General features: G+C 65.2%; 118 protein-coding genes, 2 tRNA genes, 1 other RNA gene and 1 pseudogene (1 of these 122 cut by a window edge). 62 read left to right on the top strand and 60 right to left on the bottom strand.

The features are described 5' to 3' along the window. From E8M84_RS06875 to E8M84_RS21410, 3 genes are all read left to right on the top strand, one after another. Positions 1-498: the 3' portion of a cytochrome b gene (locus tag E8M84_RS06875; RefSeq protein ID WP_137110400.1), read on the top strand. It extends 45 nt beyond the left edge of the window; only the last 498 of its 543 coding nucleotides appear in the window; its start codon lies beyond the left edge, outside the window; the stop codon is at positions 496-498. Between the two features lie 94 nt (positions 499-592). Next, complete coding sequence (gene metG, locus E8M84_RS06870; protein WP_137110399.1) at positions 593-2,311, top strand: methionine--tRNA ligase; 1,719 nt, start codon at positions 593-595, stop codon at positions 2,309-2,311. Between the two features lie 395 nt (positions 2,312-2,706). Then, positions 2,707-2,862, top strand: coding sequence for a hypothetical protein (locus tag E8M84_RS21410; RefSeq protein ID WP_170971864.1), 156 nt, complete (start codon positions 2,707-2,709; stop codon positions 2,860-2,862). Between the two features lie 6 nt (positions 2,863-2,868). Here the strand turns inward: E8M84_RS21410 and E8M84_RS06865 are convergent, their stop codons facing one another. The 5 genes from E8M84_RS06865 to E8M84_RS06845 form a co-directional block, all read right to left on the bottom strand. Beyond that, positions 2,869-4,077, bottom strand: a complete 1,209-nt coding sequence (locus E8M84_RS06865) for an FAD-binding oxidoreductase (protein WP_137110398.1) — start codon at positions 4,075-4,077, stop codon at positions 2,869-2,871. A gap of 62 nt (positions 4,078-4,139) precedes the next feature. Then, positions 4,140-4,640 (bottom strand): TrmO family methyltransferase, encoded by a 501-nt coding sequence (locus tag E8M84_RS06860; protein ID WP_137110397.1) that lies wholly within the window; start codon positions 4,638-4,640, stop codon positions 4,140-4,142. A gap of 95 nt (positions 4,641-4,735) precedes the next feature. Then, positions 4,736-5,224: a copper chaperone PCu(A)C gene (locus tag E8M84_RS06855; RefSeq protein ID WP_137110396.1), complete on the bottom strand. Its 489-nt coding sequence runs from the start codon at positions 5,222-5,224 to the stop codon at positions 4,736-4,738. Positions 5,225-5,253: 29 nt separating this feature from the next. Beyond that, the gene (locus E8M84_RS06850) at positions 5,254-6,639 is read right to left on the bottom strand and encodes a PepSY domain-containing protein (RefSeq protein WP_137110395.1); all 1,386 of its coding nucleotides are present in this window, start codon (positions 6,637-6,639) and stop codon (positions 5,254-5,256) included. A 94-nt stretch (positions 6,640-6,733) separates the two neighbouring features. After that, positions 6,734-7,099 carry a hypothetical protein gene (locus E8M84_RS06845; protein WP_137110394.1) on the bottom strand — a complete coding sequence of 122 codons (366 nt, stop codon included), beginning with the start codon at positions 7,097-7,099 and terminating at the stop codon, positions 6,734-6,736. Positions 7,100-7,237: 138 nt separating this feature from the next. Here E8M84_RS06845 and E8M84_RS06840 point away from each other — a divergent pair, with 138 nt between their 5' ends. Beyond that, on the top strand, positions 7,238-8,305 hold the full coding sequence (locus tag E8M84_RS06840; RefSeq protein WP_137110393.1) for a dipeptidase: 1,068 nt from the start codon (positions 7,238-7,240) through the stop codon (positions 8,303-8,305). 72 nt (positions 8,306-8,377) lie between these two features. On the opposite strand, the gene E8M84_RS06835 is transcribed toward E8M84_RS06840, so the two are convergent. Further along, positions 8,378-9,268, bottom strand: a complete 891-nt coding sequence (locus E8M84_RS06835) for a LysR substrate-binding domain-containing protein (protein WP_137110392.1) — start codon at positions 9,266-9,268, stop codon at positions 8,378-8,380. 163 nt (positions 9,269-9,431) lie between these two features. Here E8M84_RS06835 and katG point away from each other — a divergent pair, with 163 nt between their 5' ends. After that, positions 9,432-11,600 carry a catalase/peroxidase HPI gene (gene katG, locus E8M84_RS06830; protein ID WP_137110391.1) on the top strand — a complete coding sequence of 723 codons (2,169 nt, stop codon included), beginning with the start codon at positions 9,432-9,434 and terminating at the stop codon, positions 11,598-11,600. A gap of 133 nt (positions 11,601-11,733) precedes the next feature. Further along, positions 11,734-12,324 (top strand): DUF1349 domain-containing protein, encoded by a 591-nt coding sequence (locus E8M84_RS06825; RefSeq protein ID WP_137110390.1) that lies wholly within the window; start codon positions 11,734-11,736, stop codon positions 12,322-12,324. Positions 12,325-12,343: 19 nt separating this feature from the next. Here the strand turns inward: E8M84_RS06825 and E8M84_RS06820 are convergent. Next, positions 12,344-12,429, bottom strand: a tRNA-Leu gene (locus tag E8M84_RS06820). Between the two features lie 59 nt (positions 12,430-12,488). Next, complete coding sequence (locus tag E8M84_RS06815) at positions 12,489-13,049, bottom strand: LuxR C-terminal-related transcriptional regulator (RefSeq protein ID WP_137110389.1); 561 nt, start codon at positions 13,047-13,049, stop codon at positions 12,489-12,491. A gap of 133 nt (positions 13,050-13,182) precedes the next feature. Between E8M84_RS06815 and E8M84_RS06810 the strand changes: the two genes are divergently transcribed. The 3 genes from E8M84_RS06810 to E8M84_RS06800 are packed head-to-tail and all read left to right on the top strand — an operon-like array spanning position 13,183 to position 14,811. After that, complete coding sequence (locus E8M84_RS06810; protein WP_137110388.1) at positions 13,183-13,887, top strand: CoA transferase subunit A; 705 nt, start codon at positions 13,183-13,185, stop codon at positions 13,885-13,887. Continuing rightward, positions 13,887-14,531, top strand: a complete 645-nt coding sequence (locus E8M84_RS06805) for a 3-oxoacid CoA-transferase subunit B (protein ID WP_137110387.1) — start codon at positions 13,887-13,889, stop codon at positions 14,529-14,531. The genes E8M84_RS06810 and E8M84_RS06805 overlap by 1 nt, the downstream gene beginning before the upstream one ends. Next, the gene (locus E8M84_RS06800; RefSeq protein WP_137110386.1) at positions 14,524-14,811 is read left to right on the top strand and encodes a GNAT family N-acetyltransferase; all 288 of its coding nucleotides are present in this window, start codon (positions 14,524-14,526) and stop codon (positions 14,809-14,811) included. The genes E8M84_RS06805 and E8M84_RS06800 overlap by 8 nt, the downstream gene beginning before the upstream one ends. A gap of 4 nt (positions 14,812-14,815) precedes the next feature. Here the strand turns inward: E8M84_RS06800 and E8M84_RS06795 are convergent, their stop codons facing one another. Next, entirely contained in the window at positions 14,816-15,679 is an 864-nt protein-coding gene (locus E8M84_RS06795; RefSeq protein ID WP_137110385.1) for a lytic transglycosylase domain-containing protein, read from the bottom strand. 346 nt (positions 15,680-16,025) lie between these two features. On the opposite strand from E8M84_RS06795, the gene E8M84_RS06790 reads away from it, so the two are divergent. Further along, on the top strand, positions 16,026-16,226 hold the full coding sequence (locus E8M84_RS06790) for a hypothetical protein (RefSeq protein WP_137110384.1): 201 nt from the start codon (positions 16,026-16,028) through the stop codon (positions 16,224-16,226). Positions 16,227-16,663: 437 nt separating this feature from the next. Further along, positions 16,664-16,867: a hypothetical protein gene (locus E8M84_RS06785; protein ID WP_137110383.1), complete on the top strand. Its 204-nt coding sequence runs from the start codon at positions 16,664-16,666 to the stop codon at positions 16,865-16,867. Here the strand turns inward: E8M84_RS06785 and E8M84_RS21405 are convergent. Continuing rightward, complete coding sequence (locus tag E8M84_RS21405; RefSeq protein WP_170971863.1) at positions 16,828-17,223, bottom strand: hypothetical protein; 396 nt, start codon at positions 17,221-17,223, stop codon at positions 16,828-16,830. The genes E8M84_RS06785 and E8M84_RS21405 overlap by 40 nt on opposite strands. A gap of 88 nt (positions 17,224-17,311) precedes the next feature. On the opposite strand from E8M84_RS21405, the gene cpaB reads away from it, so the two are divergent. The 11 genes from cpaB to E8M84_RS06730 all read left to right on the top strand — a co-directional run bounded on the left by cpaB (position 17,312) and on the right by E8M84_RS06730 (position 28,741). After that, positions 17,312-18,172 (top strand): Flp pilus assembly protein CpaB, encoded by an 861-nt coding sequence (cpaB, locus tag E8M84_RS06780; protein WP_137110382.1) that lies wholly within the window; start codon positions 17,312-17,314, stop codon positions 18,170-18,172. Between the two features lie 210 nt (positions 18,173-18,382). After that, positions 18,383-19,786, top strand: coding sequence for a type II and III secretion system protein family protein (locus E8M84_RS06775; protein WP_137110381.1), 1,404 nt, complete (start codon positions 18,383-18,385; stop codon positions 19,784-19,786). A 4-nt stretch (positions 19,787-19,790) separates the two neighbouring features. Then, positions 19,791-20,447 carry an OmpA family protein gene (locus tag E8M84_RS06770; protein ID WP_137110380.1) on the top strand — a complete coding sequence of 219 codons (657 nt, stop codon included), beginning with the start codon at positions 19,791-19,793 and terminating at the stop codon, positions 20,445-20,447. 245 nt (positions 20,448-20,692) lie between these two features. Further along, positions 20,693-21,952 carry an AAA family ATPase gene (locus E8M84_RS06765; protein ID WP_137110379.1) on the top strand — a complete coding sequence of 420 codons (1,260 nt, stop codon included), beginning with the start codon at positions 20,693-20,695 and terminating at the stop codon, positions 21,950-21,952. A 17-nt stretch (positions 21,953-21,969) separates the two neighbouring features. After that, the gene (locus E8M84_RS06760; protein ID WP_137110378.1) at positions 21,970-23,412 is read left to right on the top strand and encodes a CpaF family protein; all 1,443 of its coding nucleotides are present in this window, start codon (positions 21,970-21,972) and stop codon (positions 23,410-23,412) included. A 5-nt stretch (positions 23,413-23,417) separates the two neighbouring features. Beyond that, positions 23,418-24,386 (top strand): type II secretion system F family protein, encoded by a 969-nt coding sequence (locus E8M84_RS06755; RefSeq protein ID WP_137110377.1) that lies wholly within the window; start codon positions 23,418-23,420, stop codon positions 24,384-24,386. A 7-nt stretch (positions 24,387-24,393) separates the two neighbouring features. Next, entirely contained in the window at positions 24,394-25,377 is a 984-nt protein-coding gene (locus E8M84_RS06750) for a type II secretion system F family protein (protein WP_137110376.1), read from the top strand. Between the two features lie 18 nt (positions 25,378-25,395). Further along, a complete protein-coding gene (locus E8M84_RS06745; RefSeq protein ID WP_240790295.1) occupies positions 25,396-25,956 on the top strand; it encodes a tetratricopeptide repeat protein in 561 nt (186 codons plus the stop codon). Positions 25,957-26,007: 51 nt separating this feature from the next. Continuing rightward, positions 26,008-26,865, top strand: coding sequence for a lipopolysaccharide assembly protein LapB (locus E8M84_RS06740; protein WP_137110375.1), 858 nt, complete (start codon positions 26,008-26,010; stop codon positions 26,863-26,865). Next, entirely contained in the window at positions 26,865-27,362 is a 498-nt protein-coding gene (locus E8M84_RS06735) for a prepilin peptidase (RefSeq protein WP_137110374.1), read from the top strand. The genes E8M84_RS06740 and E8M84_RS06735 overlap by 1 nt, the downstream gene beginning before the upstream one ends. Before the next feature lie 62 nt (positions 27,363-27,424). Beyond that, positions 27,425-28,741, top strand: a complete 1,317-nt coding sequence (locus E8M84_RS06730; protein ID WP_137110373.1) for an ATPase — start codon at positions 27,425-27,427, stop codon at positions 28,739-28,741. 55 nt (positions 28,742-28,796) lie between these two features. On the opposite strand, the gene E8M84_RS06725 is transcribed toward E8M84_RS06730, so the two are convergent. Both E8M84_RS06725 and mgtE read right to left on the bottom strand, forming a co-directional pair. Continuing rightward, a complete protein-coding gene (locus E8M84_RS06725; protein WP_137110372.1) occupies positions 28,797-29,342 on the bottom strand; it encodes a 5-formyltetrahydrofolate cyclo-ligase in 546 nt (181 codons plus the stop codon). Next, on the bottom strand, positions 29,339-30,685 hold the full coding sequence (gene mgtE / locus E8M84_RS06720) for a magnesium transporter (protein ID WP_240790329.1): 1,347 nt from the start codon (positions 30,683-30,685) through the stop codon (positions 29,339-29,341). Before mgtE ends, E8M84_RS06725 begins: the two co-directional genes overlap by 4 nt. Positions 30,686-30,902: 217 nt before the next feature. Here mgtE and guaD point away from each other — a divergent pair, with 217 nt between their 5' ends. After that, complete coding sequence (gene guaD / locus E8M84_RS06715) at positions 30,903-32,183, top strand: guanine deaminase (protein ID WP_137110370.1); 1,281 nt, start codon at positions 30,903-30,905, stop codon at positions 32,181-32,183. 298 nt (positions 32,184-32,481) lie between these two features. On the opposite strand, the gene E8M84_RS06710 is transcribed toward guaD, so the two are convergent. The 5 genes from E8M84_RS06710 to E8M84_RS06690 all read right to left on the bottom strand — a co-directional run bounded on the left by E8M84_RS06710 (position 32,482) and on the right by E8M84_RS06690 (position 36,249). Next, positions 32,482-32,799, bottom strand: coding sequence for a ribonuclease E inhibitor RraB (locus tag E8M84_RS06710; protein WP_137110369.1), 318 nt, complete (start codon positions 32,797-32,799; stop codon positions 32,482-32,484). Positions 32,800-32,825: 26 nt separating this feature from the next. After that, positions 32,826-33,407 carry a hypothetical protein gene (locus E8M84_RS06705; protein WP_137110368.1) on the bottom strand — a complete coding sequence of 194 codons (582 nt, stop codon included), beginning with the start codon at positions 33,405-33,407 and terminating at the stop codon, positions 32,826-32,828. A 75-nt stretch (positions 33,408-33,482) separates the two neighbouring features. Continuing rightward, on the bottom strand, positions 33,483-34,823 hold the full coding sequence (locus E8M84_RS06700; protein WP_137110367.1) for an 8-oxoguanine deaminase: 1,341 nt from the start codon (positions 34,821-34,823) through the stop codon (positions 33,483-33,485). 188 nt (positions 34,824-35,011) lie between these two features. Beyond that, positions 35,012-35,809, bottom strand: a complete 798-nt coding sequence (locus E8M84_RS06695; RefSeq protein WP_137110366.1) for an inositol monophosphatase family protein — start codon at positions 35,807-35,809, stop codon at positions 35,012-35,014. A 77-nt stretch (positions 35,810-35,886) separates the two neighbouring features. Further along, entirely contained in the window at positions 35,887-36,249 is a 363-nt protein-coding gene (locus tag E8M84_RS06690; RefSeq protein ID WP_137110365.1) for a helix-turn-helix domain-containing protein, read from the bottom strand. 368 nt (positions 36,250-36,617) lie between these two features. Between E8M84_RS06690 and E8M84_RS06685 the strand changes: the two genes are divergently transcribed. Continuing rightward, positions 36,618-37,589, top strand: a complete 972-nt coding sequence (locus E8M84_RS06685) for an NADPH:quinone oxidoreductase family protein (RefSeq protein WP_137110364.1) — start codon at positions 36,618-36,620, stop codon at positions 37,587-37,589. On the opposite strand, the gene E8M84_RS06680 is transcribed toward E8M84_RS06685, so the two are convergent. Next, entirely contained in the window at positions 37,577-38,428 is an 852-nt protein-coding gene (locus E8M84_RS06680; protein WP_137110363.1) for a LysR family transcriptional regulator, read from the bottom strand. The two genes, E8M84_RS06685 and E8M84_RS06680, sit on opposite strands and share 13 nt — an antisense overlap. Before the next feature lie 124 nt (positions 38,429-38,552). On the opposite strand from E8M84_RS06680, the gene E8M84_RS06675 reads away from it, so the two are divergent. Together E8M84_RS06675 and E8M84_RS06670 are read left to right on the top strand one after the other, a co-directional pair. Continuing rightward, positions 38,553-38,783 carry a DUF1127 domain-containing protein gene (locus tag E8M84_RS06675; protein WP_137110362.1) on the top strand — a complete coding sequence of 77 codons (231 nt, stop codon included), beginning with the start codon at positions 38,553-38,555 and terminating at the stop codon, positions 38,781-38,783. 131 nt (positions 38,784-38,914) lie between these two features. Further along, positions 38,915-39,652: a Bax inhibitor-1/YccA family protein gene (locus E8M84_RS06670; protein WP_137110361.1), complete on the top strand. Its 738-nt coding sequence runs from the start codon at positions 38,915-38,917 to the stop codon at positions 39,650-39,652. A gap of 65 nt (positions 39,653-39,717) precedes the next feature. Here E8M84_RS06670 and E8M84_RS06665 read toward each other — a convergent pair whose 3' ends face one another. The 10 genes from E8M84_RS06665 to E8M84_RS06620 form a co-directional block, all read right to left on the bottom strand. Continuing rightward, a complete protein-coding gene (locus tag E8M84_RS06665; RefSeq protein ID WP_137110360.1) occupies positions 39,718-40,263 on the bottom strand; it encodes an AAA family ATPase in 546 nt (181 codons plus the stop codon). Positions 40,264-40,348: 85 nt separating this feature from the next. Beyond that, a complete protein-coding gene (locus E8M84_RS06660) occupies positions 40,349-41,041 on the bottom strand; it encodes a VIT family protein (protein WP_137110359.1) in 693 nt (230 codons plus the stop codon). 153 nt (positions 41,042-41,194) lie between these two features. After that, complete coding sequence (gene rpmG / locus E8M84_RS06655; protein WP_135448918.1) at positions 41,195-41,362, bottom strand: 50S ribosomal protein L33; 168 nt, start codon at positions 41,360-41,362, stop codon at positions 41,195-41,197. 100 nt (positions 41,363-41,462) lie between these two features. Then, on the bottom strand, positions 41,463-42,101 hold the full coding sequence (locus E8M84_RS06650; protein WP_137110358.1) for an EF-hand domain-containing protein: 639 nt from the start codon (positions 42,099-42,101) through the stop codon (positions 41,463-41,465). Positions 42,102-42,242: 141 nt separating this feature from the next. After that, positions 42,243-42,644, bottom strand: an RNA gene (gene rnpB / locus E8M84_RS06645) — RNase P RNA component class A. Positions 42,645-42,655: 11 nt separating this feature from the next. Next, on the bottom strand, positions 42,656-43,357 hold the full coding sequence (locus E8M84_RS06640) for an N-acetylmuramoyl-L-alanine amidase (protein WP_137110357.1): 702 nt from the start codon (positions 43,355-43,357) through the stop codon (positions 42,656-42,658). Positions 43,358-43,372: 15 nt separating this feature from the next. Beyond that, positions 43,373-44,125 (bottom strand): hypothetical protein, encoded by a 753-nt coding sequence (locus E8M84_RS06635; protein WP_137110356.1) that lies wholly within the window; start codon positions 44,123-44,125, stop codon positions 43,373-43,375. 31 nt (positions 44,126-44,156) lie between these two features. Then, positions 44,157-45,641, bottom strand: a complete 1,485-nt coding sequence (gene gatA / locus E8M84_RS06630) for an Asp-tRNA(Asn)/Glu-tRNA(Gln) amidotransferase subunit GatA (RefSeq protein ID WP_137110355.1) — start codon at positions 45,639-45,641, stop codon at positions 44,157-44,159. Then, complete coding sequence (gatC, locus tag E8M84_RS06625) at positions 45,638-45,925, bottom strand: Asp-tRNA(Asn)/Glu-tRNA(Gln) amidotransferase subunit GatC (protein WP_137110354.1); 288 nt, start codon at positions 45,923-45,925, stop codon at positions 45,638-45,640. Before gatC ends, gatA begins: the two co-directional genes overlap by 4 nt. A 79-nt stretch (positions 45,926-46,004) precedes the next feature. After that, positions 46,005-46,223 carry a hypothetical protein gene (locus E8M84_RS06620; protein WP_137110353.1) on the bottom strand — a complete coding sequence of 73 codons (219 nt, stop codon included), beginning with the start codon at positions 46,221-46,223 and terminating at the stop codon, positions 46,005-46,007. A gap of 482 nt (positions 46,224-46,705) precedes the next feature. Between E8M84_RS06620 and E8M84_RS06615 the strand changes: the two genes are divergently transcribed. After that, positions 46,706-47,401 carry a metal-dependent hydrolase gene (locus E8M84_RS06615; protein WP_137110352.1) on the top strand — a complete coding sequence of 232 codons (696 nt, stop codon included), beginning with the start codon at positions 46,706-46,708 and terminating at the stop codon, positions 47,399-47,401. A gap of 421 nt (positions 47,402-47,822) precedes the next feature. Here the strand turns inward: E8M84_RS06615 and E8M84_RS06610 are convergent, their stop codons facing one another. Further along, positions 47,823-48,284 carry a nucleoside deaminase gene (locus tag E8M84_RS06610; RefSeq protein ID WP_137110351.1) on the bottom strand — a complete coding sequence of 154 codons (462 nt, stop codon included), beginning with the start codon at positions 48,282-48,284 and terminating at the stop codon, positions 47,823-47,825. A 55-nt stretch (positions 48,285-48,339) separates the two neighbouring features. On the opposite strand from E8M84_RS06610, the gene E8M84_RS06605 reads away from it, so the two are divergent. Further along, positions 48,340-49,425 (top strand): pseudouridine synthase, encoded by a 1,086-nt coding sequence (locus E8M84_RS06605; protein ID WP_137110350.1) that lies wholly within the window; start codon positions 48,340-48,342, stop codon positions 49,423-49,425. Here E8M84_RS06605 and E8M84_RS06600 read toward each other — a convergent pair. Next, positions 49,422-50,390, bottom strand: a complete 969-nt coding sequence (locus E8M84_RS06600) for a hypothetical protein (protein WP_137110349.1) — start codon at positions 50,388-50,390, stop codon at positions 49,422-49,424. The genes E8M84_RS06605 and E8M84_RS06600 overlap by 4 nt on opposite strands. Before the next feature lie 292 nt (positions 50,391-50,682). Here E8M84_RS06600 and E8M84_RS06595 point away from each other — a divergent pair, with 292 nt between their 5' ends. Genes E8M84_RS06595 through E8M84_RS06575 form a run of 5 tightly spaced genes read left to right on the top strand, consistent with a single transcriptional unit; the run spans position 50,683 to position 55,948 of the window. Continuing rightward, a complete protein-coding gene (locus E8M84_RS06595; protein WP_137110348.1) occupies positions 50,683-51,546 on the top strand; it encodes a 5-bromo-4-chloroindolyl phosphate hydrolysis family protein in 864 nt (287 codons plus the stop codon). Positions 51,547-51,563: 17 nt separating this feature from the next. Beyond that, complete coding sequence (locus E8M84_RS06590; RefSeq protein WP_137110347.1) at positions 51,564-52,736, top strand: toxic anion resistance protein; 1,173 nt, start codon at positions 51,564-51,566, stop codon at positions 52,734-52,736. Positions 52,737-52,753: 17 nt separating this feature from the next. Then, positions 52,754-53,689 carry a DUF2927 domain-containing protein gene (locus E8M84_RS06585; RefSeq protein ID WP_137110346.1) on the top strand — a complete coding sequence of 312 codons (936 nt, stop codon included), beginning with the start codon at positions 52,754-52,756 and terminating at the stop codon, positions 53,687-53,689. Positions 53,690-53,707: 18 nt separating this feature from the next. Beyond that, positions 53,708-54,808 carry an SPFH domain-containing protein gene (locus E8M84_RS06580; protein WP_137110345.1) on the top strand — a complete coding sequence of 367 codons (1,101 nt, stop codon included), beginning with the start codon at positions 53,708-53,710 and terminating at the stop codon, positions 54,806-54,808. 3 nt (positions 54,809-54,811) lie between these two features. Further along, entirely contained in the window at positions 54,812-55,948 is a 1,137-nt protein-coding gene (locus E8M84_RS06575; RefSeq protein WP_137110344.1) for a primosomal protein N' (replication factor Y) - superfamily II helicase, read from the top strand. Between the two features lie 3 nt (positions 55,949-55,951). Here the strand turns inward: E8M84_RS06575 and E8M84_RS06570 are convergent, their stop codons facing one another. Further along, positions 55,952-56,140 carry a hypothetical protein gene (locus E8M84_RS06570; RefSeq protein ID WP_137110343.1) on the bottom strand — a complete coding sequence of 63 codons (189 nt, stop codon included), beginning with the start codon at positions 56,138-56,140 and terminating at the stop codon, positions 55,952-55,954. 51 nt (positions 56,141-56,191) lie between these two features. Here E8M84_RS06570 and E8M84_RS06565 point away from each other — a divergent pair, with 51 nt between their 5' ends. Next, entirely contained in the window at positions 56,192-56,509 is a 318-nt protein-coding gene (locus E8M84_RS06565; protein WP_137110342.1) for an antibiotic biosynthesis monooxygenase, read from the top strand. A gap of 4 nt (positions 56,510-56,513) precedes the next feature. Here the strand turns inward: E8M84_RS06565 and E8M84_RS06560 are convergent, their stop codons facing one another. Further along, the gene (locus E8M84_RS06560) at positions 56,514-56,942 is read right to left on the bottom strand and encodes an excinuclease ABC subunit B (protein ID WP_137110341.1); all 429 of its coding nucleotides are present in this window, start codon (positions 56,940-56,942) and stop codon (positions 56,514-56,516) included. 118 nt (positions 56,943-57,060) lie between these two features. On the opposite strand from E8M84_RS06560, the gene E8M84_RS06555 reads away from it, so the two are divergent. Next, positions 57,061-57,348 (top strand): hypothetical protein, encoded by a 288-nt coding sequence (locus E8M84_RS06555; RefSeq protein ID WP_137110340.1) that lies wholly within the window; start codon positions 57,061-57,063, stop codon positions 57,346-57,348. A gap of 63 nt (positions 57,349-57,411) precedes the next feature. Beyond that, positions 57,412-57,843: pseudogene (locus tag E8M84_RS21930) on the top strand (REP-associated tyrosine transposase); the annotation flags it as partial. 98 nt (positions 57,844-57,941) lie between these two features. Here E8M84_RS21930 and uvrB read toward each other — a convergent pair. Further along, positions 57,942-60,125: an excinuclease ABC subunit UvrB gene (uvrB, locus tag E8M84_RS06545; RefSeq protein ID WP_137110339.1), complete on the bottom strand. Its 2,184-nt coding sequence runs from the start codon at positions 60,123-60,125 to the stop codon at positions 57,942-57,944. Positions 60,126-60,267: 142 nt separating this feature from the next. On the opposite strand from uvrB, the gene E8M84_RS06540 reads away from it, so the two are divergent. From E8M84_RS06540 to E8M84_RS06525, 4 genes are all read left to right on the top strand, one after another. After that, positions 60,268-61,128 carry a bifunctional 2-polyprenyl-6-hydroxyphenol methylase/3-demethylubiquinol 3-O-methyltransferase UbiG gene (locus tag E8M84_RS06540; RefSeq protein WP_137110338.1) on the top strand — a complete coding sequence of 287 codons (861 nt, stop codon included), beginning with the start codon at positions 60,268-60,270 and terminating at the stop codon, positions 61,126-61,128. A gap of 234 nt (positions 61,129-61,362) precedes the next feature. Further along, positions 61,363-61,674, top strand: a complete 312-nt coding sequence (locus E8M84_RS06535) for an ETC complex I subunit (RefSeq protein ID WP_137110337.1) — start codon at positions 61,363-61,365, stop codon at positions 61,672-61,674. Further along, positions 61,675-62,139, top strand: a complete 465-nt coding sequence (locus E8M84_RS06530; protein WP_137110336.1) for a GNAT family N-acetyltransferase — start codon at positions 61,675-61,677, stop codon at positions 62,137-62,139. It abuts the gene before it with no gap. A 31-nt stretch (positions 62,140-62,170) separates the two neighbouring features. Further along, positions 62,171-62,247 (top strand) — tRNA-Arg (locus tag E8M84_RS06525). A 67-nt stretch (positions 62,248-62,314) separates the two neighbouring features. On the opposite strand, the gene E8M84_RS06520 is transcribed toward E8M84_RS06525, so the two are convergent. The 4 genes from E8M84_RS06520 to E8M84_RS06505 form a co-directional block, all read right to left on the bottom strand. Next, positions 62,315-63,553 (bottom strand): mandelate racemase/muconate lactonizing enzyme family protein, encoded by a 1,239-nt coding sequence (locus tag E8M84_RS06520; RefSeq protein WP_137110335.1) that lies wholly within the window; start codon positions 63,551-63,553, stop codon positions 62,315-62,317. Between the two features lie 249 nt (positions 63,554-63,802). Further along, positions 63,803-64,582, bottom strand: coding sequence for an alpha/beta fold hydrolase (locus E8M84_RS06515; protein ID WP_137110334.1), 780 nt, complete (start codon positions 64,580-64,582; stop codon positions 63,803-63,805). Next, a complete protein-coding gene (locus E8M84_RS06510) occupies positions 64,579-65,547 on the bottom strand; it encodes a threonine/serine dehydratase (RefSeq protein ID WP_137110333.1) in 969 nt (322 codons plus the stop codon). The genes E8M84_RS06515 and E8M84_RS06510 overlap by 4 nt, the downstream gene beginning before the upstream one ends. Continuing rightward, complete coding sequence (locus tag E8M84_RS06505; RefSeq protein WP_137110332.1) at positions 65,544-66,371, bottom strand: alpha/beta fold hydrolase; 828 nt, start codon at positions 66,369-66,371, stop codon at positions 65,544-65,546. Before E8M84_RS06505 ends, E8M84_RS06510 begins: the two co-directional genes overlap by 4 nt. 127 nt (positions 66,372-66,498) lie before the next feature. Here E8M84_RS06505 and E8M84_RS06500 point away from each other — a divergent pair, with 127 nt between their 5' ends. From E8M84_RS06500 to E8M84_RS06485, 4 genes are all read left to right on the top strand, one after another. Further along, complete coding sequence (locus E8M84_RS06500) at positions 66,499-68,286, top strand: ABC transporter transmembrane domain-containing protein (protein WP_170971862.1); 1,788 nt, start codon at positions 66,499-66,501, stop codon at positions 68,284-68,286. Between the two features lie 50 nt (positions 68,287-68,336). Continuing rightward, a complete protein-coding gene (locus E8M84_RS06495; RefSeq protein WP_137110331.1) occupies positions 68,337-68,942 on the top strand; it encodes a DJ-1/PfpI family protein in 606 nt (201 codons plus the stop codon). A 177-nt stretch (positions 68,943-69,119) separates the two neighbouring features. Next, on the top strand, positions 69,120-71,012 hold the full coding sequence (locus E8M84_RS06490) for an acyl-CoA synthetase (protein ID WP_137110330.1): 1,893 nt from the start codon (positions 69,120-69,122) through the stop codon (positions 71,010-71,012). 105 nt (positions 71,013-71,117) lie between these two features. Continuing rightward, the gene (locus E8M84_RS06485; RefSeq protein WP_137110329.1) at positions 71,118-71,642 is read left to right on the top strand and encodes a hypothetical protein; all 525 of its coding nucleotides are present in this window, start codon (positions 71,118-71,120) and stop codon (positions 71,640-71,642) included. 3 nt (positions 71,643-71,645) lie between these two features. Here E8M84_RS06485 and dtd read toward each other — a convergent pair whose 3' ends face one another. From dtd to E8M84_RS06465, 4 genes are read right to left on the bottom strand one after another with little or no spacing between them, the layout of a single operon-like run. Next, positions 71,646-72,089, bottom strand: coding sequence for a D-aminoacyl-tRNA deacylase (dtd, locus tag E8M84_RS06480; RefSeq protein WP_137110328.1), 444 nt, complete (start codon positions 72,087-72,089; stop codon positions 71,646-71,648). Further along, positions 72,086-73,009 (bottom strand): carbohydrate kinase, encoded by a 924-nt coding sequence (locus tag E8M84_RS06475; RefSeq protein WP_137110327.1) that lies wholly within the window; start codon positions 73,007-73,009, stop codon positions 72,086-72,088. The genes dtd and E8M84_RS06475 overlap by 4 nt, the downstream gene beginning before the upstream one ends. 44 nt (positions 73,010-73,053) lie before the next feature. After that, a complete protein-coding gene (locus E8M84_RS06470) occupies positions 73,054-74,019 on the bottom strand; it encodes a phosphoribosylaminoimidazolesuccinocarboxamide synthase (RefSeq protein ID WP_137110326.1) in 966 nt (321 codons plus the stop codon). 49 nt (positions 74,020-74,068) lie between these two features. Then, positions 74,069-74,377, bottom strand: a complete 309-nt coding sequence (locus tag E8M84_RS06465) for a hypothetical protein (RefSeq protein WP_137110325.1) — start codon at positions 74,375-74,377, stop codon at positions 74,069-74,071. Between the two features lie 145 nt (positions 74,378-74,522). On the opposite strand from E8M84_RS06465, the gene E8M84_RS06460 reads away from it, so the two are divergent. The 3 genes from E8M84_RS06460 to E8M84_RS06450 are packed head-to-tail and all read left to right on the top strand — an operon-like array spanning position 74,523 to position 75,594. Then, positions 74,523-74,999: a BrnA antitoxin family protein gene (locus tag E8M84_RS06460; protein WP_170971861.1), complete on the top strand. Its 477-nt coding sequence runs from the start codon at positions 74,523-74,525 to the stop codon at positions 74,997-74,999. A 59-nt stretch (positions 75,000-75,058) separates the two neighbouring features. Then, on the top strand, positions 75,059-75,334 hold the full coding sequence (locus tag E8M84_RS06455) for a type II toxin-antitoxin system Phd/YefM family antitoxin (RefSeq protein ID WP_170971860.1): 276 nt from the start codon (positions 75,059-75,061) through the stop codon (positions 75,332-75,334). Next, on the top strand, positions 75,331-75,594 hold the full coding sequence (locus E8M84_RS06450; RefSeq protein WP_137110322.1) for a type II toxin-antitoxin system RelE/ParE family toxin: 264 nt from the start codon (positions 75,331-75,333) through the stop codon (positions 75,592-75,594). Before E8M84_RS06455 ends, E8M84_RS06450 begins: the two co-directional genes overlap by 4 nt. 23 nt (positions 75,595-75,617) lie before the next feature. On the opposite strand, the gene E8M84_RS06445 is transcribed toward E8M84_RS06450, so the two are convergent. The 3 genes from E8M84_RS06445 to E8M84_RS06435 all read right to left on the bottom strand — a co-directional run bounded on the left by E8M84_RS06445 (position 75,618) and on the right by E8M84_RS06435 (position 78,794). Then, positions 75,618-76,202 carry a DUF6308 family protein gene (locus E8M84_RS06445; RefSeq protein ID WP_137110321.1) on the bottom strand — a complete coding sequence of 195 codons (585 nt, stop codon included), beginning with the start codon at positions 76,200-76,202 and terminating at the stop codon, positions 75,618-75,620. Positions 76,203-76,216: 14 nt separating this feature from the next. Beyond that, the gene (gene lepA / locus E8M84_RS06440; protein WP_137110320.1) at positions 76,217-78,016 is read right to left on the bottom strand and encodes a translation elongation factor 4; all 1,800 of its coding nucleotides are present in this window, start codon (positions 78,014-78,016) and stop codon (positions 76,217-76,219) included. Positions 78,017-78,143: 127 nt separating this feature from the next. Continuing rightward, positions 78,144-78,794 (bottom strand): pyridoxamine 5'-phosphate oxidase family protein, encoded by a 651-nt coding sequence (locus E8M84_RS06435; protein WP_137110319.1) that lies wholly within the window; start codon positions 78,792-78,794, stop codon positions 78,144-78,146. A gap of 237 nt (positions 78,795-79,031) precedes the next feature. Between E8M84_RS06435 and E8M84_RS06430 the strand changes: the two genes are divergently transcribed. After that, complete coding sequence (locus tag E8M84_RS06430) at positions 79,032-79,340, top strand: hypothetical protein (RefSeq protein ID WP_137110318.1); 309 nt, start codon at positions 79,032-79,034, stop codon at positions 79,338-79,340. 257 nt (positions 79,341-79,597) lie between these two features. Here E8M84_RS06430 and rpmB read toward each other — a convergent pair whose 3' ends face one another. The 3 genes from rpmB to meaB form a co-directional block, all read right to left on the bottom strand. Continuing rightward, complete coding sequence (gene rpmB / locus E8M84_RS06425) at positions 79,598-79,885, bottom strand: 50S ribosomal protein L28 (RefSeq protein ID WP_137110317.1); 288 nt, start codon at positions 79,883-79,885, stop codon at positions 79,598-79,600. A 154-nt stretch (positions 79,886-80,039) separates the two neighbouring features. Next, positions 80,040-80,837, bottom strand: coding sequence for an alpha/beta hydrolase (locus E8M84_RS06420; RefSeq protein WP_137110316.1), 798 nt, complete (start codon positions 80,835-80,837; stop codon positions 80,040-80,042). Next, entirely contained in the window at positions 80,834-81,811 is a 978-nt protein-coding gene (gene meaB / locus E8M84_RS06415) for a methylmalonyl Co-A mutase-associated GTPase MeaB (RefSeq protein ID WP_137110315.1), read from the bottom strand. Before meaB ends, E8M84_RS06420 begins: the two co-directional genes overlap by 4 nt. Before the next feature lie 110 nt (positions 81,812-81,921). Between meaB and hrpB the strand changes: the two genes are divergently transcribed. After that, complete coding sequence (hrpB, locus tag E8M84_RS06410) at positions 81,922-84,330, top strand: ATP-dependent helicase HrpB (protein ID WP_137110314.1); 2,409 nt, start codon at positions 81,922-81,924, stop codon at positions 84,328-84,330. A gap of 135 nt (positions 84,331-84,465) precedes the next feature. Here the strand turns inward: hrpB and bchE are convergent, their stop codons facing one another. Further along, entirely contained in the window at positions 84,466-86,007 is a 1,542-nt protein-coding gene (gene bchE, locus E8M84_RS06405; RefSeq protein ID WP_137110313.1) for a magnesium-protoporphyrin IX monomethyl ester anaerobic oxidative cyclase, read from the bottom strand. A gap of 181 nt (positions 86,008-86,188) precedes the next feature. Here bchE and E8M84_RS06400 point away from each other — a divergent pair, with 181 nt between their 5' ends. Continuing rightward, the gene (locus tag E8M84_RS06400; protein WP_137110312.1) at positions 86,189-87,391 is read left to right on the top strand and encodes an MFS transporter; all 1,203 of its coding nucleotides are present in this window, start codon (positions 86,189-86,191) and stop codon (positions 87,389-87,391) included. Here E8M84_RS06400 and E8M84_RS06395 read toward each other — a convergent pair. Both E8M84_RS06395 and E8M84_RS06390 read right to left on the bottom strand, forming a co-directional pair. Beyond that, complete coding sequence (locus E8M84_RS06395) at positions 87,379-87,933, bottom strand: cysteine hydrolase family protein (protein ID WP_137110311.1); 555 nt, start codon at positions 87,931-87,933, stop codon at positions 87,379-87,381. The two genes, E8M84_RS06400 and E8M84_RS06395, sit on opposite strands and share 13 nt — an antisense overlap. Beyond that, a complete protein-coding gene (locus tag E8M84_RS06390; protein WP_137110310.1) occupies positions 87,930-88,424 on the bottom strand; it encodes a DUF1993 family protein in 495 nt (164 codons plus the stop codon). Before E8M84_RS06390 ends, E8M84_RS06395 begins: the two co-directional genes overlap by 4 nt. A gap of 137 nt (positions 88,425-88,561) precedes the next feature. On the opposite strand from E8M84_RS06390, the gene E8M84_RS06385 reads away from it, so the two are divergent. Continuing rightward, positions 88,562-89,674 carry a P1 family peptidase gene (locus E8M84_RS06385; RefSeq protein ID WP_137110309.1) on the top strand — a complete coding sequence of 371 codons (1,113 nt, stop codon included), beginning with the start codon at positions 88,562-88,564 and terminating at the stop codon, positions 89,672-89,674. Here the strand turns inward: E8M84_RS06385 and E8M84_RS06380 are convergent. From E8M84_RS06380 to E8M84_RS06365, 4 genes are all read right to left on the bottom strand, one after another. After that, the gene (locus tag E8M84_RS06380) at positions 89,671-90,102 is read right to left on the bottom strand and encodes an SRPBCC domain-containing protein (protein WP_137110308.1); all 432 of its coding nucleotides are present in this window, start codon (positions 90,100-90,102) and stop codon (positions 89,671-89,673) included. The genes E8M84_RS06385 and E8M84_RS06380 overlap by 4 nt on opposite strands. Continuing rightward, positions 90,095-90,463 (bottom strand): helix-turn-helix transcriptional regulator, encoded by a 369-nt coding sequence (locus tag E8M84_RS06375; protein ID WP_137110307.1) that lies wholly within the window; start codon positions 90,461-90,463, stop codon positions 90,095-90,097. Before E8M84_RS06375 ends, E8M84_RS06380 begins: the two co-directional genes overlap by 8 nt. 142 nt (positions 90,464-90,605) lie before the next feature. Further along, positions 90,606-91,532, bottom strand: a complete 927-nt coding sequence (argF, locus tag E8M84_RS06370) for an ornithine carbamoyltransferase (protein WP_137110306.1) — start codon at positions 91,530-91,532, stop codon at positions 90,606-90,608. Positions 91,533-91,612: 80 nt separating this feature from the next. After that, positions 91,613-92,803, bottom strand: coding sequence for an aspartate aminotransferase family protein (locus tag E8M84_RS06365; protein WP_137110305.1), 1,191 nt, complete (start codon positions 92,801-92,803; stop codon positions 91,613-91,615). Positions 92,804-93,146: 343 nt separating this feature from the next. On the opposite strand from E8M84_RS06365, the gene E8M84_RS06360 reads away from it, so the two are divergent. After that, positions 93,147-94,079 (top strand): Hint domain-containing protein, encoded by a 933-nt coding sequence (locus E8M84_RS06360; RefSeq protein ID WP_137110304.1) that lies wholly within the window; start codon positions 93,147-93,149, stop codon positions 94,077-94,079. Here E8M84_RS06360 and E8M84_RS06355 read toward each other — a convergent pair. Continuing rightward, entirely contained in the window at positions 94,076-95,215 is a 1,140-nt protein-coding gene (locus tag E8M84_RS06355; protein WP_137110303.1) for a serine hydrolase, read from the bottom strand. The genes E8M84_RS06360 and E8M84_RS06355 overlap by 4 nt on opposite strands. Positions 95,216-95,350: 135 nt before the next feature. Here E8M84_RS06355 and E8M84_RS06350 point away from each other — a divergent pair, with 135 nt between their 5' ends. The 5 genes from E8M84_RS06350 to E8M84_RS06330 all read left to right on the top strand — a co-directional run bounded on the left by E8M84_RS06350 (position 95,351) and on the right by E8M84_RS06330 (position 98,274). Further along, positions 95,351-95,797 carry a GNAT family N-acetyltransferase gene (locus E8M84_RS06350; protein WP_137110302.1) on the top strand — a complete coding sequence of 149 codons (447 nt, stop codon included), beginning with the start codon at positions 95,351-95,353 and terminating at the stop codon, positions 95,795-95,797. Positions 95,798-95,885: 88 nt separating this feature from the next. Next, complete coding sequence (locus E8M84_RS06345; RefSeq protein WP_137110301.1) at positions 95,886-96,485, top strand: GcrA family cell cycle regulator; 600 nt, start codon at positions 95,886-95,888, stop codon at positions 96,483-96,485. Positions 96,486-96,591: 106 nt separating this feature from the next. Next, complete coding sequence (locus tag E8M84_RS06340) at positions 96,592-97,164, top strand: DUF1285 domain-containing protein (RefSeq protein WP_137110300.1); 573 nt, start codon at positions 96,592-96,594, stop codon at positions 97,162-97,164. Positions 97,165-97,169: 5 nt separating this feature from the next. Beyond that, on the top strand, positions 97,170-97,946 hold the full coding sequence (locus tag E8M84_RS06335; protein ID WP_137110299.1) for a hydroxypyruvate isomerase family protein: 777 nt from the start codon (positions 97,170-97,172) through the stop codon (positions 97,944-97,946). A 142-nt stretch (positions 97,947-98,088) separates the two neighbouring features. After that, a complete protein-coding gene (locus E8M84_RS06330) occupies positions 98,089-98,274 on the top strand; it encodes a zinc-finger domain-containing protein (RefSeq protein ID WP_137110298.1) in 186 nt (61 codons plus the stop codon). A gap of 50 nt (positions 98,275-98,324) precedes the next feature. Here the strand turns inward: E8M84_RS06330 and E8M84_RS06325 are convergent, their stop codons facing one another. Then, positions 98,325-98,807, bottom strand: coding sequence for a GNAT family N-acetyltransferase (locus tag E8M84_RS06325; protein ID WP_137110297.1), 483 nt, complete (start codon positions 98,805-98,807; stop codon positions 98,325-98,327). Positions 98,808-99,096: 289 nt separating this feature from the next. On the opposite strand from E8M84_RS06325, the gene polA reads away from it, so the two are divergent. From polA to E8M84_RS06310, 3 genes are read left to right on the top strand one after another with little or no spacing between them, the layout of a single operon-like run. Further along, on the top strand, positions 99,097-101,934 hold the full coding sequence (polA, locus tag E8M84_RS06320) for a DNA polymerase I (protein WP_137110296.1): 2,838 nt from the start codon (positions 99,097-99,099) through the stop codon (positions 101,932-101,934). A gap of 15 nt (positions 101,935-101,949) precedes the next feature. Beyond that, positions 101,950-102,276, top strand: a complete 327-nt coding sequence (locus E8M84_RS06315) for a hypothetical protein (protein ID WP_137110295.1) — start codon at positions 101,950-101,952, stop codon at positions 102,274-102,276. Then, the gene (locus tag E8M84_RS06310) at positions 102,273-102,632 is read left to right on the top strand and encodes an MmcQ/YjbR family DNA-binding protein (protein WP_170971859.1); all 360 of its coding nucleotides are present in this window, start codon (positions 102,273-102,275) and stop codon (positions 102,630-102,632) included. Before E8M84_RS06315 ends, E8M84_RS06310 begins: the two co-directional genes overlap by 4 nt. Before the next feature lie 175 nt (positions 102,633-102,807). On the opposite strand, the gene E8M84_RS06305 is transcribed toward E8M84_RS06310, so the two are convergent. The 3 genes from E8M84_RS06305 to E8M84_RS06295 all read right to left on the bottom strand — a co-directional run bounded on the left by E8M84_RS06305 (position 102,808) and on the right by E8M84_RS06295 (position 105,285). Next, a complete protein-coding gene (locus E8M84_RS06305) occupies positions 102,808-103,263 on the bottom strand; it encodes a DUF1203 domain-containing protein (RefSeq protein WP_137110293.1) in 456 nt (151 codons plus the stop codon). 67 nt (positions 103,264-103,330) lie between these two features. Then, entirely contained in the window at positions 103,331-103,702 is a 372-nt protein-coding gene (locus E8M84_RS06300) for an HIT domain-containing protein (protein WP_137110292.1), read from the bottom strand. A gap of 5 nt (positions 103,703-103,707) precedes the next feature. Further along, the gene (locus E8M84_RS06295; RefSeq protein ID WP_137110291.1) at positions 103,708-105,285 is read right to left on the bottom strand and encodes a DUF5928 domain-containing protein; all 1,578 of its coding nucleotides are present in this window, start codon (positions 105,283-105,285) and stop codon (positions 103,708-103,710) included. Between the two features lie 148 nt (positions 105,286-105,433). On the opposite strand from E8M84_RS06295, the gene E8M84_RS06290 reads away from it, so the two are divergent. Together E8M84_RS06290 and E8M84_RS06285 are read left to right on the top strand one after the other, a co-directional pair. Continuing rightward, positions 105,434-106,252 carry a sulfotransferase family protein gene (locus E8M84_RS06290; protein ID WP_137110290.1) on the top strand — a complete coding sequence of 273 codons (819 nt, stop codon included), beginning with the start codon at positions 105,434-105,436 and terminating at the stop codon, positions 106,250-106,252. A 1-nt stretch (position 106,253) separates the two neighbouring features. Further along, the gene (locus E8M84_RS06285) at positions 106,254-106,646 is read left to right on the top strand and encodes a GFA family protein (RefSeq protein WP_137110289.1); all 393 of its coding nucleotides are present in this window, start codon (positions 106,254-106,256) and stop codon (positions 106,644-106,646) included. 55 nt (positions 106,647-106,701) lie between these two features. Here E8M84_RS06285 and E8M84_RS06280 read toward each other — a convergent pair whose 3' ends face one another. After that, entirely contained in the window at positions 106,702-107,934 is a 1,233-nt protein-coding gene (locus tag E8M84_RS06280; RefSeq protein WP_137110288.1) for a urate hydroxylase PuuD, read from the bottom strand. Positions 107,935-107,942: the final 8 nt, after the last annotated feature.

Raw genomic sequence — 107,942 nt, 5'->3', positions numbered from 1 at the left:
GTCATTCACTGGGGGATGATGCTCCTCATCATCGGGCAGCTTGCGCTTGGCCTGCGCATCGCGGACCTGGAGCCGGGGCTGGCGAACCTCTGGCTGTACGGGTTGCACAAGACCTTGGGCTTCGGCCTCCTGGCGCTGGTCGTGATCCGCATCGCCTGGCACATGGTCAGTCCGCCACCCGTGCCCATGGGACCGCGCAATGCCGCCTTTTGGGCGGCCCGCGCCGCACATTGGGCGATCTATGCGCTGGTCATCGCCATCCCGCTGACCGGCTGGGCCGGCAGTTCCGCCACCGGCCTGGACGTGATGATCGCCGACCGCTGGACCGTTCCGTCGCTGGTCGAGGCGTCGGAGGACGGCGAGGCCTATTGGTTCGGCTTGCACGACATCCTGACCAAGCTTCTGATTGGCCTGGTCACCATCCACATGCTGGGCGCCTTCAAACGCGAGATGGAGGGCGACGGGACCCTGACGCGGATGATCCGGGGCCGGACCTAAAAATCTTCGCCGAAAATTTCTGGGCCCAGCGCCTGCGCTAGCCCTTTCCGTGCGCTTGGGCTAATCAAGCCCGGGACTCACGGAAGGCGCAGACATGGCACGCATCCTCATCACCTCGGCCATCCCCTACATCAACGGCATCAAGCACCTGGGCAACCTCGTCGGCTCGCAACTCCCCGCCGACCTCTTCGCCCGCTTCAACCGCGCCATGGGGCATGAGGTGATGTTCATCTGCGCCACCGACGAACACGGGACGCCTGCCGAGCTAGCCGCCGCCAAGGCCGGAAAGCCGGTGGAGGACTACTGCGCCGAAATGCATCAGGTGCAGGCCGACATCGCCCAGGGCTTCCGACTGTCCTTCGACCATTTCGGCCGCTCGTCGTCGCAGCGGAACCACCGGCTGACCCAGCATTTCGCAGGCAAGCTCGCCGAAAACGGCCTGATCGCGGAAGTGTCGGAGAAACAGGTCTTCTCCATCGACGACAACCGCTTCCTGCCTGACCGCTACATCACCGGCACCTGCCCGAACTGCGGTTATGAATCGGCGCGCGGCGACCAGTGCGAAAACTGCACCAAGCAGCTGGACCCCACGGACCTCATCAACCCGCGCTCCTCGATCTCGGGTTCCACCAACCTTGAAGTCCGCGAGACCAAGCACCTCTACCTCAAGCAGCGCGCGCTGAAGGACAAGCTCGAGGCATGGATCAACTCCAAGACCGACTGGCCGATCCTGACCACGTCCATCGCCAAGAAATGGCTGAACGACGGTGACGGGCTGCAGGACCGCGGCATCACCCGCGACCTGTACTGGGGCATCCCGGTGAAAAAGGGCGACCAGCCCTGGCCGGGGATGGAGGGCAAGGTCTTCTACGTCTGGTTCGACGCGCCCATCGAATACATCGCCGGTACCGCCGAATGGGCCGATGCGAATGGCCATGACGATGCCGCCTGGGAACGCTGGTGGCGCACCGACAAGGGCGCTTCGGACGTGACCTACTACCAGTTCATGGGCAAGGACAACGTCCCCTTCCACACGCTTTCCTTCCCCGCCACGATCCTGGGGTCGGGTGAGCCCTGGAAGCTGGTCGACTACCTCAAGTCCTTCAATTACCTCAACTATGACGGCGGCCAGTTCTCGACCTCCCAGGGTCGCGGCGTTTTCATGGACCAGGCGCTGTCGATCCTGCCTGCCGATTACTGGCGCTGGTGGCTTCTGTCGCACGCGCCCGAATCCAGTGACTCCGAGTTCACCTGGGAAAACTTCCAGACCTCGGTCAACAAGGACCTCGCCGATGTCCTTGGCAACCTCGTCTCCCGCGTGACCAAGTTCGCCGTCTCCAAGTTCGGCAACGAGGTCCCCGCCGGTGGCAGCTTCGGCCCCTTGGAAACCGCCCTGATCGCCGACCTCGGCGCGCGGATCGCGGATTACACCCGCTTCATGCAGGACATGGAGGTCCGCAAGGCCGCGTCCGAGCTTCGCGCAATCTGGGTCATCGGCAATGAATACCTGCAAGCCGCGGCCCCCTGGTCCGTCGTCAAGACTGACCCCGAGCAGGCGCAGGCTATCGTCCGTCTGGCGCTGAACCTGATCCGGGTCTACGCGATCCTGTCCGCACCCTTCATCCCCGATGCGGCGGCCACGATGATGAAGGCCGTGGGCTCGGACGACTGGGCTTGGCCATCGGACATCCACGCCGCGATGCGGACCCTTGCGCCGGGTCACGCTTTCGAGGTTCCCGAGAACCTGTTCCGCAAGATCACCGACGAAGAGCGTGCGGATTGGCAGGCAAAGTTCTCCGGCGTCCGGACCTAGGCAATTTCCCGTCTTTCGCTGCGTCTGCATAAGGGGTGAGAGACGACACCGGGAAGCGCCGTCGAGATAGACGATGCGCAAGGTCGATTTTGACGTCTACACGCCGGGCGGGAAATCCTGCGATCTCAAATGGTTGCGCGGGCCATTCGCGACCCGGCGAATCGTGATTGAGGTTCCGGCCCAATCGCGGAACAAGGTTCATTTTGCAGCCGCAGAAACGGCCTTCCCTCGGGCGGTTTTTTGCCCAAGGGGCACTTCGACGGGAATAAATTCCGCCGATCCCAAAAATTTTGGACATCACGCCACACGTAATAGTGGTAACATCCTGTGATCGGACCCGAGTCGCTGCCCGACTGTCTGCCCAGTCACAGTTCCTCTGCCAAGGAGAGCCCGAGATGACACAAGTTCTGCCGACGCGAAGCCGTCCTGCCAGAAACTATGCCGCCGTTGCCCTGTTCCTTGCCGTGTATGTGGGTGTTCTGGTCTTCGTCTTCGCACCCAAGGACATCTTCGCCGTCCAATCGCCGACGGCGCTTTTGCAGACCGACTGACCCCGCCTAGATGATCGCCGCTTCGACCATGGCCTGACCGGCTGCAATCCGGTCATAATGGAAGGGGCGCATGTCCAGCGTGCGGTAGCCACCGTGGACGATCCATTCGGCTGTCGCGCGTCCCATCGCAGGGGACTGCTGCAGACCGTGGCCTGAAAAGCCGTTCAGGAACAGGAAGTTGCCGATCTCTGGATGCGGCCCGGTGATCGCGTTCTGGTCGAGCAGGTTGTAGTCGTACTGCCCTGCCCATTCATTGACCACCTTCACCGCCTCGAAGGCCGGGATGCGGGTGGCGATGGTGGGCCAGAACTTGTCCAGCCAAATATCGGGGTCCATCGCGAAGTCGTCGAAAGCCACGGCAGGGTCCACATCCGCATGCCCCCCCGCCATGTAGGTCCCGCCGCCGACCTCGCGGACATAGACGCCGGTGGGGTCGATGGTCAGCGGCAAGGGCCGGTCCAGCGGGGTCTCGGCCTGGATCACCCAGTTGTATCGCTTCCTCGGCTCGATCGGGATCGCGATGCCCGCCATTGCTGCGACCTTCGCCCCCCGGGTGCCCGAGGCGTTGACCACCATCCCGCAACCGATCCGCCGACCCGAGGCGAGGCGCACCCCGGTCACCCGCCCAGCCGAGACGTCCAGCCCCGTGACCTCACCCGCCAGATACTCCACCCCCGCCTCACGCGCCTTGCGGCGGAACCAGTCGAACACCGTGAAGCCGTCGAAATAACCTTCGTCCTTGGTGTTCAGGCTGCCCAGGACCAGGTCATCCACGCTGTAGAACGGGTATTCGGCCTTGATCTGGTCGGGCGTCAGCAGCCGCGTCCCCGCCCCTGCCGCCGCCTGCACCGCCTGATTGGCGCGCAGGACAGCGGCGAAGTCCGGGGTATCCGCCATGTAAAGGTAGCCGAAGTTCTGGATCTTCAGCTCGGGCACCCTATCGTCCCCGCCCATCTGCTGGCGGAGGGACTGCACGAAATCCGCGCCGAACTGCGAGATGCGGATGTTCAGCTCGGTCGAGAATTGCTGGCGGATGCAGGAAAAGCTGAGCGCCGTCGCGGCCTTTTCGTAGGACGGGTCGCGTTCGATCACAAGGACCCGGCCCGGGAATTCCATCTGGGTCAGCCACCAGGCGGTCGACGACCCCATGATCGCCCCGCCGATGATGACCACGTCATAGCTGTCCTGTGCCGGTTCCGTCTGAAAGCCTTGCATGTCCGTTCCTCGCTCTGCCGCCCGGTGTAGCGCAGCGCCCGGGGGCGGTAAATGCGCCGCGCTCAGCCTTGGGCGGGCGGGATGTCGACCGAATGCAGCCAGGGCTTGATGTCCAGCAGCGGCGTGCCGTCAAAGGCGTCCAGAGCATCGACGGTCAGCACCCCGGCTTCAGGGTCAACTGCCAGAATCCGCACCACGCCGACCGCAATCGGGTTCGGACGGCTGGGCGCGCGCAGAGCGAAGACGCCGGTCGGCGCCTCGCGGTGGGTCGGGTGCAGGACGATCATGTCGCGCCGGGCCGCGCCGGTCCAGTAGAGCAGGATCACCGGCTGCCCGACCTGCAACCCGGCAAGCCCGGCGCGAAACGGCGGGTCGACCTCGACCCGGAACACCCCGCCCTGTTCGCGCGCCTCGCGCAGGTTCTTCGGACAGTTTCCGCGCGCCCAGGGGCTGCGCAGACGGCCGATGAACCGCAGGTGCGCGTCGTCAGCAATCCGCGCGGGGTCGAAGGCCAGGGCGACCTCACCCTTGCGGGCGGACTTGTCGGCGGGGGCATCGCTCATACCGGCGCGCTTTCGGTCCAGCCCGGCAGAGCTGCGGGCCCGGAAGTCTTGGCAGATGACGTCCCGGCCCGCAATCGTCTTGGGTGACGCGCGCGTCAGCCGCCGCTTGCCCCGTGGTCCATCTTCGAGTGGTCCATCTCGCCCATCCCGGCTGGCGGGTCGATCTGAAACTCGACCTCGACCCGACCAGCGCGTTCGAAGATCAGGGTGGCCTTGTGCAGTTCGCCCTCCATCAGCGGGCCGGTCAGGCCCATGAACATGATGTGATAGCCGCCGTGCTCCAGATTCACCGTCTCGCCAGGCGGGATTTCGATGGCATCGACATGTTCCATCGTCCCCACGCCGTTCGCGTCGACCTTGCTTTCGTGCACTTCGGCCTTGGCGGCGATGTCGGACTCCACGCCGATCAGACGGTCCGCTTCGGCGCCGTTGTTGACGATGGCCATGAAGCCCCCGGCGGCCTTGGCGCTGGCCGCGGGCTGCGGGATATGGGGGTGGATGATCTCCAGATCGCCCACTGTCACCTCATGGGCAAGGGCAGGTGCGGCGAGGAACAGCGCGACGGCGAAGGCGAGGATTTTCATGGGTTTGCTCCGTTTGAAAGGGAAGGACATCAGCTGACCAGCCGCTTCAGCGGCGGGACGGCAGACAGGATCACAAGGTCCAGAAGGATGACGGCCAGAAGGGTCAGGCCAAGCATCGGGAAGGCCAGCGCCAGGGCGAGCGTCACCAGGATCGCACCCTTGGCATAGGGAATGTCGACGGGCCGGGGCGGCGCGCCCAGGCGGGCCCCTGCCGGACGGCGCTTGACCGACATCACCAGGCCCGAGACCGAGACGAGGATGATCGACAGGCAGAACAGCGTGTTCAGCGCCAGGTTCCACGCGCCCAGATCGCCTTCGTGGAAGGCGATGCCCCAAGCCATCAGCTTGGCGTAGAAGGAATAGTCGGCATAGCGCACGTCGGCCAGCACGTTGCCGGTATACTGGTCGATGTGGATCGTCCGGTCCGCCGCAGAGTTCGGACCGTCGTTCGACATGCTGTCATGGCTGATCGTCCAGACGCCCGTCTCACCCGCAGGCAGGTTCAGCTGATAGCGCCGGTCAAAGCCCAGCGTTGCGGCAAGATCCATCACGCTGTCGATGGTGACCGGGCCTGTGACCGCCACGGTTCCGGACAGGGAGCCGGATGCGGGCATCGGCGTCTGTTCCAGGGTCCAGGGCACCTCTTTCCCGGCGCCGTGGTTCATGCTGGCGTGGGTGGCGTCGGACAGCGGCGCCTCCCACTTGTCGGCGGGAAAGGTGTTCCAGGCCTGCACGAACTTTGCGCCCCAGAGCCCGGCCCAGGACAGGCCCGAGATCAGGAAGACGATCAGGATCAGGCTGACCCAAACGCCGACCGCGCCATGCAGCGATTTCCAGAAGGCCCTGCCCTTGCCGCGCTGGACGGTCAGTGCCTTGCCCCAGGTCGCGCCATTGCGGGGCCAGTGCAGGTAAAGGCCCGAGATGACCAGCAACAGCCCAAGGCTCGCCGCCGCCTCGATCAGCCAGTCGCCCAGATCGCCGATCAACAGCGTACCGTGGATGTCGGTGGCGAAATCATACCAGCCGGCGCGCCAGGGGAAGGTCTCGACGACCGCGCCGGTGTAGGGGTCCAGCGTGACGCCCGTGGTGTCCTCGCCGACTGCGACGGCAAAGGCCGCCACCCGGCCCTCGCCCATCGGCGCGATGTACTGCGTGGCGGCTCCGCCGGGGACAGCAGCTTCGGCAGCGGCCTGCAGCGCGCTGACCGGCAGCAGGGTGGTGCCCGGAGTGATATGGGCGCGTTCTCGGTTCAGCTCGGTCACCGAACTGACCCAGAGCATGATGAGGCCGGTCACGGCCAGCATCAAAAGGAAGGGGATGACATAAAGCCCGGCGTAGAAGTGCCAGCGCCAGGCGGCGAAGTAGAGACGGTTCGCGGTTGGGGATGCGCTGTCGTGCGCGGTGACGGTGGACATGGCTTGGCCTGTTTCAATGCGGAACGGGACCACGAGCCCGAAAGGGCACGCGGGCGGCACGGAAAGGCGGCGTCGAATGGAAAAGACGCCGCCGTCAGGCGACGGGCGGGCCCTGCGGCCGGTGCGCAGGTCCCTGCGCGCGGGCCAGCGCAACCGCTTCGCGCGGGGCAATCACGGCGGCGTGGAAGGCAAGGTCCAGGTCGATCAGCGACAGGGCGGCGGAAGGCAGGTCGGCCGCGCCGGTGATCTGGCAGGCGAGGCAATCCGCACTGGCATTGCCGTTGCCCCCCAGATCATCGCCGCAGATATCGGCGAGACTGGCACCCGTGGCCAGCACGAAGGCCAGCGCCTCGTCCTGCTGGCTGGGCATCCGATGCGCAAATCCCGTCGCGACCAGCGCAAGCGTGACCAGCGCAAACAGCGCGGCCCGGTGCAGTCGAAGGATCGCCGTGATCGTCATGCCCTCTCGCATGGCGCAACTTCCACGTCTCGTCAACGTCTTGTCGGTGCCGACACCTGCGGCCAATCGGCCCGGCTTGCGCCCCGCGTCCAGACGCGAAAGACTGCGGCACCTTCATCCCTTGCCCCTGGATTCCCCATGCCCGCCCCAATTCCTGTCTTTGACGGCCACAACGACATCGTCCTGAAGATCGCCGCCGCAGGCGCCGCGCGCGACCGGCTGTGGCTGCAGGGCGAAGCGGCCGGTCACCTCGACCTGCCGCGCATGCAGTCCGCGGGCTTTGCCGGCGGCTTTTTCGCGGTCTACATCCCCTCGCCAGAAACCGGCGATGTCGCCGCCTATCATACCCTGATGGACAACCCGCCCTACGACGTGCCGCTGCCCGCGCTGATCGACCACACCTCCGCCCAGCCCGTCGCGGTCCAGATGCTGGGCCATCTCTTGTGGATGGAGCGCGTGTCGGAAGGCCGGTTCCGCTGGTGCCGCTCTGCCGCCGACATCCGCGCGGCGATGGCCGCCGGTGCGGTTGCCGGGGTGATCCATTTCGAAGGCGCCGAACCCATCGGCCCCGATCTCGACGCGCTGCACCTCTTTCACGCGATGGGCCTGCGGTCCGTCGGCCCGGTCTGGAGCCGCCCGACAATCTTCGGCCACGGTGTCCCCTTTCGGTTTCCATCCACCGGCGACACCGGGCCGGGTCTGACGGACCTGGGCCGCGCCCTCGTCCGCGAATGCAATGCGCTGAAGATCATGCTGGACCTCAGCCACCTGAACGAGGCCGGGTTCTGGGACGTGGCGAAACTCTCCGACGCCCCGCTTGTCGCCACCCATTCGAACGCCCATGCCATCACCCCCTCCAGCCGCAACCTCAGTGACCGCCAGCTGCAGGCCATCGGCGAGAGCGGCGGCATGGTCGGTCTGAACTTCGCCACCTGCTTCCTGCGCCCCGATGGGAAGGAAAGCGCGGACATGACGCTTGATCCGGTCAAGCGGCATATCGAGCACATGCTGAAGCTGGCGGGTGAGGACTGTGTCGGGATCGGCTCGGACTACGACGGTGCGACGACGCCCAAGGACATCGGCGGGGTCGAGGGATTGCCGGTGCTGATCCAGGCGATGCACGAGATGGGCCTGGGCGAGGCGCTGATCCTGAAGATCGCCCACGGCAACTGGCTGCGGCTCTTGGAACGCACCTGGGGCGGGTGATCGCTCCTCGATGACTCCGTCTCCTCGTCGCAAGGCGTCCTTCCGACGAGAAGACGAAGTCGAACGAGGAGGCTACCCCGCCAGCGCGGCGCGCAACCCTTCGGCAAGTTCGCCGTAGCGGTCGGCCAGCGGGTTCGACCGCCGCCAGACAAGGCCGATCGTGCGTTTCGGGCGCGGCTCGGGCAGGCGGTGCAGCACCACCGGGGCCGAGCGCAGCTCGACCTCCGCCGCCATCTCAGGGATCAGCGTGACCCCGATCCCGGCCCCCACCATCTGCACCAGCGTCGTCAGGGACGAGCCTTCCATGATCTCGCCTGCCGGGCTGGGCGGCAGCTTGCAGAAGGCAATCGCCTGATCGCGAAAGCAATGGCCTTCCTCCAAGAGCAGCAGCGGCATTTCGGGCAGATCGACCAGCGCGGGCAGCGGGTGATCGGCCGCATCCTCGTGGCGCACCAGCAGGAATTCCTCGTCGAACAGGGCAACCTCGGTAAACGACGGCTCGGACACCGGCAGCGCCACCAGCGCCAGATCCAGCCGCCCCTCGCCCAGATCGCGGAGCAGTTTCGGCGTCACCGCCTCGCGCGGGCGCAGGTCAAGGTCCGGATGGTTCCGCGCCAGATGCCGCATCACCTGCGGCAACAGATAGGGTGCGACCGTCGGGATGACACCAAGTCGCAAACGCCCCGACAAGGGTCCGCCCGAGGCCCGCGCCAGCGCGCCAAGTTCATCCACCGCGCGCAACACCTCACGCGAACGCAGAGCGAAGTCCTCGCCCAGCGCGGTCAGCCGGATCTGCCGAGCCCCCCGCTCGACCAGCGCCGCGCCAAGGATATCTTCCAGTTCCTTCACCTGCAGCGACAGGGCGGGCTGCGAGATCGACGAGGCTTCGGCCGCCCGGCCAAAGTGGCGGTGCCGCGCCAGCGCGTCGAAATAGCGCAGGTGTTTCATCGTGATCTGTGTCATATGTTTTTCATATCGCGGTGATTGGAAAATGAAAATTCCCTTTATCGCTACTGGGTGCTAGCGATGGTCCCACGACGAAAGGCAGCGACTCGCCTGCCGACCCTTCCGGGTCGGCGCGATTGGTGTTTTTCATCCCCGAATTCAGCCAGACGAGGAGAGCAAGATGGACGGCAATGACACTGGACGCAGCGGCAAATGCCCGATCATGCACGGCGCGATCACCGAGACGGGGTCGTCGGTCATGGATTGGTGGCCAAAGTCGCTGAACCTCGACATCCTGCACCAGCATGACACCAAGGTGAACCCGCTGACCGGGTTCAACTATCGCGAAGAGGTCAAGAAGCTGGACTTCGACGCGGTGAAGCGTGACCTGATCGCCCTGATGACCGACAGTCAGGACTGGTGGCCAGCCGACTGGGGCCATTACGGCGGCCTTTTCATCCGCATGTCATGGCACGCTGCCGGGACCTACCGCATGGCCGATGGCCGGGGCGGCGCCGGCACCGGCAACCACCGCTTTGCGCCCCTGAACTCCTGGCCCGACAACGCCAACCTCGACAAGGCGCGGCGCCTTCTGTGGCCGATCAAGAAGAAATACGGCAACCGCCTGTCCTGGGCTGACCTCATGGTCCTGGCCGGGACAGTGGCCTACGAATCGATGGGTCTCAAGACCTTCGGCTTCGGCTTCGGGCGCGAGGACATCTGGGCACCGGAGAAGGACGTCTACTGGGGGTCGGAAAAGGAATGGCTGACCGACCAGCGCTATCCGACCAAGGAAGACCGCAGCAGCCTTGAAAACCCGCTGGCCGCCGTGGTCATGGGCCTGATCTACGTGAACCCGCAGGGCGTCGACGGCCAGCCCGACCCGGCCCGCACAGCGATGGACGTGCGCGAAACCTTCGCGCGGATGGCAATGGATGACGAGGAAACCGTGGCCCTGACCGCAGGCGGCCACACGGTCGGCAAGGCGCATGGCAACAACAACGCCGCCCTGATCGGGGCCGAGCCGGAAGGTGCCGCGATCGAGGAAGGCGGCCTCGGCTGGATGGTCAACTCCACCCGCTCCATCGGCCGCGACACCATCACCTCGGGGCTTGAAGGCGCCTGGACCACCCACCCGACCAAGTGGGACGGCGGTTATTTCCACCTGCTCCTGAACTACGACTGGGAACTGGTGAAATCCCCCGCCGGGGCCTGGCAGTGGCAGCCCATCGGCATCAAGGAAGAGGACATGCCGGTCGACGTCGAGGACCCGACGATCCGCCGCATGCCGATGATGACCGACGCCGACATGGCGATGAAGGTCGACCCGAAGTACCGCGCCATCTCGGAGCGTTTCGCCAAGGATCAGGCGGCGTTCAGCGATGCCTTCGCCCGCGCCTGGTTCAAGCTGACCCACCGCGACATGGGGCCGAAGGTCCGCTACCTGGGGCCCTGGGTCCCGGCGGAAGAACTGATCTGGCAGGACCCGGTTCCGGCTGGCTCGACTGCGTGGAACGTCGACGCGGTCAAGGCGAAGATCGCCGCCTCGGGCCTCTCCGTCAGCGACATGGTCACCACCGCCTGGGACTCCGCCCGCACCTTCCGCGGCTCGGACAACCGGGGCGGCGCCAACGGCGCCCGCATCCGTCTGGCCCCGCAGAAGGACTGGGAGGGCAATGAACCCTCCCGTCTGGCGCGCGTGCTGTCGGTGCTGGAGCCCATCGCCAAGGAAGCCGGGGCGTCCCTCGCCGATGTCATCGTCCTTGCGGGCAACGTGGGCGTCGAACACGCCGCGAAAGCCGCTGGCGTTGACGTCAAGGTCCCGTTCCATGCAGGCCGGGGCGACGCCACCGACGTGGACACCGATGCCGACAGCTTCTCGGTCCTCGAACCGCTGGCGGACGGCTTCCGCAACTGGATGAAGAAGGACTACGCGGTGTCGGCCGAGGAACTTCTCCTCGACCGCGCGCAACTCATGGGCCTGACCGCGCATGAGATGACCTGCCTGATCGGCGGGATGCGGGTGATCGGCACCAACCACGGCGGGACCAGGCACGGGGTCTTCACCGACCGCGTCGGCGCACTGACCACCGACTTCTTCACCGGCCTCACCGACATGGCCTACAAGTGGGTGCCGAAGGGCAACAACCTGTATGAACTCACCGACCGCAAGACGGGCGCGATGAAGTGGACGGCAACGCGGGCGGACCTGGTGTTCGGCTCGAACTCCATCCTGCGGGCCTATGCCGAGGTCTACGCCCAGGACGACAACCGCGAAAAGTTCGTCTGCGACTTCGTCTCGGCCTGGGTCAAGGTGATGGAAGCCGACCGCTTCGACCTGCGCGCCTGACCGTCGTCATCAGCACGACTGACCGCGGCCCGGAGGCATCCTCCGGGCCGCAGCCATCCCGGCCTATCCCTTTGACGCGAACGGCCGCCGCGCCCTAGTTTCTTTTCCCCATTCCGCAGATCAAGGGTATCCCATGCGTCGCATCGACCTTTCCTCGCTCCCGCAGGTTGGCGAAGACTTCGGCCAGTTCGAGGCCCGGCCCGACGCCCTTGTGATCCATGCCGGCCCCGGCACGGATGCCTTCGTCCCTCCGGACGGCAGCCCCGGCACCGACCGGCTTCCGGGCGTGCGGCTGCCGGTTTCCGCCAGCCCATGGGCCGTCAGCACCTACGTCGAGCCGACTTTCCGCGCGGCCTTCGATGCGGGCGCCCTTGTCCTGCGCACCAAGGGCGCGGCCTGGGCGAAGCTTGCCTTCGAACGCGCACCGGACGGGCGGGTGATGGCGGTCAGCGTGGTGACCCGCGACCGGTCCGACGATGCGAACGGCCCGCTGGTCGAGGGGCGCGGCCTTTGGCTAAGGGCGGCATGGACCGGTCAGGCCCATGCCTTCCACATCTCGACGGACGGCAATCGCTGGGACTTCGTGCGCTTCTTCTCGTTGCCCGATCCGGTCGTGGCCATCGACTTCATCGCCCAGTCACCGACCGGCACGGGATGCAGCGTGATCTTCACCAAGGCACGGATCGCGGACACCGCCCCGCAGGACCTGCGCGACGGCAGCTGAGCATCAGTTCAGCCAGAGATGGTGCCCGCGGCCGGGCTCGAACCGGCACGGCCTTGCGGCCAAGGGATTTTAAGTCCCCAGTGTCTACCATTTCACCACGCGGGCGGCGGGGCTGACCCTAACGCCATCGCGGCGAAAGGGAAATCCGGTTCTGCAGCCCGGCCCTAAACCCCATCCGATGCGGCGGCGGACAACAGCCAGCTGACCAGTTCGAAACTGTTCCTGACCCCGGTCTTGCGGATCATGTTCGCGCGGTGCACCTCGACGGTCCGGGGGGATGACCCCAGGGCCAGCGCGATTTCCTTCGAGGTGAAGCCGTTCACCAGATAGCGCGCGATCCGCTTTTCGGTGGGCGTCAGCTGGCCCGCAACCCCGCCCTCGGTTTCCAGCGGCCGATAGGTCCAGACCGCCAGCCGCAACGGGTTTTCCGCATCCAGCGCCGCGCCCTTGCCCTCGGTCCAGATCACCTGCCCGTCCTTGCGGCGCATGAAGCGTTCGTCGCGGTAGACATCGCTTGCAAGCATCGCCTTCCGCGCCCGTTCGCCGATCAGTTCATAATCCGTCTCGGTCGGATAGAGGAGCCGGATCGACTGCCCCTCCAGCTCGCGCGGGGTCCAGCCGAACACCGCCTCGACGCGCAAGCTTGCGCGCAGGATCACCCGGTCGGCCAGGATCAGCGTGGCATCCGGACCATGCTGGAAGGCCAGCCGTTCATAGTCGCGCATTTCCGCCCTCTACGTAGTCATCTACGTATTCTTACGGATGGCAGCGCGCGGGGCAATCTTTCAGGATCGACGGGTCCGATGTTCCCCGGGCGCGACGTCTCGCGCGGGCGAAGGGAACCGGGAGGAGAACAGGATGAACAAGGTCTATCCAAGCGCCGCCGCGGCTCTTGAGGGGCTGTTGCACGACGGCATGCTGATCGCATCCGGCGGCTTCGGCCTGTGCGGCATCCCCGAACTCTTGATCGCCGCGATCCGCGACGCGGGCACCAAGGGGCTCACTGTCGCCTCGAACAACGCCGGCGTTGACGGTTTCGGGCTGGGGGTCCTTCTGGAGACCCGGCAGGTCAAGAAGATGATCTCGTCCTATGTGGGCGAGAACGCCGAATTCATGCGCCAGTATCTGAGCGGAGAGCTGGAGCTGGAGTTCAACCCGCAAGGCACGCTGGCCGAACGGATGCGGGCGGGTGGCGCGGGCATCCCCGGCTTCTACACCGCTACCGGCGTCGGCACGGTGATCGCCGAGGGCAAGGAACACCACGATTTCGACGGCAAGACCTACATCCTGGAACGCGGGATCGTGGCGGACCTGTCGATCGTGAAGGCCTGGAAGGCGGACCCGTCGGGCAACCTCGTCTTCCGCAAGACCGCGCGGAACTTCAACGTCCCCGCCGCAACCTGCGGCAAAACCTGCGTCGTCGAGGTCGAGGAAATCGTGCCGCTCGGGTCGCTGGACCCCGACGCCATCCACCTGCCGGGGATCTACGTCCACCGCATCATCACCGGCAAACACGAAAAGCGCATCGAACAGCGCACCGTTCGCAAGCGGGAGAACGCATGATGGCCGAGGAAGTCAAAGGCTGGGACCGCCACGGCATGGCCGCCCGCGCGGCGCAGGAACTGCGCGACGGCACATATGTGAACCTTGGCATCGGTATCCCGACGCTGGTGTCGAACTACATCCCCAAAGGGATCAGCGTGACGCTGCAGTCCGAAAACGGAATGCTGGGGATGGGGCCGTTTCCTTACGAGGGCGAGGAAGACCCCGACCTGATCAACGCAGGGAAACAGACGATCACCGAACTGCCGCAGACCGCCTATTTCGACTCGGCACAGTCTTTCGCCATGATCCGCGGCGGCAAGATCGCAATGGCGATCCTGGGCGCGATGGAAGTGGCGGAAAACGGCGACCTTGCGAACTGGATGATCCCGGGCAAGCTGGTCAAGGGCATGGGCGGGGCGATGGACCTGGTGGCGGGCGTTGGCCGGGTGGTCGTCGTGATGGACCACACGTCGAAGCATGGAGAGTCCAAGGTGCTGAAGGCTTGCACCCTGCCCCTGACCGGCAAGGGCGTGGTCGACCGGATCATCACCAACCTCGGCGTGCTCGACGTGGGTCACAAGGGGCTGCACATCGTCGAACTCGCCCCCGGCGTCACGGAAGAAGAACTTCGCGCGGCCACCGAGGCGACGATCGTTGGCTGACCACGTCGTCACCCGCGAACACGGGGCGACCAAGGGTCGCTTCGTGATCCGTCGCGACGGGCAAGAGGCGGAGCTGACCTATTCGGTGACGACGCCCACCCTCATCATCGCCGACCACACTGGCGTCCCGGACAGCTTCCGGGGCACTGGAGCGGGCCTTGCGCTGGTCGAGGCGCTGGTGGCGGCGGCCAGGGCGGACGGCTTCAAGGTCGTCCCGCTGTGCCCCTTCGTGAACGCGACACGGAAGAAGCATCCCGAATGGGCAGACGTCTTCGTCTGACGGCTCAACCGCCCGCCATGGTGGACCGGAACACGCAAGGATCCGTCACCAGAAGTGGCGGGCTGACGCACAGCCCCTGCGCCACCTGCCAGGCCGCCAGCACCTTCGGCACATAGTCCCGCGTCTCGGCATAGGGCGGCACGCCCTGGTTCGCCTCGACTGCACCCTCGCCCGCGTTGTAGGCGGCCAGGACCAGCACCGGGTCGTTGTCGAACCGGTCCATCAGCCAGTCGAGATAGGCCACCCCGCCCTGGATGTTCTGCACCGGATCGGTCGAATCCTTCACGCCAAAGCGTTCCGCCGTGGCCGGGATCAGCTGCATCAGCCCGACGGCGCCTGCATGGCTGACCGCGTCGGATTTCCCTGCACTTTCAATGCCGATCACTGCCAGCACCAGCGCGGGCGAGACATTGGTGTCCAGCGTCGCGCGCAGGATGTCCTTGCCGTATTGCTCGGACACTTCCTGCATGTGCTGCATCCGAGGGGCGCGGACGACAGAGCCCCCCGGCCCCTGCGACAGCGTCGCCAGCGCCAGATCAAAACGGTCGGCCTTGGCATCGATGCTGGCCGGAACCGTGTCCCAGTACCAGTCATACGAAGACGCCGGCGCGGGGCCCGGCTCACCCGAGGCATCGGGCGAGTTCGCGGCCAGCTTCGGCTCTTCCTCCCGCGGTTTCGGATTGGGGTCGATCTTCGGCAGAGCGGCCAGATAGCGCGCCTGCTCCTCGGGGTCGATCTGCACGGTGATCCGCTTGCCGGGCTTGGAATCGCCCACCTTCACCCGCTTGAACGAGGTTTCCTCGGCGTGACCCGAGAACGGCATGACAGCGCAGAGAATCGCTGCGATCCAGGGACTTGTCTTCAGCATTTTCGGGGCCTGCTCGCCTCGTTGTTTTGCCGGGAGAATCGCAGCTTCGAGCGCGGCCCGCCAGAACTTTTCGGGTCCAATAATGGCAATTCTGCCAGAATTGACCGGAAAAGCACGGGTTACCATGAAGGGGTGAAGGGATCCCTATGTTTTTTTCGTTTTTACTTCAGCAGCTTAACCCGTCATCTGCGGATTTTCTCGATATGCCCAGATTCTTCCGCTCTCGTCCAAACTGCTGCCACGTTTGGGGGGCTATATGTGTCCATACCGAACGACGAAGGCAGACGACGAAGCCAGATCGAAGCGGTTGACTGATAAGTTAGCACCTTAGCAAAGGACAAACCAAATGACCAAGTTCTCCGCTTTCCTGAAAGACGAAGCCGGCGCAGTGACCGTTGACTGGGTGGTTCTGACCGCCGCCGTCGTCGGCCTCGGCCTCCTGATCTTCTCGTGGGTCCGCCCGGCCGTTTCGAACCTGGCTGAAGCGATCAACCTCGAACTCGGCGCTGCTCAGACCTGCATGACCTCGAACGGCAGCAACTGCTGATAAGCTCCTACACCGGAGTTTTGGATGGCCGTGCTTCGCAAGAAGCGCGGCCTTTTTCATTTCGCGCGCGGGGACGGCACCGCCCCTTGATAGACCAAAGCGATGCGCTGGTCCGGCCGGAAACCGGGCTTGCGGCCAGCCTGGATGCCAGCTGCGCGGGGCCCGCGTCACAAACTCTGCACCTGAATCACCGTTTCGCCGCAGAGTTGTATTCCAAACCTCTCAATCGACAGGGTTCTTCATTTTCTTTCATTGTATTTCAAATGGTTAGATAACATTCACAGCCTTTCTTGTGTGGACCCAGAAATAGCCAAAGCACTCCAAACTCCTGCCATGATTGACCGTCTATATGGTTGCATACCGATCGGCGGCGGCACCGGAAAAGGCCACTCTCGTAACGGTTGAGCAAACGTGAACACCTTAGAAGGGACAAGACCATGACCAAGTTTTCCGCTTTCCTGAAAGACGAAGCTGGCGCAGTGACCGTTGACTGGGTGGTTCTGACCGCCGCCGTCGTTGGCCTCGGCCTCCTGATCTTCTCGTGGGTTCGCCCGGCCGTTTCGAACCTGGCCGAAGCGATCAACCTCGAACTCGGCGCCGCTCAGGCCTGCATGCAGTCGAACAACGCCGCGACCTGCTGAACCTGACGGATCTTCCGATCCATGGGCCGCGCCTCGATGAGGCGCGGCCTTTCCTTTGCCACCACCGTCAGCTTTGGCCAGGCGGAAACAGTATCGCCCACGACGAAGTATTGGTGCCCGACCTCTGCTAAATTTTCGCCGCATTCGGAAGCCATGGTGCGCGGTAGTACCCCTGGCCAAAAAACGGAATCAGGCAGATGCAAGCCGACCTGCGGGACAAGGCGCACCAGACAGGTGTCATCGACCGGCTTCGTGCCGCTCAGAGCCTTTGCGCCCGGATCGGCACACCGGACTGGCACATGCGGCGGTCCCGCATGACAGGTCCACACACCGATCCATCCGGGATGCCCGCCCATTGTCTTGCCGGGCTTTCCGCACCGCAGTAACAGAACCGCGGGACGCCAAAGCAGTGAATTGGCAGGTCCCTGAAAATAGAGGGTTGAAATGAGAGCAGTATTTGCGTTGGTCCTTATCGTCGGCATGGGCCTTGCCGGCGTCGCAGTCTACATGATCCAGGGTTACATGGCCGACCTCGAAGGTGCCCTGCAGAACGAGCGGGCCTTCAATGCCAAGGCCGGCAAGCTGGTCGAGGTCTTCGTCTTCGCCAAGCCGAAGAAATACGGTGACCCGCTGGCCGAGGACGACGTCGTCGCCATCTACTGGCCAGAGAAGAACCTGCCCGAGACGATCTTCCGCGACAAGGCCGCCCTCTTCCCCGAAAATGCCCCCGGCCCGCGCTATATCATGCGCACGACCGAAGCCTACGAGCCGGTGCTGGCCAGCCGCGTGACCGAACCGGGCGAGCTGTCGAACCTCACGTCGAAGCTGGAAAAGGGCAAGCGCGCCTTCGCGATCAAGGTCGGTACCAACTCGGGCATCTCGAACTTCGTCAAGCCGGATGACTACATCGACATTCTGTGGACCGGCAACGTCTCTGGCATTGAAGGCGGGATCACCCGCCAGATCGAAAGCGCCGTCCTGGTCATCGCGGTCGACAATGCGCTGAACGAGGGACAGGTTGCTTCGGACACTGTTGCGCAGACGGTAACTGTGGCCGCGACGCCGGAACAGGTGGCCCGCCTTGCCCAGGCCCAGGCCACCGGACGACTGACGCTGTCGCTGGCCGCCGACGCCTCGGATATCGTTGAAGGAACTGTGGAAACCGACACCAACGCCATGCTTGGCATCGTCCCGGAGGAAGTGGCTCCCGAGGTCGTCATCGTGGAAAAGAAGAAGTGCTACGCCAAGCAGCGCAGCGGCGGACAGGTGGTTGAAACCGACGTCGAGATCCCCTGCCAGGAATAAACTCCAGGGCTCTAAAAACCGAAGGCGCGGCCACATAATATGGGGTCGCGCCTTATCATTTTTCCAACCCATTGCGACCTGTTGCAGTTTATCCACATCAAGGTCGACGCCCAAATCATTGATTCTTGCAAATAAAGCCGGTCTGGGTCATTGTGCCTTCACAAGGGCGTTCAAGACCCAAACGAGGCGTGGTCGAAAGGGCAGATCACAATGAACATGAAACGACTCCTGGTAGCAGGTTATCTCGGTGCGTGTCTCGCATCGACGGCGATGACCCCGGTCACCGCCGAGGTTCTGCGCGTCATGCAGGGCCAGGCATCCGAAGCACTCAACGTTCCGATGAACCGGGCCGTTGTCGTCGAAAGCGACACTCCCTTCGCGGAGCTGTCGATCGCAAACCCAGGCATCGCCGACATTTCGACGCTGTCTGACCGTTCGATCTACGTCCTTGGCAAGGCACCCGGGCGCACGACGCTCACGCTTTTGTCGCCGGACGGGCAACTGATTTCCAACGTCGACGTGCACGTCACGCCCGACATCGCCGAATTCAAGGAGCGTCTGCAGCAGATCCTTCCGGGCGAACACATCGAAGTTCGCACCGCAAATGATGGGATCGTGCTCTCCGGCCAGGTCTCCTCGACGGCGAAACTCGACAAGGCGCTTGATCTTGCCTTCCGCTACGCCCCCGACCGCGTTTCGAACCTGATGGTTGTGGGTGGCACTCAGCAGGTGATGCTGAAGGTCCGCTTCGCCGAAGTGAACCGGACGATCTCCAAGAGCCTGAATTCCTCGGTGGCCCTTGGCAACAGCGACTTCCTCGCCGGCACTGGCGTTCTCGCCGACGGAGCTGCCGCATCCACGTTCCTTGGCGGCGGCACCGTAGCCACGGGTAACCTCGCAAACGGTCGCCTGGGGATCGGCGGCAGCATCGGCGGCCTTGAATTCGGGGTTCTGCTTGAGGCCCTGGAAGCCAAGGGCATGGTCAGGACGCTGGCGGAACCGAACCTGACTGCGCTTTCCGGCCAAGACGCCAAGTTTCTTGCTGGTGGCGAATATCCCGTCCCGGTCGCGCAAGACGACAGTACGATCTCGGTCGAATGGAAACCCTTCGGTGTGGAGTTGAACTTCACCCCGGTGGTCGTCGACCAGGACATCATCAACCTGACCATCGACGCGGCGGTGTCCTCGCTTGACCCGGCGAACGGCATATCAATTGAGAGAGGCTTCAATATCTCGGCGTTCAAACGTCGCGAAACCTCGACTACCGTCGAAATGCGTGATGGCGACAGCTTTGCCATCGCGGGGCTTCTTCAGGACGACTTCCGGGATCTGAACAACCAAGTTCCGTGGCTTGGCGATCTTCCGATCCTTGGCGCACTGTTCCGGTCCGCGGAATACCAGCGGGCGCAGACCGAACTGGTCATCATCGTCACGCCGCATCTTGTCACCCCGGTGGCGGGCGAAGCGCTGGCCCTGCCGACCGACCGGGTCCGCATCCCGACCGAACGCGAGCTGTTCCTGTTCGGCGACGTGGCAACCAGCCCGAAGAAGGGCGCAGCGGCAGAAGTGGCCCGGCAGGACTTCAGCTCCTCCTACGGCTATGTGATGGAGTAAGGAGATGACCAAGATGCTTCCCAAACTCCTTGCTGCCACCGCCCTTCTGGCACTGACCGCCTGCGGCGAGTCCTCGGTCTCCTGGGACCGGGAACTCGGCTCCGAAGTGGACAAGGGCCAGTTCGGCAACGCCACGATGAACAACACGCTGATCCAGACCGGCGAGTTGTCCTACACCGTGGCCCTGGCAGAACGTTTCGCGGCCGAAGTGCCCGACACGATCAACTTCGCCTTCAACAGCGCCGAACTGTCGGAAGAAGCCCGCTCGATCCTTCAGCAGCAGGCGAACTTCATCAAGCAGTTCCCCGAGGTCCGCTTCCGGGTCTTCGGCCATGCCGACAAGGTTGGCTCGAACGCCTATAACCAGCGCCTCGGCCTGCGCCGGGCCCAGGCAGCGGTGGCTTACCTCACCTCGCTTGGCATCAGCCGCTCGCGGCTTGAGGCGGTCGTCTCCTACGGCGAGACGCGGCCTCTGATCGCCACGAACGAGGCAGAAGTGCGCAACCGCAGGACGGTGACCGAAGTGTCTGGCTTCGTCGGCAACCACCCGCTGGTGCTGAACGGCAAGTACGCCGCGATCATCTGGCGCGACTATGTCCAGAGCGCCGTGCGGCCGCACCAGGGCGAACGCGCCGAAGGTGAAGGCCAAGGCGGCGGCTGATCCCTGCCCCAGACCTGCAAAAGTGGAGGCCGGGCCTTGTGCCCGGCCTCTTCGTTTCCAGAATCGTGATAATCCCAGAAACAGGCATTTTTAGCCCAAATATCGCCACCATTCTTGAACAAGGTCGCCCGATAGGATGAGTACCGGGGTCCTATGTTCCGCGAGTGGACCGCACAAACGACAAACCAGCTAACCACTTGTAATTTTTGTACAAAACGACCCCCACGGAAAGGACCTGACGCGAGATGACGAGCAAAGCCACAGTTCAGAGCGATCCGGCGCCGATCCTCGCCTGCACGATTTCCCGTGACGTGCAGCGATTCGATCTTCTGATCGACGACATGGAGACCGAGCTGGGCGAAGCCTGGGGCGACCTTAACTTCGAGGACGCGCTGGTCTTCCTCAAGCAGCCCGACAGCACCGGGATGCAGTTCGTCGCCATCGCCGTCGACAGCGAGGATGAATCCGAACTGTCGAAGATGAACGATGTGATCAAGGCGGCGAAAGCCAAGAAGATCAAGGTTCTGCTGATCGCGAACCAGGTCAGCCCGTCCGTGCTGCACCAGATGCTCAAGCTTGGGGCCGACGACTTCGTCCCCTACCCGCTGCCCGAAGGCGCACTGCACGACGCGATCGAGCGTCTGCGCAAGCCTGTCCCGGTCATGCCCGATGGCTATGACCCGGAAACCGGCGCGTTCAACCCGGTCTTCAAGGCCAAGGGTGACCGCAACGGCGTCATCCTGCCGGTGCACGGCATGGCAGGCGGCGTCGGTGCCACCACTTTCGCCGCAAACCTGGCGTGGGAGCTGTGCCTGATCCCGGAAACCGAAGGCATGCGCGTCTGCGTCATCGACTTCGACCTGCAGTTCGGCTCGGTCGCCACCTACCTTGACCTGCCCCGCAAAGAGGCCGTGCTGGAGATCCTGACCGACACCGCCGCCGTCGACGCGGATTCGCTGATCAAGTCGATGCTGACCTTCAACGACAAGCTGCATGTCTTCACGGCACCGGCCGACATGCTGCCGCTGGACGTCCTGAGCCCCGAAGACGTGGGCCGCATCCTTGAAACCGCCCAGGCGAACTTCGACTTCGTCATCGTCGACATGCCCTCGACCGTCGTTGCCTGGACCGAGGCGGTGCTGACCCGCTCGCATGTCTACTTTGCCCTGCTGGAGCTTGACCTGCGGTCGGCCCAGAACATCCTGCGCTTTGTCCGCGCGCTGAAGGCCGAGGGCCTGCCGCATGAAAAGGTGCGCTATGTCCTGAACCGGGCACCCAAGTTCACCGACCTTTCCGCCAAGGCCCGCGTCAAGCGTCTGGCGGAGAGCCTCGACATCGCCATCGAGGTTCAGCTACCCGACGGCGGCGAACAGGTGACGCAAGCCAACGACCACGGCCTGCCGATTTCCGAAAGCGCGGGCAAGAACCCGTTGCGTAAGGAACTGCAGAAGCTCGCCAAGTCCCTGTACGACCTGAACAAAGCCACCGAAACCGCCAAAGCCTGATCTAGGGGGAACGTCCCGTGTTTAGCCGCTTCAAGAAAGACTCGCCGGCAGGAACCAGCACGCCCCAGGGGGGGACTGCTCCTGTCACCCAGGCCGTTGACAAGGCCGCCTTCCGCAACAATGCCCCGGTGCAGCCCGCAGCCCAGCAGCGCGTTGCCGCCGAGGCGGTCGCAGCCGACAAGGAAAAGAAGCGCAAGGAACGCCTGACCGAACTGAAGGTCGAGATCCACAAGCGCCTTCTGGAAGACCTGAACCTCTCGGCCCTTGAATCGGCCAGCGAACAGCAGCTGAAAGGCGAAATCGCCGCGCTTGCGTCCGAGGCGCTGGACGACATGTCGGTCGCCCTGAACAAGGAAGACCGCCTGGCCCTGAACCAGGAGCTGTATGACGAGGTCATGGGCCTTGGCCCGCTGGAGCCCTTGCTGAAGGACGAGACGATCAACGATATTCTCGTCAACGGGCCAAAGCGCATCTTCATCGAACGCGCAGGCAAGCTGCAGCTGTCCGACGTGACCTTCCGCGACGAACGCCATCTTCTGCGGATCATCGACAAGATCGTGTCCGCCGTGGGCCGCCGGGTCGACGAATCCAACCCCTATTGCGACGCCCGTCTGCAGGACGGCAGCCGTTTCAACTGCATGATCCCGCCGATCGCGGTGGACGGCTCGCTTGTCTCCATTCGTAAGTTCAAGAAGGACAAGCTGAAGATCGAGGACCTCGTCCGCTTCGGCGCCTTCACCGAGGAAATGGCCGCCTATCTTCAGGCCGCCGTGTCCTGCCGTCTGAACATCATCGTCTCGGGCGGTACGGGTTCCGGTAAAACCACCACGCTCAACGCGCTGTCCTCCTTCATCGACAACCACGAACGCGTGCTGACCATCGAAGACACCGCCGAACTTCAGCTCCAGCAGGTCCATGTGGGCCGGATGGAAAGCCGCCCGGCCAACGTCGAAGGCAAGGGCGCGGTGACGCAAAGGGACTGCCTCCGGAACGCCCTTCGTATGCGTCCCGACCGCATCATCGTGGGGGAAACCCGGGGTGAGGAAGTCATCGACATGCTGCAGGCCATGAACACCGGCCACGACGGCTCGATGACCACGATCCACGCCAACAACCCGCGCGACGCGATCTCGCGTCTTGAAAACATGGTCGCGATGGCCGGGATCGAGATGCCGCTCAAGGCCGTCCGCAGCCAGATCGCCAGCGCCGTCAACCTGATGGTTCAGGCCAGCCGCCTGCAGGACGGGACCCGCCGCATGACCTCGGTGACCGAAATCACCGGCATGGAAGGCGAGGTCATCTCGATGCAGGAAGTCTTCCGCTTTGAACGCCTGGGGGTCGAGCCGTCGGGCAAGATCATCGGCCGCTTCAACGCGACCGGCATCCGGTCCGCCTATTCCGACCGCTTCCGCCAGTGGGGCTTCGACCTCCCGGCTTCCATCTACGAACCGATTGTCTGACACCCATGGAAATCAGCGCCGCACCCCTAATCTACATCATGATCTTCGTGGCGGTCGTCGTGATCGTCAACGGGATCTATTTGATTGTCTTCGGTAAATCCATCAGCCTGAACAGCCGGGTCAGCCGCCGCCTGACGCTGCTGGAAAAGAACGCGAACCGCGAACAGGTCCTGGAACAGCTCCGCAAGGAGATGAACCAGCACCTGAATGCGCGGAACATCCCGCTCTATTCCATGCTGGCCAAGAAGGCACAGCGGGCGAACATCGCCTTCTCGCCGCAGGCTCTGATCGGGATCATGGCCGTCCTGTCGGGCTTTGCCTACATGATGCTGTCGGTCTTCACCTCGGCCGAGTTCGGCCTGAGGCTGGTCCTCGGCATCGTGATGGGCGTCGGCGGCGTGTTCTTCTGGGTGAACAGCACTGCGAAGAAGCGGATGAACCTGCTGGAGGAGCAGCTGCCCGACTCCATCGAACTGATGGTCCGCTCCTTGCGCGTCGGCCACCCCTTCTCGACCGCCATCGGCATCGTCGCCAAGGAAATCCCCGATCCGCTGGGGTCGGAATTCGGGGTAATCTCCGACGAGGCCGCCTATGGCCGCGACGTCGCGGAATCGCTGAAGGCCTTCGCCGAGCGGATGGACAGCCAGGACTTGCGCTTCCTTGCCGTGGCCGTGTCGATCCAACAGCAGTCGGGCGGTAACCTCGCCGAGATCCTGGAAGGCCTGTCCAAGGTGGTCCGCGCCCGCTTCAAGCTGTTCCGCCGCGTCCGCGCCATCACCGCCGAAGCGAAATGGTCCGGCATGTTCCTCTCGGGCTTCCCGATCGTCGCGCTGATCATGATCAACGTGGTCCAGCCCGACTACTATGACGAGGTCAAGGGCACCTCGGCCTATATCCCGGCGGCGCTCTTCGTCGTCACGTTCCTCATCATCAACATCATCTACATGAAGGTGATGACCAACATCAAAGTGTAGGTCGGCTATGGAATTCTTCACGAACCTCATGTCGGGCATGACCGAACGTTTCGGTCCCATGGCGCCGTTGCTTGCGGTCGGCCTTCTGGGCATGCTGCTCATCCTTATGGCGCTGCCCATCGTGATGAAGCGCCAGCGCGACCGTTTCCGCGAACTGAAGGATCAAGGGCCCAAGGCAACGACGGACTCAAAGCGCAAGCTGCGCAAGACCGACCGGGTGGACAAGCTTGAAAAGTTTGCCCATTTCCTGGAACCGCAGAAAAAGGAAGAGCTTTCCGCCGCCAAGCTGAACATGCTGCGGGCGGGCTACACCGGGAAGAACGCGGTCCGGATGTTCCACGCCGTCCAGTTCCTTCTGGCCATCATCTTCCTGATCGGCGGCCTGATCATCGCCTTCGTCAAATCGCTGTCGCAGGAAATGTCGGCGGTCGACCTGCTGCTGCACAGCCTTCTGCCCTGCGCCATCGGCTATTACATCCCGCGCTACTGGGTGAACAAGCGCGTCAAGCAGCGCCAGACTGAGATCATCCAGGGCTTCCCCGATGCGCTTGACCTGATGCTGGTCTGCGTCGAAGCCGGTCAGTCGCTGGACCAGTCGATCATCCGCGTCGGCAAGGAAAGCCGCGCGGGCTACCCCGCCCTCGCCGACGAATTCGACATGGTCGCGCAAGAGGTCAAGGCCGGCAAGGAACGCGTCGCGGTGCTGAAGGACATGGCCGAACGCGTAGGTGTCCCCGACGTGGCCTCGTTCGTGACCACGATCATCCAGTCGGCCACCTTCGGTACTTCGGTCGCCGACGCGCTGAGGGTCTATTCCGCCGACATGCGCGACAAGCGCATCATGCGGGCCGAGGAGAAGGCCAACATGTTGCCGACAAAACTTACGCTAGGCACTATGTTGTTTACAGTTCCACCGCTATTGGTCATCCTTATCGGGCCATCCGTATATGGTATGGTGACAATGCTGACCCAACTCGCGGGCGGCCTCTAGCATCGAACGGGACGAGACTTGCGCGAAGCGGTCCTACTGACACTGTGTTCTGCGCTGCTTCTGGCCGGCTGCGTGCCGGCCGGCGACGTTTCCAGGAACCGCCCCTACGGCGTCGACGCCAATGGCGATGGCGTTGACGGGATGACCGTCGGCCACCGGCTGATGGAGGCGGGCGAGCACGAACTTGCTTTGAAGGCCTATCTGCGTGGGGCCGGGGAAATTGGCATCAATGCCGATGTCCTCTCCTCTATCGGCTCGGCCAACCTGGCGCTCGGGCGGCTGGGCCAGGCCGAAAAGCTGCTTGAACGCGCGCTGGAGCTTGATCCCAACTTCGTTCCGGCCCTGAACAACATCGGCGTGGTGAAGATGGAACAGGGCGACATCGGCGAAGCGCGGGTCTATTTCCAGAAAGCCTTCGCGCTGGATAGTGGCGAAACGGACTCGATCCGCGAAAATCTGATGCTTGCTATCGCGCAAAGCGAGGCGAGCGTGTATGATACCACCCAAGAACAAGAAAGCAGCGGGTTCCGTCTGGTCCGACAGGAAAAGGGCAAATACGTCCTACTTTCCGATCTCTAGGCGGCGACACGTCAAGACTAGATACGGGCAGTCAACAAAAAGGACGCAAACATGCGCCATCCGGCTTTCGTAGTGCTGTGCCTTTCCGGCGCAGTTGCCTTGTCAGCCTGTCAGAAGGATTCTGACGCACAGGTCCAGCGGGCACTGAAGGACGTCAACGTCATCGACGAATCCAACCTGAATGACGTGATGATGACGGTCGCCGACCCCAACGAGGCGGTGGATTACTTCACCCGCACCCTGCAGCAGAACCCCGACCGGATCGACCTGATGCGCGGTCTGGCGCGGTCGCTGATCCGCGCGCAGAAACCGACCGAGGCCGCCCAGGTCTGGCGCCAGGCGGTGGCCCATCCCGAGTCGACCCCGGAAGACCGCGTGATGCTGGCCGATGCGCTGATCCGGTCGAACCAGTGGCCAGAAGCCAAGGCCGAGCTGAACCAGATCCCGCCGACCCACGAAACCTTTGACCGCTACCGGCTTGAGGCGATGGTCGCGGACAGCGACAAGAACTGGAAGAAGGCCGACAGCTTCTACGAAATCGCCGCCGGGCTGACCACGACGCCGGCGGGTGTGCTGAACAACTGGGGCTTCTCCAAGCTGACCCGTGGCGACGCGCCAGGGGCTGAAAAGCTGTTCACCGAAGCCCTGACCTACGACCCGTCGCTCTTCACCGCGAAGAACAACCTCGTCCTCGCCCGCGCGGCCCAGCGCAAGTACGACCTGCCGGTGCTGCGGATGACCCAGACCGAGCGGGCCGAGCTTCTGTATTCCATGGCGCTTGCCGCGATCAAGCAGGGCGACGTGACAGTGGGCAAGGGCCTGCTGAACCAGGCGATCGAGACCCATCCGCAATACTTCGAAGCCGCGGCACGCAGCCTTGAAGCCCTTGATGCGAATGTGAAAAGCTGATGCTTGAGCCGACCGATGCGCTGATCCTTCTGGTCCCGGTGCTGCCCATTGCGATCTGGGCGGCACTCTCGGACCTCAAGCGGATGAAGATCCCCAACACCTCCGTACTTGCGATGGCGGCGGTCTGGCCGCTTCTGGGCTGGTATGTGTCCCCCACGCTGACGGTCTGGGCTTGGGGCTTTGCGCTGATGGCCATCGTCTTTGTCGCAGGCTTCCTGATGTATCTGACCGGCACCTTCGGGGCGGGGGACGCAAAGTTCGCCGCCGCGATGGCCGGGCTGTTCGTCGGTGGCAACATCGGCGAAATCCTTCTGATCATCTTCTTCTCGATGATCGGGTCGCTGGCCGTGCACCGGATCTTGCGCAGCCTGCCGGTGGTGCGGAATGCGACGCCGGACTGGGAAAGCTGGACCAAGCGGCGCTACTTTCCCTTCGGTCTGGCGCTGTCGTCCATCGTGATCTTCTACCTTCTTGCCGCCATCTGGCCACAGGGCTGACACAAGTCACGTTTACGACTCAATGCGCAGTACTGCGCTAGATTGTCCACGGAGCTTGCCCTATGAACGCTGAGGCCCCGGTATCGGGCGTGCAACCGCCGCCCTCGCCCCGCTCGCTGGAAGATACCGGCCTGTCGATCATCATGATGCGCGACATCCTGTTGAAGTCGATGTTCCGCACCAACCAGTCGCAGGTCACGACGCTTTCAAAGATCATCTGCCTGCCAGTCCCGCTGACCCAGGAACTGGTTGACCTCGCGCGGACGCAAAAGCTCTTGACCGCGATGGGCACAATGTCCGCGACGGCGTCGAACGAGATGTCGTACGAGCTGACCGATGCCGGAAAGGCCCGCGCACTCGACGCCCTGTCCCAGTCGGAATACTACGGCGCGATGCCGGTGCCGCTGGACCAGTATTCGGTGCAGATCAAGCGCCAGTCGGTCCGCGACATCCGTCTGAACCGCGAACAGCTTCTCTCCGGCATGGGCCACCTGATCCTGCCGCCCGACCTGATCGACAACCTCGGCCCTGCCGTGACCTCGGGCCGCTCGATCCTGCTTTACGGCCCGCCCGGCAACGGCAAATCCTCGATTTCGCATGGCATCCGCGCTGCCCTTGGCGACAAGGTCTATGTCCCCCGCGCCATCGAATATTCCGGTCAGATCATCAGCGTCTACGACCCGATCGTCCACTCCTCGGCCGAGATGGCGGTGGACGACCCGAACTCCCTGCGCCGCACCTCGAACCGCTTCGACAACCGCTATGTCTACTGCGAGCGTCCCTCGGTCATCACCGGCGGTGAACTCAGCCTCGACATGCTGGACCTGAACTACAACCCCACGGCCCGAACCTATCAGGCCCCCCTGCAGCTGAAGGCCACCGGCGGCATCTTCATCATCGACGACCTTGGCCGCCAGGCCGAACCGCCGCAAAAGATCGTCAACCGCTGGATCGTGCCGCTGGAAGAAAGCCGCGACATCCTGGCGCTGCAGTCGGGCGAAAAGTTCACCGTGCCCTTCGACACGCTGGTCATCTTCTCGACCAACTTCCACCCGAACCAGATCTTCGACGGCGCGGCCCTGCGGCGTATCTTCTTCAAGATCAAGATCGACGGCCCGTCCCAGGAGAACTTCCTTAAGATCTTCGCAATGGTCGCCCGCAAGAAGAAGATGCCGCTGGACGAAACCGCGCTGATGCACCTGATGAAGGTCAAGTTCCCGACGATCCAGAACAACTACGCGAACTATCAGCCGGTCTTCCTGATCGACCAGATGATCGCGGTCTGCGACTTCGAGAACATCCCCTACCAGATGACGCCCGAATTGATCGACCGGGCCTGGGGCAACATGTTCGTCCGCCAGGAAGACATCGCGCACTGAAGGGCGCAAAAGTTTTCGAAAACTTTTGCAAAATCCTTCGAAGGATTTTGGGGCGTCACGCGAAAACCGTGATGCCCTTTTCCGTCACTACCGCATCCAGCCGCTGATCGAACTCGTCAATCGGCACGGCCTCCACCTCCTGCGCCGCGAAGGCGAACCCCACCGCCAGCACCCTCCCCCGCGCCCGCAGCCCCTCCAGCGTCCGGTCGTAGAACCCCCCACCATAGCCTAAGCGGAACCCCCGCCGGTCCCAGGCGAGCAAAGGCACGATCAGCACCTCCGGCTCGACCCAGGCCCCCTCCTCGGGGATCATCGCCTTGAACGCGCCCTCGACCAGCCTGCAGCCCGGCGACCATTCCCGGAACCGCAAGGGCGTGGCCTTCTCCATGATCACCGGCACACCCACCGGCCCCTGATGCGCCGCCATCGCGGGGAGGGGATCAATCTCGGTCCGCATCGGCATGTAGCCTGACAGGACCTTGCCCCGATGCCCCGACAGGTAATCCGCCAGGATCTCTGCCGCCTGGCCCTGCCCCGCCGCAAATGCCTCTGCCCGCCGCGCAAAGGCCTTTGCCCGCGCCTCAGCTTTCACATCCGTCATGTCAGCATCACCGTCGCCAGCCCGAGAAAGGCAAAGAACCCCATCACATCCGTCAGCGTCGTCACGAACGTGCCGCTCGCCAGCGCCGGGTCCAGCCCCATACGCTCCAGCGTCAGGGGCACCAGCACGCCGCCCAAGGCCGCCACGATCTGGTTCACGATCATCGCCAAGCCCAGCACCAGCCCCAGATGCCAGTCGCCGAAGATCAGCACCCCGGCGGCCCCAAGGATCAGTGCCAGCCCGATCCCGTTCATCAGCCCCGCGAGCAGTTCCCGCCGCACCACCCGCCCCGCGTTCGCCCGCGTCAGGTCCCGTGTCGCCAGGGCCCGGACCGCCACCGCCAGCGACTGCGTCCCCGCAATCCCGCCTGTGGACGCCACGATCGGCATGAGCGCCGCCAGCACGACGATCGAGGCAATGGTCGCCTCGAACTGGCTGATGACCAGCGCTGACAAGGACGCCGTGAACAGGTTGATCACCAGCCAGGGCAACCGCTGCTTCACCGTCTCGACCGGCCCGTCGCTGACATCCGCCTCGTCGCCCACACCGGCCAGACGCAGCATGTCCTCCTCATGCTCCTCATCCAGCACGTTCATCGCGTCGTCGATGGTGATGACCCCGACCAGCCGGCCCGAGCCATCGACGACGGGACAGGAAATCAGGTGATACTGGTTGAAGATATAGGCGACATCCGCCTCCTCGTCCGTGGCCGCGACGGTGCGGAAACTCTCCTCGGTGATCGCCTTCAGCGCCACGTCACGGCCCGACGACAACACGCGCCCCAGCGTCACATAGCCCACCGGGGCCATCCGCGGGTCGACCAGAATCACATGGTAGAACTGGTCGGGCAGATGGTCGGCTCCGCGAAGGAAATCAATGGCTTCGCCCACCGTCCAGTGCTCCGGCGCCACCACCAGCTCGCGCTGCATCAACCGGCCTGCGGAATACTCCGGCCAGGCCAGCGCCTGCTCCACCGCCATCCGGTCAGCCGCATCCATCGCGCCCAAAAGGCGGCCCTGATCCTCGGCCTCCAGATCCTCGACGATGTCCACAAGGTCGTCGGAGTCGAGCTCCCGCAGCGCTTCGGCCACCACCTCGTCGGGCAGCGCGCCCAGCACGTCCTCGCGGATAGCATCGCTGATCTCGGACAGCACCTCGCCGTCGATGACGGCCGAACCCATCGCAAGCAGCGCCTCGCGGTCGGACTCCGAAACCTGCTCCAGAAGGTCGGCGACGTCGGCCGGGTGGACCGGCTCCAACAGTGCTTCGACCCGGGCGGAATCCCCGGCGCGGGCGGCATCCAGCGCCGCATCCAGTGTCGCCTCAAGCGTCGCCGCATCCATCGCGTCCGGCGTCGTCTTGACTGTCGTCTCCGCCATGCGACCCTCCGCTCTTCCGCCGACCTTAGGCCGCTTTTCCGGCAACGGCAAAGCCCGCTGCCCATTCGCCCCGCACCCCGGCCTTCGCGCTTTTGCGAAACAGTTTCAAGCCTTGATCTGCAGTGGAAAATTTACCGGGCCCGCGAAACACTCTACCCTGTGCCGGTTCGAAAGGTGCCCCATGACCGATCTTCTTCTGGGCCAGGTGCTCAGCTTCGCCGGCGATCCCTTCACCGAAGGCCTCTCGGCCGCGCGGGTCCTGACCCGGGGCGCGGTCGCCGTCGAACAGGGCCGCATCAGCGCCGTGGGCGAGGCTGACGCCTTGCGCACCCGCTACCCCCAGGCCCGCATCCACGACCATGGGCAGAAGCTCATCTCCGCAGGCTTCATCGACGCCCACGTCCACTACCCCCAGACCGCGATCATCGCCTCCTGGGGCAAGCGCCTGATCGACTGGCTGAACACCTACACCTTCCCCGAAGAAATGCGCTTCAGTGATCCCGCCTATGCGGAGGAGATAGCGAACCGCTACCTCGACCTGATCCTCGCCCGCGGCACCACCACCGTCTGCTCTTACGCCACGATCCACCCGGCCAGCGTTGACGCCATCTTCACCGCTGCCCAGTCGCGCGGCATGCGGATTTTCGCTGGCAAGACCTGCATGGACCGCAACGCCCCCGAGGGCCTCCGCGACACCGCCCAATCGGCCTACGACGACAGCAAGCAGCTGCTTGAGAAATGGCACGGCCAGGACCGCCTGTCCTATGTCATCACCCCACGCTTCTCGCCCACTTCGACGCCGGAACAGCTCGCCGCCCTGGGCCAGCTCTGGCGCGAATACCCCGACTGCCTGATGCAGACCCACCTCAGCGAACAGACCGACGAGATCGCATGGGTGAAGGACCTCTTCCCGCAGTCCCGCGACTACCTCGACACCTATGAGGCGCAAGGGCTGCTCCGCGAAGGTGCTGTCTACGGCCACGCCATCCATCTGACCGACCGCGAAAAATCCCGCCTGATCGAGGCCGGGGCAAGCCTCGTCCATTGCCCGACCTCGAACACCTTCATCGGCTCGGGTCTCTTCGACATGACCCTCGCCACCCGGCTTCGTGTCGGCCTTGCCACCGACACGGGCGGCGGCTCGAACTTCTCGATGCTGCGTACGATGGCCGCCGCCTACGAGGTCGCCCAGCTTCGCGGACAGTCCTTGCACCCCGCGCAGCTCTGGTGGCTTGCCACCCAAGGCTCCGCCCGTGCGCTCCGCTGCGAGGACAAGATTGGCAACCTCGCCCCGGGGATGGAGGCCGACCTCATCGTCATCGACCTCGCCTCCACCCCCGCCATCGAACAGTCGACGCGACGCGCCACGGACCTCTGGCAGCAGCTGTTCCCCACAATCATGATGGGCGACGACCGGGCCATCGCGGAAGTCTGGGTGAACGGCAAACGCCTGGCGACCTGACCCAAAGGGCCTTGCCCATGTCCCAAATACTCCCGCCGGAGGCTCCCGAGGCTTTGCGCGTTCTTCACGCGCAAAGCCGAGACAAAGAGTCTTCGCGCCACAGGCGCTCAATTTGACAACCGCCCCAACCCGCAAATACGCCCGAGGCTGACGTGCGACGCCAGTGCCGCTGGCACCTCCCCTTCCCCTCCGTTGGACGGGGCTTGGGGAGCCCGGTCATTATGGTAAGGACCACCTGAATCGCCAAGCGTAACCGATTGATTCAACTCAATTTGAAAATCTGTCCTGCGTGGACAGCCTACTCCGCCAGCTCCCAGCCGTCCGGGTAGAAGTCATGCTTCAGGGCGATTTCCGTGGCCGCATGTTCCCGTTCCCAGATCGCCTCCGGCGTGACCGGCATCGGCCCGAACGAGGCGATCAGCGTCTCGCCATCCTTCAGCCGCCGCGTCGTGAACCCCGCCAGCCGCAGCGCGCGTTCGAAGGCGGCCCAGCTGGCATCCAGCTCCTCGATGAAGAAGGCAAACTCCACCACCGCCGTCTTCGGCAGGCTCACCCCCTTCGACTGGCGGAAGGTCTGGAACGTGTCGCGCCGCTGGGCAGCATAGTCGTGGGACATGGGGCCTCCTGAAAGGCCGTTCTACCCTACTCGGCCCGCGTGCAGAAGCCCCGGTCGAAGGCCGCACCGAAGGTCCAGTCGCTCGCGTTCAGCGCCTCGAAGCCCACCGGCTCCAGCTGCCGCCGGGTGCCGTTGTCGACCGAGACCATGTTCCAGAGATCGACGTCGCAGTCATAGGAATAGGGCTCGCCGCCGGGGTTGTAGAACGACGACCGATGATAGTAACCGACCACCGTGTACTGGTTGTCGATCCGCTGGATCTGGGTGACCGACCGACCCTCGGCCTCTTCATCGGCGAACTCGACCGTGATCTGCAGGATGCTGCCGTTCGGGCTGTCCAGCACCTCCAGGTCCTGCCGGGTCGCAAAGGCGCCCAGTTCGATTTCGCGGTTGTCGAATTCCGGACTGCCCGACGTGCCGGGCGCGCCATCGTTGCCGTTCCAGATCACCAGGCCAAGACGATCCTTGTTCTGGACCAGCTGCGCCGTGAAGTAGAAACCGGTGTTCGAGGGGCCGGCCCAGTTTCCGCTGACTTCCGAAAGTACCGTCTGTGCCGCAGCAGGCAGTCCAATGGCCAGCGTCAGGGCAAGGGCGGACAGATAGCGCATGCAGGGACTCCTTGGTTGCCATGCGGCGACCTTGCCCAGCTTCTGCAGAGTCCGAAAGGGCGGGAAAACCGGATGTTACCCCGCCAGTCTTGTCGCAAGTCGGCGCTGGCCTTCCAGAAGCCGCGGAAGATCAATGGTCGTCATCTGCCCGTCCCGCACCACCTGCCGACCCTCGACGATCAGATCCTTCACCCGCGTCGGACCGCAAAGAACCAGCGCCGCGACCGGGTCCCAGGACCCCGCCGCCTCGACCCCGGTCATGTCCCAGATTGCCAGGTCGGCCCGCTTGCCCACCTCGATTGATCCCAGGTCGCCGCGCCCCAGAACTCCTGCCCCCCCGAGCGTCGCAATCTCCAGCGCCTCGCGCGCGCTCATCGCATCCGCGCCCTTGGCAACCCGCTGCAACAGCATCGCCATCCGCGCCTCGGTGATCAGGTTGCCCGCGTCGTTCGAGGCCGAACCATCGACCCCAAGCCCGACCTTCACCCCCCGGTCCCGCATCGCGCGCACCGGGGCGATGCCGGACCCAAGTCTACAATTCGAACATGGACAATGGGCAATACCCGTCCTCGACCGGCTGAAAAGTTCAATTTCCGAACTATCCAGCTTGACGCAATGCGCGTGCCAGACATCCGGCCCGGTCCATCCCAGGTCCTCGGCATACTGGCCGGGGCGGCAGCCGAACTGGGCCAGGGAATAGGCGATATCTTCGTCGTTCTCGGCCAGATGAGTGTGCAGCATCACGCCCTTGTCCCGCGCCAGAAGGGCTGCGTCCCGCATCAACTCGCGGCTGACCGAGAAGGGCGAACAGGGCGCCAGTCCGACCCGTACCATTGCCCCCGGCTTCGGATCGTGAAACCGGTCAACGACCCGGATCATGTCGTCCAGGATCGCGGGTTCCTTTTCAACCAGGCTGTCGGGCGGCAGCCCCCCCGCGCTTTCGCCGATCGACATCGCGCCGCGTGTCGGGTGGAACCGCAGACCGACCTCTGTCGCCGCTGCAATCGTGTCATCCAGCCGCGCGCCGTTCGGATAGAGATACAGGTGGTCGGATGTCATCGTGCAGCCCGAAAGCGCCAGTTCTGCCAGTCCGACCTGGGCCGAGGTGAACATCTCTTCGGGCCCGAACCTTGCCCAGATCGGATACAGCGTCTTCAGCCAACCGAAGAGGAGCGCATCCTGCCCGCCCGGCACGGCCCGAGTCAGTGTCTGGTACAGATGGTGATGCGTGTTCACCAGACCCGGGGTGACCACGCAGCCGCGCGCCTCGATCACCTCCGCCCCCTGGGTCGGCAGTCCCTGCCCGACCGAGGCGACACTCCCGTCCCGGATCAGCACATCCGCGCCCGAAAGCTCGGATCGTGCTGCATTCATCGTCACCACGACATCGGCATTGCGGATCAAAAGATCGGTCATGGGTGCACCCGTTGCGCACCCTTCGGTTTCAGGGGAAACCAAAGCCGTCCGTCAGAAGGGCGAAGGACACGTCCGGCTCTCGCACCCTAGCCCGAGGGGGCGCCAGCCGACAAGAGCCAGGCAAATGGCCAAGGCGAGAAGCTGTTTCAGACGGCGACGGATAAAGGGTCTGGCAGCAGCGGCCCGGGCTACTGGTTCAGCAGGGCCAGCGCCTCGGCATGAACCTGTCGGTTGGCGGCCGCTAGGATCTGCCCGCCGTCCAGCGCCGGGCGTCCCTGCCAGTCGGTGACGATGCCGCCCGCCGCCTCGATCACCGCGATCGGCGCCTGCACGTCATAGGCCTGCAACCCCGCCTCGATCACCAGGTCGATCTGGCCGGCGGCGATCAGTGCATAGGCGTAGCAGTCGGTGCCATAGCGCACCAGCTTGACCCCCGCCGCCACGCGCCGAAAGGCGGCACCCTCGGCAGCGGTGCCCACTTCGGGGAAGGTCGTGAACAGGATGGATTGCCCCAGCGGCCGCGCCGGGCGGACGGCCAGATCAGCCTCACCCATCGGGCCGCGCATCCGCGACAGTCCAAGGCCGCCCTCGAACCGCTCACCAATGTAGGGTTGGTCGATGATGCCATACAGCACGCCCTCGGCATCGCGGACCGAGATCAGGACACCCCAGGTGGGCGTGCCCGACAGATAGCCCCGGGTTCCGTCGATGGGATCGAGCACCCAGGTCAGGCCGCTCAACCCGGAGCTGGAGCCATATTCCTCGCCCAGGATCCCGTCCAAGGGCCGCCGACGCTGCAGAACGTCGCGCATGCGCTGTTCCGACAGCCGGTCAGCCGCCGTCACCGGGTCGAACCGATGGGCTTCCTTGGTTTCAGCTTCAAGAGAGCGGGTCCGGAAATGGGACAGGGTCACAACGCGCGCCACATCCGCCAGTTCATGCGCCGTTGCGACAAGATCAGCCGCAAGCGCCGGTGAAACCCGCATGATCCTCTCCCTGACCTGATGGGCCTTTCAGCCCAATCCCCGGGCGCTAACCGCGCACGGGGACAAGGTCAAGGCATTCAGGCAGCTTCTGACAGCACGCGGGCCAGGTCGAACAGCCGACGACGCTGAGCCTCCGGGATCGCATAGTAGGAGCGCACCAGTTCCAGGGCCTCCTTGTCCGACATCATGTCGCCGTGGGCATACGCCGAGTTGACCTGACCTTCGGCGAGACCTTCGAAGAAGAACGAGATCTGAACTCCCAGTGCATCGGCCACGTCCCAGAGGCGCGATGCGCTGACCCGGTTCATGCCGGTCTCGTATTTCTGAATCTGCTGGAACTTGATTCCAACCTTGTCGGCAAGCTGCTGTTGCGTCATGCCCACCATCCAGCGGCGGTGACGGATGCGCTTACCAACATGTGCGTCTACGGGATGCTTCATTCTGTACTCCAAAAACGAGTGTCCGTTCCCCTCGGTAATCTATAAGCAGATTCCGTGCCAAAGCTGGGCGAGCGTTCACTTTCCGTTAAAAAAAAATCTGGGGGGCCAAAACCTATCCTTTTGGACAAGTCCAATTATACACGCGTATAACACACGGTGTGGTTGTCCCTATCGACCCGCGGAACGAGTCGGACCGAATCATGACTCGCCCTATAGTGGTATCGCATTTTGCTTTGCATTTTGCACAACTGCCGCAGACCCGATTGCACATTGCGAATCCCGTGATCATTGCGTTGCAAGAAACTGTAGGTCGATTAAAAACCCTACACCGCAGGTAGTAGAAACAACCACCCAAGGAGGAGCCGCAAATGCAGGCGTGGCAGGTCAACAATCCCAGCTCTACGCCTGTTCTGGCCAATATCAAGAACGATTTTCCCGTTAAAGGCGAAGTCGTTGTTCAGGTGGAAGCAGTCGGGCTCAACTTTGCGGATATGCTTGCGATTCAGGGCAAGTACCAGGTTCGGCACCCGTTTCCGTTCACTCCGGGGATGGAGCTGTCCGGCACCATCCTTGCCCTGGGACCGGACACAGAGGGGCCCGCGCCGGGTACCCGGGTCCTGGCGACCTGTTCTGCGGGGGCTCTGGCCCGACAAATCGTGCTGCCTGCCGGGCGTGTCGTCCCGATCCCGGACGTCATGAGCTTTGACGAAGCGGCCGGTTTTCCCATTGCCTACGGCACATCCCACCTTGCGCTAAGCCACACCGCGCGGTTGCGGGCCGGTGAGACACTGTTCGTGACCGGCGCGGCGGGCGGTGTCGGACTGACCGCGGTCGAGATCGGCAAGCGTCTGGGCGCGCGGGTCATCGCCTCGGCCCGCGGGGTAAAGCGTCTGGCGGTTGCCAAGGCCGCGGGGGCGGATGTCCTGATCGACAGCGACGCGCCAGACCTGAAAGAAGCCTTGCGGGCCGAAGGCGGGGTGGATGTCGTCTACGACGCCGTGGGCGGCCCCGCCTTCGACGCCGCCCTGCGTGCCTGCAAGCCGGAAGGACGACTTCTGGCCATCGGCTTTGCCTCGGGTGAGGTGCCGCAGATCCCGGCGAACCTCCTTCTGGTAAAGAACCTGACGGTGTCGGGTTTCTGGTATGGCGGGATGGAGGCGCACGCGCCCGGTCTCGTCGCCGCGAGCATGGCCGAGCTTCTGCGCTGGCGGGCCGAGGGGCTGATCCGCCCGCATGTCAGCCATATCCTGCCCTTCGAGGCCTTTCCCGAAGGCCTGGCCCTGCTGCGTGACCGCAAGGCCACCGGCAAGGTGGTGATCCGGGTCGGTCAGCAGCAATAGGCCACGCGCAATTCGGCCATCAGCATGTCCACCGCCTCGCTCGTCGCGGTTGGAGACCGGTAAAGCGCCAGCTTCATTTCACCCAGCGCCGGCAGCTGGTTCTGCGCCTCGATGACCTCGGTGTCCGCGGGAATATTGCCCGCCATCCGCGCCGAGATCGCAAGATCCGCCGCCACCATCGCCTCAACCGCCTGCTCGCTTTCGCCGCCGGTGGCCATTTCCCACGGGATTCCGGCACGGTCCAGCGCGCCCGTGGCAGTGGGACGGAAGATGCATCCGTCCTTGAACCCCAGCCGCAGCGGCCGCCGCTGCCAGGCCTTGCCCTCGGGCGCGCCGACCCAGACCAGCGGCCGCGCACCCAGCACCTCAGCGCCGTGGCCCGGCGCATCCTCGGTGGTCACGATCACGTCGAAGCCGCCACGGCCGAACTCATCTTTCATCGCCAGCGTGAAGGACGAGACCAGATTCACCTGCACGCAGGGGTAGGTCTGAGCCATCCGCTTCAAGATGCCGGGGATCGCCGGATAGACAATGTCGTGCGGCACCCCCAGCCGGATCGACCCGGTGCAGGCTGTTGTCGAAAATCGCGACAGCGCCTCGTCGTTCAGGGCCAGCATCCGCCGTCCATAGGACAGAAGTTGTTCCCCCTCGGGCGACAGCGCCAGCTTCCGCGCCGCGCGCAGGAAGAGGGACAGACCAAGCGACTCTTCCAGCCGCTTGATCTGCATCGAGACCGCCGACTGCGTGAGGTTGAGATACCCCGCCGCCTTCGTCACGCCGCCGACATCGGCAACGGTCACGAAGGATCGCAGGGCAGACAGGTCAAGGTTGCGCGGCATATCACAGATCCTGATGGATGAGCTCACAATCATTCGTTTCCATCATGCATCGAAAAGACGCATTGTTCAAGCATCCTGATGCAAACGCATCGCACCATGACAAACCCGAATGATGGAGCCCGCCATGTCCAGCCGTCGCCTTGCCCTGCCGCTCGCCTCTCGCCTGCACCACCTCGCCGCGACCCTGTCGCGTTTTCCCTCCCGCCTGCTTCACATGGCGGCCCTGACCCGGTCGCGCCGCAGCCTGTCCCGGCTGGACGATCACCTCCTGCGCGACATCGGCCTGACCCGCGAAGAGGCCCTGGCCGAGGCAGAGCGCCGGGGCTGGGACGCTCCGTCGCACTGGAAGGGCTGAAAAGTTGACAGTTTTCGCCTCCCTCGCGCGCGCGTAGTGCTTGAAATGACCCCTCGGGTTCCCAATATTCTGTGCACGAGGTCGCGCCGGTCCCCCCGGCGTTGCCCTTAGGGACAACATCGGAGGCTTCCATGGCTCAATACGATACGATCCGCAGCGTTGGCGTTGGCGCCGGCGTCCGGATTGATGAAGGGCTTCGCGCCCATATGAACAAGGTCTACGGGCTGATGTCCGTGGCGATGCTGGTCACGGCCGGCGTTGCCTGGGCTGTCGGCACCTCGGACGCGCTTCTGGGGATCTTCCGCGATCCGATGACGCTGCAGCCGAATATCCTGGGCTGGGTGGTGATGTTCGCCCCCCTCGCCATGGTGTTCGCGTTCGGCGCGCTGATCAACCGGATGTCGGCCGCTGCGGCACAGCTGTTCTTCTACGCCTTCGCGGCGGTGATGGGCCTGTCGCTGGCTTGGATCTTCAAGGTCTTCACCGACACCTCGATCGCGACGACCTTCCTGGCGACCGCCGCCGGTTTCGCCGGTCTGTCGCTGTATGGCTACACCACCAAGCGTGACCTGTCGGGTCTCGGCCGCTTCCTGATGATCGGCCTGATCGGGCTTGTCGTCGCGATGCTGGTGAACATCTTCCTCGGCTCCTCGGGCCTTGCCTTCGCGATCTCGGTGATCGGCGTGCTGATCTTCGCGGGTCTGACCGCGTTCGACACGCAGAACATCAAGAACGACTACCTCGCCCATGCCCAGGCGATGGATCAGGAATGGCTTGCCAAGTCCGCGATCATGGGGGCGCTGAACCTGTACATGAACTTCATCAACCTGTTCATGTTCCTGCTGCAGTTCCTCGGCAACCGCGAATAGGTCGCCTGACACATTGACGAAAGGGCCGGTCGCAGGACCGGCCCTTTTCATTTCAGCGGACCGCATCAGGCCTCGGGCGCGATCACCCGGGCCGTTGCGCCATGGGCCGCCAGAAACTGCCGGACCGCCCGACGCGTCCGCAACCGGATGACCCGCGTGCCCGCCGGAGCACGGGCCGCCAGCGCCGCGAACACCGCCTGTTCCCGAGGAAGCTCGCGGGCAAGATGTCGCCAATAGCGCCGGACATGCACAGGGTGATCCTCGGGGCTGTCCGGCGGCAGGTCGGCCCGGCTCTTCCCCCGGCTGCGGCGGACCCGCGTCAGGATGCGCCACAGACGCAAGGCAGGATTAAGGTCCAGCCAGATCAACGTGTCGCAGTCGGCAAGTCTGGCCGCATAGGTTGCGGGCGAGCAGCCTTCCAGCACATAGCCCGGCAGGGCAAGGACGCGCTCCACGGCCGCCAGCCGCTCGTCTTCGGAAAGCTTGCGCCACTGCGGCCCCCAGTAAATCCGGTCCAGATGGAAGACCGGCAGATCCAGCGCCAGGCCCAGCGCAAGCCCAAGGGTCGATTTGCCAGACCCCGACCCGCCGACAACCATGATCCGTCGCATTCAGGTCCCGGAATGAAAAAGCCCGCGCCCGAAGGTGCGGCCCGATCACGCGAAGATCAAGGGGGCTCAGATTGGCTCGGACCTCCTAGACCACCGCACCGAACAGCTTGCCCACGACCGCCGTCACCGCCATCGCGACCGCCCCCCAGAAGGTGACCCGCAAGACCCCACGCCAGACCGAGGCGCCGCCGGCCCGCGCCCCCACCGCGCCCAGCACCGCCAGGAAGATCAGCGACAGCACCGTCACCCACAGGCTGATCGACGCCTCGGGCACCATCGCTGCCGTGACCAGGGGCAATGCCGCCCCCACGGCGAAGGTCAGGGCCGAGGCACCCGCCGCCACCAGGGGCTTCGCCTCGGTATGCTCGGAAATCCCCAGCTCGTCCCGCACATGCGCGCCAAGCGCATCCTTTTCGTGCAGGGCCGCCGCCACCTCGGCCGCCAGTTCCGGCGACAGCCCGCGCCGCTCATAGATACCCGACAGAGCGCGCAACTCCTCTTGCGGATCGGCCGCGATTTCCGCCGCCTCCCGCGTGATGTCGGCGCGTTCGGTATCGGCCTGGCTGCTGACCGAAACATATTCCCCCGCCGCCATCGACAGGGCCCCCGCCGCCAGCCCCGCTGCCCCCGCGATCAGCACCTCGGCCCGGCCCGACGCCGCCGCGACACCTACGATCAGCGAGGCTGTCGAGACGATGCCGTCATTCGCGCCAAGAACCGCCGCCCTCAGCCAGCCCACGCGTGCGACATAGTGCTCTTCCCGGTGATAGCGTTCCATCGCATGGCTCCTCTGTCCGTCGCCAGAAGGGCCGGTCACCGGGCACGGGTCAATGACATAGGTCAGTTCAGCCGTCAGCGCGCGCTTAACCCCGCAAAGGAAAAGGGCCGCGTCCCAGCGGACACGGCCCCCAAACTTGCGGCAGGCGCGATCTTACTTGATCTTGCCTTCCTTGTACTCGACATGCTCCCGCTTGACGGGATCGTACTTCTTGATGACCATCTTCTCGGTCATCGTACGGGCGTTCTTCTTGGTCACATAGAAGTGGCCGGTGCCCGCGGTCGAGTTCAGGCGGATCTTGATGGTGGCGGGCTTTGCCATGGTCGTTTCCTCTGCATCGGGGAATCCGTATCCCCCGGTGAAATCCTTGAAGCCCGCCTTTTAGCCATGCGCACGGCAGAGTCAACCGCTATCGGCGCCCTTATTGCCACATCGCGGCGCGCAGTTCCCAGGGTGTGACCTTGCCGTCTCCGTCGCTGTCGGCGGCGTCAAACTGCGCCTTCTCGGCGGCCAGGAACTCGGCCATCGTCACCTTGCCATCGCCGTCGCCATCCCTTGCCGCAAAGCGTGCGGCGTGGCGCTCTTCCATGCCCGGCATCATGCCCCACGGGCTCATCATCCCCATGCGACCGGCTCCGAACTCCCCAGCCTCCAATGCACCGTCCGTGTTCGCATCCATCAGCGCGAACATCGCCTCGGCATGGGCGGCCGCCTCTTCGGCCGAGATGTCGCCGTTCTGGTCGGCATCAAGCCCGGACATCATCATTCCGCGACCCATCCCGCCTTGCCCCATTCCCCAGCCCTGACCCGCCCCGGGACCTGAGCCGTATCCCGGCCCCATGCCATACCCCTGGCCCATGCCGTAGCCCTGGCCCATCTGGCCCTGCCCCATGTAGCCTGGCCCCATCGGGCCCTGCCCCATGTAACCGGGTCCCATGTCCCAGCCCCAGCCCTGCCACCATCCCTGTCCTGGCCCACCGCCCCAGCCAGGCTGGCCTTGGGCAAAAGCGCCAGACGCCGTGCCCATGCCCAACACCACAATAAGGGTGAATGCCTTCATCTCCCGGTCCTCCAGTATTGCGGAAACGCACGTTGCATTTCCGTCCTGCGCCACTGAAGACCGATGCACTCCACGGCGCATTGTCCGGGATCAAACGCACGCAAAGTTGATCCCGCCCAAGGATGTGGGAAATGAGAGCCAATGCGCGGAGAGCCTGTAAGCCGGATTTTGTCCAAGAGGTTTCCCCCTCTGGATGACCATTCCTCTGCCAACCGTGTTGCCACGGCGGTCAAGCTGCCAACCCGGGCCTCTCGGGCGTTGGCGTCCCTGCGGGCGGTATCCCCGGCCTTTCGACCACGGACCGGCCCCCGCGCGAGGCCCCTATTTGGCATTGCTCCGGGTGGGGCTTGCCGTGCCGGTCCTGTTGCCAGTCCCGCGGTGGGCTCTTGCCCCACCGTTTCACCTTTACCCCGCAAGCGGGGAAGTCTCTTCTCTGTGGCGCTTTCCCTGGGGTTACCCCCGCCGGGCGTTACCCGGCACCCTTGCCAACGGGAGTCCGGACTTTCCTCGGATCTTGCGACCCGCGGCCATCCAGCCCTCCGCGCGGGGGTCAGTTAGGCATCGGCGGGCTTTACGTCAACTGCAAAGCGCCGCAGTCCCGCCGCCAGCGCACAGTCCGTGGCATCCAGCGGCCCCTTGCCCGCGGGACGAAAGCGCAGCCGGAAGGCGGTCAGCAATGTCTCCGGTGCGGCGTCGGGATAGCCGAAAGCGCGCAGGTCAGCCAGGAAAGCCGCCATGTGCGCTTCTGCACCTCCGTCCCCCCGCGTGGCGAAGGGGGCGGCGGGCACGTCAGGCCAGACCGCCAGCCCCTGCAATGCCAGCCGCCGCCAGTCAAAGCGCGGCCCGGGGTCAGCCTTGCGGTCTGGCGCCATGTCGCTGTGCCCGATGACCGACTGCGAACCCAGGCCATGCCGGTCCAGGATGTCGCGCAGCAGAGCCTCCAGCGCTTTCATCTGCGGCTCGGCAAAGGGTTCGGCCCCGCTGTTCACCAGTTCGATCCCGATGGAACGCGAATTCACATCCCCCGCCCCGCCCCAGGCCCCTGCCCCGGCGTGCCAGGCGCGCGCGGCCTCATCGACCAGCGCATGCAAGGTTCCGTCCCGGTCGATCAGATAATGCGCCGATACCTCGGCCGCAGGATCGCAAAGCCGCTCCAGCGAACCGGCGCAGTCAAGCACCGTGTAATGCAGCACGATCAGGTCGACCGCAGCCCCGTCCCTCCGCTCGCCAAAGTTCGGCGACGGATGCGCCCGCATCACCCTAATCCGCTGTCACTGCAGCGCGGTGCGGAAGGGACGCGGATCCCAGGAACAGGCAAAGCCATCGCCGTCCGGGTCGACGCCCATCCGGTCGCGATCCGGGCCGCCCTTGGCCAGGAAGTCCTGCTGCGCCTGATCGGACGAGGCGTACTTGGCGCAGGCCGCGTTCACGTCGCGGATGCCAAGGCCCGACCGCTTGTACATCTGCACGCCCGGTGCATGCTTGGTGGCCAGCGCGAATTCTACAATGTTGGGCCCGATATCGCCCGGGCGCTGCGGCAAGTCCTTGGGCTGGACGACGACATATTCCGCCCGGTTCCGCTCGATCCGTTCCTTGTCACTTTCAATGGTCTCGCGCGCCGAAACGGCGTTGAAATCCTGTTCGTCGGAAATTCCGGTGTGGCTTTGCACCTCGCCGGATTCTTCCTTGATCCCGGCCGGGGCGCCACCGCGCGGACGGGCCGAGCTGTCGGTCGCCACAGGCAGCGGCGTCACCGCAGGTGGGGTCGTCGCGGGCACACCCGCAACCGGGGCCACACCTTGCGCCCGGTCAATCGCCGCCGCGGCAGCGGCCGGGTCAAAGGCTCCGCCCGGCGGCGGAATCGTCACCGGCGCGCCAACCGGGCCGGGGTTCGCGCCCCGGACATAGCTGCCGTAGTCCTGAAAGCCGACGCCGGGGCCGGTGTCCGTCGTCGTCGGAGTGCAGGCAGCCAGCATCAGCGCAGCAACGGTTGCGCCAGCGGCGGGAAGGAAGGTACGGCTCATCAGTGCCTCGGAAGGGTTCTTTTGCGGCCCATTACCACCATTTTTCCGCTTTGGCCACAAAGCCCGCGCGCGATTCCAACACATGTGCGTAATTCAGCAACTCTGCCTCGTCCCAGGGCCGCCCAATCAGCTGCAGGCCCAGAGGCAGGCCCTGCGCGTCCAGCCCCACCGGAACCGAGATCCCCGGCAGGCCTGCCAGGTTCACCGTCACCGTGAAGACGTCGTTCAGATACATCTGCACCGGATCGGCATCCGCCATCTCGCCAAGGCCGAAAGCGGCCGAAGGGGTCGCCGGGGTCAGGATCGCATCCACCCCATCGGCGAACACCGTTTCGAAGTCCCGCTTGATCAGCGCCCGCACCTTCCGGGCACGGTTGTAATAGGCGTCGTAGAACCCGGCCGACAGCACATAGGTCCCGACCATGATCCTGCGCTGCACTTCCGGCCCGAAACCGTCGGCCCGGGTCTTTTCGTACATCTCAGTGATCCCGTCGCCCTGCGAAAGCTTCGCCCGGTGCCCATAACGCACCCCGTCATAGCGGGCGAGGTTTGAGGACGCTTCCGCCGGAGCGATCACATAGTAAGCTGGCAGCGCGCATCTGGTGTGCGGCAGAGAGATGTCCCGCACCTCCGCGCCCGCGTCCCGTATCATCTCGATGCCACGCGTCCACAGCGCCTCGATCTCCGAAGGCATCCCGTCCATCCGGTATTCCTTCGGAATGCCGATGACCTTGCCCCGGATATCCCCGGTCAGCGCCGCCTCGAAATCCGGCACCGGAATGTCGGCTGACGTGGAATCCTTCGGATCATGCCCCGCCATCGCCTGCAGCATGATCGCCGCATCGCGCACCGACTTGGTCATCGGCCCGGCCTGATCCAGCGAGGACGCAAACGCCACGATCCCCCAACGGCTCACCCGCCCATAAGTCGGCTTGATCCCCACGATCCCGGTAAAGGCCGCCGGCTGCCGGATCGACCCGCCGGTATCCGTCCCCGTCGCCGCGAGGCACAGGTCCGCCGCCACCGCGCTTGCCGACCCACCCGAAGACCCGCCCGGCGTCAGCTGCACGTTCGACCCCTTGCGCTGCCAGGGGTTCACCGCATTGCCGTAACACGAAGTCTCGTTGGACGAACCCATCGCGAACTCGTCCATGTTCAGCTTGCCCAGCATGACCGCGCCCGCCTCGAACAGCTTCGAGGTGACGGTGGACTCATACTCCGGCTTGAAGCCCTTCAGGATGTTCGACGCGGCCTGCGACGGAACCCCCTTGGTGCAGAACAGGTCCTTGATCCCCAAGGGAATCCCGCACATCGCCGGGGCCTCGCCGCCCTTGAGACGAGCATCCGCCGCCCGTGCCTGCTCCAGCGCGATTTCCGGAGTCTTATGGACGAACGCGTTCAGCGCATCGCCCGCGTCGATGGCTGTCAGACACGACATGGTCAGATCGACCGCCGAGATCTCGCCCTTCCGCAGCGCATCCCGTGCTGCCGCGATGGTCCAGCTATTCGCGCTCATTCCACCACCTTCGGCACCGCAAAGAAGCCCTCGCGCGCATCGGGCGCGTTCTTCAGGACCTGGGCCTGGATGTTGCCATCGGTCACCACATCCGCCCGCCGCTTCAAACGCATCGGCGTGACCGAGGTCATCGGCTCCACGCCGGTCACGTCGACCTCGTTCAGCTGCTCCATGAAGCCAAGGATGCCGGACAACTGACCCGCCAGCTTTGGCAGGTCCGCTTCCTCGACCCGGATCCGGGCCAGCTTTGCCACCTTGCGGGCGGTGTCGATGTCGATCGCCATCGGGCTCTCCTTAGGGTTTGGCCCCGTTTAGCCGCCCCCGCCCCGCCCCGCAAGCGGATGCAGGCCGGGGGGTGCCACCTTACCGCAGCAGGTCCCAGCCCGGGCCGCCCTCGTCCAGCGGCTCCAACCCGATGTCGCGCCGCAGATGGGCGTTCAGGCCCAGGGGCGGCACCGGCGGATCGCGCCGGAACGACCGCGCGATCAGCGCGCGCAGCACCGGCCAAAGGCCATGGGTGTCGATGATGTCGTCCAGCCTGCCGCGTAGCGCCGACCGGTCGAAATGGGTCATGGGGGTCATGATTGTTACCGGCGGCGCATGGCCTGGCCGGTCCTCTGTCTTGGATGGAATCGGGATGACCCGCGACGGACGGTATGCCCGGGGGTCAGTGCTCAGCCTGTGGGACGGGACGGACCGCGGGCGCCTTGCGCCTTGATCCGGCAGGATGCGTCAGGGGCGATTGAGCCCGCAAGTTCGCAGTCCTGCGCCAGCGGTCAGTCCAAAGGGAATGCCGTGACGGATGTATTCAGTCATAAGTCCGCCTCCCTTGGTTGATGCGGTTGCAAGGCGGCCTGATTACGCCGCGTCAGTGAGTCGCGCACGCAGAATCGACAGGGCCGCAGACTTCGCGCCTTGCTGTGCCCAGTCCGCCACAACCCGGTCCGCCACAGCCCGGTCGGCGGCAACCCGCCCGCCGGAACCGGCATCACGGCTGCGCGATTGTCATCGATACATTGCGCCAAGAAGTTACAATCCGCTGACTGACACAGAAGGAGAGACCCATGCAGATCACCTGGCTCGGCCATTCCGGCTTTCGGATCGAGATTGAGGAGGCCGTGCTGTTGGTCGATCCCTGGCTGACGGGAAACCCGATGTTCCCGGCCGGACGCGAGGACGAGGCCGTGCAGGGCGCGACCCATATCCTTCTGACCCATGCCCACGGCGACCACGCCTCGGACGCTGCACGGCTGGCAAAGAAGCTGGGGATCAAGGTCCACTGCATCCATGAACTGTCGGAATGGCTGAACGGCCAGGGCTGCGAGACCGTGGGATTCGGCAAGGGCGGCACGCTGATCCTGGGCGGGGCAAAGGTGACGATGGTCCATGCGGTCCACTCGGCCTCCATCGACTTCGGGACCAAGGGCCTGCTTCCGGCCGGAGACGCCGCGGGCTTCATGATCGCGGGCGAAGGCCACACGATCTACCTGTCCGGCGATACCGACATCATGGCCGACATGGCCTGGATGGCGGAATACCACCAGCCCGACATCGGCATCCTGTCCTGCGGCGGGCACTACACGATGGACATGGAGCGCGCCGCCTGGGCCGCGCGGAAGTGGTTCAACTTCCGCTGGGTGATCCCCTGCCACTATCGGACCTTCGGCCTGTTGGCCCAGGATGCGAGCGTGTTGAAGTCAGGCCTCCCGCCGGGGATCGAGGTGATCGAGCCCGAGGTTCTGGAAGCGATCCGGATCTGAGGGGACGGGCCGTCCACGCTGGTCAACTTTGGTGTTCCCTTTGGAATCAACAGGGTAGGCGTGGACGTTTACCGCTGATCAAGCATGATCGTTCATGCGACCCAGCCCTTCATCTGTCCCCAAAACATGCCCGCCGGAGGCTCTGCCCCCTGTCACCCATGACCGCTGCCAAAGTAGCACCACTACCGCCCCAAGCGTCCCCTCTCCCCATGGGGTAGAGCGCCAGGGTGAAAGGGTCGCACCGCCGCATATTCTGCACACCACCAGACCGAGGTGCCTCCCTCCCCCTGCTTCAGGGGGAGGGTCGGGGAGGGGGTTTCCGTGAGGGAAGACGCGAAAAGGCAAACCTTTCCAAATTGCTAACGCCCGCGACCAAGTCACTGAAATCGTTATGTCATCACAAATTGTCCACCGTGGACATCTACCGCCTGCCCGCGAAGAACTCCTTCAGCAGCGCCTCGGCCTCCGCCCCCCCGATCCCGTCATAGACCTCCGGAACGTGGTGGCACTGCGGGTGGCTGAAGACCCGCGCCCCGACCGCGACCCCGCCCGACTTCGGGTCCGCCGCCCCGTAGTACAGCCGCCCGATACGCGCCGCACTGATTGCGGCGGCACACATCGGGCAGGGTTCCAGGGTCACATAGAGATCGCAGCCCACCAGCCTTTCCGACCCCAAGACCGCGCAAGCCTCGCGGATCGCCAGCATCTCGGCATGGGCCGTGGGGTCCGCCAACTCCCGCGTCCGGTTGCCCGCCTGTGCCAGCACCCGGTCACCCTGCACGACAACGGCCCCCACTGGCACCTCACCGCGCGAAGCCGCCGCCCGCGCCTCGTCCAGGGCGAGGCCCATGAACGACCGGAACCCTTCGCGTTGCTCTTTCATGCCCGCATCACTATCCTGCCGACCCCGGCCACCAAGGCCCCGAAGGATGTGCCCCATGGCCGGAAAAGAAAAGCCCCCAGCCCCCAAGACGACGCCAAAGGCGACTGAGACCCCCGAAGGCGACCGCATCGCCAAGGTCCTGTCCCGCGCCGGCATCGCCTCGCGCCGCGAGGCGGAGCGGCTGATCGATCTGGGCGAGGTGAAGGTCAACGGCAAGGTCATCACCTCCCCCGCCCTGAACGTGACCGCAAAGGACAAGATCACCGTCCGGGGCGAACCCGTCGGCCAACCCGAACCGCCCCGCCTCTGGCTGTACTACAAGCCCGAGGGGCTGGTGACCTCGGCGTCTGACGAGAAGGGCCGCGACACGGTGTTCGACCACCTGCCCGAGGACATGCCGCGGGTGATGTCGGTGGGGCGGCTGGACCTGAACTCCGAGGGGCTGCTTTTGCTGACCAACGACGGGGAACTCAAGCGCCGCCTCGAACTCCCCTCGACCGGCTGGCTGCGGAAGTACCGGGTGCGGGTGAAGGGCAACCCGACCGAGCCCGAGATCGAACCGCTGCGCAAGGGCATCACCATCGATGGCGAGCGGTTCCAGCCGATGGAGGTGAAGATCGACCGCCATCAAGGCGCGAATGCCTGGCTGACGGTAGGTCTGCGCGAGGGCAAGAACCGCGAGATCCGCCGGGCGATGAACCACATCGGCCTGACGGTGAACCGGCTGATCCGCATTTCCTACGGGCCCTTCCGCCTGAACGAGTTGCAGCCCGGCGAGGTCGAAGAGTTGAAGCCCCGCGTCCTGCGCGAGCAACTTGGACTGGCCGACCCCGAGGAAGCCCCGAAGCCGGTCCGCAAGCTGGCCCCACGGCAGTCGAAGACTGGCACGCGGTCCACGGGTCCGGGCGAGGACCGCGCCAAGCCTGCGGGAAAACCGCTGAAACCGGGTGAGGGGCTGAAGCAATTGTCCGACACCTGGAAGAAGGCCACCCGCCCGCCTGCCGGGAAATCCGAACGGGGCACGTCCGGCCCCGCTCAAGATCGTCCCGCCAAGGGCCGCCCAGGCGCGGATCGCACCCCCCGCCCCCATGGCACGCCGACCCGTCCCGGCCCGCGCCCTGGTGGGCCGAAGAAGGGCTAGCTGCGGCTTTTCGCCTCCAGCGCCGACAGGCTGTCGGGCAGGAACCGTTCGGAAAACCCGGCGATGAAGCACCAGACGATCAGCTTGGCGAAGTTCGCCGAGGGGCCTTCGTATGGCATCCCCGGGCCATCATGTTTGGTCCAGAGGTCTCCGAATCCACCCGTGGCCCCGTTCGCCGGGGCGGGGAACAGCTCACCTCCGATCAGGTGGCCCGAGATCACGAAATAGAGGATCACCGAGGACAGCCCCCCGACCAACAGCCGCACCATCAGGAAATGCCAGGAATAGCCGTTTTCCAGATCGTCCACGCTGAGGCTGACGGCGGTGTTCTGGAAAGCGATCAGCCGGGACAGGTAAGCGCCCAGAAAGCCGAAGAAGGTCGTCACGATCAGGTTGTATTTTACCAGATCGGTGAAGGGCATCTTTTCAACCGCGACGGCGAACCAGCCGGTGCCAAGGATCAGGAAGACGCCGATGATCACCCCGGTCAGCCCAAAGCCAAGGTAGGTCATCCGCTTGGCCACACGCGCACGTTCGGCCCGTTCCGACCGGCGGGCGGCATAGCGGTTGTGAGTGTCGCGCAAGAGCTTGGCCAAGAGCGCCTGCTTCGCCTCGTCGTTCGCCTGGGCATCGCGGCGCTTGGCCAGCACCGCGAAGGTCGGTACAGCGATTTTTTCTGCGGTCAGGAAGGCGCTGTCGAGCGCGACCTCCAGGTCCGCCCCAAGCTTCATCTGGACCAGCAGAATCTCGATTTCGTTGGGGATTTCCCAATTCCGCCAATTTGCAGGCTGGTCGACGACCTGGGGGTCCAGCAGCGCCTCGATCCGCGAATCCCTTCGGTCAGGATGCTGCGCAAGGTGGCGGTGATAGCTGGCCCGCAGACCGGCCATATGGGCAGCCCAGGCGCGCTCTTCCCCCCGGCGGCCCCTGCTGTCGGTGCTTGCATTGCTGTCGGTATCCTGCATCGGACCCTCCATTCCCAAAACTGGCACGTCATCAAAATTGGCCTTCCAATTCGCGAAGCCTGCGCCCGATGCCGATTCTGTGCAAGGTTCCGGTCGGGGCCGGGTGCGGCATCGGGGAGGAATGCCGCCGATTTCCCCCCTGTGGCGCTGGCAAGGCATCCCCACCTCGGCTAAGGTCGAAGACAACGCACGGTGCAGGAGGTCACGCCATGTCGGGAACCGGATTGAGGAACCTGTCGCTGGCCCTGCTCGTTGCCCTGACGGCCTATGTGGCCTGGTCGGGGGGCGTCTGATGGCGGAACGGTTCGGGGGCAAGTACTCTCCCGGTGGCGGGCAGGCGGGCGCCGGTGTGCCTGTGCTGGCCGAGCCGCGCCCCGCGGGGCTTTGGCGCACGACGGTCCTGTTCCTGACCGCGTTCCTGTTCCTGTTCCCGGCCTTTGGCGACGGCCCGCGCGAGATGCTGTTGGGGCTGGCAGCCGGGGGTCTTATCATCCTGTCGGCCTGGCTGACGCGTGAGGGGCTGCGCGCGGAGGCGGCCTACAACGCCCGCAAGGTCGCCCGTCGCCCTGCCCTGCCGCGCAAAGCCTTGGGCGCGGTCATGACCGGGGCGGCCCTGGCAGTGGGGGGCGTGATCGCGGATCAGGGGCTGGTTTACCCGGCGCTGTATGCCCTAGTCGGTGCGGGCCTGCATCTGGGCACCTTCGGGCTGGACCCCGGCGCGGACAAGGGGATGGAAGGGGTGGATGCTTTCCAGACCGACCGGGTGGCCCGGGTGGTCGAGGAAGGCGAAGCGCATCTGGCCGCGATGAAGGACGCGATCCTGCGGGCGCGCGACCGGGGGCTGGAGCGGCGGGTGGATCAGTTCGCCGCGGTGGCACGCGGCCTTTTCCGCACGATCGAGGGCGATCCGGGCGACCTGACGGCGGCTCGGAAATACATGTCGGTCTACCTGATGGGCGCGCGGGACGCGACGGTGAAGTTCGTCGACCACTATGCCCAGACCCGAGATGCGACGACCCGGAGCGATTACGAAGCCCTGCTGACCGACCTTGAAACGACCTTTGCAGAAAAGACGAAGACCTTCCTTACCAATAGTCGCAGCGATCTGGACGTCGAAATCGCCGTCCTGCGCGACCGACTGAAGCTTGAAAATTGACCTGAAGGAACCCCCCGATGTCCAACACCGTCCAAGCCGATGCCCAGGCCCTTCTGACCGAGGTCGAGAAGGTGACCGCCGTCATTCTTGCCGAACCCATGGCCGAAGTTGTGCCGCTGGAGGCCGCGCCCGCCGACAAGGCCGAAGAGATCAAGAAGCGGATGGCCGAGGTTGACCTGACCAGCACGCAGTCGATCATCTCGTTCGGCTCGTCGGCGCAGGCGGAGTTGCAGGTTATCAGCCAGGCGATGCTGCAGGATGTGAAGAACAAGGACGTGGGTCCGGCGGGCGACAGCTTGCGCAAGATCGTAACGACGATCCGCGGCTTTGCGGCGGAAGAACTGGACCTGCGCCGTGAGGCGGGCTGGTGGGAGCGGCTTCTGGGCCGGGCGGCTCCGTTTGCCGAGTTTGTCGCGCAGTATGAGGACGTGCAGGGCCAGATCGACAAGATCACGGGCGAGCTGTTGACGCATGAGCATACCTTGCTCAAGGATATCAAGAGCTTGGACCTGTTGTATGAAAAGACCCTGACCTTCTACAACGAGCTGGCGCTGTACATCGCGGCCGGTGAGGCCAAGCTGGCCGAGACCGATAGCACAACGATCCCCGCCAAGGAGGCTGAGGTTGCCGCAGTCCCCGAGGCCGACAAGGTGATGAAGGCGCAGGAATTGCGTGATCTGCGCGCCGCGCGCGACGATCTGGAACGCCGGATCCACGACCTGCGGCTGACCCGGCAGGTGACGATGCAATCGCTGCCCTCGATCCGGCTGGTGCAGGAGAATGACAAGTCGCTGGTCACCAAGATCAACTCCACCCTCGTCAACACGGTGCCCTTGTGGGAGACGCAGCTGGCGCAGGCGGTGACGATCCAGCGGTCGAAGGAAGCTGCCGAGGCCGTCCGGGACGCGAACGACCTGACGAACGAGCTTTTGAAGTCCAACGCCGAGAACCTGCAGCAGGCCAACAAGGTGGTGCGGGAGGAGATGGAGCGCGGGGTCTTCGACATCGAGACGGTGAAGGCCGCGAACGCGACGCTGATCGCCACCATCAACGAAAGCCTGGCCATTGCTGACGAAGGCAAGGCGCGCCGCGCTGCGGCCGAAGTCGAACTGGTGAAGATGGAGGCCGAGTTGCGCGACACCCTGGCGTCGGCGAAGGCCCGCCAGACCACGCCCCCGGCCACGGCCTGAGGCGTCGGCGACAGGACATGGCGCGCGGGAAGACAGTCAAGTTTCTGGTGACCGGCATCGCGTGCTTTGGTCTGGCGGGGTGCATCGGCTCGGGGCCGGCGGGGTTGGCCCCGGCCCCTGACCCGATTCCCGTCACCCCGACGCCGCCAACGGCAAAGAGCATCGCCGCGCAGGCCTATTTCGCCCAGGTGCAGCAGGCGCTGTTGTCACAGGGCATGTTGCGGTCGGATGGCGGGGCGGAGATACCGGTCTCGGATCGGATGCTGGCCGAAAACTTCATGCGGATCGCGCTGTTCGACGAATACCGGCGCGGAGCGGGTGGGTTCGTCCGCGAGGAGACGGCATCTACCCTGCGCCGCTGGGAAATCCCGGTACGGATCGGCATCCGCTTTGGCGCAAGCGTGCCGCCCGAAAAGCAGGCCACCGACCGCGCCCGGATCGCCAGCTTTGCCGCTCGCCTGTCGCAGGTCACCGGGCACCCGATTTCAGTGGACGATCGCAATCCGAACTTCTTCATCCATGTCGTCTCTGAAGATGAGCGCGAGGCGCTGGGGCCGGTGATCCGCGCCACCCTGCCGGGCCTGGGAGCCGCCGAAGTCGCCGGGATCACCCAGATGCCGCGCACGACCTATTGCCTGGTCTACGCGCTGGCCGACAGCACCTCGGGCGCCTACACCCGTGCCTTTGCGGTGATCCGGGCCGAGCATCCCGACCTCTTGCGCCTGTCCTGTTTGCACGAGGAACTGACGCAAGGCCTTGGCTTGCCGAACGACAGCCCGCGCGCGCGCCCGTCGATCTTCAACGACGACGAGGAATTCGCGCTGCTGACCGACCAGGACGAGCTTCTCTTGCGCATGCTTTACAGCCGCGAACTGCGTCCGGGCATGACGGCCGCGGAAGCCCGGCCCATCGTCTTCTCGCTTGCGCGCCGATTGACCGGCGGCGAAAGTTGATCCCAAAGGGAGGGTCCCATGGTCTTCGATTTCCTCAAGGGCGAATTCATCGATGTCATCTCGTGGCTGGATGACACGCGCGACACGATGGTCTGGCGGTTCGACCGCCGGGGCCAGGCGATCAAGTACGGCGCGAAGCTTACGGTCCGTGAGGGCCAGGCGGCGGTCTTCATCCATGAGGGGCAGCTGGCGGACGTGTTCCAGCCCGGTCTCTACATGCTTGAGACCAACAACATGCCGATCCTGACCACCTTGCAGCATTGGGACCACGGGCTTCAAAGCCCGTTCAAGTCCGAGGTCTATTTCGTCAATACCACCCGGTTCAACGACCAGAAATGGGGCACGAAGAACCCGATCATGGCCCGCGACCCCGAGTTCGGGCCGGTGCGCCTGCGGGCCTTCGGGACCTATTCGATGCGGGTGACCGATCCCGGCAAGTTCATCCAGGAGGTCGTCGGCACGGATGGCGAGTTCACTTCAGATGAAATCAGCTTTCAGATCCGCAACGTGATCGTGCAATCGGCGTCCCAGGTCCTGGCCAAGTCGGGCATTCCAGTGCTGGACATGGCAGCGAACCTGGCCGACCTTGGCAAGATCATCGCCAATGCAATCGCTCCACAGGTGGGCGAATACGGGCTGTCGATCCCGGAATTCTACATCGAAAACATAAGTCTGCCGGAAGAGGTGGAGAAGGCGCTGGACAAGCGCACCTCGATGGGGGTCGTGGGTGACTTGAACCGCTACATGCAGTTCAATGCGGCGGAAAGCATGTCGCAGCCCGGGTCGGCGATGGGCTCGGCGATGGGGGCCGGGATGGGCATGGGGATGGGCGCCAGCATGGCGCAGAACATGGGGCCCTGGGGCGGGCAGGCGGGTGCGGCAGCCACCCCGCCGCCCCTGCCGCCGCAGCCGCCCGCAGGCAAGGTCTGGCATCTTGCGGTGGACGGTGCGACCACAGGCCCCTTCGGCGAAGGCGATCTGGCGCGCATGGCAGCCGAAGGTCGCCTGACCCGTGCCACGATGGTCTGGACCCCGGGACAGGACGGCTGGAAGATGGCCACCGACACCGATCTGGCCCGGCTTTTGGACAGCGTGCCGCCGCCCCTGCCCAAACCGTAAGCCATGCCGCAGGACGAATACCGCTGGCCCTGCGCCAACTGCGGCGCGCAACTGCGCTATGCGCCGGGCCAGACCAGCCTGACCTGCGACCATTGCGGCCACGTCCAGGCGATTGCGCCGGAAGCCCCCCGCACCCGCGCACGGGCCTTGCAGGAGCTGGACCTGGCGCGCGGGTTGCGCGACGACCTGTCCAGCGCCGACATGGTCGAAGTGCGCACGACCTCGTGCCCCAACTGCGGCGCCAAGGTCGAGATCACCGGCGCGACCCATGCCACCGAATGCCCGTTCTGCGCGACGCCGGTTGTGCTGGACACGGGAACCGAGCGGCACATCAAGCCGCAGGCTCTCGTGCCGTTCGTGCTGACCGAAGTCGAGGCGCGACAGGCGATGATCCGCTGGATGGGGAGCCTCTGGTTCGCGCCCGGCACGCTTCTGGAATACGCTAGGAAAGGCCGAGCGCTGTCCGGTGTCTATGTCCCGTTCTGGACCTTCGATGCCGATACCGACAGCCGGTATTCCGGCGAACGCGGCGAGTATTACTACGAGATCCGCACTGTCAGCGTCCGGGTCAACGGCCGGATGGAACAGCGGCAGGAGCGGGTGCGGCGCACGCGCTGGTATCCCGCCTCGGGTCGGGTGAGCCGCGATTTCGACGATGTACTCGTCATGGCCTCGCGCAGCCTGCCCGCACGGCTGGGCAATGAGCTGACGCCTTGGGACCTGGGGGCGCTGACCGCCTATACCCCGGAATTCCTGGCCGGTTTCCAGGCCGAGGGCTACACGGTGGCTCTGGCGGACGGCTGGCGCGAGGCGCAGGATCGCATGTCGAACGTGATCCGCCAGGACGTGCGCCGCGACATCGGCGGGGACGAGCAGCGCATCCATGACGTGGCGACATCCTGGTCGGATGAGACGTTCAAGCACATCCTGCTGCCGGTCTGGATGGCGGCCTACAAGTACAACGGCAAAAGCTACCGCTTTCTCGTCAATGGCCAGACAGGCGAGGTGCAAGGTGAACGGCCATGGTCGGTCTGGAAGATCGCAACAGTGGTTCTACTGGTCGCTGCAATTGCGCTGGGGGCGCTCTATCTGTCCGACCCTGAGGCAATCGGCCTGCCGCAGCCGGACTGGATGGACTAGCGCCTAGTCCGGGTCGCGCTGGAAGAACAACTGGTAGCCGGCATAAGCCCCGGCGGCCAGGAACATCAGCCCCCAGAACGGCGACTGGAGCCAGAAGAGCTCGAATGCGCCCCAGCCAAGGGGCATGAGAACGGTCAACCAGCGCACCCAGGCGTGGCGGAAGAACGGGTCGTTCGGGTCGAGAAACTTCATGTCTTTGGCCCCCGTTCATGGCATCCTTGCCGCATGAGAGGGAGGCCCGACATGCCGCAGATTGTCAAGGATTTCCAAGGCCAGACCGTGATCACCACCTTCGAGACGACTCCCGCGATGGCCTTCGACCTGATCGAGGCGCTGGAGGCCGCCTATGCGGACTTCATCCGCCTGCAGCCGGGGTTCATCGCGGCGGGACTGCACATGAACGACGCCCGGACGCGGATCTGCAACTACAGCCAATGGGCGCGGCGCGAGGATTATCAGGCGATGCTAAGGACGCCCGAGATGCGGGAGCGGAACCGCCAGATCAACGAGCTGTGCCGCGGGTTCGAGCCGGTGATGTACGAAGTGACGGGGGTCTTCTGAGGCCTCAGGCCGAGGGGACCTCGCCACAGGCCCGAAACGCCTCGACAGCCGGACGCGCGCCGGTCAGGTCGATGGGGATCAGCAGGTCCCCCGCCAGTGCCGCAGCGATGCGGTTCAGCGCCAGCCCGTCCAGCACATTGCCAAATCCGGTATCGGTGACGGTGAGCGTCCGGCCATCGTTTGACAGCTGATGACGATCGGTGCCGATGGTCATCGCCATCGGCCCTTCGAAACGGAGGCCAAAGCTGTCCGTGGCGGGCCAGGGGTCGGGGCGCGTCAGGGTGATGGCATAGGGCTGGGCTTGCGCGGGATCATATGTCACGCGGATCTGAAGCGTCGGGGTGTCCTTGAGAATGGTGCAGATGGGCGTGGGGGTGAAGTCCCAGGCCTGGGCGGGGGTGGCGAGGAGGGCAAGGGCGAGAAGGGCGCGCATCGGGAGGAAGGTGGCGCATGACAGGAAGCTGTCAAGCCACGGGCAAGAATGGCGACGCCCGTTAACCCGGCAGAAACCAGTGCTCGAAGAGACTGGAAGAAACCGAACGGAGGCACCGATGGACCCAGTGGACGAATTCGCCCGGCTCAAGGCCGAGATCAAGCGCTTGCAGGACCGGGCCAATGTGTTGCGCGATGGCTTCCTGCGGCCGGGGGCGCGGCTGCGGTCCAACCGGTTCGAGGTGACCATCAAGCGGCAGCGACGGCGCGTCTTCCAGAAGGACCGCCTGCCCGAGACGGTGCTGGCCGACCCGCGCTACTGGGAGGAGCGGGAAAGCGAGATTGTGACCTGCCACGAAATCGCGACTTTCCGCGCGGGCGATCCGGACATTGTCCTGGTGGAGTGACGGCTAGGTAGGGTGGGCGGTCCGCCCACCTTACTTTCGGGGAAATCCTTCAAGGTCAACGCTATGCCGAATTACCTCCGCTTGCGCGTTCCGGGTGCCACCTACTTCTTCACCGTAAATTTCGTAGAACGCGGCTCGACCGTCCTGTGTGACCGGATCGACCTCCTGCGTGACGCCTACCGGGCCACCGCAGCGGAACATCCGATCCACTGCGACGCGATGGTGGTCTTGCCGGACCACATTCACGCGGTCTGGACTTTGCCCGAAGGGGACGCCGACTTTTCCCGTCGATGGCAGAAGCTCAAGGCACGTTTTACGCAGGCGACAGGCCTCAGGGGCCTGCAGTCGCGCAGCATGGTCCAAAAGCGTGAGGCTGGCCTTTGGCAGCGCCGGTTCTGGGAGCACATGATCCGCGATGAGGCAGAGCGGCGCCGGGCGGTAGAGCATTGCCTGTCCGATCCGGTACGGCATGGTCTGGTCGCGCGGGCAGAAGACTGGCCGTTTTCCACCATTCATCGCGACATAAGGGCGAAGGTGGGCGAATCGCCCACCCTACGACACGTCGCGTCGGGTGGGCAGTTTGCCCACCGCCCTTATCTTCCGCGTCGCGACCGCTTCCCACCACGCTGCCCTGCCCGCCCGGCCGTGCTCCGGCCAGCCATCTTCACCGCCTCGGTCACCGCCTCCTCGATGACCTCCTGCCGGGCAAAGGGGTCGTCGGCGACGGCCAGTTCCACTGCTTCCAACCGCTTGACCTCGTCCCGCAGACGGGCGGCTTCCTCGAACTCCAGGTTCTCTGCCGCCTTGCGCATCTGGGTGCGCAGCGCGTCGAGATGGGCCGCAAGGTTCTGGCCGACCATGGGCTTGTCGACCTTGGTCGTCACGCGAGACAGGTCGGTGTCGCCCTGCCAGAGGCCCGCGAGCACGTCCTCGACGTTCTTCTTCACCGTCTCGGGCGTGATGCCGTGCTTGACGTTGTAGGCCATCTGCTTCTCACGCCGCCGGTTCGTCTCGGCCAGCGCGCGTTCCATCGACCCGGTGATCCGGTCGGCATACATGATGACCCGGCCTTCGGAGTTCCGCGCCGCGCGACCGATGGTCTGGATGAGCGAGGTTTCCGACCGCAGGAAGCCCTCCTTGTCGGCATCGAGGATCGCCACCAGCCCGCATTCCGGGATGTCGAGGCCTTCACGCAGGAGGTTGATCCCGACCAGAGCGTCGAAGGCCCCGAGGCGGAGGTCGCGCAGGATTTCAATGCGTTCGATGGTGTCGATGTCGGAGTGCATGTAGCGCACCCGGATGCCCTGTTCGTGCAGGTAATCCGTCAGGTCCTCGGCCATGCGCTTGGTGAGCACAGTGACGAGGGTGCGCAGGCCCTTTGCCGAGACCTTGCGGATCTCGTCCAGCAGGTCGTCGACCTGCATCTCCACCGGGCGGATTTCGACCTGCGGGTCGAGAAGACCCGTGGGGCGGATGACCTGTTCGGTGAAGACGCCGCCGGTCTGCTCCATCTCCCAGGCCGCCGGCGTCGCGCTTACGAACACCGATTGCGGGCGCATGGCGTCCCATTCCTCGAACTTGAGGGGGCGGTTGTCCATGCAGGACGGCAGACGGAAGCCGTGTTCGGCCAGCGTGAACTTGCGGCGGAAGTCACCTTTGTACATGCCGCCGATCTGGGGGACCGAGACGTGGGATTCATCAGCAAAGACAATGGCGTTGTCGGGGATGAATTCAAACAGCGTCGGCGGCGGCTCGCCCGGCGCGCGACCGGTGAGGTAGCGCGAGTAGTTCTCGATCCCGGCGCAGCTGCCCGTCGCCTCCAGCATCTCCAGGTCGAAATTCGTGCGCTGTTCAAGGCGTTGGGCTTCCAGCAGTTTGCCTTCCTCCTGCAACTGCTTCAGCCGGTGGAAAAGCTCATCCTTGATGCCCTTGATCGCCTGCTGCAGCGTCGGGCGCGGAGTGACGTAGTGGCTGTTCGCGTAGATGCGGATCTGCTTGAAGCTGTCGGTCTTGGCGCCGGTCAGCGGGTCGAATTCGGTGATCGACTCCAACTCCTCGCCAAAGAAGCTGAACCGCCAGGCGCGGTCTTCCAGGTGGGCGGGCCAGACTTCGAGGGAATCGCCCCGCACCCGGAACGCCCCGCGCTGGAAGGCAGTTTCCAGGCGGCGGTACTGCTGGGCAACGAGGTCGGCCATCACCTTGCGCTGGTCGTAAAGCTGGCCGACCACCAGGTCGACCGTCATCGCCGAGTAGGTCTCGACCGAGCCGATGCCGTAGATGCAGGAGACGGAGGCGACGATGATGACGTCGTCACGCTCCAGAAGCGCCCGGGTGGCCGAGTGGCGCATCCGGTCGATCTGTTCGTTGATCTGGGATTCCTTCTCGATATAGGTGTCGGTCCGGGCGACATAGGCCTCGGGCTGGTAGTAGTCGTAGTAGCTGACGAAGTATTCCACCGCGTTTTCGGGGAAGAAGCCCTTGAATTCGCCATACAATTGGGCGGCCAGCGTCTTGTTGGGCGCCAGGATGATGGCGGGGCGCTGGGTTTCCTCGATCACCTTGGCCATGGTGAAGGTCTTGCCGGTGCCGGTCGCGCCCAGAAGGACCTGATCGCGTTCGCCTGCGTTCACCCCGGCGGTCAGCTCCTTGATCGCGGTCGGCTGATCGCCCGCCGGCTGGAAGGGCGTCGACATCACGAAACGGCGGCCGCCTTCCAGCTTGGGCTTGGTCAGGACATCGGGGCGTTCGGTGACGGCATTGGCGTTGTTGTGCGGCATGGGGCACGGCTTTCGCGAGTCGGGGAGGGCAGGACAGATTTGATCTGTTTTTGTTCCAGTTCAAGCGGTGATCCGCGTGGATGGGTGAAACCGTTGCCGTACCGGCGGTAAGCGGCTAAGGCTCGCCCACCAGAGGTGAGATATGGCTGAGAAAATCGATACGCGGGCCGTGGGGCTGGATGTGGGGCTGGCGTTCATCCGCTGGCTGACCGGGGCCGAGAACCTGCACTACGGGCTGTGGACGGGGCTTGAGGTGACGGCGGGCAACCTGCGGGCGGCGCAGGACAACTACTCGTCCAAGCTGTTCGGCTACCTGCCCGAAGGCCCTCTGCGCATCCTGGACATCGGTGGCGGCGCCGGCGAGACCGCGAAGAAGCTGCTGGCGCTGGGACATTCGGTCGACATCGTGGTCCCGTCGGCCTTCCTGGCCGCGCGTTGCCGGGATACGGCAAAGGGCGCGCGGGTGCATGAATGCACGTTCGAGGCCTTCCAGGGCGAGGGACCGTTCGACCTGTGTCTGTTTTCCGAAAGCTTCCAGTACATTCCGCTGACCGAAAGCCTGCCGAAATGCGCCCGACTTCTGGCGCCGGATGGGAAGATCCTGATTGCCGACTGCTTCCGGACCGAGGCCTACCAGGGGCGGCACGTTCATGGCCCGCAGCCGGGCGGCGGCCATCGCGTCACCGTGTTCCGCGAAGCGGTTCCGCCGTCGGGCTTTGCGATCGAGGCGGAAGAGGACATCACCGAGGCCGTCGCGCCCTCGATCGATCTTGAGCAGCGGCTGTTCAACGTGCTGGGCCACGGGGTGACCCGCGTCTCGGACGAGATCCACGCCAAGAAACCGATGGCGCATTGGGCGCTGGCGCGGGTGCTGAGCCTGTTCCTGTCGAAGAAACGGCGCGACAACCTGATGCAGCGGCTGACCGGCACCACCCGGACCTCGGAGGCGTTCAAGACCTACAACAGGTACCAGATCCTGCGCCTGGGTCGGGCGAACGGGTGAACCAGCGACAGTGGTAAACGAAATCTTCATCCGAAAATACAACTTCTGGTTGATTTGAGTGACGGCATCGGCCATGATGATCGAGCAAGCAGCAACTGAACCTGCCGGTCAGCGTCAGATCCACCCCACCCACACTCCATGACACTGGCCGGCAGTCCTTTCATCCCGCAATCTCGCGCTTGCGCTTTCCGCAAAGCTTCGGAATAACGAAGGCCACGTCCGAAGGAGCCTTCCATGCGCGCCCGCATCTACCAGCCAGCCAAGACCGCCATGCAGTCGGGGACCGCCAAGACCCACCAGTGGGTGCTGGAGTTCGCCCCCGCATCCGAACGCGAGGTTGATCCGCTGATGGGCTGGACCTCGTCCACCGACACACAGTCCCAGGTGCGTCTGCGGTTCGAAACCCGCGAGGCGGCCGAGGCCTATGCGGCCGAGAAGGGCATCGCGTTCGACGTGGTGGAGCCGAAGCCGCGCAAGGCGGTGATCCGGCCCCGCGGCTATGGCGAGAACTTCGCCACCGACCGCAAGGGCGCCTGGACGCACTGAATGTCCTGGGCAATTGCCGAAGAACACCCGTTGACCCCCGACCTGGAGCTGCTGTTTCAGCGTCATACCGCCGACATGCATGCCGACACTCCGCCCGAGTCGATCCACATGATGGACAAGGGCGAGTTGGCGGCCCCGGGAATCCGCTTCTTCGTGCTGCGCGAGGACGGTGCACCGCTGGCGATGGGCGCCTACAAGCGGATCGATGCGACGCATGCCGAAATCAAGTCGATGCACGTCCTGACCGAAGCGCGGGGACGCGGGCTGTCGAAGGCGATGCTGGAGCATCTGCTGGCCGAGGCTCGGAAGGACGGGTTCACGCGGCTGTCGCTGGAGACGGGAGTGCAGCCGACCTTCATCGCCGCGCGGGCTCTGTATGACCGGGCGGGCTTCGTGGAATGTCCACCCTTCGAGGGCTATTGGGACGATCCGAACTCGATCTTCATGACGAAGGTGCTTGCCTGACCCGTGCGCTTGGCCCAAAAGGTCCGGGCGCGGGCTCATAGCTCAACTGGATAGAGCAAGGACCTTCTAAGTCCGAGGTTGAGGGTTCGAGTCCTTCTGGGCCCGCCATTTCTTCATACAGCGAGCCGTCCTCGTGGCATCGAGCCACTCGGACGGCGTTGCCACGGATGCGTGGTCAGGTCTTCGCGGAAGGAGCGCCACCTTCGAAGCGGTTGCCGTGGCGGTAGTCACATGGCGCCTCCTGCATCTGCAGGTGCAGACCCGGGCCGGTATAGGGGTGGGCGCGGGCGACGTCCTCATCGAAGTCGATGCCGAGGCCGGGGGCTTCGGGGGGCAGGATGTAGCCATCCTCCCATTTGATCGAGTTCTTGATGAGCTTCTGGTGGAAGGCCCCGCCGGTTTCGATGGTTTCGGCGATGAGGAGGTTCGGGATCGAGGCGGCGAAGTGGACGTTGGCGGCCCATTCGACGGGGCCTGCGTAAAGGTGGGGGGCCATCTCGGCGTTGAAGATCTCGGCCATGGCGGCGATCTTCTTCGCCTCCCAGATTCCCCCCACTCGGCCAAGGGCGGGCTGCAGGATCTTGACGCCCCCGGCGCGCAGGAGGGTGCCGAATTCGGCCTTGGTCGTCATGCGTTCGCCCGTGGCAAGGGGGACGCGGACCGACTTTGCGACCTCGGCAAATTCCAGCAGGTTGTCCGGCGGGATCGGTTCTTCGTACCAGAGCGGGTTGTAGGGTTCCAACTCGCGGCCCATGCGGATCGCGCCGGGGGTGGTGAACTGGCCGTGGGTGCCGAACAGAAGGTCGACGCGGTCACCCACGGCTTCGCGGATCGCCTTGCAGAAGGCGATGGAGCGGGTGATGTCGGACATCGCGGGTTCATGGCCGCCGCGGATGGTGTAGGGGCCGGCGGGGTCGAATTTGACCGCCGTAAAGCCCAGGTTCATGAAGCGCACCGCGGCCTCGGCAGCGGCATCCGGATCGACCCAGAACTCGGCCGATTCGCGGCCCGGTTCGGGGTAGAGGTAGGTGTAGCTGCGGATGCGGTCGTTCATCTTGCCGCCGAGAAGGGCATAGACCGGACGGTTCCGCGCTTTGCCAAGGATATCCCAGCAGGCGATCTCCAGCCCCGCGAAGGCGCCCATGACGGTCGGGTCCGGCCGCTGGGTGAAGCCTGCGGAGTAAGCGCGGCGGAACATCAGCTCGATGTTTTCGGGGTTTTCGCCCGCCATGTGGCGCTCGAAGACGTCTTCAATGACGGCCTGCATTGCCTTGGGGCCGACCGCAGAGGCGTAACATTCGCCGTAACCCACGATCCCGGTGTCGGTGGTCAGCTTCGGGAAGATCCAGTAGCGTCCGCCCCATCCGGGGAACGGGGGGGCAACGACGAAGAGTTCGAGGTCCTTCAGTTTCATGGGCCGTCCCCTCTGGCTGACCGAGGAGTGGGGGTTTCACACCCCCACGCCCCCGCGGAATATTTGTCGAAGAGAAAGCTAGGGAGGTCGGGGGCGCATCAACCCTTCATCTGCGACAGATCATGACGCGGATGGGATAGGGCCAACGACGGGTTTTTGTGCCTTTGGCAGACGTTGATGTTCGATCAGGTCAATTGAGATGACTTTGTTTGACGTAGAGCGAGCTTCTGACATGCCAAAACTTCAAATTCAGACATGCCCCTTCCGGATCAGGAAGCCGTGCAGCGGATCAAAGAAGCCGTCGGGGTCAGTCAGCATCGACAGATGGCTTCCGCCGCGGATCAGATGGAAGGTGGCGTCCGGCACCAGGTCGGCCAGTTCGCGTTGCAGGTCGGGCGGGGTCTTGCGATCTTCGGCACCTGCAAGGACCAGAGTCGGAAGGCGCAGCGTGGCGGTGGTCTGGTAGAAGTCCGCTGTCGAGACGGCTGCACCAAAGCCAGTCCAGCCGTCCAGGCGGGTGGTGGCGAGCATCGTCCGGACGGTGTCGAGCACCGACGACGTCCGCCATCTTGGGCCGCAAAGACCGGCACATTCGGCGTCCAAGTCGGCGCCGTGTTGGCGCAGGCGACCGAGCCGGGTCTCCCAGACCGAAGGATTGGCAAAGCGGGTTGCGGACCCTGTCAGGACCTGGGCACGGACAACGTCAAGGCGTTTGACGGCAAGCCCTTGCGCGATCAACCCGCCCTCGCCTGCCCCAAGCACGACCGCATCCTTCAGAGCGAAATGGTCGATCAGCCGTTCGACATCGCGGATCATCGCGCCTATCGCATAGGGTGGGGCAGGCGTGTCCGAGATGCCGTGGCCGCGCAGGTCAAGGCGCAGGACGCGGTGCCGGGACAGACCGGGCGCGATCCTGTCCCAGACCCGGGCATCAAGGCCGAGGCCGTGGATCAGGACCAGGGGTTGCGCGGTCAGGGGGCCGGTCAGTTCGGCGTTCAGCCGGAGGTCGTCCAGCCAGACCAGGCTCATCCGAACCGTCGCAGGGCTTCGCCGAAGACCTCGGGGGCGACATTGCCGCCCGAGGCGACGGCGATCACGGTGTCGGGCAGGTCGTCGCCAAACAGGGCAGCCGCAAGGGCGACCGCCCCACCAGGTTCCAGCACGATGCGCAGATGGGTGAAGGCCAGTGCCATCGCCTGCAGTGCCTGATCGTCGCTGACCACGGCCCCCGGCCCGGCGAGGCGCGACAGGATCGGAAAGGTCAGCTCGCCCGGAGACGGCGTGAGGATCGCGTCGCAGATCGATCCGGAAGCGGCCGCGTTGCGCTCTCGCTGACCGGAGGCGAGCGAGCGGGCCATGTCGTCGAAGCCCACGGGTTCGCAGGTCCGCACGCGCAGGCCCGGCGCACGGGCCGCAAGCGCAAGGGCGGTGCCGGAGGACAGCCCCCCGCCGCCACAGCAGACCAGCACTTCGGCGGTCGTGATCGCCGCCTCGGCCGCCTGCTCTGCAATTTCCAGCCCGACAGTGCCCTGCCCCGCGATCACCTGGGCATCGTCGTAGGGCTTTATCAAGGTCAGTCCGCGCGCCTGGGAAAGCCTTGCACCGATGGCATCACGATCCTCGGTCGCACGGTCGTAGAGCACCACCTCGGCGCCATAGGCCCTTGTGTTGTCGATCTTCACCTTCGGCGCGTCGGAGGGCATCAGGATCACGCAAGGCGCGCCGTGTTTCGCAGCGGCATAGGCCACGCCTTGCGCATGGTTGCCCGAGGAGAAGGCGATCACGCCCCGTGCGCGGGCGTCTGGCGTCAGCGCCGAAACGGCGGACCAGCCGCCGCGCGCCTTGAAGCTGCCGGTGATCTGGAGGCACTCGGCCTTGACCATGATGCGCCGACCTGCCAGCCGGTCGAGGAGCGGCGCATGGAGGAGCGGTGTGCGCCGGACGTGGCCCTGCATCCGGCGGGCGGCGGCTTCGATCAGCGTGATATCGGTCATGTGCAGCCTGCCAGAAAGCGGTGAATCAGGTCCAGGGCCTGCGGTTCATCAAGGAAAGGGATATGCGCGCGGTCGGGCACTTCGACAAAGGCCATGTCGGGGCGGCGCGCGCGCATCTGCGCTGCAGTAGCTTGGGTGAGGAGGTCGGAATTTGCGCCCCGGATCAGCGCCAGCGGCAGTCCGGCAAGCGCATCGAACAACGGCCAGAGGTCGACGGGTGGGCCGTCGAAGGCGGCAAGAAAGGCCTCGCGCAGGGTTGGGTCATAGTTGATGCGCAGCCCGTCGGGAGTCTCGATCGACAGGTGCCGTGCTTCCTCCAGCCAACGGGTCATCGGCACGCCCGCGAATCCTGGGCTGCGGGACAGGCGCTCGGCATAGTCCTGATGGGTGCGCCCGGCCGGGTTGCGACCGACGTAGTCGCTGATGCGGGACAGGCCCGTGCGGTCGATCTCGGGTCCAACATCGTTAAGGCAAAGGCCGATGAGCTGGTCGCGCGCCGTGGCGCCCAGGACCATGCCGATCAGCCCCCCGCGCGAGGTCCCAAGGATCGCCGCCCGCGCAAGGCCCAGGTGGTCGAGCAGGGCAAGGACGTCGCGCGCCTCTTGCGCGACGGTGTAGGTGGCCGCGCCGGTCCAGTCGCTGGCCCCCCTGCCCCGGTAGTCCATCCGGATCAGGCGGAGCGGCGGCAGGTGCGGCACCAGATAGTCGAAATCGGCCATCGTGCGGGTCAAGCCGGGCAGGCACAGTAGGGGCAGCCCCTGCCCTTCGTCGCGATAGGCAAGTCGGGCGCCGTCTTCGGCGGTGAAACGGTTGATCTCGGTCATGGGCGCACCGTGGCATGTGGCGCAGGCGGGGAAAAGGGGGCCTTGCGCCATTGGTCGCAGCCACGGGGCGCTTGTGGGGCAGGGCCTTGCAGACTACACCCGTGCCGGAATTGGGTGAGGCGGGTCTATGTCGGACAGCTCTGCGGTCGAGGATCGGCCGAAATCGAAACGGGTGGGTGCCCTGCGGGGGCTGGTGCCGTTTCTCTGGCCCTATCGTGCGCTTCTGGGCCTGGCGCTGCTGGCGCTGGTCCTGACCGCTTCGGTCAGCCTGATCCTGCCCCTGGCCGTGCGCCGGGTGGTGGACGGGTTCAATGATGCCAATGCCGCGCTTCTGGATCAGTATTTCGTGGCTGCACTGGTCATTGCCGGGCTTTTGGCCGTGGGGACGGGCCTGCGCTACTATCTGGTAACCCGGTTGGGCGAGCGGGTAGTGGCCGACATCCGCCGGGCGCTGTTCGACCGCGTGTTGGGCATGTCGCCCGCCTTTTTCGAACGCATCCTGACCGGCGAGGTTCTCAGCCGGATCACCACCGACACGACGCTGATCCTGTCTGTGATCGGCTCGTCGGTTTCCGTGGCGCTGCGCAATGTGCTGATCCTGCTGGGCGGGCTGGTGCTGTTGTTCCTGACCTCGGCCAAGCTGACCGGGCTGGTGCTGCTGATCGTGCCTGCGATCATCGTGCCTATCGTGGTGCTGGGTCGCAGGTTGCGGGCGCTGTCGCGGGAAAACCAGGACTGGATCGCGGCCTCTTCGGGCTCGGCCTCCGAGGCGCTGACCTCGGTGCAAACGGTGCAGGCCTTTACCCATGAGGGCGCGACGCGCGGGCAGTTTGCCGAGGTGACGGAGAAGAGTTTCACTTCGGCCAAGGCGCGGATCAAGACGCGCGCGGTGATGACGGTGATCGTGATCTTCCTGACCTTTGCCGGGATTGTCGGCGTGCTCTGGGTCGGCGCGCGGGATGTGCGGGCGGACCAGATGTCCGTGGGCGCGCTGATCCAGTTCGTGATCTATGCGGTAATGGTGGCGGGGGCCGTGGGTGCGCTGTCGGAAATCTGGGGCGAGTTGCAGCGGGCCGCCGGGGCGACCGAGCGTCTGGTGGAACTGCTGGGGACCGAGGATTCGGTGCAGGACCCGCTGCGTCCTGTGCCCCTGCCCCGCCCGGTGCGCGGCGAGATTGCTTTCGAGGAGGTTACCTTCCGCTATCCGGCGCGGCCCGAAGCAAGCGCGCTGAACGGGGTCAGCCTGCATGTGAAACCCGGCGAGACGGTAGCTTTGGTCGGGCCTTCGGGGGCCGGCAAGACCACGATCCTGCAACTGCTGATGCGCTTTTACGACCCGCAGGCGGGGCGGATCACGCTGGACGGGATCGCACTGACGGACCTCGCGCGGGGCGATTTCCGCAAGGCCATCGCGCTGGTGCCGCAGGACCCGGTGATCTTCGCCACCTCAGCGCGCGAGAACATCCGCTTCGGCCGGCTGGACGCCACCGATGCCGAGGTCGAGGCCGCCGCCAAGGCCGCCGCCGCGCATGACTTCCTGACCGCCTTGCCGCAGGGCTATGACAGCTATCTGGGCGAGCGGGGCGTGATGCTGTCGGGCGGGCAAAAGCAGCGGGTGGCGATTGCCCGCGCCATTCTGCGCGACGCGCCGATCCTGCTGCTGGACGAGGCGACCAGTGCGCTCGACGCCGAAAGCGAGCGGCTGGTCCAGGCGGCGGTTGAGAAACTGGCCGAGGGGCGGACAACTCTGGTCGTGGCGCACAGGCTGGCGACTGTGAAACGCGCCGACCGGATCGTGGTCTTCGATCAGGGCCGGATCGTCGCGCAGGGCACGCATGACGCGCTGGTGGCCGAGGGCGGGCTTTATGCGCGGCTGGCGCGGCTGCAGTTCACCGAAGGGGCTCTCTCAAGCTAGTCGTAAAGGGCCGACGATGGTATTCTGTGGCTGACCGTGGAGGTGGCCGAATGAGAACTGTCGGAGCCCTCGTCTATCCCAATTTCGAGCTTCTGGACCTCTTCGGCCCGCTGGAGTTCTTCGGCTGGAACGCCGACGCCTTCAGGATCGCGATTGTCGCACCCGAGAAGGGACCGGTGCCCAGCAACATGGGCCCGGCAACAGTCGCAGACCTCTCGCTGTCGGAAGCGGACCATTTCGACGTTCTGCTTGTGCCTGGTGGCTGGGGACGCAGCATCCCGGTCGACACCGACCGTATTGTCCCTTGGCTTGGACTGGCAGCATCCCGGTCCACGCATGTCCTGTCCGTGTGCACCGGAAGTGCGCTGCTGGCCCTGACCGGCTTTCTTGACGGGCGGCGCGCGACGACGAACAAGGCGCTGTTCTCGTGGGTGGAGGAGAAGCGGCCAGAGGTCGACTGGCAGCCAAAGGCGCGCTGGGTGCGGGATGGCACGCTTTACACTTCGTCCGGGGTCTCGGCCGGTATGGACATGTCGCTTGCCGCCATTGCCGACATGATCGGCCTCGAGGCTGCAAAAGGCATCGCGAGGGGCGCCGAGTATCAGTGGCATCAGGACCCGGACGACGATCCATTTGCGGCGTCCGCGCTGGTGTAACCGAAAGCTCCATGTCGGCGACTTTGCCTGTCGCCACGGAAGGACCCGGGCTCACATCCTGTCTGACGTAGCGTCCTGCGGCCCGGGTCCGGACAATCCGACTTCACAAACCCGTTTCCCACCCCCATGTTCAGGAAAAGCCTGCGGCAACAGCGGGCGGACCAAGGGGAGGAACCGATGACCAATTTCGCCACCGCGGCGGACCTTCGCGCCATTGAAGCAGAAATGCCCTGGGCAGATCGGGGTCAAGCCCGGTCGATCTATGAGTATCTGGGCCGGGCCAAGACTGCCCATGGCGCGCGACCGGCGGTCAGCTATCAGCTCCTCTCCGGCCCCGAAACCAAGCGCATCACCCTGACCTGGGCCGAGTTGCATGCGCAGGTCACGCAGGCGGCGAACCTGTTCCGGTCCCTGGGCGTCGGCGAGAAGGACGTGGTCGCCTTCGTCCTTCCAAACGCGATGGACACGGTCGTGACCCTGCTGGGCGGGATGGTTGCGGGGATCGTCAACCCGATCAACCCGCTTCTGGAACCGGAAAAGATCAGCGCCATCCTGCGCGAGACGAATGCCAAGGTTGTCGTCACGCTGAAGGCCTTCCCCAAGACCGATCTGGCGCAGAAGGTCAGCGAGGCGGTGCAGTTCGCGCCGAACGTCAAGACGTTGCTTGAGGTTGACCTTGTGCCCTACCTTTCGGGGCTGAAGAAGGTCATCGTCCCCTGGATCCGGCCGAAGAACCCGCCCCAGCACACGGCCAACGTCAAGGATTTCCGGGTCGAGCTGTCCCGGATGCCCGCCGACAAGCTGACCTTTGCCGACCGCACCGAAGACCACGTCGCCGCCTATTTCCACACCGGCGGGACCACGGGGATGCCCAAGGTCGCGCAGCACAAGGCCAGCGGCATGATCTACAACGGCTGGCTGGGCACGACGCTGTTGTTCAAGCCCACAGACGTGGTGATGTGCCCCCTGCCTCTGTTCCACGTCTTTGCCTGTTATCCGATCCTGATGTCGATGATCGGCTCGGGCGCGCATGTCGTGTTCCCCACGCCGCAGGGCTATCGCGGCGAGGGCGTGTTCGACAACTTCTGGAAGCTGATCGAACGCTACAAGGTGACCTATATGATCACCGTGCCGACGGCGCTGGCAGCCCTGATGCAGCGCCCGGTCAATGCCGACATCTCCAGCCTGAAGAACGCCTTCTCGGGCTCCTCCCCCCTGCCGGTCGAGCTTTACAACCGGTTCAAGAAGGAAACCGGGATCGAGATCATCGAGGGTTACGGTCTGACCGAAGCCACCTGCCTTGTGTCGATCAACCCGCCGGACGGGGTGAAGAAGATCGGCTCGGTCGGGTTGATGTTCCCCTATACCCAGGTCCGCATCCTGACCAGTCAGGGTGCCATCGGCTTCCGGGAATGCGACGTGGACGAGGTGGGAGAAATCTGCATCTCGAACCCCGGGGTCTATGAAGGCTCGACCTACACCGAGGCCGACAAGAACAAGGAACTGTTCGCTGACGGCCGCTTCCTGCGCACTGGCGACCTGGGACGGATCGACGCGGACGGCTACCTGTTCATCACCGGCCGCGCCAAGGACCTGATCATCCGCGGCGGCCACAACATCGACCCGGCGATCATCGAAGAGGCCCTAATGGGGCACGAGGCGGTGGGCTTCGTCGGCGCCATCGGCCAGCCGGATGCCCATGCGGGCGAATTGCCCTGCGCCTATGTTGAACTGGTGAAAGGTTCGTCGGCGACGGTGGAAGACCTGATGACCTATGTCTCAACGCACATCCACGAACGCGCTGCCGTACCCAAGCACCTGGAAATCCTGCCGGAATTGCCGAAAACGGCCGTGGGCAAGGTCTTCAAGCCTGACCTGCGCTGCCTGGCCATCACCCGCACCTACGATGCAGCCCTGGCCGAAGCGGGCGTGCCCGCGAAGGTTTCTGCCGTCATTGAGGACAAGAAGCGTGGTCTGGTCGCACAGATCTCGAAGTCGGGCGCGGTCGACGATGCCGCGGTGCAGTCGGTGCTTGGCCAGTTCTCGAACCCATGGGAGTGGGCAGCCTGATCCGCAACCGTCCCAAAATCGCCATCTGGATGACAATAATTTTCATTTGATAGCATCGTCGCCATCCGGCGATAAGAATTAAGGAATAGGTGAAGGGACCTGGCGATGAAATCGGGATTGATGGTGGTTGCGGGGCTGATTGCGGCGGCGGCTGGGATGGCGTCTGCGCAGGAATCGGAAGTGCTGTTTGCGCACAAACACTGGCAGGTTTCGATCGTCGGCTGGGATGACGGCTCGGTCGGCTGCGTGGCCGAGGTGAAAGCCCCGGGCGAAAGCTTCTCGATCTGGACCTTCCCGGATGGCGCGGTGCAGTTGCAGTTTTACTCGACCGCCTGGGAGTTCGGCGAAGGCCAGACTGCCGACCTGGGTGTACAGATCGACCGCCGCGCTCCGTGGAGCCTGACCGGGGCCGAGCTGTACCAGAATTCGGTGCTGTTCTACCTGCCCGACAGTAATGCGGGCGTGGACTTCATTGCAGAGGTGGCACGCGGCAATCGGCTGTATCTGCGCGATGACGACGGGTCGGACGTCCAGAACTACTCGCTTGCCGGGTCCAGCGCGTCGATTTCCGCGCTGATCGACTGTGGCGATGTCATCACCAAGAAGACGCCGGGCAACCCGTTCAACTAGGGCTTACAGGTCGTCGGTGTCCATCCAGATGGTCACCGGCCCGTCATTCACCAGGCTGACGGCCATGTCGGCCCCGAACTGGCCGTTGGCAACCGGAACGCTTTCCTTTTCAAGCGCTTGACTGAAGTGGCGATACAGCCGCTCGCCCTCTGCTGGGGGCGCGGCTGTAGAAAAGCCGGGCCGATTGCCGCGCAGGTCGGCGGCAAGGGTGAACTGGCTGACCACAAGCGCACTGCCGCCGATGTCGCGGACCGACAGGTTCATCTTGCCCTGATCGTCCTTGAACACCCGCAACTTGGCGACCTTGGCCGCAAGCTTCTCGGCCTGCGCCTCGGTATCCCCGCCCATCGCGCAGACCAGGATCAGGAAGCCCTTCCCCGTTTCGCCGATCAGGGCGCCATCGACGTGAACGCGGGCCTCGGTGACCCGCTGGAGAACCGCTCTCACAGCTCGTGCGCCCAGGGCGGGTTGGCCCCGGCCCGGCTGACAGTGACCGCTGCCGCCCGGGTGCCGAGGGACAGGGCCGCCGTCAGCGCTGCGTCTGACAGGCTTGCGACCCCCGCCTTGGTCAAAGCCCCCGCCTGATGCAACGCCGCCAGCACTCCGGCATTGAACGTGTCGCCCGCGCCGACAGTGTCGACCACGGCAACCTTTTGCGCGGCCACGAAGATATCCTGGCTGGCCGTCACCGCGCGTGCCCCTTTTGCGCCTTCGGTGATGAAGACGACCTTGGGCCCCTTAGCCAGAATCCCACGTGCCAGCGCCGTGAGATCCCCCTGCCCTTCCAGCCAGTGCAGGTCCTCATCCGACAGCTTGACGATGTCGGCCCGCGCGATCATCCGCTCGATCCGCGCGCGGTATTCTGCCTCTTTTCCGGCGATGAACCCGGGGCGGATGTTGGGGTCGACCATGGTGACCCGCGTGGCGCTCTCGCGGGCCTGCAGCGCCTCATAGGTGCTGGCGGCGGGGTCGTTGACCAGGCTGATTCCGCCCAGGAAGAAAGTGGTGATATCAGCGGGGAGTGCGGGCAGGTCTGCCGTAGAAAGCATCCGTCCCGCAGTCGCCTCGTCGTAGAAGGCATAGGTTGCCTGCCCGTTCACCAGCTTTACGAAGGCAACCGTCGTCGGCCGGTCGGACCGCGCGAGATACTGCGTATCAACCTTTGAAGCGATAAGGGTATCGGCCAGGATTTCCCCAAGCATATCGTTTGACACCCCCGAAAAGAACGCCGACGGCGCGCCGAGTCTTCCCAGGGCAATCGCTGTGTTGAAGACGGCACCTCCGGCATAGGGGGCAAAGCAGGGTTCGCCCAGCGTCGAGGTTCGGGGGAGCATGTCGATCAGGGCTTCGCCGCAGCTGAGAATCATGTCTTGTCCCCCCCTTTTGTCGGAGTACTGTTAGCGCAAACAGGTCAGGCGGTGAAGAACGGCGTTAGTTTGGTTCGGATGCGGTCCAGGGGCGTATCCCCGGAGGTGTCCGGAATGAAGGGCTGGCAGGTGATTTTTTCGAAGGCTTCAATGTAGACCTTCGCGGTTTTTTCGATCATTTCCAAGGGGATCTCTGGGACCGGGTCCTTGTAGGGGTCGCAGCGCGCGACGACCCAGGAGCGGATGACGTCCTTGTCGAAACTGGGGGGTCTCGTGCCGGTTTTCAGGGCGTTTTCATAGCCTTCCGCGATCCAGTAGCGGCTGGAATCGGGGGTGTGGATTTCGTCGGCGAGGAGGATGTTGCCCTCGGCGTCGGTGCCGAACTCGTATTTGGTGTCTACAAGGGTAAGTCCTTGTTTTTGTGCCATTTCCTGGCCTCTGGCGAACAATGCCAGGGCTTTGGCGCTGACTTCGTCCCATTGGGCTCTGGTTAACAGGCCAGTCGAGATGATCTCGGTCGCCGTCAGGGGCTCATCATGGCCGCCGTCAAAGGCCTTCGAGGTGGGGGTGATGATGGCCTGCGGCAGGGCCTGGTTGTCCCGCAGTCCGTCCGGCAGGGTGTGGCCGTACATCGTCCGCGCGCCGGTCTTGTACTGGGTCAGGATCGAGGTCGAGGTCGTGCCCGCAAGGTAGCCACGGACGACGATTTCGACCGGCAGGATGGTGACGCGCTGGCAGTGGACCACGTTCGGATCGGGGTAGCCGAGGACGTGGTTCGCAGCGATGTCGCCGGTGTGGTCGAACCAGTAGCGGGCGAGTTGGGTCAGGACCTGACCCTTCCAGGGGATTACCGCAAGTATCTGATCAAACGCGGAAATCCGGTCCGAGGAGATCAGGAGGCGCGTGCCGTCGGGCAAGTCATAGCAGTCGCGGACCTTGCCGAAATAGGGGTTCGGAAGCTCCGGGATACGGGCATACGGCAGGGTGCGGGAAAGGTCGATCTGGCGCATGGCAGGCCCCCGTTGCGGTGCCTGCTTCTTGGGGGTTTTGCCAGATGAGTCAAGGCTGCTTTGGGCAGTCGAGGCTACCCCGCATCTCGCCACTGTCGCCTTGCAGCGTGCTTTCCCGCAGCTTGCAGCCGGTCACGCGGGGGATGAGTTCGATCATCGTGGCTCGGATTTCCTGATGCTCCCCCCGGCGTGCGTAGCCGAGGCGGATGACCTCTACCCGCTCCCCCTTTTGGAACACCGTATAGTCCCGCCCGTTAAGGTTAACGTCGGTACGGGTCGCGCCCATGAATTCGGGGGCGGGGGAGGCTCCGCAGGCTGTCAGAAAGACGAGTGGGATCAGTGGGATGAGGTGTTTCATGGCCGCAAGGATGGCAGAGGTTGGTTAACTGGGGGTTAAGCGTCTGGCATCCGTCGGGCATATGTCGGCTTTGCGTCGGGCGGGGCGCTGGCGACGGCGGGCGTTAACCTTTGGGTGGTTTGGTGGGGACAAAGGAGCCTTGGACATGCCCGACCTGAAAAAGCAGACGCCCCGGCAGCGGGCGCAGATGAGTTACATGATGGACGTGATGCGACGCCTGGAGTGGGACCTGCATAACTCCATCGAGATGACAGGCCGCATCCCGGCGGAGTGGCACGAGATCGCGCAGAAGCGGCCGGCTAGCGGGAAGGAGAAGGTGACGCTGCGGCTGGAGGCGGATGTGCTGAAGTTCTTCCGGTCGATGGGGCCGGACTATGGGCCGCGGATCAATGACGTGTTGAAAAGCTACATGCACGCCCGGCTGGCGGGGGTGATCCGGGGGGCGGAGACGATCTCCCATTACCGGAACCGTGGGGCCTATGAGGGACCGAAGCCGGGGTTCGAGGGGGAGGAGGGGAAGCCGGTGCAGGCGGAGCGGGTGATGATGCAGGAGGTGCTGCAGCGGAGGTATGCGGAGGAGGGTGCGCCGGAGCCGGAGGCGTTGCAGCCGTGGGTGCGGTGAGGTTGATTTTTGTACGAATATGACGTATGTTACGTTTCGTACAGAATGGGGGGGCGGTGATGATCGAAGTCACGGTATCGGAAGCGCGGGAGCGGCTGGCGGACCTGCTGGGGCAGGTCGAGCATGGGCATGAACAGGTGACGATCACCCGGCACGGCAAAGCAGTGGCGGCGATTGTGACGATGGAGGATCTTGCGTTCATGGAGAGCGCCGAGGATGCGTTCTGGCGCAAGCAGCTGGACGAGGAACGCGCGCGCCCGGATTATGACCCGAACGAGCGGTATTCGGCGGAGGAGGTCTTCGCCGATTTGGCCAAGGGTCACGCCGCCGAATGACGCTCTGGACGGTGGAGTTCGACCGGCGGGGGAAGAAGGACTTCCTCGCCATCAAGGACATGCGCCTGGCGCGGCGGATACAGGCGGCGATCTACGCCTTGGCCGATGACCCGAGGCCGCCGGGGTGCCGCAAGCTGGAAGGCCGGGAGAACGAGTGGCGAATCCGGGTCGGGACCTGGCGGGTGATCTACCAGATCGAGGAGGACCGGGTGGTGGTGCTGATCGTGAGGGTCGCGCCGAGGGGTGAGGTCTATTGGTAGTGGGTGGTGGGTTGGTACCCACCCTACGCTTGCTGCCCTCGATGCCGCATACGAGATTCGGAGAAGATCAGAAACTCTAGTGCTCGCAGTGGGCTAATCTCATAACCAAACTGAATCTTGATCCGACTGATGGTTTGGGAAGTGCTTTCTTCCGACAAAGGAAGCAAGTCACGCATAGCCATCATGTAGGCGATGTATCGCGAAGAAGATTCGTACTGATCACGGCGAGCCCATCCGAATGCCCTCGCAATATGACTATCCCAGATTGGGAAGCAATCAGGATTCAGAAAGTGCAAGAACTTGCTGCTTCCGACCCAGCTATTATTTACTGGGGGTATTGCAAAGTCTCGCACAACCGAAGCGGCCGAGCCGATGTCTTTGGACTGCCGAACTAGTTCCACTTGCTCATTGGAAATTTCCAACGACCGAAGAATCGTTGGCATCCAGCCATATACCGCCAAGGCCAGAGACATTGCCTCGTCGGCATTTGAAATTGACGCCCCCAAAAGCCTAAGTGATCTATATTGCGGAAGATAGTTCTCAGACGAATGAATGAACTTCTCGATTTCAAGCTCAGAGAAGGAGACTTTAGGCAATTCGATCGTCATGAGTTGGCCACCCCTCACCCATCCATCTTCAACGCCGAGATGAAGGCCTCCTGCGGGATCTCCACCTTCCCGAACTGGCGCATCTTCTTCTTGCCGGCCTTTTGCTTCTCCAGAAGCTTCTTCTTCCGGGTCGCGTCGCCGCCGTAGCACTTGGCGGTCACGTCCTTGCGCATGGCGGACAGGGTTTCACGCGCGATCACGCGGCCGCCGATGGCTGCCTGGATCGGGATCTTGAACATGTGGCGGGGGATCAGGTCTTTCAGTTTCTCGACCATCGAACGCCCGCGGGCCTCGGCCCGGTCGCGGTGGACCATCATCGACAGGGCGTCGACGGGTTCGTCGTTCACAAGGATCGACATTTTCACGAGGTTGTCCTCGCGATATTCGCTGATCTGGTAGTCGAAGCTGGCGTAGCCCTTGGTCACCGATTTCAGGCGGTCGTAGAAGTCGAAGACCACTTCGGCGAGCGGCAGGTCGTATTCGACCATCGCCCGTGTCCCCGCGTAGGTGAGGTTCGACTGGATGCCGCGGCGGTCCTGGCAGAGTTTCAGGATGTCACCGAGGTATTCGTCGGGGACCATGATCGTGGCCTTGATCCGCGGCTCCTCGATATGGTCGACGTAGGTGAGGTCGGGCATGTCGGCGGGGTTGTGGAGGTCGCGGACCTCGCCGTCCTTCATGTGGAGCTTGAAGACCACGGACGGCGCGGTGGTGATGAGGTCGAGGTCGTATTCGCGCTCCAGCCGGTCGCGGACGACTTCGAGGTGGAGAAGGCCGAGGAAGCCCATGCGGAAGCCGAAGCCGAGGGCCGCGGAGGTCTCCATCTCATAGGTGAAGGAGGCGTCGTTGAGGGCGAGTTTCTCGATGGCGTCGCGCAGGGCTTCGAAGTCGTTGGCGTCGACGGGGAAGAGGCCGCAGAAGACGACGGGGACCGAGGGTTTGAAGCCGGGGAGAGGGGCGTCGCAGGGTTTCTTTTCGTGGGTGATCGTGTCGCCGACCTTGGTGTCGCGGACCTGCTTGATGGATGCCGTGAAGACGCCGATTTCGCCCGGGCCGAGTTCAGGGATGTCGACCATCTGGGGTTTCAGGACGGCCAGCTTGTCGATGCCGTAGACCGCGCCGGTCTGCATCATCTTGATGCGGTCGCCCTTTTTGACGACGCCGTCGATGATGCGGATCATGACGACGACGCCGAGGTAGGCGTCGTACCAGCTGTCGACGAGCATGGCCTTGAGGGGCGCGTTGCGGTCGCCCTTGGGGGCGGGGAGGCGGTGGACGATGGCCTCGAGCACATCGGGGATGCCGAGGCCGGTCTTCGCGCTGATCGGGATGGCGTCGGAGGCGTCGAGGCCGATCACGTCCTCGATGTTCTGCTTGACGCGCTCGGGTTCGGCAGCGGGGAGGTCGATCTTGTTCAGGACGGGGACGATCTCGTGGCCTGCGTCGAGGGCCTGGTAGACGTTGGCGAGGGTCTGGGCTTCCACGCCTTGGGAGGCGTCGACCACCAGCAGCGAACCCTCGACGGCGCGCATGGAGCGGGAGACCTCGTAGGCGAAGTCGACGTGGCCGGGGGTGTCGATCAGGTTCAGGATATAGGTCTTGCCATCCTTGGCCGGGTATTCGATCCGGACGGTGTTGGCCTTGATGGTGATCCCGCGTTCGCGTTCGATATCCATCGAGTCCAGGAGCTGGGCCTGCATGTCGCGTTCGGCGACCGTGCCCGTCGACTGGATCAGCCGGTCGGCCAGGGTGGATTTGCCGTGGTCGATATGCGCCACGATGGAGAAATTGCGGATGCGGTCGAGCGTGATCATGGGGGCGCATATAGCCTGCCCTGCAAGGCCGCGAAAGGGGGGCTCCTCGTTCGACTTCGTCTCCTCGTCGCGGGGGCGGCACCCGGGCGAGGAGGGACGAAGTCGTCGACGCGCAATGCGGACGGGATCAGCCGATGCGATAGGCCCTTGCGTGGTCGGGCACGGGCAGGCCGGGAGCAAGGTCGGGGGCGGGTTCGGGTGGGCCCACGGCCAGTCGGATGGGCAGGACACCGGCCCAGACCGGCCAGGCCTGGTCCTGCGGCAGGTCGATGGGCGGGCCGGCGGAAACCTTCGCCGAAGCCTCGGTCAGGGGCAGCGAGAGGATGCGGGTGGCCTTGAGTTCCTGATCGGTGATGGGGCGCAGCTGATCCCAGCGGCCGGGAAACATCTGCTCCATCATGCTGCGCAAATGGTCGGTCTTGGCCGCGGCACTCTCGACCAGTTCCGCCTGACCGAACACCATGACCGAGCGGTAGTTGACCGAGTGTTCGAGGCCGGAGCGGGCAAGGACCATGCCGTCGAGAAGCGTGACGGTCACGCAGACTTGCCGATCCGTCGCCCGCTTCTGCATCCGGCTGGCCGAGGAGCCATGCCAGTAGATCCGGTCGCCTTCGCGCCATTGCAGCGTCGGCGTGACCACGGGAAAGCCGTCCACGATATGGCCGACATGGGCGACCGGCATGGCGTCGAGGATTGCGTCGATCACGGCCCGGTCGTAGCTGGCCTTGTCGTGCAGGCGGCGGGCCTTGGTGCGCGGGCTGGGGGGCGGATGGGGCATGCGTTTCACGTTCCTGTGTCCGAGGGCAAGGGACAGCCCGCACGGAAGGTGCTGCCACTGCATCTTGTAGCAGCCTCGACCTCGGGCCGCGAGGGGTTGCGGAAATCCGCCAACCTGGCGCAAGCCCCTGTCATAGCTTGAAAAAATCATTTGGACTTGGCATCATGGCAGGTACAAAATGACCGGCGGCGGTCAGGGGATGACCCGCTCCGTGCCCGGCGAATGAGGCAGAGTGACATGAAATCCATCGCGCTTTTGGCCGCCGCTGCGGCCTTTCTACCGGCACTGTCCAGCATCGCGGCAGCGGGTCCGATCGAGCGGGCCTGCATGGCGTCGGACCGGGGTGGCAACCGCAGCTTGTGCGGCTGCATCCAGCAGGCGGCGGACATGACGCTGTCGGGCGGCGATCAGAAGCGGGCGGCGAAGTTCTTCAAGGACCCGGAGGCCGCCCATTCCACCTGGGTCTCGCAGTCGAAATCCGACGATGCCTTCTGGGAGCGCTACAAGAGCTTTGGCCAGACCGCCGAGGCCTATTGCGCCGGCTGATCCCCTGACCGGGCGGTGGGCGGGTCGCCCACCCTACCCGGATGCTGAGTCTGCACGGCGGGACAGTTCGCAGACAAGAGCGTCGTCAGTGACATTTGGATCGTTCGGCACCGCGCGTTCTTCGAAGAACGCGCACCCGAGCTTGTTAAGGCTCCAGTCCGGACTTTTCGAAAACTCCGGTCGTGTTGCAGAACGATAACGAGAAAGGCCCCGCCTTCAAACCGAAGGCGGGGCCTTTTCACGGCAATCGCGAAGGATCAGGCGGCAGCCTGGGCCTTGGCGATGTCCTTCTTGATCTTCAGCGCGGCGGCCGACAGTTCGTCGTCCTTGGCCTTGGCCAGATAGGCGTCAAGCCCGCCACGGTGGTCGACCGAGCGCAGGGCCGCAGCGGTGACGCGCAGCTTGAACGACTGGCCGAGCACGTCGGAGATCAGCGTGACCTCGTTCAGGTTCGGGAGGAACCGGCGACGGGTCTTGTTGTTGGCGTGGCTGATGTTGTTGCCAGACATCGGCCCCTTGCCGGTGAGTTCGCAGACGCGCGACATTGCGGTGTTCCTTCGATTCGTCAAAAGCGGGGGAAGGCGGGGAATCCCAGCCCTCGAATTCGATTGGGGGCGTGTAAGGGGAATCCCCGGCGGCGTCAAGCACCGACGGGCGGGGGTCGCCACACGGCAAGGTAAGGTGGGCGGATCGCCCACCCTACCATTGCGCGGGATCGGCAAGCGCCTCGGTCCGGTCCATGGCCTGGGCGGCAAGGGCCGTGCGGCCGCATCGCAAAAGCCGGTCTGCCCGTTCGCTCCAGTAGTGGGCAGAGGTGCGGCGCAGACTGCGATGCAGGAGCACCACGTCGCTTGCTGCAAGCCGCGACGACAGGCTGAGCCGTTGCAAGGCGGGGAAGCCGCCTGCCTTGCCGATGGCCGCGGTGCCGGGGTGGCCGCCGAAGGATAGCCTGGCGGGTTGGATGCCGGGCAGAAGGGCCATGATCCGCTCGGCATGCAGCCGGTCGAGCCGGTGGGTCGGGTCGAAGGCCATGACGCCCGTCAGGTCCGGGCGGGCATGGGCTGACAGGTCGCCCGCCACCGGGTCGAAGCGGGCTGCCTGAGGGTAGCGGTCTTCCCCGGGCAGGTGGAGCGAGACCTGCGGCGAGACAATGAGGACCTGATTGAGGCGGAGGGATTTCGAGAAGCGCAGCGCGGCGTAACCGCCCATGGAAAAGCCGAGGGCGCGCGCGGTCAGGAAGCGGGCGCGAAGCGTCCTCAGGGCGGCCTCAAGCGCCGGGGTTTCGGCGTTCAGGAACCAGTCGTTCCAGCGGCTCTGGACGTGCAGATGCGCAAGGCCCGCCGACAGGGCGCGCTGGACCGGCCCCCGGGTGTCGAACTGGCCGGGCTCGGGGTCCCATTGTCGGAAGGTGACGTAAAGCGCGCTGGTGGGGCGGTCCGGCAGCCAGAGACGGGCCCGGAGGAGGTCACCGTCGAAGATGCACTCGCCTTCGGTCACCCGGCGCGGCCGAGGAGGCGCAGCATTTCAGCGGCGGCAGCTTCGGGGGCAAGGTCACCGGCAGCGACGCGGTCGCCGAGGCTGGTCATCAGGCCCTTCTGCGGTTCGCGGGTGAGCGCGGACAGAAGGCCATCGCGGACTTCGGCCTCGAACCAGTGGCGGGCCTGGGCAGCGCGGGTGCGGTCCCAGTGGCCGTGTTCCTTGCGCCAGGCGATCAGGGTCTGCATATCGGCCCAGGCCTGGGTCAGGCCTTCATTGGCCAGCGCCGAAACGGGGAGCGCCCTGGGAAAGCCCTTGGGGTCCTGCGGGCGTCTCCGCAGCAGGTGGAGCGCCCCGGTGTAATCAGCCACGGTGCGCATCGCGGCGGGTTTCAGGTCGCCGTCGGCCTTGTTCACCAGGATCAGGTCGGCCATCTCCATGATGCCACGTTTCACGCCTTGCAGCTCGTCCCCGCCAGCGGGGGCGAGGAGGAGGAGGAAGAGGTCGGAAAGTTCCGCCACCACGGTTTCGGACTGGCCGACGCCCACGGTTTCGATCAGGACGACGTCGAAACCTGCGGCTTCGCAGAGCGCCACGGCCTCGCGGGTGCGGCGTGCGACGCCGCCGAGCTGGGACTGGCTGGGCGAAGGGCGGATGAAGGCGTTCGGATCTCGCGACAGCCGTTCCATCCGCGTCTTGTCGCCAAGGATCGAGCCGCCGGAGCGGGCGGAGGAGGGGTCGACGGCAAGGACGGCGACCTTCAGCCCCTGCCCGGTCAGCATCAGGCCAAAAGCCTCGATGAAGGTGGACTTGCCGACGCCGGGCGTGCCTGACAGGCCGATGCGCAGGGCCTGAGGTCCGTCGCGCAACGCAGTCAGCAGCGCCAGAGCCTCGGCCCGGTGATCGGGACGGGCGCTTTCGACCAGCGTGATGGCGCGGGCCAGCGCGCGGCGGTCGCCCTGGCGGATCAGCTTGGCGCGTTCGGTGGTGTCCATGCCGGTGTTGTGCCGGATCGGGGCAGACTTGGCGAGAGGCGGGGCCCAAGATTTTTCGGCGAAACTTCTTGGGGCTTCCGGAGGCGGCGGCTGCGCGCGATAAGCGGGGCATGATCGAACTGCCCGTCTCCCATGTCCTGCACGAGCTTGCCGCAGCGCTGTCCGCGCGCGGGGTGGCGGTGTTGCAGGCGCCGCCCGGGGCGGGGAAGACGACGCTGGTGCCGTTGGACCTGCTGGCGCGGGGAATGGTCGAGGGCCGCATCCTGATGCTGGAGCCGCGCAGGCTGGCCGCCCGCGCCTCGGCCGAGCGGATGGCGGAGACGCTGGGCGAAGCCGTAGGTCGCACCGTTGGATATCGCATCCGGGGGGAGGCCAAGGTCTCGTCGGCCACGCGGATCGAGGTGGTGACCGAGGGCATCCTGACGCGGATGATCCAGTCGGACCCGGAGCTTTCGGGTGTCGGGCTGGTGATCTTCGACGAATTCCACGAGCGCAGCCTGAATGCCGACCTTGGCTTGGCGCTGTGTCTGGAGGTGCGGGGGGCCCTGCGTGAGGACCTGAAGCTTCTGGTCATGTCGGCGACATTGGATGCGGGGCCGGTGGCGGCACTGATGGGCGATGCTCCGGTGGTGACCTCGGAGGGTCGCGCCTATCCGGTGGAGACGCGGTGGTTGCCGAAGCCGCCGGATGCCTCGATGCGGCTGGAGGCAGTGGTCGCGGGGGCAGTGAAGGCGGCGCTGGAGGAGACTGACGGCGGGATGCTGGTCTTCCTGCCCGGTGAAGGAGAAATCCGGCGGGTGGAGGCTCTCTTGCGCGATCTGCCGGGGGTGGCGGTGCGGCCCCTGTTCGGGGCGATGGATTTTGCGGCGCAGCGGGCGGCGCTGGCCCCGGTGGAGGGGCGGAAGGTGGTGTTGGCGACTTCGATTGCGGAGACCTCGCTGACCTTGCCGGACATCCGGGTGGTGGTGGATGCGGGCCGGTCACGTCGGGCGCGGTTCGATCCGAATTCGGGAATGTCGCGGCTGGTGACGGAACGGGTGACGAAGGCAGAGGCGGAACAGCGGCGGGGCCGGGCGGGGCGGGTCGCGGAAGGGGTCTGCTACCGGCTGTGGACGAAGGGCGAGGAAGGCGGCCTTGCCCCCTACCCGCCCGCCGAGATCGAGGTGGCGGACCTGACGGGGCTGGCGCTGGAACTGGCGCTGTGGGGCGGCGCGGAGCTGCCGTTCCTGACGCAGCCGCCCGCAGGACCGCTGGCCGAGGCGCGCAGCCTGCTTGTGGGGTTGGGCGCGCTGGACGCGCGGGGGCATGTCACCGCGCATGGCCGGGTGCTGGCGGGGCTGCCCTTGCATCCGCGTCTGGGTCACATGCTGGCGGTCGCCGGGCCGGGGGCGGCGACCTTGGCCGCACTTTTGGCAGAACGGGACCCGCTGCGCGGGGCGGGGCCGGATCTGGCTTTGCGGATGCAAGCGATCCAGCGACCGGGGCCGGAGGCGGACCGGGGTGTAGTGGAACGAGTGCGGGCCGAAGCGAAGCGGCTGGAGGCGGCGGCGCCGAAGGGAGAACGGGCGGGGTTGTCGCTGGCCGAAATGGCAGCGTTGGCCTATCCGGACCGGATCGGGCTGCGGCGGAAGGGCGAGGCGCCGCGCTGGGTTCTGTCTGGCGGCAAGGGGGCGGCGATTGCTCCGGGGCTGGCACTGTCGGGGGCGCGGCTGATCGTGGCGACGGACCTCGACGGCGACGCGCGCGAGGCTTTGGTGCGGCAGGCGGTGGCGATTTCCGAGGCGGAGGTGCGGGGGCTTTACGCGGACCGTATCCAATGGGTCGAGGTCTGCGAATGGTCCCGGCGCGAGGGCCGGGTCGTCTCGCGCCGGCAAGAGCGGCTGGGGGCGCTATTGCTGGATGATCGGCATTGGGAAGCGGCCCCGGAGGCTGTCGCAAGGGCGGCACTGGAGGGGGTGCGGCTTCTGGGACTGCCCTGGTCGCCTGCGGCGCGGCGGCTGCGGGCGCGGGCGCGTCTGGCGCGGGGCGAAGGCTGGCCGGGGGTGGATGATGTGGAGCTTCTGGCCAGTGCCGAGGAGTGGCTGTTGCCGCATCTTTCTGGCGTGAAGACCGAAGCGGACATCCGGGGGTTCGATCTGGTGACGGCGCTGCAAGGGCTGATCGGCTGGGACCGGCTGGCCGAGATGGACCGGCTGGTGCCGGGCAGCTTCGAGACGCCATTGGGCCGGAAGATCCCGATCGACTATGACGGCGAGGTCCCGGCGATCGAGGTGCGGCTGCAGGAGATGTTCGGGGTGACGGTGCATCCGGTCGTGGGCGCGGCGCGGATGCCGGTGCGGGTCACGCTTTTGTCCCCGGCGCAGCGGCCGGTGCAGGTGACGACCGACCTGCCACGGTTCTGGGCGACCTCTTATGCCGACGTGCGGAAGGACATGCGGGGGGCCTACCCGCGCCATCCCTGGCCCGAGGACCCGATGCAGGCCGAGCCGACCCTGCGCGCGAAGCCGCGTGGGACCTGAGCAGGATCATTGTGGGCGTCAGCCCCGGTCCACGTCGCCCGGATGCGCTTCAGGCGCCCGAGGACGCCGCCGCCGAAGTCCGCTCGGATCGACGGGGCGAAGCGCATCGGTCGGCGAGAGGTCAAAGCGGACGCGCTATCGCCGGGCTGGAAGGGCTGCATGCGAGGGGCGGGGCATCTGGTCGCGTGGGGCGCGGCGGTCAAGCGCCAGTTCCGGCAGCTGGTCCTGCCCCCAGAAGGCCCCCACGGTCGGGCCGGGGCGGGTGCGGCTGAGGATCGCGTCGCGGATTTCGTGCAGCCAGACCCGGGCACCCATCCGGCTGTACCAGCGCTGGGCATGGCGGAGCGTGGGGTCGGGTTGCATGAGGGCCCGCCACAGTGCCTTGGGCCGAAGTTGCAGGCAGGCCTCGATCAGCTTGACCCAGAGAAACACCCGCCAGGCCGGGACGCGCGGGGTCTCCAACACCTGATGCTTGTAGTCCCAGAAGCGCAGGTCGGTGCGGATCACCCGGCGATGCGCGCTTTGGCCGTGGAAGGGGGTCCAGCGGTGCGGGGTGGCAAAGACCGACATCACCTGATCGGGGTCATAGGCCAGAAGGTGGCGCAGGAGACGCCAGTAGTCGGCATCCGTCTCTTCCTCGAACCCCACGCCGAAGGTGCAGAGACCGATCATCTTGTGCTGGCGGAGTAGCTGGATCGCCTGCCGGTCCTTGGCGCGGGTCCCGCCCTTGCGCACGGTCTGCAAGGTCGCCTCATCGGTGCCTTCCAGCCCCAGAAGGAAGCGCAGGCATCCCGCGCGTTTGTAGAGGTGCAGGATGTCGGCATCGCGGACGATGTCATCGGCCCGGGTGGAGCCGATGATGAGGACGGGGACGTTTTCGGCGATCATCGCGTGCAGGAAAGCCTCCCACGCCTTGCGGGACGAGGTCGGGTTTTCGTCGGCGAGGTTGACCAGTTGCACGCCGTGGTCGCGGTGCAGCCGGGCGATCTCCTTCGCAAAGGCCACCGGGTCGCGGTGCCGCCACTGGGTCCAGAAGCCGCGCTGGCCGCAATAGGTGCAGGGGTGCGGGCAGCCGCGCGAGAACTGCATCACCACCGACCGCAACCCGCCCCAGTAGGAATGGGCAGCGAAGTCGATCAGTTCCCACCCCGTGCGGTGCTGGTCGAGATCGCGGATCATCGGCGCGGGCGGGGTGGCGAAAGGCTGGCCGTCCTTGCGAAAGGCGAGGCCGGTGATTGTGCCCAGCGGCGACCCGGTGGCGAGGGCGGCGGCCAGGGCAACCACTGTGACCTCGCCCTCACCCCGGACGATGACGTCGATCTGCGGGGCCTCGGACAGGATGTCCTGCCAATGGTAGCTGGGATAGACTCCGCCGTAGACGATGGTCACCGCAGGCAAGGCCGCGCGGACGGCGGCGGTGATGGCAAGGCAGGTCGGATGCGCCGAGGTCGAGCCGGAATGGCCGAGCATCAGGATGTCGGGTGGGTCGGCGGCCAGCGCGTCAAGGATCGCAGGCAGACGCATCGGGGCGAGGTCGGCGTTGATAAGGCGGACCTGGTGCCCGGCGTCGATCAGCGGCCCGCCGATCTGCAGAAGACCCAAGGGCGGCAGAAGTTCCCCCGGGACACGGCTGCCGATGGACCGGTGCGGCGGGTTCAGAAGGGCGATGCGCGACATGGGCGGGACCTGGGCTGTTGCAGGCGCAAGGGAAGCACGGCGAAGGGGAGCTTGCACCTGCGGCAATCCCGACTGCGCGGGTCGGAATTCCTTACAACCTTGCAACACGGATTGATCGCCCGCCCCTTTCCCCTGCGTCGCAAGGGGAATATGACATGCGCTAACAATCGTGAGGCAGAAGATGCAGGTGGATGTTCAAGCGCGGCGCGCGCGGTGGGCGGTGGCGGCCATGTTCCTGGCCAACGGCTTTGTCATGGGGGCCTGGGCCCCGCAGATCCCGCTGCTCATGCCGCGCCACGACGTCACGGAATCGGTGCTGGGCCTCTTGATCCTGGTGCTTGGGCTTGGGGCAATCTCGGCCATGCTGTTCGCCGGACGGCTGATCAGCGTCTACGGTGGGCGGCGAGTGCTGTCGCTGTTCTCGCTGGCGCTGATCCCGGTGCTGCCGATGGTGGTCTTCTCGCCCAACCTCTGGCTTCTGGCGCTGTTCATGGCGGTCTTCGGGGCGATGGCGGGCTGCATGGACGTCGCGATGAATTCCCAGGCCGTGGTGATCGAGCGGCGGCTGGACAAGGCGATCATGTCCTCCAGCCACGGGTTCTGGAGTCTTGGCGGCTTCATCGGCGGGTCGGCCGGGGCCTGGGTCATCGCGCATTGGGGGTCCGAAGTGCAGTCGCTGCTGACCGCCGGGGTGGTGGCCGCAATCGTTCTGGCGGCGATGCCGTTCCTCTTGCCCGATGTCCCGGTCGCAGCGGTGGCCGAGGCGGCCCCTGCCCCGAAGACCAAGCTGTTTCCGAAGGATTTCCACGTCTGGCTTCTGGGGTTCCTCGCGCTGGCCTCGATGGTGCCGGAAGGCGCGGTGCTGGATTGGGCGGCGATCTACATGCAGAAGGAACTGGGGTCCGATGTCTTCGTCTCGGGCCTGGGCTTTGCCTTCTTCGCCGGTGCGATGGCGCTGATGCGGTTCCTGGGGGATACGGTGCGCAACCGGCTTGGGGCCGTGCGGACGCTGCGGATTTCCGGCTGGCTGGGCGCGGCGGGCATGATGGGCGGGGCGGTGGCGACGGCGGACTGGATGGTGATCGTCAGCTTCTTCGTCGCCGGCCTTGGAATCGCGAACATGGTGCCGATCCTGTTCTCGGCCGCCGGGAACCACCCGCGCCTTCCTTCGGCCAATGCGATCTCGATCGTGACGATGGTGGGCTATTGCGGCATCCTGGTTGCCCCGTCGAGCATTGGCTTTGTCGCCGAGCACCTGGGCTTCCGCCCGACCTATGCCGGGCTGTCGCTGGTGCTGGTCCTGGTCGCCATGCTGGCTGCCCGCGCGGCGGACGCGGATGGGCGGGCAAAGGTGACGGCGCCGACGGGCGCTCAAGCCGCCTGAGGGACGAGGTCCGCGACCGTCGTCAGCGTGGCGAAATCCGCGCCCAGCAGGGACAGGGTCACGCGGAAGACCGTTTCCGCGTCGATCTGGCCCCCGTCATGTGCGGGCAGGTCGAAGCCAAGGAGCGCGTCCTGCGGCAACAGCACCTTGTAGCCAAGGTCCGAGGCCTGCCGCACGGTCGAGGTGACGCAGAAGGCGGCAACCGCCCCGGCGATGACAAGATCGGTGATGCCCTGCGACTTGAGATAGGCGTCAAGGCCGGTGCCGTGGAAGGCCGAGGAGCCGTGTTTCCAGAACACCGTCTCGCCAGTCCGGGGCACCGCGCAGGGCATCGGCTCGGCCCCCGGCTCCCCCTTGCGGAAGGGCGAGGCCGGGTTGGGGTCGTCGTGCAGGACATGCAGGACCGGCGTGCCGGTGGTCCGGGCATCCGACAGCAGGGCTGCAATGCGGTCGGGCGCGTCCGAGGTCGCGGTCGGTCGGCCCGCGCGGATGCGGTCAGCCATGCCTTCCTGCATGTCGATGACCAGAACCGCGCGGCTCATGGTGCGCCCATGTAGTCGCGCTTGCCCAGTTCCACCCCGTTCGCGCGAAGGATGTCGTAGGCGGTGGTGACGTGGAAGAAGAACTGCGGCAGCGAATAGAAGGACAGGAACTCGTCCCCCTTCAGAACCATGTCGCGGCCGCCTGCCTTGAAATGGACGTCGCGCGTGTCGGCATGGGCGAAGTCGGCGGCCTGGAAACTGCCCATGTAGCCCCGCGCGGCGCTGATGCGGTCTTTCAGCTCGGCGAAGGTCGTCTCGGTGTCGGGGAAGCCCTTCGGCTCGACCCCCGCCAGCCGGGCGGTGCCGCGGGCAGCGAAGTCACAGGCCAGTTGCACCTGACGAGTAAAGGAGAACATGTCGGGGAAGAGGCGGGCCGCAAGGATCACCTCGGGCTTGATGTTTTTCGCACTGCAATGCGCCTCGGCCTTGTCGAGGATGGTGGCGAGGGCAGAGAGGAACCGGTCGAAGACGGCAACGGAACGGCGATGCATGGGGGGGCCTCATGGTGCAGGATGGCGCGATGTTGGCCGGTTTGCGGGCGAAGGTGAAGGGGGAAACGTGTGCGCCCCCTTGGCCGGGACGGTGGCGCTGCCTAGGCTTCGGGGACACAACCGGGAAGGCCGTCGAGATGTCCCTGAAACCCCGCACCCGCGAGCTTGGCCTGCCTTTCCCCGGCACTCCCGGACCCTGGAACGCGATCACCGATGTCGCGGGCGTGTCGGTGGGCTTCACCACCCTGACCGACCCGGCACGCGCGATGCGGACGGGGGTCACGGCGATCCGGCCCCGGCCCGACAAGGGCCGCCCGATGCCGGTCTGGGCGGGGGTCCATGCGCTGAACGGCAACGGCGAGATGACGGGGACGCACTGGGTGAACGACGCGGGCTATTTCCTGGGGCCGATCCTGGTCACCAACACCCACGGCATCGGCGCCTGCCACCATGGCGCGACCGAGTGGATGATCCGCCACTATGATACCCATTTCCGCGAGGAACATGCCTGGGCCATGCCCATCGTGGCCGAAACCTATGACGGCACGCTGAACGACATCAACGCGCTACATGTGCGGCCGGAACATGCCGTGGCGGCGCTGGATGCGGCGGTCTCGGGGCCGGTGGCCGAGGGATCCACGGGCGGCGGGAACGGGATGATCGCCTATGGCTTCAAGGGCGGCACGGGGACCTCGTCGCGCCGGGTGACGGTGGGCGGGCAGGTCTACACGGTGGGGGCACTGGTGCAGGCGAATTATGGGCGGCGCGAATGGTTCACCGTTCTGGGCGTGCCGGTCGGCCGGGCGATGCCGCTGGCGGTGCCTGAGGACGCGGAACGGGGGTCGATCATCGTGATCCTCGCGACCGACGCGCCTCTGTCGGATGCGCTGCTCCGGGGCCTGGCAAAACGGGCGGCCCTGGGGATCGGGCGGTCGGGGACCGTGGGCGGCAATTCCTCGGGCGACATCTTCCTGGCGTTCTCGACCGCCGACCCGATGCCCGAACCGATTCACGCGGGGCCGGTCATCACCCGACACAGCCTGAACTGGAACGGGATGGACCCGGTCTACGAGGCCGCCGTGCAGGCGGTGGACGAGGCGGTCATCAACGCCATCGTGCAGGGCGAGGATGTGCCTTGCATCAAGCCAGCGGGCGCGGTCTGCCCGGGGATCGACACCGATGCGTTGTGTCGGCTGGTCCTGGGGCGCGGGACTGACCCGGGCAGACCGGGGCCAGTACCTGACCGCTAGGCTGCGGCTTCCGTCAGCAGCGTGGCAAGCCGCTCCAGGATCCGCGCCCAGCCGTCGCGATGCCCGTCCCGCGCGCCTTCGGACAGGAACTTCACCTGGGACAGCGTGACTTCGGTCCCCTCGGCCACCGGGGCAAGGCGGATCGTCACCTCGCTGTCGGCGGGGGAGTAGGGCGAGGACCAGGTGAAGCGGATCAGCGAATGGGGCACGATGTCCTTGTAGACACCTTCATGCGGGATCGGCTTGTCGGCGGTCATCACGATGCGGAAGCTGCTGCCGACGCGGGGGTCGGTGTGCGCCCCGGTCACCGTCTGGTCGGCCCCGCCCGCCATGAAACGGGCGATGGTGGCGGGGTCGAGCCACGCGGCATAGAGCGCCTGCGGCGTGGCCTTGATCGTGCGGCGGATGGAAAGGGTCAGGTCAGTCATCGGTTTGGTCCTTCTCGAAATGGGCTTGCAACGCATCCTGCCGGAGATCCCAGATCGACCGCAGGTCGGTGAACCAGCGGAAGGCCTGGTGCAGGGGGGCGAGGTTCACCTCGATCAGGTGTTCGCGCCACTTGGTCCGGCGGCTGACCAGACCGGCTTTCTCCAGTACCATGATGTGCTTCGACACCGCATTGAGGCTGATGTCGAAGCGCGCGGCGATGTCCGTCACGCGGGCCGGGCCTTCCTGCGCCAGATGCGTCAGGATCGCCCGCCGGGTGGGATCGCCCGCGGCCTTGAGCGGAAGGGAGAGCGGGTCGCCCTGGGGGTCGGGTGCGGGGTCGGAGTCGATTCGTTCAACCATATGGTGGAATTATCACGCATATGCCGATCATTCAACCGTTTTTGTGATTGATGCCAAGGGAACACGATGCCACGACAAAGCAAAGGCCGACTTCCGCCCGGAAATCGGCCTTGGGTCTGTCGGTCGGGATTGGTCCGAGGGGTCAGACCCCCAGACACCAGCGCATGACGGCCTTTTGGGCGTGCAGGCGGTTTTCGGCCTCGTCGAAGATCACGGAATGGGGGCCGTCCATCACCGCGCTCGTCGCCTCGTCGTTCCGGTGCGCGGGCAGGCAGTGCATGAAGAGGCTGTCGGGCTTGGCGCGGGACATGAGCTGTTCGTTCACCTGATAGGGGCGCAGCTGGTTGTGGCGGCGTTCCTTGGCGGATTCGGGGTCGTGCATCGAGACCCAGGTGTCGGTGACGACCAGATCGGCGCCCTCGATGGCGGTGAAGGGGTCGCGCTGGATCGTGACCTTCGAGCCCTTTTCGCGGGCGAAGGCGACGAACTTGTCTTCGGGGTCAAGCGTTTCCGGCCCGGTGAAGGTGAAGTCAAAGCCGAACTGTCCCGCGGCATGCAGGAAGGAGGCGCAGACGTTGTTGCCGTCGCCGCACCAGACGACCTTCTTGCCCGCGATGGGGCCGCGGTGTTCCTCATAGGTCATGACGTCGGCCATGATCTGGCAGGGATGGGTGCGATTCGTCAGGCCGTTGATGACCGGGACGGTGGCGTGTTCGGCCATCTCCAGAAGCGTTGCTTCCTCGAAGGTGCGGATCATGATGAGGTCGACGTAGCGCGACAACACGCGGGCGGTGTCAGCGATCGTCTCGCCATGGCCGAGCTGCATTTCCTTGCCCGACAGTACCATCGTCTCGCCGCCCATCTGGCGGACGCCAACGTCGAACGAGACGCGCGTGCGGGTCGAGGGCTTTTCGAAGATCAGCGCGACCATGTGGCCCTTAAGGGGCTGCTCGTCATCGGGCGAGCCCTTCGGACGGCCGTTGCGGGCGGTCTTCATGGCTTGCGCCGAGTCGATCATGGCCCGCAGGTGCGCGGGGTCGGTCTTGTGGATATCGAGGAAGTGGTTCATGTCGTTTCGCTTTTTGGACCCGTGAAGCCGGGGGTTTCACACCCCCGGACCCCCGTGGGATACTTGTGGACAGAAAATGCCTAGGCAGCCTTTTCCAGATGGGTGGCGGCCTGGTCGAGGCGGGTGAGGGCCTCGGCGATGTCGGTGTCAGGGATGTTCAGCGCGGGGAGAAGGCGCAGGACATTGTCGGCGGCGGCGACGGTCAGGACACCGGCCTCATAGCCGGCCTTGACCACATCGGCCGGGGCCGGCTTGCATTTCAGGCCCAGCATCAGGCCTTCGCCACGGACTGCTTCGAACACCGTGGGGTGGCGGGCGACGAGGGATTCGAGGCCCTGGCGCATCAGCGCGCCCTTGCGGGCGACCTCGGCCAGGAAGGCAGGGTCGGAGATGATTTCGGTAACCTTCGCGCCCACGGCGCAGCCCAGGGGGTTGCCGCCGTAGGTGGACCCGTGGGTCCCGGCGGTCATGCCGGAAGCCGCGCGTTCGGTGGCAAGGACCGCCCCCAGGGGGAAGCCGCCGCCGATGCCCTTGGCGACCATCATGATGTCGGGGGTGACGCCTGCCCATTCATGCGCGAAAAGGCGGCCGGTGCGGCCCATGCCGCATTGCACCTCGTCGAAGATGAGGAGCGTGCCGGTCTGGTCGCAGAGGTCGCGCAGGCCCTTCAGGCACTGGTCGGGGACGGGCCGGATGCCGCCCTCGCCCTGGATCGGCTCGATGATGACGGCACAGGTCTTGTCGGTGATGGCCGCGCGGATGGCGGCGTGATCTTCGTCGGACGTCGGCCATTTCAGATGGACGAAGCCCGGCATCAGCGGGCCGAAACCCTTGACCATCTTTTCCGACCCAGCTGCCGCGATGGCACCGGTGGAGCGGCCGTGGAACGCGCCCTCGAAGGCGACGATCTCCACCCGTTCCGGGTGGCCCGCGTCATAATGGTGCTTGCGCGCCATCTTGATCGCAAGTTCGGCGGTCTCGGTGCCCGAGTTGGTGAAGAAGACAGTGTCGGCGAAGGTGTTTTCGGTCAGAAGCTTCGCCAGCCGTTCCTGTTCGGGGATCGTGTAGACGTTCGAGACATGCCACAGCTTCTGCGCCTGTTCGGTCAGTGTCGCGACCAGCGCGGGATGGGCGTGGCCCAGCGAGTTCACCGCGATCCCCGAGCCAAGGTCGAGGTATCGGCGCCCGTCCTCGGCGATCAGCCAGCTGCCTTCGCCCTTGACGAAGGCAATGGGCGCGCGGTTGTAAGTCGGCAGGACGGACGGGATCATGGAACGGGGTCCTCGCAGGATGAAAGCCAATGGGTGCCCGAGGGCTGGCTGTGAGTCAACTTGGGGAAGGAATGGCGCAGGGGCGCCGATGACAGCGGGACAGGCGTCAGACGCGACGGCGTCGGCGCAGGTCAGCAGCAAGATGGGGTCCAGCGGTCATGCCTTGGGGCATAGCGGGATTGCCCGCCCCGGTAAAGCGGATTCCTGCGGGTCCGGCCCGTGGCCCGGGTCACAACCGCTTTTCGCTGGAAATGACCTGTAAACGCTGGCAAGGCAGAGTGGGAAACGCGAAGGGCGCCAAGGCCCCATCGGGCACAACAAGGGACCGGGTTTCGGGACAGGCATGGCTGCAGACTGCATCACTGTCGGCGTCTTCGCGCTGGACCAGGTGATCCTGCCCAAACCGTCGGCCGCAAAGGGCTGGACGGCGCGTCTGGCCGAGGCTGCGCCAAGCCTGGTCATGGGGGCCACGACCTGCCCCTTCCAGCTGGTCCTGAGCGCCGAAGGCTGGGCGCTGGGCGAGACGGTGACGCTGTCGGGCGTGCGGCTGCATGCGGGGCGGCGGGTCCAGGTCGATGCGGTCGAGGGGCGGCCCGGACTGTTCCTCGTCCGGGTCGACGGCAAGGCCACGGGGCTGGCAAGCGCCACGCCCTGGGAAGCTGGCGCGCATCAGCGTGACGGGGCCAAGGAGCCGGAGGCACTGGCGGGCTATGCGCTGGGCACCCGGATCGACACGCCGGACGGACCGCGCGCGGTCGAAAGCCTTGCCCCCGGCGATGTGGTCACGACGCTGGCCAACGGCTCGCGCCCGCTGCGCTGGGTCGGGCGACGCCGGGTCGAGCCGGTGGAGATGCTGGCCCATCCCGGCCTTTGTCCGGTGGAATTCGCCCCGGGTGCTGCGGCCAACGACCGGGCGCTTCTGGTGTCGCAGCGCCAGCGGATGCTGATCGACGACTGGCGGGCTGCCGTCTATTTCGGCGAGGATCGCGTGCTGGTCGCGGCGCAGGCGCTGGTCGACGACCAGACGGCACGGGTCGTGCTGCCGGTCGATGGCTTCGACTATGTCATTCTTCTTTGTGACCGGCACGAGGTGCTTCTGGCCGAAGGCGCGCTGTCGGAAAGCTTTCATCCCGGCGATGCCGGGCTTGCAGGCCTATCCGCGCAGGCGCGGGCAGAGATTGCCGCGCTGATCCCCGAGGCCGAGCTGACCCGGCGCCGGGCGGCCTTTCCCATCGTCCGCAACTCGGAAGCGCGGGCCTTGCGCCTGCAGCCCTAGGTCCCGGCGCAGATCTCGGCAAGCATGGTGATGATCGGCGGATACCAGGCCGGGTCGAAGCCATGCGCGTCCTGCAGGACCGACAGGAAGCAGGCCACGCGGCCGGTCTGCGGGTTTGCGACCAGATATTGTCCGCCATAGCCGCCATGCCCTACCCAGGTGCCATCGGTATTGGTCTGGTTGGAATAGCGCAGATGCGCGCGGGGGGCGGGCATCGGCACGCCGCCAGTCAGGGTCCGCTCCAGAAACGCCGCCGATCCGAAGGCGCGCCCGTCCACCCCCTTCCCCATCCGCGCGAACAATGCGCCATAGCGGCAGAGGTCGCGGGCGGTCAGGCAAAGACCCCCGCTGAAGATCGGCGTGCCCGCGCGGTCGGTCCCCATGTGCAGCGCGCCCTCGACCCCCGCCGCATCGGCCAGATCGGCCAGCCAGGCGCGCAAGGGACGGCCACCCCGCGCCTCGGCCGCCAGCATCAGGACATCTGTGTTGGCGCTTTTGTAGAGGCTCATGCCGCTGCGGTTAACCGTGTCTGGTGCCCCCGGGGCCAGCCCGATGCCGGCCAGAAGATCGGCCATCAAAGGCTCCCGCCCCTGGGGCAGCCGCATGCCCATCGCCACCTCGTGCTGGAAGACCGTGGTGTGCGGGTCGGTGTAATCCTCGTTGAATGCGTTGTGGACGTTCATGTCCAGGATGTCCTGCACCCGGGCGTCGCGGTATCCGGGGCCGATCCAGGGCAGGCTGTAGCCAAGGGGCGCATCAAGGTCAAGGTGGCCCTCCTCCCACAAGCGGCCCAGGATCAGGTTCGCCGCCATCTTGGAAATCGACATGATCGCATGCGGCTGGTCGGGCCGGAAATCCGGGGCATAGGCCTCATGGAGGAGCCGGTTGCCTTCGATCACCGCCATGGCGGAAAACCAAGGGCTGGCGGTCAGTCGGCGCACATCGTCACGCGCGGGTATCGACAGGTCGGCGGCCAGGCGCAGGTCCAGAACCTGGGCCGAGCGAAAGGTCTGTGTATAGCGCGCGATCCGGTGCAGGCTGTGGAACCCTTGCCGACGGTGCGGGGCCGAATTCCACCGCGGGTGCAGGTCGGGGCCGACCGACAGATCGGGATTGGGATGGGTGCGCAGCGGCATGGCGGCCTCCTGATGGGCGAAGGATAGGTCCGGTCGGGTGGGGCACAAGTAAGGCAATCCTTTGTGGCAACCGCGAAACCGGGCTAGACTTGTCACGGACGGTTTCAGACTGATGACAGAAGCGGCGCAGGCGGGATGGCAGAGTGGCGGATACGGAAGCTCGACCCTGGGGATGCTGATCAGGTGCTGCGGGCGGATGTCTTCGACGGCCCGGCCTTGCAAGACAGCGTTACCCGGTTCCTTGGCCGTCCGGGCGCTCCCGATACGCGCAACCTGATGCTGGTGGCCGAGGTTCGGGGTCGGATCGAGGGTTTCGTCACGGCGGTCCTGCTCGATCACCCCGACAAGCCGCTGACGCTGTTCATCAACGAGCTTGGCGTGAACGAAGCCTTTCAGCGGCAGGGGATCGGTCTGGCCTTGCTGGACGCAATCCGGGCCGAGGGGCGGGCGCGGGGGTGCGGCACCACCTGGGTCGCGACCGAGGGTGACAACCATCCCGCCCTTGCGCTTTACCGCGCGGCAAAGGGAGAGGAGACCCCCGACATCGTCATGTTCACCTGGGAGGAGTCCCCGCCCGGCTGACCGTTCCCGGGGATTCTGCGGCCCGCCCTTGCGGCCCCCCGCTCCGGACGGATAGTATGCACCGGTAATCAGACAGGCGGAGAACGGGATGTCCTGGACGGACGAGCGGGTCGAGACGCTCAAGCGCATGTGGAACGAGGGCCAGTCGGCCAGCCAGATCGCCAAGGAGCTGGGCGGGGTGACCCGCAACGCGGTGATCGGCAAGGTGCACAGGCTGGGCCTGTCAAACCGGGTCGGCGGCAAGGACGACGAGGACGAGGCCGCACCTGCGGCGGCTCCGGTCGCGGCGGCAAAGCCCGAACCAGCGCCGCGTCCCGACCCTGCGCCGCGCACCGAAGCGCCGCGCCCGGCAGCCCAGCCAACCCCGGCTGCGGCTCCGGCGTCGAACGTGACCCCCCTGCCGGTGCGCAAGGCGATCATCCCGGCGGGCCAGCCCCTGCCACCGCAGCCCAGCCTGAACGAGATCAGCCCCGAGGCGCTGGCCTCGGTTCGCGAGGTGGAAAAGCGCGCCCGCAAGCTCACGCTGATGGAACTGACCGAGCGCACCTGCAAATGGCCGATCGGCGACCCGGCGACCGAGGATTTCTGGTTCTGCGGCCTGCCGTCCTTGCCCGGAAAGCCCTATTGCGAGGCGCATGTCGGCGTGGCCTTCCAGCCGATGAGCGCCCGGCGCGACCGGCGCCGCTGAGGCCGCCGTCCACGCCTTGGGAACGCAGGCCGGGCCGACGGGGTTGTGACCGTAGCCCGGTCTGTTGTCCGGTTCCCCTCGGACCCTGCCGCCGGAGTGCCCGCCGATGCCGACACCCAACGCCGATACCCTTGCCGCCGCCGCCAAGGCCGCAAACGCCAAGGGCGCGCCTCCGGTGCATCTGTGGAATCCGCCGTTCTGTGGCGACATCGACATGCGCATCGCCCGTGACGGGACCTGGTTCTACCTCGGCACGCCCATCGGCAGGGCGCCCCTGGTCAAGCTCTTCTCCTCGATCCTCAAGCGCGAGGGGGACGGCTACTTTCTTGTCACCCCGGTCGAGAAGGTCGGAATCAAGGTCGACGATGCCCCTCTGCTCGCGCAGGATTTCGAGGTGCAGGGCCAAGGCCGCCACCAGACCCTGACCTTTGTCACCAGGACCGAGGACGAGGCCGTGCTTGGCCCCGACCACCCCCTGCGGGTCGAGCGCGACCCCGCCAGCGGAGAGCCCGCTCCCTATATCCTGATTCGCAGCAATCTCTGGGCGCTGATCGACCGGAAATCCTTCTACCGGCTGATCGATCTGGGTTGCCATGAGGACCACGACGGGCATAAGTGGTTCGGAATATGGTCCTCGGGGCAGTTCTTCCCGGTCATCCCTTCTTCGGAATTGCCCTGATCGAAATGCCCCGCTTCGCCGCCAACCTGACCTACCTCTTCACCGAAGTCCCGATGCTCGACCGCCCCGACTGGGCGGCGCGCTGCGGGTTTGACGGGGTCGAGGTGCTGTTCCCCTACGACCAGCCAATGGCCGACTGGGAACGCGCGCTGAACGGCATCCCTCTGGCACTCATCAACACGCCGCCCGGCGACTGGGCCAGCGGCGACCGGGGCTTTGCCGCCGTCCCGGGGATGGAGCTGCGTTTTCGCGACAGTTTCCTGCGCGCCGCGGAATACGCGACCCGGCTGAACGCGGGCCGGGTGCATGTGATGGCGGGCGTGGCCAAGGGCCCGCAGGCCGAACAGGCCTATGTCGAGAACCTGACCTGGGCCCTGGATCAGGCGCCGGACCTGTCGCTGACGCTGGAACCTCTGAACCCCGACGACATGCCGGGCTACTTCCTGAACGACTACGATCAGGCGGCCCGGATCGTCGACGACCTTGCCAATCCCCGGATCGGGCTGCAATTCGACCTCTGGCACGCCGCGCGGCTGCATGGCGATGCCGGGCAGGTCTGGCAGGACCACCGGAGCCGCATCAGCCATATCCAGATTTCCGGCTTTCCCGGCCGCAACGAACCGGGCGGCGGGGGGTTCTCGCTGCCCGACCTCTGCGATGCGGTCGATGAACATTGCAGCCATGTCTGGATCTCGGGTGAATACCGGCCCGCCCGCGGCACCGCGCAGGGGCTGGGCTGGCTGACCGCATTGAAATCTCGCGGGACCCTGATCGGGGGGTAAGGGCCACGCCCGTAGGGTGGGTCGTTCCGGCCGGCGAGGCCGGGTTGACCCACCGCCCCGCCGATCAACCCTGCGCATTCCCCTTGTATCCCCGCCCCCTCGCCCGCTAAATGGCGGCGCGGACCGAACAGGATACTGACCCATGCCCACCCCAGCCCCGGAAACCCAAGTCGTCACCACCTGGAAAGTGGCCTGCGATGGCGGCGAAGGCGCCCTGGGGCACCCCCGGGTCTGGCTAACGATCCCTGCGGACACCGGCTGGGTCGAGTGCGGCTATTGCGACAAGCGCTACGTCATCGACCGCGACCACGCCCACGACGACCACTGACTTCGGGGCACTGACGCCGGGGCGGCCGGGCGCAGGGCCCGGACTGCCGGTCACTCCGCCGCAAAGCGCGGCTCGGCTGCGTCCATGTCCAGCCCCAGTGCCCGGTAGCCCAGCGCAGACCCGTCCATCACCGGCCGCGAGCTGACCGTCACGCCTTCGCAACCCATGCGCCCCGCCTCGGCCCGGACCTCGGCCAGAAGCGCCCGCCCGATGCCGCGCCCTCGGTCGGGCTGTTGCACATAGAGCTGTTCGACGAACCCCCAACCCGTCCCCGTCACCATGTTTCGCCCGACCAGCATCAGCGCATAGCCCACCGGATGGCGCTGCGGGCTGTCAGGCCGGTGCGCCACCAGAAGCCGCGTGGCTGGTCCGTCGAGCGCGATCCGGGCCAGGATGCGAGGGGTGATCGCCACCCGCTCGCCCGCCTGCGCGCCAAGCGCGATCAGCATGCGGTGGACTTCCGGCAGGTCATCGGCGCAGGCGAGCCGGACGGTGACTGGCGGAGTATTCTGGAGAGGTTTGAGGTCTGGCATCGTGTGTTTCCTTCGCTGGGGGCCCTGCGAGGGAAACTTGAACCGGTTGGCCGAACCCTCGCGGGCGGCTTTCTCGGGGTTTGTCTCAGTCGTGAAACGCTGCCCTGCCGCCTATGTGGCGCAGGTCCAATAAAACGATACGGGGATCATCAGGGTCAGCATGGGTGGCACACTGCGTCGGGTTGGTGTCCGCGTCAAGCCCCGACATGCGCCCGCCAGAAGCGCCCGAACCGGGTAGCCCTTCGCCCCGCCTTCTGCCAATCTCTCTGCCAGACTCGGGAGACGACGCATGACTTTCGGCAAAGGCCACCACCTCCACCTCATCGACGGCTCGGCCTACATCTTCCGCGCCTATCACGCCCTGCCGCCCCTGACCCGCAAGTCCGACGGCCTACCGGTCGGTGCTGTCGCGGGCTTCTGCAACATCCTGTGGAACGAACTTTCGCGCGCCACCTCGAACGGCAAGGCCGCGACGCATCTGGCCGTTGTCTTCGACTATTCCGCCGACACGTTCCGCAACACGATCTACCCGGAATACAAGGCGAACCGCCCCGAACTCCCCGAGGACCTGCGCCCGCAGTTCCCGCTGACCCGCGAGGCCACCCGTGCCTTCAACGTCGCTTGTCTTGAAACGGAAGGCTATGAGGCCGACGACATCATCGCCACCCTCGCCTGCCGCGCGGTCGAGGCCGGGGGGACCTGCACAATCATCTCCTCGGACAAGGACCTGATGCAGCTGATCCGCCCCGGCGTCGACATGTTCGACCCGATGAAATCCCGCGCCATCGGCCCGGACGAGGTGATGGAGAAATTCGGCGTCCCGCCCGAACGGGTGATTGACGTGCAGTCGCTGGCCGGCGACAGCGTCGACAACGTCCCCGGCGCGCCCGGCATAGGCCTCAAGACCGCAGCACTTCTCATCAACGAATATGGCGACCTCGACACGCTTCTGGCCCGCGCCCATGAGATCAAGCAGCCGAAACGCCGCGAGGCGCTGATCGACAACGCCGAGAAGATCCGCATCTCGCGCCAGCTGGTGACGCTGACCTGCGACATGCCGCTGGACACCTCGCTCGACGAGTTGGAGATCCGCCTGCCGGAAGCAGACACCATCATGGATTTCCTGACGAAGATGGAATTCCGGACGCTCACCAAGCGCGTCGCCGACAAGCTAGGCATCGCTGCCCCGTCCCTGCCGGAGGTCTCGCAACTGCAGGTCGCCCCCAGCGATGAGAAGCCGAAGGCGCACGAAGACCCGCAGCTTCCCTTCGACCATTCCGCCTACGAATGTGTCAGGACTCGCGACGCGCTCGATCGCTGGATCGCCCGGATCACCGAGGTCGGCCAGGTCGCCGTCGACACCGAAACCACCAGCCTGGACGAGATGCAGGCCGACCTCGTCGGCATCTCGCTGTCGGTCGATGCCGGAAAGGCGGCTTACATCCCCGTCGGCCACACCACCGGCGGGGGCGACCTGTTCGGCGCGACGGCCCTTGCCCCGGACCAGCTGCCCCTGACCGAGGTCATCGCCGCCCTGAAGCCGCTCCTGGAGGACCCGGTGATCCTCAAGATCGGTCAGAACATGAAATACGACTGGAAGATCTTCGCCCGCCTCGGCATCCGCATCACGCCCTTCGACGACACGCTGCTGATGAGCTACGCGATGCACGCAGGGCTCCATAACCACGGCATGGATGAGCTTTCCGACCGCTATCTCGGCTACCAGCCGATCTCGATCAAGACACTCCTCGGCAGCGGCAAAAGCCAGATCACCTTTGACAAGGTTGCCATCGACGACGCGGTGAAATACGCGGCCGAAGACGCCGACGTGACGCTCCGCCTCTGGCAGACCTTCAAGCCGCGCCTGCACCGCGCGAAGGTCACCACCGTCTACGAAACCCTGGAACGCCCGCTGGTCCCGGTCCTTGCCGACATGGAAATGGCCGGGATCAAGGTCGACCGCGAGGTCTTGCGCGGCATGTCCAACGTCTTCGCGCAAAAGCTTGTTCAGCTGGAAGAGGAGATTCAGGACATCGCCGGCGAGAAGTTCAACGTCGGCTCGCCGAAGCAGCTGGGCGAAATTCTCTTCGACCGGCTACAAATCCCCGGTGGCGAGAAGGGCAAGACCGGGGCCTATGGCACTGGCGCCGACATCCTGGAAGACATCACCACGCTGGAGGACAGCCATCCGCAAGGCGCGAAACTGGCGGCCCGCATCCTCGACTGGCGCCAGATCGCCAAGCTGAAATCCACCTACACCGACGCCCTGCAGACGGCGATCAACCCCGATACGGGCCGCGTCCACACTTCCTACTCCATTGCCGGGGCCAACACCGGCCGCCTTGCCTCCACCGACCCCAACCTGCAGAACATCCCCGTCCGCACCGAAGAAGGCCGCCGCATCCGCGAGGCTTTCGTGGCCCCCGAAGGCCGGGTTCTGGTTAGCCTCGACTACTCCCAGATCGAGTTGCGAATCCTCGCCCACATCGCCGATATCCCGGAACTACGCCGCGCCTTTGAGGATGGGATCGACATCCACGCCCTGACCGCGTCCGAGATGTTCAACGTGCCGCTCGATCAGATGACCAGCGACATCCGCCGCAAGGCCAAGGCGATCAACTTTGGCGTCATCTACGGGATTTCCGGCTTCGGCCTCGCCCGCAACCTGCGCATCCCGCGCGCTGAGGCGCAGGGCTTCATCGACCGCTATTTCGAGCGTTTCCCCGGCATCAAGGGCTACATGTCCGATACTGTCAAATTTGCGCAAGCAAACGGCTATGTTCAGACGCTTTTCGGTCGGAAAATCAACACTCCCGAAATCAACGCCAAGGGACCCGGCGCAGGCTTCGCCAAACGCGCCGCGATCAACGCCCCGATCCAGGGCACCGCCGCCGACGTCATCCGCCGCGCGATGATCCGGATGCCTGCCGCGATCAAGGACCTCGACGCAAGGATGCTTCTCCAGGTCCACGACGAACTTCTGTTTGAAGTGTCAGAGGCGGACGCGTCGAAACTGATCCCCATCGCCAAAGAGGTCATGGAAACCGCCTCCGCCCCCGCCGTCAGCCTGAAGGTCCACCTTGCCGTAGAGGCTGGAACGGGGAAGAATTGGGCCGAGGCGCACTGACCGAAAGGACAAGCCATGCCGAAGACCTTGACCATCCTGCTCGCCCTGTCAGCCTTCGCCACGCCCGCCTTTGCCGACACCGAACTTGCCGACAAGGGCACTGGCGCGATCTACATCCTTGGCAACGCCAACGCAGACGGTGAACTGCCGCTTGCAAACAAGCTGGACGGCGAGATCGACACCTATCTCTTGACGCAGGACTGCTACGCCAAGCACCCGCTCTACGGCCTTGGCGCCTGGCAAGCAGTTGATAGCGGCTGGCGCATCATCGTCTCGGGCACCCAGACGGTCAGCTTTGATGGTGCCACGCCCTTCGACAACCCGGCCTGCGTCCCGCAGTGATCTCGACCTGGCCCGAACTCAAATCCCTCGCCCTCGGCCTTAACCTCCCCGAGGTCATCATCGACCACCCCTGGGGCAACGAATGCCTGAAGGCCCACGGCAAGATGTGGTGCTGGTGGTCGCCCTACGTCGATGCCGCCGTCTTCAAGGCAAGCCACGACGAACGCGAGATGCTGCTGCAGGCCGACCCCGACACCTTCACCCTTCACCCCCACTACGAACCGCACAACCTGATCCTGGTCCGCGCCGGGCGGATCGACGAAGGCTGGGCCACTGCCCGCCTCATCCAGCAGTGGCGCGATGCGGCCCCGAAGCGCTGGCTCAAGGCCTGGGATGCGGCCAATCAGCCCCTGTGACCCAGGCCTTTTCTCCTCCGCAAATATCCCGGGGTGGCCCAATGGGATCGCCACCGGTTCAAGAGGCCATTGGGCCGGAGGGGCAGCGCCCCTCGTCTGGCCCGAGGAGGAGGCGAAGGCCGACGACGAGACAACAGCCTCGCGCGTCAGCGCTCAATCTGAAAACCGCCCCGGCCTAGCGGTCGATCCGGACCTGATAGCAGTTGTTCCGCGCCGAGCGGACATGCAGATAGGCCACCCGAGCATCGTCGAACAGCGCCGCGGCCCGCGACGGGATCGACCCGGTCGCGACGACCCCGCCGGTGCCATAGACGATCCGGTCATCCGCCCCATAGCCGCGGACGATGTAGTCGGGCGAAGCCAGAACTTCCGGCAGCGCCTCGCCTCCCCCCGCTTCACAGGGATCCGCGCACAGGAAGATCGGCCCCACCTCGGCATAGGGCTGCAGGCTTGGGAAAGGGCGGTGCGCAAGGACTAGCATCCCGGCCCCTTGCGGGATCATCTTCAGACAATGCCGGCATGGATTGCCGCCGCCATCCGAAACCGAACGCTCGGGCACCTGCCCGTTCGCATCCGGCCCCCCGGCCTGATAGGCCCGCACCACATCTGTCGGTATCGCCACAAATCGCATGTCATCCTCCATCTTTCCCCGGAAGATGCCCGCGACCAGCACCCAAGACGACCCGATCCTTGCGGGTTCAGTCCCTCTCGACCAGGCGGCCCAGCACCCGGCCCCCCAGGATGTGCAAGTGGTAATGCGGCACCTCCTGCATCCCGTGCGCCCCGGCATTGGTGATCGCGCGGAACCCGTCCTCACCGGTCAACCCGAGGATCGCACAGACCTTGGCCACGGTGCGGTGGAAATCGACCAGTTCTTCGGCCGAGGCTTCGGCCGCGAAATGGTCAAAGCTGACATAGGCCCCCTTCGGCACCGCCAGCACATGTACTGGAGCCTGCGGGTGGATGTCGTGGAACACCAGCGTATGCGGCGTGTCCATCACCGTCTTGTTCGGAATCTCCCCGCGCAGGATGCGGGCGAAGATGTTGGTCGGGTCGTAAGTCCAGCTCATGTCACTCAATCCACGAATAGGTAATCGGTTGTGGCAATCTCTCGCGCGGTCTCGGCCGGGATATCCAGGAACTCGGCGAGGGCCATCGTGTTTTCCTCGATTGTTCCACTTTGGCGCATCCGGTAATGCGCCGCCAGATCAAGATCGCGCAGCCGGTCGCTTTCGAACTTCACATCATAGCGGATCGTCGGCAACAGCTGGTCCATCGCGGTCACCGGCGTGTGCGGCCCGGCAAGGCCAACCCGGCGGGCATGGCCGATCAGGTAGTCGTCGGTGAACTGGCAGTCGATTTCCAGAAGCCGCAGCTGCGCCCGGTCGTTGCCGAAATCCTGGATCAGCTCGATGCTGCCGGGATCGACGCAAACCACCAGCCGGTCGGTCTGCCAGTGCTCGAACAGCATCCGCACCAGTGCCCGGCGGTGGCGCATCCGCTTGTCCAGCCGGGATTCGATCCCGCCAAGGTCCGGCAGCGCCGTCGCCTCTTCGTTGAACAGATAGTCCACCGCCGGCACCTGGGTCAGCCCGCGCAGCCGGCCCACCAGCCGCTTGGCGACATGCCATTTCTTGCAGGCCACCATCAGCAGCGTCCGGTTGCGGCCAAGGCTCGTCTCCGCCTCCCAGAACCTTTGCGCAAAGCGCCGACCCTCCCGCCCCCGCGAGGTGAGATAGGCGAACTGCCGCCGCCCCTCGTCCGAGATGGCAAAATCGCGCCCGGTCTCGGAATAGAGCGCCCCAAGGCGATCCTTCAGAGCCTTCGCCTCGGGGCTGATCTTGCGGGCAAACAGAAACCCCTGCGCCAGAAGCAGGTCGTAGTGATCGTCATAGAAGGTCACCGGCATGCCATAGTCGGTGAACATGAGGAACGTCAGCGTGCGCGACCGGATTTCCCGGTCAGGCACCAGATGGGCGACCAGCGTCTGGAAGAAGGTTTCGTCCGGGATCCAGGTCGTCGCGAAAAAGCGCGGGATGTCGCGGCGCTTGGCCACGAAGTCCAGCACCGCCTCGACCGTGCGGCGGCGCAGGCACCACCACTGGCTGCCGATCCGCATCTTCAGGTCTTCGGGAATCCTCCGCGACAGTCCGAACTTCTTCTGCAATTCCATCGAGGTGTAGAACAGCCACTTCCGTTGCCGTTCGTTGAACCAGTGCCGGTAGATCAGCCGCTCTTCCTTGATCCCGGTCTTGATCCAGCCCGAGCCGAAGAAGTCGAAGCTTTCGATATAGTCGACGTCCTCTTCCTCCAGCCGGGCATGGATGAACTCGGCCGTCTTGATCGGCATGCAGTCGCCCGACAGCATGTAGAAATGCGTGGCCCCAGGAAAATCCGTCACCGCCGCCTTCAGCGCGGACAGGGTGGCGGCGACCAGGCTCCATTCCCCCCAGCCGCATTTGATGCGGCGACGGGCAAAGGTGACCTGGGGATTTCCGGCCAGCGCCTCGCGGATGCGGGCATAGTCGGCCTGGGCGGCCCGGGCGTCGAAATGGATCGCCACACAGTCGCCAGCCGCTGTCAGCCGCAGGGTCTGCGCAATGATGCCTTCGGGGTCCTTGTGGCAAAGAAGGATGAAGGCGATCTGCGTCATCGGTCCTGGGTCTGTCGGGAAATGCGTGCTTGTGACTGGTTAGACCGCCCGGGTGTTCCTTGAAAAGCCCGAATATGTCTGCTTGATTGCCGCAATCGTGGATCAGATGTCGGGTTCACGTCTTTGGGCTGCAGAAGGACCTTTGGTAATGGGTTTTCCCGGAACATGGATGACGGAAAGCGAAAGCGTCGTCTACCGGGTGGTGCCGAAATGTGCCTGCTCGACCATCGGGCAGATCATGTTCTACTCCGACCACGGTCGGTTCTTCGACGGCGACATCCACGACGCGACAAGCGGCCTACACAAATGGGCGATTGAAGGCAGCCAGCAGAAGATCGAACGCGCCGTTCGCGGCCAGCAGGTCTACGCCTTCACCTGCGTGCGGAACCCCTACACCCGCATCCTGTCGTCGTTCTTCGACAAGATCTGCGGCATCCAAAGGAACGGCAAACGCTATCGTGGCAACCTCGTACCGCTTCTGGTGCAGAAATACGGGATCGACGTCGGGGGCGACGACGGCAAGCAGGACTTCGACCAGATCGCCAGCTTCCGCCGCTTTCTCCTCTTCGCCCGCGACACCATCCGCTGGAAAAAGCCGATGGAGCCGGACATCCACTGGTCGGCGATGGCGGGCCATGTCTCGACCTTCATCGTCAACGGCGGGCGCTACAACCACATCTTCTTCACCGAGGATTTCAATCCCGGCATGCAGGTGGTGCTGGACAATATCCAGACGAAGCACCCGGTTGATCTGGCCGCAATTCCCCGCTTCAACGAAAGCGAAGGTCACGGGCCGAAACGCGCCCACCCGGTCGAGGCCTATTTCGACGATCTCTCGATGCATTTGATGTGGGAGATCTACAAACGCGACTTCCAGCTCTTCCGCTATGACTTCGACAACCCGGGGAACAAGATGCCCAAGGGTCCGGTTGACCTGGACGAGGTTCACGCCAAGCTGGGGGACTAGCATGGACGAGGTGACGGGCGGTTGTCTCTGCGGGGCGCTGCGTTTCACGGCGACCGGCGCACCCTACCGCGTCGGCATCTGCCACTGCATGGACTGCCGCAAGAACCATGGCGCGTTGTTCCATGCCTCGGCGATCTTCCCCGAGACCGCCGTGACCATCGCCGGCGAGGCGCGGCACTACCGCGATCGCAGCTTCTGCCCGACCTGCGGCTCGCCGGTCTATGCCCATATCGGGGACGAGATCGGCATCAACCTTGGCTGCCTGGACGAGCCGTCGGTCTTCCGGCCGACTTATGAGCTGTGGACCATCCGGCGCGAGGATTGGCTGCCAGAGTTTCCGTGGATGCGGCACTACGAAAGGGATCGCGAGAACGACAGCCGGACCGAGGGCTGACCCAAACTCCTTCGAAGGAACTTGCAAAATTCTTCGAAGAGTTTTGCCCCCCCGCCTAAACCGGGTCCTCCGACCCCGCCTTGCGGAACCACTTCACTATCGCCGCCCGTTCTTCGGGCTCCATGTAGCTCAGGTTGCCGGGCGGCATGGCATGGGTCACCCCCGCCTGCAGATAGATCCGCCGCGCCTCATGCGCGATCTGGGCTTCGGTTTCCAGCACCACGCCCTTCGGCGGCCAGTGCAGGCCCTCCCAGCCCGGCTCGGCCGCATGGCACATCGAACAGCGGCCCTGCACGATGCCGACCACATCCTCGAACCCGTCCGCCGAGGCATAGACCAGCGCTGCACCGTGCAGCTTGGCTTCGCCCTCCACCACCCGCATCGGCGCGGTGGACAGCCAGGCGATGACCAGGAACAGCAGCACCGTCACAAACCATGTCCAGTGCGGGTTGCCCTTCCGGGCGTGATTGGTGTTGAACCAGTGCCGGATCGTCACGCCCATCAGGAACACCAACGACGCGATCACCCAGTTCCACTCGGTCGCAAAGACCAGCGGGTAATGGTTCGACAACATCAGGAACACGACCGGCAGCGTCAGGTAGTTGTTGTGGGTCGACCGCTGCTTGGCGATCTTGCCATACTTCGGGTCCGGCTTCCGCCCGGCCTTCAGGTCCGCCACCACGATCCGCTGGTTCGGCATGATGACGAAGAACACGTTCCCCGACATGATGCTGGCCGTGAAGGCCCCCAGATGCAGCATCGCCGCCCGTCCGCTGAACACCTGAGTGTAGAACCAGCTCATCCCGACCAGCACGACGAACAGCGCCAGCATCAGCACGTTCTGATCCGCGTTCACGAAGACCTTGCAGATCGTGTTGTAGGCCACCCAGCCGAAGGCCAGTGACGCCAGGGAAATCGCTACCGCCTGCCAGACCGACAGCTCCATCACCGTCGGGTCGATCAGGAACATCTCGGCGCCCAGGTAGTAGACCAGCACCAGCATGGCGAAACCGCTCAGCCAAGTCGCATAGCTTTCCCACTTGAACCAGACCAGGTGATCCGGCATCGAGGCGGGCGCCACGAGATATTTCTGGATGTGGTAGAACCCCCCGCCGTGGACCTGCCATTCCTCGCCATCCGCGCCGCTGGCCAGGTTCCGGTCCCGGTGCAGCCCAAGGTCCAGCGCGATGAAATAGAAGCTCGACCCGATCCAGGCGATGGCGGTGATCACATGCAGCCAGCGCGCCGCGATCTCGACCCATTCCCACAAGACGACCCAGTCGTACATCGCGGCCT

The sequence above is a fragment of the Rhodobacter sp. SY28-1 genome (genome assembly GCF_005222785.1).
Classification (GTDB): domain Bacteria; phylum Pseudomonadota; class Alphaproteobacteria; order Rhodobacterales; family Rhodobacteraceae; genus Tabrizicola.
This window is presented reverse-complemented; position numbering and strand designations above follow the sequence as displayed.

Coding starts and splice junctions, on each gene's coding strand:
- E8M84_RS06475 (WP_137110327.1), bottom strand. CDS start 73,009: ATGATTCTCAGCTGCGGCGAAGCCCTGATCGACATGCTCCCCCGAACC.
- E8M84_RS06805 (WP_137110387.1), top strand. CDS start 13,887: ATGGCCGAGGAAGTCAAAGGCTGGGACCGCCACGGCATGGCCGCCCGC.
- E8M84_RS06570 (WP_137110343.1), bottom strand. CDS start 56,140: ATGAAGTTTCTCGACCCGAACGACCCGTTCTTCCGCCACGCCTGGGTG.
- E8M84_RS06455 (WP_170971860.1), top strand. CDS start 75,059: ATGATCGAAGTCACGGTATCGGAAGCGCGGGAGCGGCTGGCGGACCTG.
- E8M84_RS06825 (WP_137110390.1), top strand. CDS start 11,734: ATGCGTCGCATCGACCTTTCCTCGCTCCCGCAGGTTGGCGAAGACTTC.
- E8M84_RS06365 (WP_137110305.1), bottom strand. CDS start 92,803: ATGATCCCGTCCGTCCTGCCGACTTACAACCGCGCGCCCATTGCCTTC.
- rpmB (WP_137110317.1), bottom strand. CDS start 79,885: ATGTCGCGCGTCTGCGAACTCACCGGCAAGGGGCCGATGTCTGGCAAC.
- E8M84_RS06465 (WP_137110325.1), bottom strand. CDS start 74,377: ATGAAACACCTCATCCCACTGATCCCACTCGTCTTTCTGACAGCCTGC.
- E8M84_RS06295 (WP_137110291.1), bottom strand. CDS start 105,285: ATGACGCAGATCGCCTTCATCCTTCTTTGCCACAAGGACCCCGAAGGC.
- E8M84_RS06730 (WP_137110373.1), top strand. CDS start 27,425: ATGAACGCTGAGGCCCCGGTATCGGGCGTGCAACCGCCGCCCTCGCCC.
- E8M84_RS06690 (WP_137110365.1), bottom strand. CDS start 36,249: ATGAAGCATCCCGTAGACGCACATGTTGGTAAGCGCATCCGTCACCGC.
- E8M84_RS06675 (WP_137110362.1), top strand. CDS start 38,553: ATGTCCAGCCGTCGCCTTGCCCTGCCGCTCGCCTCTCGCCTGCACCAC.
- E8M84_RS06600 (WP_137110349.1), bottom strand. CDS start 50,390: ATGCAGGATACCGACAGCAATGCAAGCACCGACAGCAGGGGCCGCCGG.
- E8M84_RS06845 (WP_137110394.1), bottom strand. CDS start 7,099: ATGACGATCACGGCGATCCTTCGACTGCACCGGGCCGCGCTGTTTGCG.
- E8M84_RS06795 (WP_137110385.1), bottom strand. CDS start 15,679: ATGCTGAAGACAAGTCCCTGGATCGCAGCGATTCTCTGCGCTGTCATG.
- E8M84_RS06435 (WP_137110319.1), bottom strand. CDS start 78,794: ATGCCCCATCCGCCCCCCAGCCCGCGCACCAAGGCCCGCCGCCTGCAC.
- E8M84_RS06835 (WP_137110392.1), bottom strand. CDS start 9,268: ATGACACAGATCACGATGAAACACCTGCGCTATTTCGACGCGCTGGCG.
- E8M84_RS06660 (WP_137110359.1), bottom strand. CDS start 41,041: ATGGAACGCTATCACCGGGAAGAGCACTATGTCGCACGCGTGGGCTGG.
- E8M84_RS06685 (WP_137110364.1), top strand. CDS start 36,618: ATGCAGGCGTGGCAGGTCAACAATCCCAGCTCTACGCCTGTTCTGGCC.
- E8M84_RS06725 (WP_137110372.1), bottom strand. CDS start 29,342: ATGACGGATGTGAAAGCTGAGGCGCGGGCAAAGGCCTTTGCGCGGCGG.
- E8M84_RS06445 (WP_137110321.1), bottom strand. CDS start 76,202: ATGACGATCGAATTGCCTAAAGTCTCCTTCTCTGAGCTTGAAATCGAG.
- E8M84_RS06510 (WP_137110333.1), bottom strand. CDS start 65,547: ATGACCGATATCACGCTGATCGAAGCCGCCGCCCGCCGGATGCAGGGC.
- polA (WP_137110296.1), top strand. CDS start 99,097: ATGACTTTCGGCAAAGGCCACCACCTCCACCTCATCGACGGCTCGGCC.
- E8M84_RS06395 (WP_137110311.1), bottom strand. CDS start 87,933: ATGAGCCGCGCGGTTCTGGTCATCGACATGCAGGAAGGCATGGCTGAC.
- E8M84_RS06565 (WP_137110342.1), top strand. CDS start 56,192: ATGCCGCAGATTGTCAAGGATTTCCAAGGCCAGACCGTGATCACCACC.
- gatC (WP_137110354.1), bottom strand. CDS start 45,925: ATGGCGATCGACATCGACACCGCCCGCAAGGTGGCAAAGCTGGCCCGG.
- E8M84_RS06460 (WP_170971861.1), top strand. CDS start 74,523: ATGCCCGACCTGAAAAAGCAGACGCCCCGGCAGCGGGCGCAGATGAGT.
- uvrB (WP_137110339.1), bottom strand. CDS start 60,125: ATGCCGCACAACAACGCCAATGCCGTCACCGAACGCCCCGATGTCCTG.
- E8M84_RS06705 (WP_137110368.1), bottom strand. CDS start 33,407: ATGCGCTATCTGTCCGCCCTTGCCCTGACGCTGGCCATTGGACTGCCT.
- E8M84_RS06765 (WP_137110379.1), top strand. CDS start 20,693: ATGACGAGCAAAGCCACAGTTCAGAGCGATCCGGCGCCGATCCTCGCC.
- cpaB (WP_137110382.1), top strand. CDS start 17,312: ATGAGAGCAGTATTTGCGTTGGTCCTTATCGTCGGCATGGGCCTTGCC.
- E8M84_RS06610 (WP_137110351.1), bottom strand. CDS start 48,284: ATGAAAGAGCAACGCGAAGGGTTCCGGTCGTTCATGGGCCTCGCCCTG.
- E8M84_RS06330 (WP_137110298.1), top strand. CDS start 98,089: ATGCCCACCCCAGCCCCGGAAACCCAAGTCGTCACCACCTGGAAAGTG.
- E8M84_RS06535 (WP_137110337.1), top strand. CDS start 61,363: ATGCGCGCCCGCATCTACCAGCCAGCCAAGACCGCCATGCAGTCGGGG.
- E8M84_RS06345 (WP_137110301.1), top strand. CDS start 95,886: ATGTCCTGGACGGACGAGCGGGTCGAGACGCTCAAGCGCATGTGGAAC.
- E8M84_RS06755 (WP_137110377.1), top strand. CDS start 23,418: ATGGAAATCAGCGCCGCACCCCTAATCTACATCATGATCTTCGTGGCG.
- guaD (WP_137110370.1), top strand. CDS start 30,903: ATGACCGATCTTCTTCTGGGCCAGGTGCTCAGCTTCGCCGGCGATCCC.
- E8M84_RS06650 (WP_137110358.1), bottom strand. CDS start 42,101: ATGAAGGCATTCACCCTTATTGTGGTGTTGGGCATGGGCACGGCGTCT.
- E8M84_RS06585 (WP_137110346.1), top strand. CDS start 52,754: ATGGCGCGCGGGAAGACAGTCAAGTTTCTGGTGACCGGCATCGCGTGC.
- E8M84_RS06635 (WP_137110356.1), bottom strand. CDS start 44,125: ATGAGCCGTACCTTCCTTCCCGCCGCTGGCGCAACCGTTGCTGCGCTG.
- E8M84_RS06620 (WP_137110353.1), bottom strand. CDS start 46,223: ATGACCCCCATGACCCATTTCGACCGGTCGGCGCTACGCGGCAGGCTG.
- E8M84_RS06500 (WP_170971862.1), top strand. CDS start 66,499: ATGTCGGACAGCTCTGCGGTCGAGGATCGGCCGAAATCGAAACGGGTG.
- lepA (WP_137110320.1), bottom strand. CDS start 78,016: ATGATCACGCTCGACCGCATCCGCAATTTCTCCATCGTGGCGCATATC.
- E8M84_RS06285 (WP_137110289.1), top strand. CDS start 106,254: ATGGACGAGGTGACGGGCGGTTGTCTCTGCGGGGCGCTGCGTTTCACG.
- E8M84_RS06790 (WP_137110384.1), top strand. CDS start 16,026: ATGACCAAGTTCTCCGCTTTCCTGAAAGACGAAGCCGGCGCAGTGACC.
- E8M84_RS06615 (WP_137110352.1), top strand. CDS start 46,706: ATGCAGATCACCTGGCTCGGCCATTCCGGCTTTCGGATCGAGATTGAG.
- E8M84_RS06355 (WP_137110303.1), bottom strand. CDS start 95,215: ATGCCGCTGCGCACCCATCCCAATCCCGATCTGTCGGTCGGCCCCGAC.
- E8M84_RS06595 (WP_137110348.1), top strand. CDS start 50,683: ATGGCGGAACGGTTCGGGGGCAAGTACTCTCCCGGTGGCGGGCAGGCG.
- E8M84_RS06495 (WP_137110331.1), top strand. CDS start 68,337: ATGAGAACTGTCGGAGCCCTCGTCTATCCCAATTTCGAGCTTCTGGAC.
- E8M84_RS06470 (WP_137110326.1), bottom strand. CDS start 74,019: ATGCGCCAGATCGACCTTTCCCGCACCCTGCCGTATGCCCGTATCCCG.
- argF (WP_137110306.1), bottom strand. CDS start 91,532: ATGAACCACTTCCTCGATATCCACAAGACCGACCCCGCGCACCTGCGG.
- E8M84_RS06770 (WP_137110380.1), top strand. CDS start 19,791: ATGACCAAGATGCTTCCCAAACTCCTTGCTGCCACCGCCCTTCTGGCA.
- E8M84_RS06700 (WP_137110367.1), bottom strand. CDS start 34,823: ATGACCGATCTTTTGATCCGCAATGCCGATGTCGTGGTGACGATGAAT.
- E8M84_RS06485 (WP_137110329.1), top strand. CDS start 71,118: ATGAAATCGGGATTGATGGTGGTTGCGGGGCTGATTGCGGCGGCGGCT.
- E8M84_RS06515 (WP_137110334.1), bottom strand. CDS start 64,582: ATGAGCCTGGTCTGGCTGGACGACCTCCGGCTGAACGCCGAACTGACC.
- E8M84_RS06605 (WP_137110350.1), top strand. CDS start 48,340: ATGGCCGGAAAAGAAAAGCCCCCAGCCCCCAAGACGACGCCAAAGGCG.
- E8M84_RS06580 (WP_137110345.1), top strand. CDS start 53,708: ATGGTCTTCGATTTCCTCAAGGGCGAATTCATCGATGTCATCTCGTGG.
- E8M84_RS06360 (WP_137110304.1), top strand. CDS start 93,147: ATGGCTGCAGACTGCATCACTGTCGGCGTCTTCGCGCTGGACCAGGTG.
- E8M84_RS06695 (WP_137110366.1), bottom strand. CDS start 35,809: ATGCGGGTTTCACCGGCGCTTGCGGCTGATCTTGTCGCAACGGCGCAT.
- E8M84_RS06665 (WP_137110360.1), bottom strand. CDS start 40,263: ATGCGACGGATCATGGTTGTCGGCGGGTCGGGGTCTGGCAAATCGACC.
- E8M84_RS06430 (WP_137110318.1), top strand. CDS start 79,032: ATGAAATCCATCGCGCTTTTGGCCGCCGCTGCGGCCTTTCTACCGGCA.
- E8M84_RS06400 (WP_137110312.1), top strand. CDS start 86,189: ATGCAGGTGGATGTTCAAGCGCGGCGCGCGCGGTGGGCGGTGGCGGCC.
- E8M84_RS06390 (WP_137110310.1), bottom strand. CDS start 88,424: ATGCATCGCCGTTCCGTTGCCGTCTTCGACCGGTTCCTCTCTGCCCTC.
- E8M84_RS06860 (WP_137110397.1), bottom strand. CDS start 4,640: ATGAGCGATGCCCCCGCCGACAAGTCCGCCCGCAAGGGTGAGGTCGCC.
- E8M84_RS06710 (WP_137110369.1), bottom strand. CDS start 32,799: ATGTCCCACGACTATGCTGCCCAGCGGCGCGACACGTTCCAGACCTTC.
- E8M84_RS06640 (WP_137110357.1), bottom strand. CDS start 43,357: ATGCGGGCGCATCCGTCGCCGAACTTTGGCGAGCGGAGGGACGGGGCT.
- katG (WP_137110391.1), top strand. CDS start 9,432: ATGGACGGCAATGACACTGGACGCAGCGGCAAATGCCCGATCATGCAC.
- metG (WP_137110399.1), top strand. CDS start 593: ATGGCACGCATCCTCATCACCTCGGCCATCCCCTACATCAACGGCATC.
- E8M84_RS06740 (WP_137110375.1), top strand. CDS start 26,008: ATGCGCCATCCGGCTTTCGTAGTGCTGTGCCTTTCCGGCGCAGTTGCC.
- E8M84_RS06855 (WP_137110396.1), bottom strand. CDS start 5,224: ATGAAAATCCTCGCCTTCGCCGTCGCGCTGTTCCTCGCCGCACCTGCC.
- E8M84_RS06810 (WP_137110388.1), top strand. CDS start 13,183: ATGAACAAGGTCTATCCAAGCGCCGCCGCGGCTCTTGAGGGGCTGTTG.
- E8M84_RS06590 (WP_137110347.1), top strand. CDS start 51,564: ATGTCCAACACCGTCCAAGCCGATGCCCAGGCCCTTCTGACCGAGGTC.
- E8M84_RS21405 (WP_170971863.1), bottom strand. CDS start 17,223: ATGGGCGGGCATCCCGGATGGATCGGTGTGTGGACCTGTCATGCGGGA.
- hrpB (WP_137110314.1), top strand. CDS start 81,922: ATGATCGAACTGCCCGTCTCCCATGTCCTGCACGAGCTTGCCGCAGCG.
- mgtE (WP_240790329.1), bottom strand. CDS start 30,685: ATGGATGCGGCGACGCTTGAGGCGACACTGGATGCGGCGCTGGATGCC.
- E8M84_RS06530 (WP_137110336.1), top strand. CDS start 61,675: ATGTCCTGGGCAATTGCCGAAGAACACCCGTTGACCCCCGACCTGGAG.
- meaB (WP_137110315.1), bottom strand. CDS start 81,811: ATGGACACCACCGAACGCGCCAAGCTGATCCGCCAGGGCGACCGCCGC.
- gatA (WP_137110355.1), bottom strand. CDS start 45,641: ATGAGCGCGAATAGCTGGACCATCGCGGCAGCACGGGATGCGCTGCGG.
- E8M84_RS06300 (WP_137110292.1), bottom strand. CDS start 103,702: ATGAGCTGGACTTACGACCCGACCAACATCTTCGCCCGCATCCTGCGC.
- E8M84_RS06670 (WP_137110361.1), top strand. CDS start 38,915: ATGGCTCAATACGATACGATCCGCAGCGTTGGCGTTGGCGCCGGCGTC.
- E8M84_RS06490 (WP_137110330.1), top strand. CDS start 69,120: ATGACCAATTTCGCCACCGCGGCGGACCTTCGCGCCATTGAAGCAGAA.
- E8M84_RS06335 (WP_137110299.1), top strand. CDS start 97,170: ATGCCCCGCTTCGCCGCCAACCTGACCTACCTCTTCACCGAAGTCCCG.
- E8M84_RS06280 (WP_137110288.1), bottom strand. CDS start 107,934: ATGTACGACTGGGTCGTCTTGTGGGAATGGGTCGAGATCGCGGCGCGC.
- E8M84_RS06505 (WP_137110332.1), bottom strand. CDS start 66,371: ATGACCGAGATCAACCGTTTCACCGCCGAAGACGGCGCCCGACTTGCC.
- E8M84_RS06540 (WP_137110338.1), top strand. CDS start 60,268: ATGGCTGAGAAAATCGATACGCGGGCCGTGGGGCTGGATGTGGGGCTG.
- E8M84_RS06560 (WP_137110341.1), bottom strand. CDS start 56,942: ATGCGCGCCCTTCTCGCCCTTGCCCTCCTCGCCACCCCCGCCCAGGCC.
- E8M84_RS06775 (WP_137110381.1), top strand. CDS start 18,383: ATGAACATGAAACGACTCCTGGTAGCAGGTTATCTCGGTGCGTGTCTC.
- E8M84_RS06555 (WP_137110340.1), top strand. CDS start 57,061: ATGGACCCAGTGGACGAATTCGCCCGGCTCAAGGCCGAGATCAAGCGC.
- E8M84_RS06840 (WP_137110393.1), top strand. CDS start 7,238: ATGCCCGCCCCAATTCCTGTCTTTGACGGCCACAACGACATCGTCCTG.
- E8M84_RS06375 (WP_137110307.1), bottom strand. CDS start 90,463: ATGGTTGAACGAATCGACTCCGACCCCGCACCCGACCCCCAGGGCGAC.
- E8M84_RS06340 (WP_137110300.1), top strand. CDS start 96,592: ATGCCGACACCCAACGCCGATACCCTTGCCGCCGCCGCCAAGGCCGCA.
- E8M84_RS06785 (WP_137110383.1), top strand. CDS start 16,664: ATGACCAAGTTTTCCGCTTTCCTGAAAGACGAAGCTGGCGCAGTGACC.
- E8M84_RS06380 (WP_137110308.1), bottom strand. CDS start 90,102: ATGACTGACCTGACCCTTTCCATCCGCCGCACGATCAAGGCCACGCCG.
- E8M84_RS06575 (WP_137110344.1), top strand. CDS start 54,812: ATGCCGCAGGACGAATACCGCTGGCCCTGCGCCAACTGCGGCGCGCAA.
- E8M84_RS06735 (WP_137110374.1), top strand. CDS start 26,865: ATGCTTGAGCCGACCGATGCGCTGATCCTTCTGGTCCCGGTGCTGCCC.
- E8M84_RS06815 (WP_137110389.1), bottom strand. CDS start 13,049: ATGCGCGACTATGAACGGCTGGCCTTCCAGCATGGTCCGGATGCCACG.
- E8M84_RS06450 (WP_137110322.1), top strand. CDS start 75,331: ATGACGCTCTGGACGGTGGAGTTCGACCGGCGGGGGAAGAAGGACTTC.
- E8M84_RS06850 (WP_137110395.1), bottom strand. CDS start 6,639: ATGTCCACCGTCACCGCGCACGACAGCGCATCCCCAACCGCGAACCGT.
- E8M84_RS21410 (WP_170971864.1), top strand. CDS start 2,707: ATGACACAAGTTCTGCCGACGCGAAGCCGTCCTGCCAGAAACTATGCC.
- E8M84_RS06520 (WP_137110335.1), bottom strand. CDS start 63,553: ATGAAACTGAAGGACCTCGAACTCTTCGTCGTTGCCCCCCCGTTCCCC.
- bchE (WP_137110313.1), bottom strand. CDS start 86,007: ATGTCGCGCATCGCCCTTCTGAACCCGCCGCACCGGTCCATCGGCAGC.
- E8M84_RS06350 (WP_137110302.1), top strand. CDS start 95,351: ATGGCAGAGTGGCGGATACGGAAGCTCGACCCTGGGGATGCTGATCAG.
- E8M84_RS06750 (WP_137110376.1), top strand. CDS start 24,394: ATGGAATTCTTCACGAACCTCATGTCGGGCATGACCGAACGTTTCGGT.
- E8M84_RS06290 (WP_137110290.1), top strand. CDS start 105,434: ATGGGTTTTCCCGGAACATGGATGACGGAAAGCGAAAGCGTCGTCTAC.
- E8M84_RS06385 (WP_137110309.1), top strand. CDS start 88,562: ATGTCCCTGAAACCCCGCACCCGCGAGCTTGGCCTGCCTTTCCCCGGC.
- E8M84_RS06325 (WP_137110297.1), bottom strand. CDS start 98,807: ATGCCAGACCTCAAACCTCTCCAGAATACTCCGCCAGTCACCGTCCGG.
- E8M84_RS06305 (WP_137110293.1), bottom strand. CDS start 103,263: ATGCGATTTGTGGCGATACCGACAGATGTGGTGCGGGCCTATCAGGCC.
- E8M84_RS06315 (WP_137110295.1), top strand. CDS start 101,950: ATGCCGAAGACCTTGACCATCCTGCTCGCCCTGTCAGCCTTCGCCACG.
- rpmG (WP_135448918.1), bottom strand. CDS start 41,362: ATGGCAAAGCCCGCCACCATCAAGATCCGCCTGAACTCGACCGCGGGC.
- E8M84_RS06865 (WP_137110398.1), bottom strand. CDS start 4,077: ATGCAAGGCTTTCAGACGGAACCGGCACAGGACAGCTATGACGTGGTC.
- E8M84_RS06680 (WP_137110363.1), bottom strand. CDS start 38,428: ATGCCGCGCAACCTTGACCTGTCTGCCCTGCGATCCTTCGTGACCGTT.